117 protein-coding genes and 3 tRNA genes (2 of these 120 only partly in view) are annotated in these 111,599 nt (G+C 70.8%); 64 read left to right on the top strand and 56 right to left on the bottom strand.

Going from position 1 to position 111,599, the window contains the following annotated elements; genetic code table 11:
- Positions 1-708 carry the 5' portion of a cytochrome P450 gene (locus tag F5972_RS13855; RefSeq protein WP_150933844.1) on the bottom strand. The gene continues 504 nt to the left of window position 1, outside the view, so only the first 708 of its 1,212 coding nucleotides appear in the window; it begins with the start codon at positions 706-708; its stop codon lies off the left edge, out of view.
- Positions 709-869: 161 nt separating this feature from the next.
- Between F5972_RS13855 and F5972_RS13850 the strand changes: the two genes are divergently transcribed.
- Positions 870-2,402: an MDR family MFS transporter gene (locus F5972_RS13850; protein ID WP_225311453.1), complete on the top strand. Its 1,533-nt coding sequence runs from the start codon at positions 870-872 to the stop codon at positions 2,400-2,402.
- Between the two features lie 19 nt (positions 2,403-2,421).
- On the opposite strand, the gene F5972_RS13845 is transcribed toward F5972_RS13850, so the two are convergent.
- Complete coding sequence (locus tag F5972_RS13845) at positions 2,422-3,372, bottom strand: NADP-dependent oxidoreductase (protein ID WP_225311452.1); 951 nt, start codon at positions 3,370-3,372, stop codon at positions 2,422-2,424.
- A gap of 92 nt (positions 3,373-3,464) precedes the next feature.
- Here F5972_RS13845 and F5972_RS13840 point away from each other — a divergent pair, with 92 nt between their 5' ends.
- On the top strand, positions 3,465-4,463 hold the full coding sequence (locus tag F5972_RS13840; protein WP_150933843.1) for an AraC family transcriptional regulator: 999 nt from the start codon (positions 3,465-3,467) through the stop codon (positions 4,461-4,463).
- A gap of 37 nt (positions 4,464-4,500) precedes the next feature.
- Here the strand turns inward: F5972_RS13840 and F5972_RS13835 are convergent, their stop codons facing one another.
- The 4 genes from F5972_RS13835 to F5972_RS13820 form a co-directional block, all read right to left on the bottom strand.
- Positions 4,501-5,970: a flotillin family protein gene (locus tag F5972_RS13835; protein WP_204284775.1), complete on the bottom strand. Its 1,470-nt coding sequence runs from the start codon at positions 5,968-5,970 to the stop codon at positions 4,501-4,503.
- A gap of 48 nt (positions 5,971-6,018) precedes the next feature.
- Entirely contained in the window at positions 6,019-6,219 is a 201-nt protein-coding gene (locus F5972_RS13830; RefSeq protein ID WP_150933842.1) for a hypothetical protein, read from the bottom strand.
- 52 nt (positions 6,220-6,271) lie between these two features.
- Positions 6,272-7,402, bottom strand: a complete 1,131-nt coding sequence (locus F5972_RS13825; RefSeq protein ID WP_150933841.1) for an acyltransferase family protein — start codon at positions 7,400-7,402, stop codon at positions 6,272-6,274.
- Between the two features lie 113 nt (positions 7,403-7,515).
- Positions 7,516-8,328 carry an SDR family NAD(P)-dependent oxidoreductase gene (locus F5972_RS13820; protein ID WP_150933840.1) on the bottom strand — a complete coding sequence of 271 codons (813 nt, stop codon included), beginning with the start codon at positions 8,326-8,328 and terminating at the stop codon, positions 7,516-7,518.
- A 187-nt stretch (positions 8,329-8,515) separates the two neighbouring features.
- Between F5972_RS13820 and F5972_RS13815 the strand changes: the two genes are divergently transcribed.
- From F5972_RS13815 to F5972_RS13800, 4 genes are read left to right on the top strand one after another with little or no spacing between them, the layout of a single operon-like run.
- Positions 8,516-10,984 carry a sensor histidine kinase gene (locus F5972_RS13815; protein WP_191910097.1) on the top strand — a complete coding sequence of 823 codons (2,469 nt, stop codon included), beginning with the start codon at positions 8,516-8,518 and terminating at the stop codon, positions 10,982-10,984.
- Positions 10,981-11,388 carry a roadblock/LC7 domain-containing protein gene (locus F5972_RS13810; RefSeq protein ID WP_030507694.1) on the top strand — a complete coding sequence of 136 codons (408 nt, stop codon included), beginning with the start codon at positions 10,981-10,983 and terminating at the stop codon, positions 11,386-11,388. Before F5972_RS13815 ends, F5972_RS13810 begins: the two co-directional genes overlap by 4 nt.
- A 31-nt stretch (positions 11,389-11,419) precedes the next feature.
- Positions 11,420-11,767, top strand: a complete 348-nt coding sequence (locus F5972_RS13805; RefSeq protein ID WP_225311451.1) for a DUF742 domain-containing protein — start codon at positions 11,420-11,422, stop codon at positions 11,765-11,767.
- Entirely contained in the window at positions 11,748-12,323 is a 576-nt protein-coding gene (locus F5972_RS13800) for a GTP-binding protein (RefSeq protein ID WP_150933837.1), read from the top strand. Before F5972_RS13805 ends, F5972_RS13800 begins: the two co-directional genes overlap by 20 nt.
- On the opposite strand, the gene F5972_RS13795 is transcribed toward F5972_RS13800, so the two are convergent.
- The 3 genes from F5972_RS13795 to xylA all read right to left on the bottom strand — a co-directional run bounded on the left by F5972_RS13795 (position 12,295) and on the right by xylA (position 15,663).
- Complete coding sequence (locus tag F5972_RS13795) at positions 12,295-12,951, bottom strand: DUF998 domain-containing protein (RefSeq protein ID WP_225311450.1); 657 nt, start codon at positions 12,949-12,951, stop codon at positions 12,295-12,297. The genes F5972_RS13800 and F5972_RS13795 overlap by 29 nt on opposite strands.
- A gap of 140 nt (positions 12,952-13,091) precedes the next feature.
- Entirely contained in the window at positions 13,092-14,471 is a 1,380-nt protein-coding gene (xylB, locus tag F5972_RS13790) for a xylulokinase (protein WP_150933836.1), read from the bottom strand.
- 46 nt (positions 14,472-14,517) lie between these two features.
- Positions 14,518-15,663, bottom strand: a complete 1,146-nt coding sequence (xylA, locus tag F5972_RS13785; protein ID WP_150933835.1) for a xylose isomerase — start codon at positions 15,661-15,663, stop codon at positions 14,518-14,520.
- A gap of 107 nt (positions 15,664-15,770) precedes the next feature.
- Here xylA and F5972_RS13780 point away from each other — a divergent pair, with 107 nt between their 5' ends.
- The 5 genes from F5972_RS13780 (at position 15,771) to F5972_RS13760 (ending at position 23,591) form a co-directional block, all read left to right on the top strand.
- Entirely contained in the window at positions 15,771-16,943 is a 1,173-nt protein-coding gene (locus tag F5972_RS13780) for an ROK family transcriptional regulator (protein WP_150933834.1), read from the top strand.
- Positions 16,944-16,969: 26 nt separating this feature from the next.
- Positions 16,970-17,500 (top strand): VOC family protein, encoded by a 531-nt coding sequence (locus F5972_RS13775; RefSeq protein ID WP_225311449.1) that lies wholly within the window; start codon positions 16,970-16,972, stop codon positions 17,498-17,500.
- Between the two features lie 163 nt (positions 17,501-17,663).
- A complete protein-coding gene (locus F5972_RS13770) occupies positions 17,664-18,503 on the top strand; it encodes an SAM-dependent methyltransferase (RefSeq protein WP_191910096.1) in 840 nt (279 codons plus the stop codon).
- A gap of 202 nt (positions 18,504-18,705) precedes the next feature.
- Complete coding sequence (locus tag F5972_RS13765) at positions 18,706-19,059, top strand: STAS domain-containing protein (RefSeq protein ID WP_191910095.1); 354 nt, start codon at positions 18,706-18,708, stop codon at positions 19,057-19,059.
- 110 nt (positions 19,060-19,169) lie between these two features.
- On the top strand, positions 19,170-23,591 hold the full coding sequence (locus F5972_RS13760; protein WP_150933832.1) for a cation-translocating P-type ATPase: 4,422 nt from the start codon (positions 19,170-19,172) through the stop codon (positions 23,589-23,591).
- 17 nt (positions 23,592-23,608) lie between these two features.
- Here the strand turns inward: F5972_RS13760 and F5972_RS13755 are convergent, their stop codons facing one another.
- Entirely contained in the window at positions 23,609-25,708 is a 2,100-nt protein-coding gene (locus F5972_RS13755; RefSeq protein WP_150933831.1) for an MMPL family transporter, read from the bottom strand.
- 105 nt (positions 25,709-25,813) lie between these two features.
- Between F5972_RS13755 and F5972_RS13750 the strand changes: the two genes are divergently transcribed.
- The gene (locus tag F5972_RS13750; RefSeq protein WP_225311448.1) at positions 25,814-26,290 is read left to right on the top strand and encodes a MarR family winged helix-turn-helix transcriptional regulator; all 477 of its coding nucleotides are present in this window, start codon (positions 25,814-25,816) and stop codon (positions 26,288-26,290) included.
- A 75-nt stretch (positions 26,291-26,365) separates the two neighbouring features.
- Here the strand turns inward: F5972_RS13750 and F5972_RS13745 are convergent, their stop codons facing one another.
- From F5972_RS13745 to F5972_RS13730, 4 genes are all read right to left on the bottom strand, one after another.
- Positions 26,366-26,950: a hypothetical protein gene (locus F5972_RS13745; RefSeq protein WP_150933830.1), complete on the bottom strand. Its 585-nt coding sequence runs from the start codon at positions 26,948-26,950 to the stop codon at positions 26,366-26,368.
- A 104-nt stretch (positions 26,951-27,054) separates the two neighbouring features.
- Positions 27,055-27,741 carry a siderophore-interacting protein gene (locus F5972_RS13740; protein ID WP_150933829.1) on the bottom strand — a complete coding sequence of 229 codons (687 nt, stop codon included), beginning with the start codon at positions 27,739-27,741 and terminating at the stop codon, positions 27,055-27,057.
- A gap of 150 nt (positions 27,742-27,891) precedes the next feature.
- A complete protein-coding gene (locus F5972_RS13735; RefSeq protein ID WP_225311447.1) occupies positions 27,892-29,322 on the bottom strand; it encodes an aldehyde dehydrogenase family protein in 1,431 nt (476 codons plus the stop codon).
- 108 nt (positions 29,323-29,430) lie between these two features.
- Positions 29,431-30,045 (bottom strand): pentapeptide repeat-containing protein, encoded by a 615-nt coding sequence (locus F5972_RS13730; RefSeq protein WP_150933828.1) that lies wholly within the window; start codon positions 30,043-30,045, stop codon positions 29,431-29,433.
- A gap of 147 nt (positions 30,046-30,192) precedes the next feature.
- On the opposite strand from F5972_RS13730, the gene F5972_RS13725 reads away from it, so the two are divergent.
- From F5972_RS13725 to F5972_RS13710, 5 genes are all read left to right on the top strand, one after another.
- Positions 30,193-31,275 (top strand): L,D-transpeptidase, encoded by a 1,083-nt coding sequence (locus F5972_RS13725; RefSeq protein WP_150933827.1) that lies wholly within the window; start codon positions 30,193-30,195, stop codon positions 31,273-31,275.
- 49 nt (positions 31,276-31,324) lie between these two features.
- On the top strand, positions 31,325-31,957 hold the full coding sequence (locus F5972_RS13720) for a trimeric intracellular cation channel family protein (RefSeq protein WP_225311446.1): 633 nt from the start codon (positions 31,325-31,327) through the stop codon (positions 31,955-31,957).
- Positions 31,958-32,165: 208 nt separating this feature from the next.
- A complete protein-coding gene (locus F5972_RS38820; protein ID WP_263641825.1) occupies positions 32,166-32,297 on the top strand; it encodes a hypothetical protein in 132 nt (43 codons plus the stop codon).
- Positions 32,298-32,360: 63 nt separating this feature from the next.
- On the top strand, positions 32,361-33,239 hold the full coding sequence (locus tag F5972_RS13715; RefSeq protein WP_150933826.1) for a CDP-alcohol phosphatidyltransferase family protein: 879 nt from the start codon (positions 32,361-32,363) through the stop codon (positions 33,237-33,239).
- A 51-nt stretch (positions 33,240-33,290) separates the two neighbouring features.
- Positions 33,291-33,749, top strand: coding sequence for a hypothetical protein (locus tag F5972_RS13710; protein WP_150933825.1), 459 nt, complete (start codon positions 33,291-33,293; stop codon positions 33,747-33,749).
- A gap of 20 nt (positions 33,750-33,769) precedes the next feature.
- Here the strand turns inward: F5972_RS13710 and F5972_RS13705 are convergent, their stop codons facing one another.
- Positions 33,770-34,135, bottom strand: coding sequence for a winged helix-turn-helix transcriptional regulator (locus F5972_RS13705; protein WP_150933824.1), 366 nt, complete (start codon positions 34,133-34,135; stop codon positions 33,770-33,772).
- 96 nt (positions 34,136-34,231) lie between these two features.
- Here F5972_RS13705 and F5972_RS13700 point away from each other — a divergent pair, with 96 nt between their 5' ends.
- The 8 genes from F5972_RS13700 (at position 34,232) to F5972_RS13665 (ending at position 41,255) form a co-directional block, all read left to right on the top strand.
- Complete coding sequence (locus F5972_RS13700) at positions 34,232-35,110, top strand: NAD(P)-dependent oxidoreductase (RefSeq protein WP_150933823.1); 879 nt, start codon at positions 34,232-34,234, stop codon at positions 35,108-35,110.
- Between the two features lie 73 nt (positions 35,111-35,183).
- Entirely contained in the window at positions 35,184-35,669 is a 486-nt protein-coding gene (locus F5972_RS13695) for a DnaJ family domain-containing protein (protein ID WP_150933822.1), read from the top strand.
- A gap of 109 nt (positions 35,670-35,778) precedes the next feature.
- Positions 35,779-37,242 (top strand): serine hydrolase domain-containing protein, encoded by a 1,464-nt coding sequence (locus F5972_RS13690; protein ID WP_225311445.1) that lies wholly within the window; start codon positions 35,779-35,781, stop codon positions 37,240-37,242.
- A gap of 30 nt (positions 37,243-37,272) precedes the next feature.
- The gene (locus F5972_RS13685; RefSeq protein WP_150933962.1) at positions 37,273-37,947 is read left to right on the top strand and encodes a response regulator; all 675 of its coding nucleotides are present in this window, start codon (positions 37,273-37,275) and stop codon (positions 37,945-37,947) included.
- Positions 37,948-37,950: 3 nt separating this feature from the next.
- Complete coding sequence (locus tag F5972_RS13680; RefSeq protein WP_225311444.1) at positions 37,951-39,483, top strand: sensor histidine kinase; 1,533 nt, start codon at positions 37,951-37,953, stop codon at positions 39,481-39,483.
- Positions 39,484-39,582: 99 nt separating this feature from the next.
- On the top strand, positions 39,583-40,044 hold the full coding sequence (locus F5972_RS13675; protein ID WP_150933821.1) for a hypothetical protein: 462 nt from the start codon (positions 39,583-39,585) through the stop codon (positions 40,042-40,044).
- Positions 40,045-40,146: 102 nt separating this feature from the next.
- Complete coding sequence (locus F5972_RS13670) at positions 40,147-40,638, top strand: DUF6461 domain-containing protein (protein WP_150933820.1); 492 nt, start codon at positions 40,147-40,149, stop codon at positions 40,636-40,638.
- A gap of 50 nt (positions 40,639-40,688) precedes the next feature.
- Positions 40,689-41,255: a GNAT family N-acetyltransferase gene (locus F5972_RS13665; RefSeq protein ID WP_150933819.1), complete on the top strand. Its 567-nt coding sequence runs from the start codon at positions 40,689-40,691 to the stop codon at positions 41,253-41,255.
- A 12-nt stretch (positions 41,256-41,267) separates the two neighbouring features.
- Here F5972_RS13665 and F5972_RS13660 read toward each other — a convergent pair whose 3' ends face one another.
- Positions 41,268-42,287, bottom strand: coding sequence for an NADPH:quinone reductase (locus F5972_RS13660; RefSeq protein WP_150933818.1), 1,020 nt, complete (start codon positions 42,285-42,287; stop codon positions 41,268-41,270).
- 17 nt (positions 42,288-42,304) lie between these two features.
- Positions 42,305-43,198, bottom strand: a complete 894-nt coding sequence (locus F5972_RS13655; RefSeq protein ID WP_150933817.1) for an aldo/keto reductase — start codon at positions 43,196-43,198, stop codon at positions 42,305-42,307.
- A 140-nt stretch (positions 43,199-43,338) separates the two neighbouring features.
- Here F5972_RS13655 and F5972_RS13650 point away from each other — a divergent pair, with 140 nt between their 5' ends.
- Complete coding sequence (locus F5972_RS13650; RefSeq protein ID WP_150933816.1) at positions 43,339-43,926, top strand: TetR family transcriptional regulator; 588 nt, start codon at positions 43,339-43,341, stop codon at positions 43,924-43,926.
- A gap of 11 nt (positions 43,927-43,937) precedes the next feature.
- Here the strand turns inward: F5972_RS13650 and F5972_RS13645 are convergent, their stop codons facing one another.
- Positions 43,938-44,282: a winged helix-turn-helix transcriptional regulator gene (locus F5972_RS13645; protein WP_150933815.1), complete on the bottom strand. Its 345-nt coding sequence runs from the start codon at positions 44,280-44,282 to the stop codon at positions 43,938-43,940.
- A 90-nt stretch (positions 44,283-44,372) separates the two neighbouring features.
- Here F5972_RS13645 and F5972_RS13640 point away from each other — a divergent pair, with 90 nt between their 5' ends.
- On the top strand, positions 44,373-45,038 hold the full coding sequence (locus tag F5972_RS13640) for an NADPH-dependent F420 reductase (protein WP_191910118.1): 666 nt from the start codon (positions 44,373-44,375) through the stop codon (positions 45,036-45,038).
- Positions 45,039-45,085: 47 nt separating this feature from the next.
- Complete coding sequence (locus F5972_RS13635) at positions 45,086-46,003, top strand: NBR1-Ig-like domain-containing protein (RefSeq protein WP_225311479.1); 918 nt, start codon at positions 45,086-45,088, stop codon at positions 46,001-46,003.
- Between the two features lie 58 nt (positions 46,004-46,061).
- Here F5972_RS13635 and F5972_RS13630 read toward each other — a convergent pair whose 3' ends face one another.
- Genes F5972_RS13630 through F5972_RS13620 form a run of 3 tightly spaced genes read right to left on the bottom strand, consistent with a single transcriptional unit; the run spans position 46,062 to position 48,795 of the window.
- Positions 46,062-47,009: a SpoIID/LytB domain-containing protein gene (locus F5972_RS13630; protein ID WP_150933813.1), complete on the bottom strand. Its 948-nt coding sequence runs from the start codon at positions 47,007-47,009 to the stop codon at positions 46,062-46,064.
- 17 nt (positions 47,010-47,026) lie between these two features.
- Positions 47,027-47,923 carry a peptidase inhibitor family I36 protein gene (locus F5972_RS13625; RefSeq protein ID WP_150933812.1) on the bottom strand — a complete coding sequence of 299 codons (897 nt, stop codon included), beginning with the start codon at positions 47,921-47,923 and terminating at the stop codon, positions 47,027-47,029.
- A 41-nt stretch (positions 47,924-47,964) separates the two neighbouring features.
- A complete protein-coding gene (locus tag F5972_RS13620) occupies positions 47,965-48,795 on the bottom strand; it encodes a peptidoglycan-binding protein (protein ID WP_150933811.1) in 831 nt (276 codons plus the stop codon).
- 644 nt (positions 48,796-49,439) lie between these two features.
- On the opposite strand from F5972_RS13620, the gene F5972_RS13615 reads away from it, so the two are divergent.
- A complete protein-coding gene (locus F5972_RS13615) occupies positions 49,440-49,898 on the top strand; it encodes a hypothetical protein (protein WP_150933810.1) in 459 nt (152 codons plus the stop codon).
- Positions 49,899-50,158: 260 nt separating this feature from the next.
- Positions 50,159-50,377 (top strand): substrate-binding domain-containing protein, encoded by a 219-nt coding sequence (locus F5972_RS13610; RefSeq protein ID WP_225311443.1) that lies wholly within the window; start codon positions 50,159-50,161, stop codon positions 50,375-50,377.
- A 94-nt stretch (positions 50,378-50,471) separates the two neighbouring features.
- Here F5972_RS13610 and F5972_RS13605 read toward each other — a convergent pair whose 3' ends face one another.
- Positions 50,472-51,182: a class I SAM-dependent methyltransferase gene (locus F5972_RS13605; RefSeq protein WP_150933808.1), complete on the bottom strand. Its 711-nt coding sequence runs from the start codon at positions 51,180-51,182 to the stop codon at positions 50,472-50,474.
- A 691-nt stretch (positions 51,183-51,873) separates the two neighbouring features.
- A tRNA-Arg gene (locus F5972_RS13595) sits at positions 51,874-51,946 on the bottom strand.
- A gap of 334 nt (positions 51,947-52,280) precedes the next feature.
- Here F5972_RS13595 and F5972_RS38815 point away from each other — a divergent pair.
- Complete coding sequence (locus tag F5972_RS38815; protein WP_263641824.1) at positions 52,281-52,403, top strand: hypothetical protein; 123 nt, start codon at positions 52,281-52,283, stop codon at positions 52,401-52,403.
- 63 nt (positions 52,404-52,466) lie between these two features.
- Here F5972_RS38815 and F5972_RS13590 read toward each other — a convergent pair whose 3' ends face one another.
- The gene (locus F5972_RS13590) at positions 52,467-52,982 is read right to left on the bottom strand and encodes a DUF4142 domain-containing protein (protein WP_191910093.1); all 516 of its coding nucleotides are present in this window, start codon (positions 52,980-52,982) and stop codon (positions 52,467-52,469) included.
- Positions 52,983-53,212: 230 nt separating this feature from the next.
- Between F5972_RS13590 and F5972_RS13585 the strand changes: the two genes are divergently transcribed.
- A complete protein-coding gene (locus F5972_RS13585; protein ID WP_225311442.1) occupies positions 53,213-53,626 on the top strand; it encodes a ribonuclease domain-containing protein in 414 nt (137 codons plus the stop codon).
- A 9-nt stretch (positions 53,627-53,635) separates the two neighbouring features.
- Positions 53,636-54,016 carry a barstar family protein gene (locus tag F5972_RS13580; RefSeq protein ID WP_150933805.1) on the top strand — a complete coding sequence of 127 codons (381 nt, stop codon included), beginning with the start codon at positions 53,636-53,638 and terminating at the stop codon, positions 54,014-54,016.
- Positions 54,017-54,047: 31 nt separating this feature from the next.
- On the opposite strand, the gene F5972_RS13575 is transcribed toward F5972_RS13580, so the two are convergent.
- On the bottom strand, positions 54,048-54,401 hold the full coding sequence (locus F5972_RS13575; RefSeq protein WP_150933804.1) for a putative quinol monooxygenase: 354 nt from the start codon (positions 54,399-54,401) through the stop codon (positions 54,048-54,050).
- A gap of 403 nt (positions 54,402-54,804) precedes the next feature.
- Between F5972_RS13575 and F5972_RS13570 the strand changes: the two genes are divergently transcribed.
- The gene (locus F5972_RS13570) at positions 54,805-55,266 is read left to right on the top strand and encodes a MarR family winged helix-turn-helix transcriptional regulator (protein WP_150933803.1); all 462 of its coding nucleotides are present in this window, start codon (positions 54,805-54,807) and stop codon (positions 55,264-55,266) included.
- 43 nt (positions 55,267-55,309) lie between these two features.
- On the opposite strand, the gene F5972_RS13565 is transcribed toward F5972_RS13570, so the two are convergent.
- The 4 genes from F5972_RS13565 to F5972_RS13550 all read right to left on the bottom strand — a co-directional run bounded on the left by F5972_RS13565 (position 55,310) and on the right by F5972_RS13550 (position 56,967).
- Complete coding sequence (locus tag F5972_RS13565; protein WP_225311441.1) at positions 55,310-56,083, bottom strand: SDR family NAD(P)-dependent oxidoreductase; 774 nt, start codon at positions 56,081-56,083, stop codon at positions 55,310-55,312.
- Between the two features lie 61 nt (positions 56,084-56,144).
- Positions 56,145-56,333 carry a hypothetical protein gene (locus F5972_RS13560; RefSeq protein ID WP_150933801.1) on the bottom strand — a complete coding sequence of 63 codons (189 nt, stop codon included), beginning with the start codon at positions 56,331-56,333 and terminating at the stop codon, positions 56,145-56,147.
- On the bottom strand, positions 56,317-56,550 hold the full coding sequence (locus F5972_RS13555; RefSeq protein ID WP_150933800.1) for a hypothetical protein: 234 nt from the start codon (positions 56,548-56,550) through the stop codon (positions 56,317-56,319). Before F5972_RS13555 ends, F5972_RS13560 begins: the two co-directional genes overlap by 17 nt.
- A 54-nt stretch (positions 56,551-56,604) precedes the next feature.
- Entirely contained in the window at positions 56,605-56,967 is a 363-nt protein-coding gene (locus tag F5972_RS13550; protein WP_150933799.1) for a nuclear transport factor 2 family protein, read from the bottom strand.
- 311 nt (positions 56,968-57,278) lie between these two features.
- Between F5972_RS13550 and F5972_RS13545 the strand changes: the two genes are divergently transcribed.
- Entirely contained in the window at positions 57,279-57,647 is a 369-nt protein-coding gene (locus F5972_RS13545; protein ID WP_150933798.1) for a bleomycin resistance protein, read from the top strand.
- A gap of 1,084 nt (positions 57,648-58,731) precedes the next feature.
- On the opposite strand, the gene F5972_RS13540 is transcribed toward F5972_RS13545, so the two are convergent.
- Entirely contained in the window at positions 58,732-59,058 is a 327-nt protein-coding gene (locus tag F5972_RS13540; RefSeq protein WP_150933797.1) for a hypothetical protein, read from the bottom strand.
- Positions 59,059-59,079: 21 nt separating this feature from the next.
- On the opposite strand from F5972_RS13540, the gene F5972_RS13535 reads away from it, so the two are divergent.
- Positions 59,080-60,996 carry a hypothetical protein gene (locus tag F5972_RS13535; protein ID WP_150933796.1) on the top strand — a complete coding sequence of 639 codons (1,917 nt, stop codon included), beginning with the start codon at positions 59,080-59,082 and terminating at the stop codon, positions 60,994-60,996.
- 424 nt (positions 60,997-61,420) lie between these two features.
- Here F5972_RS13535 and F5972_RS13530 read toward each other — a convergent pair whose 3' ends face one another.
- On the bottom strand, positions 61,421-61,807 hold the full coding sequence (locus tag F5972_RS13530; protein WP_150933795.1) for a nuclear transport factor 2 family protein: 387 nt from the start codon (positions 61,805-61,807) through the stop codon (positions 61,421-61,423).
- Between the two features lie 319 nt (positions 61,808-62,126).
- Here F5972_RS13530 and F5972_RS13525 point away from each other — a divergent pair, with 319 nt between their 5' ends.
- Entirely contained in the window at positions 62,127-62,468 is a 342-nt protein-coding gene (locus F5972_RS13525) for a tyrosine-type recombinase/integrase (protein WP_150933794.1), read from the top strand.
- Between the two features lie 88 nt (positions 62,469-62,556).
- Here F5972_RS13525 and F5972_RS13520 read toward each other — a convergent pair.
- Positions 62,557-62,646: transfer RNA gene (locus F5972_RS13520), tRNA-Ser, on the bottom strand.
- A 311-nt stretch (positions 62,647-62,957) separates the two neighbouring features.
- A complete protein-coding gene (locus F5972_RS13515; RefSeq protein WP_150933793.1) occupies positions 62,958-63,521 on the bottom strand; it encodes a YceI family protein in 564 nt (187 codons plus the stop codon).
- Positions 63,522-63,618: 97 nt separating this feature from the next.
- Here F5972_RS13515 and F5972_RS13510 point away from each other — a divergent pair, with 97 nt between their 5' ends.
- Together F5972_RS13510 and F5972_RS38100 are read left to right on the top strand one after the other, a co-directional pair.
- Positions 63,619-64,116 carry a MarR family winged helix-turn-helix transcriptional regulator gene (locus F5972_RS13510; protein ID WP_150933792.1) on the top strand — a complete coding sequence of 166 codons (498 nt, stop codon included), beginning with the start codon at positions 63,619-63,621 and terminating at the stop codon, positions 64,114-64,116.
- Between the two features lie 136 nt (positions 64,117-64,252).
- A complete protein-coding gene (locus F5972_RS38100) occupies positions 64,253-65,254 on the top strand; it encodes a thermonuclease family protein (RefSeq protein ID WP_150933791.1) in 1,002 nt (333 codons plus the stop codon).
- 32 nt (positions 65,255-65,286) lie between these two features.
- Here F5972_RS38100 and F5972_RS13500 read toward each other — a convergent pair whose 3' ends face one another.
- Positions 65,287-65,787 (bottom strand): SigE family RNA polymerase sigma factor, encoded by a 501-nt coding sequence (locus F5972_RS13500; RefSeq protein ID WP_150933790.1) that lies wholly within the window; start codon positions 65,785-65,787, stop codon positions 65,287-65,289.
- A gap of 275 nt (positions 65,788-66,062) precedes the next feature.
- On the opposite strand from F5972_RS13500, the gene F5972_RS13495 reads away from it, so the two are divergent.
- Together F5972_RS13495 and F5972_RS13490 are read left to right on the top strand one after the other, a co-directional pair.
- Complete coding sequence (locus F5972_RS13495; protein WP_225311440.1) at positions 66,063-67,013, top strand: hypothetical protein; 951 nt, start codon at positions 66,063-66,065, stop codon at positions 67,011-67,013.
- A gap of 4 nt (positions 67,014-67,017) precedes the next feature.
- Complete coding sequence (locus F5972_RS13490; RefSeq protein ID WP_150933789.1) at positions 67,018-67,875, top strand: MauE/DoxX family redox-associated membrane protein; 858 nt, start codon at positions 67,018-67,020, stop codon at positions 67,873-67,875.
- A gap of 103 nt (positions 67,876-67,978) precedes the next feature.
- On the opposite strand, the gene F5972_RS13485 is transcribed toward F5972_RS13490, so the two are convergent.
- Together F5972_RS13485 and F5972_RS13480 are read right to left on the bottom strand one after the other, a co-directional pair.
- Entirely contained in the window at positions 67,979-69,160 is a 1,182-nt protein-coding gene (locus F5972_RS13485) for an ATP-binding protein (protein WP_117408895.1), read from the bottom strand.
- 405 nt (positions 69,161-69,565) lie between these two features.
- Positions 69,566-70,441: an aldo/keto reductase gene (locus F5972_RS13480; RefSeq protein ID WP_150933788.1), complete on the bottom strand. Its 876-nt coding sequence runs from the start codon at positions 70,439-70,441 to the stop codon at positions 69,566-69,568.
- A 93-nt stretch (positions 70,442-70,534) separates the two neighbouring features.
- Here F5972_RS13480 and F5972_RS13475 point away from each other — a divergent pair, with 93 nt between their 5' ends.
- Entirely contained in the window at positions 70,535-71,200 is a 666-nt protein-coding gene (locus tag F5972_RS13475) for a helix-turn-helix domain-containing protein (protein WP_150933787.1), read from the top strand.
- Positions 71,201-71,210: 10 nt separating this feature from the next.
- On the opposite strand, the gene F5972_RS38095 is transcribed toward F5972_RS13475, so the two are convergent.
- The 4 genes from F5972_RS38095 to F5972_RS13455 form a co-directional block, all read right to left on the bottom strand.
- A complete protein-coding gene (locus F5972_RS38095) occupies positions 71,211-71,597 on the bottom strand; it encodes a hypothetical protein (RefSeq protein WP_225311439.1) in 387 nt (128 codons plus the stop codon).
- Between the two features lie 22 nt (positions 71,598-71,619).
- Entirely contained in the window at positions 71,620-73,182 is a 1,563-nt protein-coding gene (locus F5972_RS13465) for a radical SAM protein (RefSeq protein WP_225311438.1), read from the bottom strand.
- Between the two features lie 2 nt (positions 73,183-73,184).
- Entirely contained in the window at positions 73,185-73,487 is a 303-nt protein-coding gene (locus F5972_RS13460; protein ID WP_150933785.1) for a hypothetical protein, read from the bottom strand.
- 287 nt (positions 73,488-73,774) lie between these two features.
- Positions 73,775-74,605 carry a prolipoprotein diacylglyceryl transferase gene (locus tag F5972_RS13455; protein WP_225311437.1) on the bottom strand — a complete coding sequence of 277 codons (831 nt, stop codon included), beginning with the start codon at positions 74,603-74,605 and terminating at the stop codon, positions 73,775-73,777.
- Between the two features lie 299 nt (positions 74,606-74,904).
- Between F5972_RS13455 and F5972_RS13450 the strand changes: the two genes are divergently transcribed.
- The 5 genes from F5972_RS13450 (at position 74,905) to F5972_RS13430 (ending at position 79,820) form a co-directional block, all read left to right on the top strand.
- Positions 74,905-75,741: a M15 family metallopeptidase gene (locus tag F5972_RS13450; protein WP_150933783.1), complete on the top strand. Its 837-nt coding sequence runs from the start codon at positions 74,905-74,907 to the stop codon at positions 75,739-75,741.
- A 320-nt stretch (positions 75,742-76,061) separates the two neighbouring features.
- A complete protein-coding gene (locus F5972_RS13445) occupies positions 76,062-76,289 on the top strand; it encodes a hypothetical protein (protein WP_150933782.1) in 228 nt (75 codons plus the stop codon).
- A gap of 83 nt (positions 76,290-76,372) precedes the next feature.
- Entirely contained in the window at positions 76,373-77,248 is an 876-nt protein-coding gene (locus tag F5972_RS13440) for an NUDIX hydrolase (RefSeq protein ID WP_150933781.1), read from the top strand.
- A 203-nt stretch (positions 77,249-77,451) separates the two neighbouring features.
- Positions 77,452-78,585, top strand: a complete 1,134-nt coding sequence (locus tag F5972_RS13435) for a calcium:proton antiporter (RefSeq protein ID WP_225311436.1) — start codon at positions 77,452-77,454, stop codon at positions 78,583-78,585.
- A 110-nt stretch (positions 78,586-78,695) separates the two neighbouring features.
- Positions 78,696-79,820: an MFS transporter gene (locus F5972_RS13430; RefSeq protein WP_404803055.1), complete on the top strand. Its 1,125-nt coding sequence runs from the start codon at positions 78,696-78,698 to the stop codon at positions 79,818-79,820.
- A 15-nt stretch (positions 79,821-79,835) separates the two neighbouring features.
- On the opposite strand, the gene F5972_RS13425 is transcribed toward F5972_RS13430, so the two are convergent.
- Positions 79,836-80,705, bottom strand: coding sequence for an MBL fold metallo-hydrolase (locus F5972_RS13425; protein WP_150933778.1), 870 nt, complete (start codon positions 80,703-80,705; stop codon positions 79,836-79,838).
- A 64-nt stretch (positions 80,706-80,769) separates the two neighbouring features.
- Here F5972_RS13425 and F5972_RS37210 point away from each other — a divergent pair, with 64 nt between their 5' ends.
- From F5972_RS37210 to F5972_RS13405, 4 genes are all read left to right on the top strand, one after another.
- On the top strand, positions 80,770-80,910 hold the full coding sequence (locus F5972_RS37210) for a hypothetical protein (protein WP_191910092.1): 141 nt from the start codon (positions 80,770-80,772) through the stop codon (positions 80,908-80,910).
- A 175-nt stretch (positions 80,911-81,085) separates the two neighbouring features.
- A complete protein-coding gene (locus F5972_RS13415) occupies positions 81,086-82,315 on the top strand; it encodes an MFS transporter (RefSeq protein ID WP_225311435.1) in 1,230 nt (409 codons plus the stop codon).
- A 10-nt stretch (positions 82,316-82,325) separates the two neighbouring features.
- Positions 82,326-83,171, top strand: coding sequence for a PIG-L family deacetylase (locus F5972_RS13410; RefSeq protein ID WP_225311434.1), 846 nt, complete (start codon positions 82,326-82,328; stop codon positions 83,169-83,171).
- Between the two features lie 80 nt (positions 83,172-83,251).
- The gene (locus tag F5972_RS13405; RefSeq protein ID WP_150933776.1) at positions 83,252-83,986 is read left to right on the top strand and encodes an alanyl-tRNA editing protein; all 735 of its coding nucleotides are present in this window, start codon (positions 83,252-83,254) and stop codon (positions 83,984-83,986) included.
- Positions 83,987-84,047: 61 nt separating this feature from the next.
- Here F5972_RS13405 and F5972_RS13400 read toward each other — a convergent pair whose 3' ends face one another.
- Entirely contained in the window at positions 84,048-85,895 is a 1,848-nt protein-coding gene (locus F5972_RS13400; protein WP_150933775.1) for a pectate lyase family protein, read from the bottom strand.
- A gap of 21 nt (positions 85,896-85,916) precedes the next feature.
- Between F5972_RS13400 and F5972_RS37205 the strand changes: the two genes are divergently transcribed.
- Positions 85,917-86,090, top strand: coding sequence for a hypothetical protein (locus tag F5972_RS37205; protein WP_191910091.1), 174 nt, complete (start codon positions 85,917-85,919; stop codon positions 86,088-86,090).
- A gap of 167 nt (positions 86,091-86,257) precedes the next feature.
- Here the strand turns inward: F5972_RS37205 and F5972_RS13395 are convergent, their stop codons facing one another.
- On the bottom strand, positions 86,258-87,163 hold the full coding sequence (locus tag F5972_RS13395) for a helix-turn-helix domain-containing protein (RefSeq protein ID WP_150933774.1): 906 nt from the start codon (positions 87,161-87,163) through the stop codon (positions 86,258-86,260).
- Positions 87,164-87,886: 723 nt separating this feature from the next.
- On the opposite strand from F5972_RS13395, the gene F5972_RS13390 reads away from it, so the two are divergent.
- The gene (locus F5972_RS13390) at positions 87,887-88,066 is read left to right on the top strand and encodes a hypothetical protein (protein ID WP_150933773.1); all 180 of its coding nucleotides are present in this window, start codon (positions 87,887-87,889) and stop codon (positions 88,064-88,066) included.
- A gap of 127 nt (positions 88,067-88,193) precedes the next feature.
- Here F5972_RS13390 and F5972_RS13385 read toward each other — a convergent pair whose 3' ends face one another.
- Complete coding sequence (locus F5972_RS13385; protein WP_150933772.1) at positions 88,194-88,511, bottom strand: hypothetical protein; 318 nt, start codon at positions 88,509-88,511, stop codon at positions 88,194-88,196.
- Between the two features lie 232 nt (positions 88,512-88,743).
- Here F5972_RS13385 and F5972_RS13380 point away from each other — a divergent pair, with 232 nt between their 5' ends.
- The gene (locus F5972_RS13380) at positions 88,744-88,962 is read left to right on the top strand and encodes an ArsR/SmtB family transcription factor (RefSeq protein ID WP_318527581.1); all 219 of its coding nucleotides are present in this window, start codon (positions 88,744-88,746) and stop codon (positions 88,960-88,962) included.
- Positions 88,963-89,019: 57 nt separating this feature from the next.
- Here F5972_RS13380 and F5972_RS13375 read toward each other — a convergent pair whose 3' ends face one another.
- Positions 89,020-90,411: an MDR family MFS transporter gene (locus F5972_RS13375; protein ID WP_225311433.1), complete on the bottom strand. Its 1,392-nt coding sequence runs from the start codon at positions 90,409-90,411 to the stop codon at positions 89,020-89,022.
- A gap of 861 nt (positions 90,412-91,272) precedes the next feature.
- Between F5972_RS13375 and F5972_RS13370 the strand changes: the two genes are divergently transcribed.
- The 3 genes from F5972_RS13370 (at position 91,273) to F5972_RS13360 (ending at position 94,200) form a co-directional block, all read left to right on the top strand.
- Positions 91,273-92,439 (top strand): endo-1,4-beta-xylanase, encoded by a 1,167-nt coding sequence (locus tag F5972_RS13370; RefSeq protein WP_150933770.1) that lies wholly within the window; start codon positions 91,273-91,275, stop codon positions 92,437-92,439.
- 241 nt (positions 92,440-92,680) lie between these two features.
- Entirely contained in the window at positions 92,681-93,793 is a 1,113-nt protein-coding gene (locus tag F5972_RS13365; RefSeq protein WP_150933769.1) for a molybdopterin-dependent oxidoreductase, read from the top strand.
- Positions 93,790-94,200, top strand: a complete 411-nt coding sequence (locus F5972_RS13360; protein WP_225311432.1) for a hypothetical protein — start codon at positions 93,790-93,792, stop codon at positions 94,198-94,200. Before F5972_RS13365 ends, F5972_RS13360 begins: the two co-directional genes overlap by 4 nt.
- Before the next feature lie 59 nt (positions 94,201-94,259).
- Here F5972_RS13360 and F5972_RS13355 read toward each other — a convergent pair whose 3' ends face one another.
- Positions 94,260-94,481 carry a hypothetical protein gene (locus F5972_RS13355; protein ID WP_150933768.1) on the bottom strand — a complete coding sequence of 74 codons (222 nt, stop codon included), beginning with the start codon at positions 94,479-94,481 and terminating at the stop codon, positions 94,260-94,262.
- A complete protein-coding gene (locus tag F5972_RS13350; protein WP_150933767.1) occupies positions 94,478-95,146 on the bottom strand; it encodes an RNA polymerase sigma factor in 669 nt (222 codons plus the stop codon). Before F5972_RS13350 ends, F5972_RS13355 begins: the two co-directional genes overlap by 4 nt.
- A 99-nt stretch (positions 95,147-95,245) precedes the next feature.
- On the opposite strand from F5972_RS13350, the gene F5972_RS13345 reads away from it, so the two are divergent.
- The gene (locus F5972_RS13345; RefSeq protein WP_150933766.1) at positions 95,246-95,731 is read left to right on the top strand and encodes a peroxiredoxin family protein; all 486 of its coding nucleotides are present in this window, start codon (positions 95,246-95,248) and stop codon (positions 95,729-95,731) included.
- Here F5972_RS13345 and F5972_RS37200 read toward each other — a convergent pair.
- Together F5972_RS37200 and F5972_RS13335 are read right to left on the bottom strand one after the other, a co-directional pair.
- The gene (locus F5972_RS37200; protein WP_191910117.1) at positions 95,701-95,958 is read right to left on the bottom strand and encodes a hypothetical protein; all 258 of its coding nucleotides are present in this window, start codon (positions 95,956-95,958) and stop codon (positions 95,701-95,703) included. The genes F5972_RS13345 and F5972_RS37200 overlap by 31 nt on opposite strands.
- Before the next feature lie 137 nt (positions 95,959-96,095).
- Positions 96,096-96,854, bottom strand: a complete 759-nt coding sequence (locus F5972_RS13335) for a TetR/AcrR family transcriptional regulator C-terminal domain-containing protein (RefSeq protein WP_150933765.1) — start codon at positions 96,852-96,854, stop codon at positions 96,096-96,098.
- A gap of 67 nt (positions 96,855-96,921) precedes the next feature.
- On the opposite strand from F5972_RS13335, the gene F5972_RS13330 reads away from it, so the two are divergent.
- Positions 96,922-97,299 carry a VOC family protein gene (locus F5972_RS13330; protein ID WP_150933764.1) on the top strand — a complete coding sequence of 126 codons (378 nt, stop codon included), beginning with the start codon at positions 96,922-96,924 and terminating at the stop codon, positions 97,297-97,299.
- Positions 97,300-97,442: 143 nt separating this feature from the next.
- Here the strand turns inward: F5972_RS13330 and F5972_RS13325 are convergent, their stop codons facing one another.
- The gene (locus F5972_RS13325; RefSeq protein WP_150933763.1) at positions 97,443-98,447 is read right to left on the bottom strand and encodes a hypothetical protein; all 1,005 of its coding nucleotides are present in this window, start codon (positions 98,445-98,447) and stop codon (positions 97,443-97,445) included.
- A gap of 541 nt (positions 98,448-98,988) precedes the next feature.
- On the opposite strand from F5972_RS13325, the gene F5972_RS13320 reads away from it, so the two are divergent.
- Together F5972_RS13320 and F5972_RS13315 are read left to right on the top strand one after the other, a co-directional pair.
- Positions 98,989-102,600, top strand: a complete 3,612-nt coding sequence (locus F5972_RS13320) for a CHAT domain-containing tetratricopeptide repeat protein (RefSeq protein WP_150933762.1) — start codon at positions 98,989-98,991, stop codon at positions 102,598-102,600.
- Positions 102,601-102,617: 17 nt separating this feature from the next.
- On the top strand, positions 102,618-103,328 hold the full coding sequence (locus tag F5972_RS13315; protein WP_225311431.1) for a DDE-type integrase/transposase/recombinase: 711 nt from the start codon (positions 102,618-102,620) through the stop codon (positions 103,326-103,328).
- A 36-nt stretch (positions 103,329-103,364) separates the two neighbouring features.
- On the opposite strand, the gene F5972_RS13310 is transcribed toward F5972_RS13315, so the two are convergent.
- Together F5972_RS13310 and F5972_RS39170 are read right to left on the bottom strand one after the other, a co-directional pair.
- Positions 103,365-103,453: transfer RNA gene (locus F5972_RS13310), tRNA-Ser, on the bottom strand.
- Positions 103,454-103,546: 93 nt separating this feature from the next.
- Positions 103,547-106,057, bottom strand: a complete 2,511-nt coding sequence (locus F5972_RS39170; protein ID WP_318527580.1) for a nucleotide-binding protein — start codon at positions 106,055-106,057, stop codon at positions 103,547-103,549.
- A 115-nt stretch (positions 106,058-106,172) separates the two neighbouring features.
- Here F5972_RS39170 and F5972_RS13300 point away from each other — a divergent pair, with 115 nt between their 5' ends.
- Together F5972_RS13300 and F5972_RS13295 are read left to right on the top strand one after the other, a co-directional pair.
- Positions 106,173-107,135, top strand: coding sequence for an NAD(P)H-quinone oxidoreductase (locus F5972_RS13300; protein WP_150933761.1), 963 nt, complete (start codon positions 106,173-106,175; stop codon positions 107,133-107,135).
- Between the two features lie 65 nt (positions 107,136-107,200).
- The gene (locus F5972_RS13295; RefSeq protein WP_150933760.1) at positions 107,201-107,725 is read left to right on the top strand and encodes a bacterial proteasome activator family protein; all 525 of its coding nucleotides are present in this window, start codon (positions 107,201-107,203) and stop codon (positions 107,723-107,725) included.
- Positions 107,726-107,756: 31 nt separating this feature from the next.
- Here F5972_RS13295 and F5972_RS13290 read toward each other — a convergent pair whose 3' ends face one another.
- Positions 107,757-108,554, bottom strand: coding sequence for a Cof-type HAD-IIB family hydrolase (locus F5972_RS13290; RefSeq protein ID WP_150933759.1), 798 nt, complete (start codon positions 108,552-108,554; stop codon positions 107,757-107,759).
- A 239-nt stretch (positions 108,555-108,793) separates the two neighbouring features.
- On the opposite strand from F5972_RS13290, the gene F5972_RS13285 reads away from it, so the two are divergent.
- Positions 108,794-108,997 (top strand): cold-shock protein, encoded by a 204-nt coding sequence (locus F5972_RS13285; RefSeq protein WP_041952879.1) that lies wholly within the window; start codon positions 108,794-108,796, stop codon positions 108,995-108,997.
- A 259-nt stretch (positions 108,998-109,256) separates the two neighbouring features.
- On the opposite strand, the gene serS is transcribed toward F5972_RS13285, so the two are convergent.
- The 3 genes from serS to F5972_RS38090 all read right to left on the bottom strand — a co-directional run.
- Positions 109,257-110,522, bottom strand: coding sequence for a serine--tRNA ligase (gene serS / locus F5972_RS13280; protein ID WP_150933758.1), 1,266 nt, complete (start codon positions 110,520-110,522; stop codon positions 109,257-109,259).
- A 38-nt stretch (positions 110,523-110,560) separates the two neighbouring features.
- On the bottom strand, positions 110,561-111,481 hold the full coding sequence (gene pheA, locus F5972_RS13275) for a prephenate dehydratase (RefSeq protein WP_150933757.1): 921 nt from the start codon (positions 111,479-111,481) through the stop codon (positions 110,561-110,563).
- A gap of 71 nt (positions 111,482-111,552) precedes the next feature.
- Positions 111,553-111,599: the 3' portion of a glycosyltransferase 87 family protein gene (locus F5972_RS38090; protein ID WP_225311430.1), read on the bottom strand. The gene runs 1,327 nt beyond the window's last position; only the last 47 of its 1,374 coding nucleotides appear in the window; the start codon falls outside the window, past its right edge — the gene reads right to left on this strand; its stop codon occupies positions 111,553-111,555.

Below are 111,599 nucleotides of genomic sequence, written 5' to 3'. Positions count from 1 at the left end.
GGCCGTGATCAGGGAGAAGACGGTGTTGACGAGCTCGCCCTCCGACAGCCGGTCGCCTTCGTCCCTGGCCTGGATGAGCAGGTCGATGAGGTCCTGCCCGGGCGAGAGGCGATGCCGGGCGACCAGTTCGGCGGCGTAGGTCATGAAGCCGGTGTAGGCCTCCCCGCGCACCCGCTCGTCGGCCGTGGAGGTGGTCAGGAACATGTCCGTCCACCGGACGAACTTCTCGTAGTCGTCCATCGGCACGCCGAGCATCTCGCAGATGACATGGGCCGGTAGCCGCAGCGCGTATCCCTGGACCAGGTCGAAGTCGTCGCCCAGGCCGTCGAGGAGGTCCTCGGCGATCTTCGCGATGCGGGGACGCCACGGTTCGATCTGGCGCGGGGTGAAGGTGCCGTGCATGATCCGGCGGTAGCGCGTGTGCTCGGGTGGATCCTGGTTGACCAGCGCGTCCGGATCGTCGTCGATGCCGACGCCGCTCACGAACCGCGGCAGCCCGGGCAGGCGGAGATTGCGGCTGGACGCGGGCGAGGCCAGCAGGGCGCGGACGTCCTCGTACCGGACGGCCATCGGGACGCGGTCGCCGCTGGGCATGGTCGCCGGCTCCAGCGGCCCCGACTCACGCCGGCGGGCGAGCTCCGGCGACGGCGTGGCGAGCGGGCCCGGCACGATGTCCGGCCCCCCATCTGGGCTCAGCTCGGTGGCCATCGCAACCCCTTCCCAGTCGGGGGCGCCCGGGGGGGCGGCCTACGCGGAACGTACGAAATGTCGCCGGGGCCGTCAACAGGCCCCGTCAACAGCTCTGGAATGTTCTGACATACGGTGACGGTTGCGCATAACGAAACCGCTGTGCCGAGGGAGTTCTGTCTGTGACCACGACGACGACATCGAAGGGCATCGGGCTACGGTCGGAACGCGGTCCCGTCCTCGCCGCCATCATGCTGTGTACCGGACTGGTGGCGCTGGACAGCACGATCATCGCGACCGCGGTGCCCTCGGTCGTCAGTGACCTCGGCGGGTTCTCACAGTTCCCGTGGCTGTTCTCGATCTACCTGCTCACCCAGGCCGTCACCGTGCCCATCTACGGCAAGCTGGCCGACGTCTTCGGGCGCAAGCCGGTGATGTTCTTCGGGATCGCCGCGTTCCTGCTCGGGTCGGTGCTGTGCGGGGTGGCCTGGAGCATGCCCGCGCTGATCGCGTTCCGGGCGATCCAGGGCATCGGCGCCGGGGCGGTGCAGCCCATCAGCATCACGATGGCCGGCGACCTCTACTCGGTCGAGGAGCGGGCCCGGGTCCAGGGCTACCTCGCCAGTGTGTGGGGCATCTCGGCGGTCGTCGGCCCGACGCTCGGCGGCGTGTTCTCCGAGTACGTCTCCTGGCGCTGGATCTTCTTCATCAACCTGCCGCTCGGCGCGGTGGCCGCCTGGGTGCTCGCCCGCCGTTTCAAGGAGCAGGTGAGGCGCGGCTCCCACCGCGTCGACTATCTGGGCGCCGTGCTGCTGACCGGCGGCTCCTCGCTGCTCATCCTCGGCCTGCTGGAGGGCGGGGTCGCCTGGGAGTGGAACTCCGCGCCCAGCATCCTGATCTTCGCGGCGGGGGCGCTGCTGATCGCGGCTTTCGTCCTCGCCGAGCGCCGCGCGGCCGAACCGGTGCTGCCCTTGTGGGTGTTCCGCCGCCGCACGCTGAACGGGGGCAACCTGGTCTCCGTCGGCGTCGGCGCCCTCACCATCGGGCTCACGTCGTACGTCCCGACGTACGCGCAGGGGGTGCTGGGCACCGGCGCGCTGGTGGCGGGCTTCGCCCTGGCCGCGCTGACCATCGGCTGGCCGCTCGCGGCGACGTTCTCCGGCCGCCTCTACATGCGCATCGGGTTCCGCGACACAGCGCTGATCGGCGTCGTCGTGGTGGTGGCCGGCACCGTGCTGTGCGCGCTGCTCGGCCGGAACGCGATGATCTGGCAGGTCGCCGCCGCCTGCTTCGTGGTCGGCGTCGGCCTCGGGCTGTCGGCCAGCCCCACGATGGTCGCCGTGCAGTCGGTCGTCGGCTGGGAGCGCCGCGGCGTGGTCACCGCGACGAACATGTTCTCCCGCTCGATCGGCAGCACGGTCGGCGCCGCGATGCTGGGCGCCATCTCCAACGCGACGCTGTCGGACCGCTTCGCCCACCCGCCGGCCTCCCTCGCCGACTCCGCGGCGGGGCGGCTTCCGGACAGCCTCGACGCCACGAGCCTGGTGCTGAACGCCCAGGGCGCGGCGGCCCACTCGGCCGCCGCGTCCTTCGTCCGGGGGGCGTTGTACGACGCCGTCCACCACATCTTCATCGCGCTCGTCGTCGTGGCCGTGCTCAGCGTCGGTGCGCTGCTGCTCATGCCCCGCCGTACGACGGAGCTGTCGTTCGACTGACGGAGACGGCCCCCGCGGATCAGAGCTCGATGACGACCTTGCCCCGGGTCCGGCCGGCTTCCGCCATCCGGTGTACGGCCGCCAGATCCGCCAGGGGGCGCCGCTCGGCGACGTCGACGACGATCTCCTCCGCGTCCACCAGGGCGGCCATCTCGGTCAGCTGATCCACGTCGTTGCGGGTCACGAATCGTGTGGCGGTGACTCGCGAGCCCGGGGGCGGCTGAACGGGCGCGGTGATCGAGACGAGGTGGCCTCCGGGGCGTACCAGCCGGGCCAGAGCCGGCCCGGCGCCGGGCGCGAACGGGACGAGGTTGAGCAGCACGTCCAGGTCCCCGGGCAGGGAATCGGTCAGGTAGTCCACCACCTCGTCGGCTCCGCAGGCCCGGACCGCCGCCGCGCTGCGCGCGTTCCCGGCCGTGGCGATCACCGTCGCTCCGGCCCTTCTGGCGAGCTGCACGGTGAACATCCCCACCCCACCGCCCGCCCCGTTGACCAGCACACGCCGCCCCGGTGCGATCCGGCCGTGCTCGTACACCGCCTGCCATGCCGTCAGCCCCGCCACGGGGATCGCGGCGGCGTCCGCGAGCGGGACGACCATCGGCGCCGGGGCCAGCAGCCGCGCGGGCGCGACAGCGTACTCCGCCGCCGCCCCGCCCTCCAGCAGGCCCATGACCCTGTCCCCCGGGCGCGGCCAGGACACCCCCGCCCCGGTCGCCACCACGGTGCCCGAGACGTCCCACCCGAGCGTGTGCGGTAGCGGGAGGCCCGCCATCTCCGGCACCACCGTCCGCAGCAGCCCCGAGCGCAGCCCGATCTCGGACGGGTTGAACGAGGTGCCCGCCACCTCGATCAGCACCTCGCCCCGGCCGGGCGTGGGGATCGGGATCTCCTCCTGGCGGATCACGGACGCGTCGCCGTACTCGTGGATGCGGGCGGCCCGCATCGTGGCGCGGCTGCTCTTGTGTGTCATGAGTGCGACGGTAGGACGGCCCAGCCAGACGTCCAATGTCGTGAGGTCTGGATTTGATACGCGATCGTCTGGTCTTCCGTAGAGTGATCGGCATGGACGTGCTCAGCGATGTCATCTCCGTCATGCGTACCGGGCGGCCGAACGCGGCACGCGTGCAACGGCGCGGCGTCTGGGGACAGCGGTTCCCGGCGGTGCCGGGGGCAGCGGGTTTCCAGGTGATCCTGCAGGGCTCGTGCTGGCTCATCCCGCAGGAGGACGACACCGGCGCCGCGCCGGTCCCGCTGTCCGCCGGAGACGTGGTCTTCTTCTCGCAGGGTCACCCGTACGGCCTGGCCGACTCGCCCGCCACGCCCCTCGCCTTCACCGCCTGCGACCCGACGGCCGAGGACCTGGCGTTGTTCGTGAACGACTCGGCGGAACCGGACACCCCGGACGGCGGCGCGGCGGCCACGGTGACCTTGTGCGGCGGGTATCGCCTCGACCCGCGGCGAACGCACCCGCTGCTGCACGACCTGCCCGGCCTCATCCATATTCCGACCCGCGCCACCTCGATGACCGGAGACGGACCGGAGGCCGCCGCGGACGCGACGGCCGAGCTGGGCGCGATCGTCGCCATCCTCGGCCGTGAGATCGCCGCTCCCCGCCCAGGGACGGACGCCGTCGTCCCCGCGCTGCTGGACATGCTCCTGCTCTACATCCTGCGGGCCTGGTTCGACGGGCAACTCGCCCGGGGCGCGGCCACCGGATGGGCGGCCGCGCTGTCCGATCCGGCGGTCAGCACCGCCTTGCACGCCGCTCACCAGGACCCGGCCCGGCCGTGGACGGTCGAGTCGCTGGGCCGGGAGGCCGGGATGTCCCGTGCCGCCTTCGCCGCCCGCTTCACCGCCCTGGTCGGCCGGCCGCCGCTGACGTACCTGACCTGGTGGCGCATGACCACGGCGGCGCGGCTGCTGCGGGACTCCGACGCCGGGCTGGCCGAGATAGCCGCCCGTGTCGGTTACAGCTCGGAGTACGCCTTCGGCACCGCCTTCAAACGCGTCTACGGCACCGCCCCCGGCCTCTATCGCCGGCGTTCGTCCCCGTCCGGATGACGGGGACGAACGCTACGGCTGACCAGCCCGCCCTCGATCAGGCGATGGGCTTGACGGGGTGCTCGGCGCCGTTCACGCTCGCGCTTTCCTGCTGGGAGGCCGTCGCGGGCGAGCCGCCGGCCAGGAGGGTGCGCGCCAGGCCCAGCCCGGTGCCGCCCAGCGTGAGCGCCTTGGCCAGCATCTCCTCGATGCCCTGGGCGCCGTTGAGGACCACCATGTGGTCGACGTTGCCGAACGCCTTCGCCCCGGCTTCCACGATCTGCGGCCAGTTCTCGGCGAGCTGCTGGGCGATGACGGCTTCCTGGTTCTCCCGCAGCGCCTCGGAGCGGGCCCTGATCGCCTCGGCCTCGGCCAGACCGCGCGCCTTGGCGGCCTCGGCCTCCGCGAGACCGCGTGCCTTGGCGGCCTCGGCCTCGCTCAGACCGGTCGCCCTGGTCGCGGCTGCGGCGGCCTCACCGCGCAGCCGCACCGACTCGGCATCGGCCGCGGCCGCCTGCTTGACCTGCGACGCCTGCGCGACGGCCCGCAACTCGGTCTCCTTCGCCTCCGCCTCGGCCTGCGCGATGCGCGCGTCACGCTCGGCCTGCGACAGCGTCACGGTCTCGTACGCCTTGGCGTCGGCGGGCTTGCGCACCTGCGACTGGAGCCGCTGCTCGGAGAGCTGGGCCTCCAGCTCGGCCGTACGGGTCTCCTGGACGACGACCTCCTGACGGGCCGTCGCCTCCGACAGCGGGCCGGACTGCCGCGACCGCGCCTGCGCCTCGTCGATCTCCGCCTGGTAGGAGGCCTGCTTGATCTGCGCGTCACGCCACGCGGCGGCCTTGTTCGCCGCCGCGATCTGCTCGGCCTCGGTGGCCTCCTGGTCGCGCTGCGCCTCCGCGATGCGGGCGGACGCGGCGATCTTCGCGGCGTGCGGCTTGCCCAGGTTCGTGATGTAGCCGGTCTCGTCCTCGATCTCCTGGATCTGCAGCGAGTCGACCACCAGGCCGAGCTTGCTCATCTCGTCGGCCGCGGAGCTGCGGGTCTCGCTGGTGAGCCGCTCCCGGTTCAGAATGAGATCCTCGACGGTCAGGTTGCCGATGATCGAGCGCAGGTGACCGGTGAACAGCTCGTGGATGGCGCCGTTCATCGAGTCCTGCTGGTCGAGGAAGCGCCGGGCGGCGTTCGCGATGCTGCTGAAGTCGTCGCCCACCTTGTAGATGATGACACCACGCACCTGGACCGGGATGCCCTGCTGGGTCACACAGTTGACCTGCAGGTTCGTGGCCCGGCTGTCGAGCCGCAGCCGCCGGGAGGTCTGGAAGCCGGGCAGCACGGCGGTGCCCTTACCGGTCACGATCTTGAAGCCCAGGCTGTCGGCGAGCTCGTTCCTCGTGTGGGCGCCGAGGCCCGAGATGATGAGCGCCTCGTTGGGCTCGGCCACCCGCCAGATGGCCTTGAACAGCATGATGAGGACGATCAGGGCGACGATGGCGACGCCGCCCACGACCACGATCTCCGAGGACAATGGGAGCCTCCGTCCAGTGGGGGGGAAGAGAGAGGAGGAGGGTGCGGGTCAGACGATCGCGCGGGCGACGTAGACGCTGCGCGGGGGCGAGTACTCCACGACGACGACGATGGACCCCACCGGGATCTCCTCGTCCGGGACGCTCGGATAGGCGTAGAACGCCTCGACACCCCCGCGGATGGGGACCATCACCTCGCCGACGAGGCCGGGACCGATCCTGCCCGTGACCCTGCCCTGTCTGCCGACCACCCGCGTCACCCCGTCGTTTTCACCACACCTGGCCGCACCGCGAATGCGTACGCTACCCCGGATTGCGCGCTTCGCCGTGTTCTGCACCATCGCCCGGAAAACGTCCATGCGGCCCTGGGAGTTCCGCCCGGCGTCTGCCGGGCCGCCGACCGCGCCGCTGACCGGGCCGGCGCAGCGTCGTGAACGCCCAGGAGACGTCCGGCTCGACCGCCCACCGGAAGGCCCGCCGTACCGGGGAGGTGCACAGCAGGGCCGCCAGCACGGCGCCGAGCGCCACCATCGCCGCCACGCCGAGCGGATTGACGAGCGCGTCGTGGAAGCGCTCGGTGACCTTCACCGCGAAGCCGTGCAGCAGATAGGCGTACATGGTGGCGGCGCCGAGGCCGGAGAACCAGGTGCGGCGGTCCGGGGTCAGTGCGAGGAACGCCAGGACCAGCAGGAAGCCCGCCGCCAGCATGGCGAGCCTGATCAGGGTGCCGGTCAGGTCGTCCACGCCGATCTGGTGGTTGGAGTGGCGCCAGCGGATCCACTCCGTCGGCACGAGCCGGTGCACGGCGAAGGCCCCGGCGAGCGCCGCGGCCAGCACGGCGCCACCCGTGATCGCGGCCACCCGCCCGCGCAGCATCTCCAGGTGACCGGGGGTGAGCATGAGGCCGAGCACGTAGAACGGCAGCAGGCCGAAGGTGCGGTTCATCGACAGCTCGTCCGGCAGCGCGCTCGTCCCCGACAGCAGCGACAGCCCGACCGCGACGACCAGAGGATGCCGCAACTGCTGCCAGACCGGGGTGGACAGCCGCCAGAGGAACAGCGACATCAGGAACCAGGTCAGGTAGTACGGATCGAGCAGGCTGATCTCCAGCTTGCCGTACAGGAACCAGCGGGGCAGCGAGTAGGCCACCTCGAAGATGACGTACGGCACGGCCAGGCCGCTGATGAGCTTGCGCGCCTTGCCCGCGGAGAACGTGAAGTTACGCGACAGGTAGCCGCTGATCACGATGAACAGCGGCATGTGGAAGAGGTAGACGTAGAAGTAGAGCGCGTGCGCCGCGGGGACGTCCCGCAGGTCCTCCACGAGGTGCCCGGAGACGACGAGCACGATGGCCAGGAACTTGGCGTTGTCCAGCAGCGGGTCGCGGGCGGGGGCCGCCGGGCCGGACGTGCGCGCGGGAGCGGTCACGGTCATGCGGCCGGACCCTAGTCATCCGTCACTCACCCGTCCGTGAGCACCGGCGCAACCCCCGGCGAACACTCCCCGAACTCTTCGGAGCCCGTCGGCCCGTCGGCCCGCCGGCCGGGTCAGCCGGACAGTCCGGTGGCGGCGGCGCTGGCGTCCCAGAGGGCGGCGGCGAGGGCGGGGTCGGACATCCGCGCCGGCACCCGCACGGGGGCGTTCTTGACGAAGTAACGGCCCGGGTGGTCCACGCCGTCGGCGTGGGTGACGAGGTGGACGATCCTGGCGGCGCCGGCCTCGACCGGCTCACCCACCCCGGGAACGCGCCACACCATCTTCATGAAGAGCGTGCCGTCCGCGAAGGACGTCTTCAGCACCCCCGGGTGCAGGCACGTGGCGGCGAGCCCGCGCTCGGCGAGCGACACGGTGAACAACGCGTTGGCCTGCTTGGAGTCGCCGTACTGCTGCCAGCCGTTCCAGCGCTGCCGTTCCCTGGACAGGTCGGCGGGGTCGAGGCGGCCGAACTTCGCGGCCCGCGACGAGGTGGTGACGACCCGGGCGGACGACGCCGCGAGCCGGTCGGCGAGCAGGTTCGTGAGCAGGAACGGCGCAAGGTGGTTGACCTGCATCATCAGCTCGTTGCCGTCCACCGTCGTCCGCCGGTCGGGCGTCATGACGCCCGCGTTGTTGACCAGCACGTCGATGCGTTCGTAGCGGGCCAGCAGGTCCGCGGCCAGCCGGCGCACCTGGTCGAGTGAGGAGAAGTCGGCCACGAGGGTGTCCGGACGGGCGCCGCCGGCCTCCGCGGCCCGGTCCGCGACGGCGCTCACCTTCTCGGGAGTGCGCCCGACGAGCACGATTTGATGACCTAGCCGGGCGAGATCAAGGGCGGAAGCTGCACCGATTCCGGCACCAGCCCCAGTGATCACAGTAATCATGGTTTCCTCCTCCTGCGCGCGGAGTGTATCGGTGCTAGCCTTCTGTGCGATCTTCCGGAGGTGCATTCCCCCATAAATGCGGCACAGCCTCCAGCACTGCAGGAGTGGCCATATGGGTTCAAAAAACCGCTCGATTCGGTTCAAGATCTTCTTACTGCTGCTCCTACCATTGCTCATGTTGAGTGCTATGTGGGGGTTTGCCCTAAAACTCACGGTCGGCGACGGTGTCATCCTCCTGCGTTCCAAGACGCTGTACGACACCATCGGCATCGCCTCCACCGACCTCGGGTTGCAGATCCAGGCCGAACGCGCGCTGACCGCGGGGGTGCTGAGCAGCGGCCAGACGGCCTCCGGTGCGCTCAACACACAGCAGGCCAAGACCACCGCCTCGGTGGACAGGTTCAGGAAGACCGCCAACGAGGAGTCCACCCGTGACGCCATGGGCGAGGACCTCGTGGCGCCCCTGGACGCCCTGCTGTCCTCTCTCGAACGCCTGCCCTCGATCCGTGAGTCCGTCTCGCTCGGCCAGGCGGACCGGCTCTACGCCATCAACTCCTACAACGCGATCATGGACGACATGTTCGCGCTGTACGAGAGGCTGGTCTCGGTCCCCGACCTGACGGTCTTCCAGCAGGCCAGCGCGATGCAGGGAATGGGCAACGCGCACGAGATGATCAGCCGCGAGGACGCCCTCATCCGCGGCGCGCTCGCCAGCGGCATGATGACCGGCGAGGAGCAGACCGCGTTCAGCGAGTGGGTCTCCACCCGCCGGTTCCTCTACCGGAAGAACCGCGCGGTCCTGACCGGCGACATGCGCGCGCCGTACGAGCAGGAGCTCACCTCGCCGCTGTTCGACCGCTTCACGGCGCTGGAGAACCTGCTCGTCAACCGGGTGCGCACCGGCGGGCCGGTCCCGCCGGAGGCCCAGAAGTGGTCGGCGACCGTCGACCAGCTGATCCTCAGGCTCGACTCGGCCCGCGTGAAGGCGTCGGACGCGCTCAACACGAACGCCACCTCGGTCGCGACCGGGATCCTGCTCCGCATCCTGGTCGCCGGAGGGCTCGGCCTCGTCGTCATCGTGACCACGATCATCTTCTCCGTACGGTTCGGCCGCCGTCTCGCCCGTGACCTCGCCGGGCTGCGCGACGCCGCGCTCGACCTCGCCGACGTACGGCTGCCGCGCGTCGTCGAGAAGCTGCGGCGCGGCGAGGAGGTGGACGTCGAGGCCGAGGCGCCCCCGATCAACGCGACGGGGTCCAGCGAGGTCGAGGACGTCGCCCACGCGTTCGGCTCCGTGCAGCGCACCGCCGTGGAGGCCGCCGTCGGTCAGGCCGCCCTCCGCCGCGGCGTCGGCCAGGTCTTCCTCAACCTGGCCCGGCGCAAGCAGACCCTGCTGCACCGCCAGCTCACGCTGCTCGACACGATGCAGCGCCGGGCCGAGGACCCGGAGGCGCTGGAGGACCTGTTCCGGCTCGACCACCTCACCACCCGCATGCGGCGGCACGCGGAAGGCCTGATCATCCTGTCCGGGGCCACGCCGGGACGCGCCTGGCGCAAGCCGGTGCCGCTCATCGACGTGGTCCGCGCGGCGATCTCCGAGGTGGAGGACTACACCCGGATCACGATGGCCCCGATGCCGGCCGCCACCCTCACCGGCGCGGCCGTGGCCGACCTCGTCCACCTGATCGCCGAGCTGATGGAGAACGCCACCGTCTTCTCGCCGCCGCACACCAGGGTGGAGGTCCGCGGGGAGCTCGTCGCCAACGGGCTCGCGATCGAGGTCGAGGACCGCGGCCTGGGCCTCGCCCCCGAGGAGTACGACGAGATCAACACGCGGCTGACCGACCCGCCGGAGTTCGACCTGGCCGACAGCGACAGGCTCGGGCTCTTCGTCGTCAGCCAGCTCGCCGTCCGGCACGGGGTGCGGGTGGTGCTGCGCGGGTCGCCGTACGGCGGGACGACCGCGATCGTGCTCATCCCCCGCACCCTCGTCGTGGAGGACGGCGCGCCCGCGGCGATCGAGGGACCACCGCCCTCCCGCGGCGCCCACGCCAAGCCCGCACCGGAGATCACGCCGGAGACGCTCCGGGAGGCCGTCGCGGGACGGGTGTGGGATCCAGCCGGAGCCGCGGAGGGCCCCGAGTCGTCCCCGTTCTTCACCCCGGCCGCCCTGCGGACCGAGGCCGTGCCCACCTCGGTACGCGAGGCCCCGCCCGCTCCCACCCCGTTCCCCACCCCCGTCCCGACGCCCGTTCCCACAGCCGTCCCGACGCCCGTCTCCAGGCCGGAGCCGGTCGCCGCGAACGGCACCTCGAACGGCACATCGAACGGCACAGGAAACGGCGCCGGGAACGGCGCAGGAAACGGCACCGCGTCCCGGGCAAGGGGATCGGCTGCCAACGGGACCCACGCCGGTCTGCCGCGCCGGGTCCGTCAGGCCAACATCGCTCCGCAGCTACGCACCCCGTCCACGCAACCGACGCAGCCGCCGCTGTCCGCCCCTCCCATGGAGGAGCGGTCGCCCGAGGAGGCCAGGGCCGTGTTCGCCGCCTTCCAGAGCGGAGCGCGCCGGGGCCGGGAGGACTCCGACCAGCCGGGTGGGGTAGCACCCGGTGACCACGCACACAACACGCACGGCGAGAAGGGTGACGCATGACCGGCAAAGCGACGTCGACCGGCGAACTGAACTGGCTGCTCGACGATCTCATCAGCAGGGTCGCCGCCGTCCGCCAGGCGGTGATCCTCTCCACCGACGGCCTCGTCGTGGGAGCCTCCCAGGGGCTGAGCCGGGAGGACGCGGAACACCTGTCGGCGGTCGCCGCCGGGTTCCAGAGCCTGGCCAGGGGCGCCGGGCGGCACTTCGGCGGTGGCGAGGTGCGGCAGACCATCGTCGAGATGGAGGCGGCGTTCCTCTTCGTCACCGCCGCCGGGCAGGGCACCTGCCTGGCCGTCCTGGCCGCCTCCGACGCCGACGTCGGCCACATCGCGTACGAGATGGCGATGCTGGTCAAGCGAGTGGGCCAGCACATCTCCACCAACCCGCGCCGGATCTCCCCGTGAGACGGGCGGGCATATGACGGGACCCCAATGGATGGACGAGGAGGCCGGGCCCTTGGTCCGGCCGTACGCGCTGACAGGGGGCCGGGCGCGGCACTCCGGCGTGAAACTCGATCTCATCACGATGGTGACCACCACGGGTTCACGCAGGGACCTGTCCGGGATAGGTCCCGAGCAGCGACGGATCCTCGACCTCGCGCGCGGCGGCGCGTCGGTGGCGGACATCGCGTCCGACATCGACCTGCCGCTGGGCGTGGTACGTGTCCTGATCGGGGATCTCCTCGACCTGGGACTCGTCGAGGCACGGGCTCCGGGCAAAGTGGCGCCGCTGCCAAGCGAGCGCATTCTCAAGGAAGTGATCAATGGCCTTCGCGCCCTCTGAGGAGCCGGTCGCCCTCAAGATATTGGTGGCCGGCGGCTTCGGCGTCGGCAAGACCACGCTGGTCGGCGCGATCAGCGAGATTCGCCCTCTCCGTACGGAGGAGGTGCTGTCCGACCGCGGCGTCGGCGTCGACGACATCGACGGCGTGGAAGCCAAGACGACCACCACGGTCGCGATGGACTTCGGACGCATCACCATCAGGGAAGGCCTGGTGGTCTACCTGTTCGGCACCCCCGGGCAGGAGCGCTTCTGGTTCATGTGGGACGAGCTCAGCTACGGCGCGCTCGGCGCGGTCGTGCTGGCCGACACCCGGAGACTGACCGACTGCTTCCCGTCCATCGACTACTTCGAACAGCGCGGCACGCCGTTCATCGTGGCGGTGAACTGCTTCGACGGTGCGGATCAGCACGAGGCCGACGACGTGCGGATCGCCCTCGACCTCGATCCGGAGGTGCCCGTCCTGCTCTGCGACGTACGACGGCGCGCCTCGGCGAAGGTCGTGCTCGTCACCCTCGTGGAGCACGCGCTCAAGATGCTGACGGCCGCCCAGCGCTGATCGGCATGACGGCCGCCGTTCCGCTCGCGGGGCGGCGGCCCCAGGTGAGCTGGACGAGCCGCAGGGCGAGCAGCCCGAGGACGGACACCTCGGCGGCCAGCAGCAGCCGCTCCACCAGGCCGATCATGACGCCGTGGCCGGGCAGCGCGACGTAGGTGATGGCCGCGAGGCCGAGGCCGGAGGCGAGCGCGAGCCATTCGAGCGGCCGGGCGACGACCTGCCACCGCTCGTCCTGGCCGAGCCGGCCCACGAGCTGGATCGCGGCGGCGGGCACGCTCACGAAGGCGGCCGCCGACAGGAGTCCGTGCAGGTCGCCCTGCCAGCTCGTGTCCGACGGGATGACCGCCGCGCCGATGAGAGAGGCGCTCCACAGGCCGATCAGGCGGGCGGGCCAGCCGTCCACGGGCGCGTGCACCGCGCGCATCCCGGCGAGCAGGGCGAGCGAGGCCAGGCCGAGGACGGCCATGGCCGTCTCGATCACGCCGCCGTCGTCCCGCGCCGCGTACTGGCTGATCGTCATGGAGACGGGATCCAGCGAGGGTTCCCCGCCAACCTGCGCCGCCACGACGGTGGCGACGGCGAGCACCATGCCGCAGCCGGCGAGCAGGGGATAGATCCTCTTGACCATAACTTCAGAATCCCGCGTACGGCCCGTTTCTAACATCCGGGACAACGCGTACATCACCCCGATAGGGGATCAGGGTCGTCTCAGGGTGGGGTCCCCGGGGTCGCGTGGACCCCACCCCGGACGTCTATCCTGCGCGGCGTCTACTCCGCCGCCTCGTGGTAGCGCTCGCGCAGGCCGGGAGTGGGGTCGCCCTCGTACCGCTCGGTGCCACCCGACGTGCCGCCCGGCTCCCAGTGGGGCGGCTCCGGCGCGCCGGACAGCAGCCAGGCGGCCTGCTTGGCGGCGCCGTCCGCGACGTACTCCCCGGGGGTGGGGACGAGCACCGGACGCCCGAACACGGTGGGCGCGATCCGGCGCACCGCCTCCGAGCGCGCGCCGCCGCCGATGAGCAGCACCCTGGCGGGCTCGACGCCGAGCGCGTCCAGCGCGTCGGCGAGCCCGCACAGCATGCCCTCGACCGCGGCCCGGGCCAGGTGCTCCGGGGTGGAGTTGGACAGGCGCAGCCCGTGCAGGGACCCGGTCGCGTCGGGCCGGTTGGGGGTGCGCTCTCCCTCCAGGTACGGCACGAGCACCAGCCCGTCCGCACCGGCGGGGGCCCGCAGAGCCAGGTCACTCAGCTCCTGGGGCGTGACCCGCAGCATCCGGGCCGTGGCGTCCAGCACCCGCGCCGCGTTCAGCGTGCAGACCAGCGGGAGGTACCGCCCGGTGGCGTCGGCGAACCCCGCGACCAGCCCGGCCGCGTCGGCGGACGGCGTCTCGGAGACGGCGAAGGCCGTGCCCGACGTGCCGATGGACACCACCACGTCACCGGGCCGCATGCCGGCGCCGAGCGACGCCGCCATGTTGTCGCCGGTGCCGGGCGCGAGCAGCGCGCCGCCCTGCTCGGCCGTACCCGCCTGCTCGGCCGGACCGAGCACGCGGGGCAGTTCCGGCACCCGGCCCATGGCGAGTTCCAGCAGGTCGGTGCGGTACTCACCGGTGGCGGGCGACCAGTAGCCGGTGCCGGAGGCGTCGCCCCGGTCGGTCGCGATCGTGTCCGGCCGCCCGGCGAGCCGCCAGGTGAGCCAGTCGTGCGGGAGACAGACCGACCGCGTACGGCGGGCGTTGTCCGGCTCCTCGCGGGCGAGCCAGCGGAGCTTGGTCACCGTGAACGACGCCACCGGCACGCTGCCGACGGCCTCGGCCCACGCCTTCGGTCCGCCCAGCTCGGCGACCAGGTCGGCCGCGGCCCCGGCCGACCGGGTGTCGTTCCACAGCAGCGCGGGCCGGACCACCTCGCCGTCCTCGTCGAGGCAGACCATGCCGTGCTGCTGGGCCCCCACGCTGACGGCGGCGACGTCCGCCAGGCCGCCCGCCTGCTCGATCGCGCTCTGCAGGGCGGTCCACCAGTGCTCGGGATGGACCTCCGTGCCCTCCGGGTGGGGGGCGCGGCCCTCGCGCACGAGGGCCCCGCTCTCCGCGTCCCGGATCACGACTTTGCAGCTCTGGGTCGATGAGTCGACCCCTGCCACGAGCGTCACAGTCGTCCCCTCACTCTGTCTCTCGCTCCGTCTGTCGGCCGGCCGGTCAGCCGCGGACGCCGAGGAGGTGCTCGATCGCGAGCTGGTTCAGCCGGGTGAAGTGGAAGCCGCGCTCCGCCGCCGCGTCCACGTCGATCGACTCGGCGAGGACGTCCTCGTACGTCTCACCGGCGGCGAGGGTCGGCTGGGCCAGCTCGTTGTACCTGCTGGCCTCCAGCGCCGCCTGCACCTCGGGGTCGGCGCGGTAGGCCTTCGACTTCTCCTTGAAGATGAGGTAGGTCCGCATGTTGGCCGCGGCCGACTCCCAGACGTCTTCCTTGTCCTCGGTGCGCAGCGGCTTGTAGTCGAAGTGGCGCGGGCCGTCGTAGCCGCCGTTCTCCAGCAGGTCGACGAGGAAGAACGCGTTCTTCACGTCGCCGTGGCCGAAGATGAGGTCCTGGTCGAACCGCGGGCCGTGCTGGCCGTTGAGGTCGATGTGGAACAGCTTGCCGTGCCACAGCGCCTGGGCGATGCCGTGCACGAAGTTCATGCCGGCCATCTGCTCGTGGCCGGTCTCGGGGTTGAGGCCCACCATCTCGGGGTGCTCCAGCGAGTTGATGAACGCCAGGGCGTGCCCGATCGTCGGGAGCAGGATGTCGCCGCGCGGCTCGTTCGGCTTGGGCTCGACCGCGAAGCGGATGTCGTAGCCCTTGTCGATCACGTACTGGCAGAGGAGGTCGAAGCCCTCCTTGTAGCGGTCGAGCGCGACCCGCACGTCCTTGGCGGCCTCGGACTCCGCGCCCTCACGGCCGCCCCAGCACACGTACGTCTTCGCGCCCAGCTCGGCGGCGAGGTCGATGTTGCGGATCACCTTGCGCAGCGCGTAACGCCGGACCTCGCGGTCGTTGCTGGTGAACCCGCCGTCCTTGAAGATCGGGTGGGTGAACAGGTTGGTGGTGGCCATCGGCACCTTCATGCCGGTGTCGGCCAGCGCCTTCTTGAAGTTCTCGATCGCCCTGGCCCGGTCCGGCTCCACCGCGAGGAGGTCGTCGTCGTGGAAGGTCACACCGTACGCGCCGAGCTCGGCCAGGCGGTGGACGCTCTCGACCGGGTCCAGCGGGGCCCGGGACGCGTCGCCGAACTGGTCGCGCGCCTGCCAGCCGACGGTCCACAGCCCGAACGTGAAACGGTCCTCGGGAGTGGGGGTGTACATGAGTCGCCTCCGAATTAGTCTATGTTGTGGACTAAATATTCCGACGTAGCGGGCTCCGGGTCAAGAGGGCGTGTCCAGGTCTTCAACGCCCGATAGTGGAGGGTGTGATGTCGCAGGCCGTACGACACGACGCGATGCGCGCCCGGAACCTGGCGCTCGTGCTGGGCGAGGTGGGCGCGCGCGGCGCGGTGACGCGGGCCGCCCTCGCCGAGATAACGGGCCTGACCAAGACGACCGTCTCCAAGCTGGTCGGCGACCTCATCGAGGGCGGCCTGGTGGTGGAGACCGGCGCCGTCCGGGACGGCGAGCGCGGCAGGCCCGGGGTCGAGATCCGGATCAGCGGGCGCAGCGTGGCCGCCCTCGGCCTGGAGGTGAACGTCGACTACCTGTCCGTGTGCGTGGTCGACCTCGCCCGGACCGTGCGGCTGCGCCGTACACAGGCTGTGGACAACCGCGCCGCACCCCCTGTGGACAGCATCGCGCGACTTGGGAATCTGGCCGCGAACGTTGTGGACGAAGCTGTGGAGAAGGGCCTCCGGGTGGTCGGCGGGGTGCTGGCCGTGCCCGGCCCCGTGGACCGGACCACCGGCGACGTCCGGAACGCTCCCAACCTGGGCTGGCGCGACGTCCCGCTGGCGTCGCTGCTCCGGCACTTCCCCTTCCCCGTACGCGTCGAGAACGAGGCGAACCTGGCCGCGCTCGGGGAGCTGTGGTTCGGGTCGGGGCTGCCCGATTTCCTGCATGTTTCAGGAGAGATCGGCATCGGGGCCGGGCTCGTCGTCCGCGGCCGGCTCTTCCGGGGGGCGCACGGCTTCGCCGGCGAGCTCGGGCACGTCGTGGTCGCGCCCGACGGGCCGCAGTGCCGCTGCGGCGGCCGGGGATGCCTCGAACAGTACGCCGGGCAGGACGCCCTGCTGGCCACCGCCGGGGGCGTGCGCGGCCAGCTCGGCGTCGCTCAGGTGGCCCAGCGCCTGCGGGAGGGCGACGAGAAGGCGCGGGAGGCCTGCGAGCGGGCGGCGTGGGCGCTCGGGGTGGCCCTGTCGTCGGCGATCAACCTGGTGGACCCCGGCGCCATCGTCCTCGGGGGGATCTACGCGCCGCTCTTCCGCTGGATCGGCGACGTGGTCGGGGACACGCTGCGGGCCCGCCTCGGCCAGATGCGCGGCACCGTGCCGCCGGTGATCGTGTCGCGGCTCGGCGCGGAGGCGGCCGCCCTCGGCGCGGCCGGTCAGGTGATCGAGCAGGTCATGGCCGATCCCGCCGCCCTTTTGCACGCCTGAGCTAGACTTACTTGAAAGCTCAAGTAATGAGCTCAAGCAAACGGGAGGGCGTCATGCCGGTCCAGCGGCTCAACCACGCGGTGCTCTATGTGCGGGACGTCGACCGCAGCGTGGCCTTCTACCGGGAGGCGCTCGGCTTCCGCGTCGTCAACGCACTCCCCGGGGCGGCGTTCCTGCAGGCCGAAGGGTCGTCGAACGACCACGACCTCGGGCTCTTCCAGATCGGCGCGCAGGCGGGGCCGTCGTCGGCGGGCCGGGCGACGGTGGGGCTCTACCACCTCGCGTGGGAGGTCGACACGCTCGCCGAGCTCGACCGTGTCGCGACCCGGCTGGCCGCGATGAACGCCCTGGTCGGCGCGTCCGACCACGCAACCACCAAGGCCCTCTACGCGAAGGACCCCGACGGGCTGGAGTTCGAGGTCTCGTGGCTCGTGCCCGCCGACCTGATCACCGACGAGCTGCTGGCCGGGCGCACCACGATCAGGCCGCTCGACCTGGCCCGGGAGCTGGAGCGGTACGGCGCGCACACGCGCGGCGGGGTCGGCGTCAGCGTCTGACCGAAACTCCTACATAAGACAGGTCAGAAAGGCTGCATGTAACAGCCTTGTATTCATTGACCGTCCTATCCATACCACTTGTCGCAAATCCCCTCCCTCGTCCCTCGTCCGGCTCTAGCATGATCGCGATCTGAACCGGTACGGCGAGGGGACAGGACGGATCGTGGACGACGACGCCCAGCGCGAGGCCGCCGCGAGAGCGGCCCGAATCGACACGAGCAAGCCGAGCATCGCCCGTGTCTACGACTTCTTCCTCGGCGGCAAGGACAACTTCGCCATCGACCGCGAGATCGGCGAGGCGACCCTGAAGATCGCGCCGGACGCCCCCGCGGCCGGCCGGTCGAACCGCGCCTTCCTCCGGCGCGTCGTCCGCCACCTGGCGGCCGAGGCGGGCATCCGGCAGTTCCTCGACATCGGCTCCGGCCTGCCGACCCAGGGCAACGTGCACCAGGTCGCCCAGGCGGCCGCTCCCGACTCGCGGGTCGTCTACGTCGACAACGACCCCATCGTGCTCGTCCACGGCCGGGCGCTGCTCGCCACGAACGGGAGCACCACGGTCATCGAGGCCGACGTCCGCGACCCGGAGTCGATCCTGAACCACCCCGCGGTGAACGACCTCATCGACTTCACGCAGCCGGTGGCCCTGCTGCTCTTCGCGATCCTGCACCACGTCAACGACCACGAGGACCCCCACGCGATCGCCGCCCGCTTCCGGGAGGCCCTGCCGTCCGGCAGCTACATGGCGCTGTCCCACTTCCACAACCCGGGCCCGTCCATGCCCGAGGTCTCGGCGCAGGCGACCACCGCCGAGAAGCTGTTCAACGAGAACCTCGGCACCGGCCGGTGGCGCAACCGGGACGAGATCCTCGCGTACTTCGGCGACATGGAACTCCTGGAGCCCGGCGTGGTCCCGCTCGCGGAGTGGCGGCCGGACCCCGGCGAGCCGGTGGACCGCGGAATCACCTATCACACGTTCGTCGGTGGCCTGGCCCGCAAGCCCTGAGATCATCGTCGCGGAATAAACGTGAGTTAGGTCACTGTCCCCGCGCGGGACCGTACGGGTATCAGTGCAGGCGGCGTCACGTCCGGCGACGGAGTGGCGGCCGCCCTGCTCCCCGTACGGCTGTCGGCTCGGTTGACACCGGTCGGTGAGGACGGTGATGCTCGGAGGTGGCTGCCCCTCTACAGGAAGGCGGCACCGCATCATGACCGTCAATGGGTCGTTTAAATCCACTCGCACTATTCGCACCAAGAATCTGCTCTACACGGACCCGCAACTCAGCATCCGCACCTCCGCGGACGGGTCGGTCCGCCTGATCGGCCAGATCGATCTCACCAACGGCGACGCCATCGCCGGCGCCCTGAACAAGGCCTGGACGAAGGCCGGCGCACAGGCCGTGGACGTGGCCGAACTGAAGTTCATCGACCTCTACGGCCTGCGCGCCCTGGCCGTGCTGTCCGACTCACCGGTCGGCCACCCCATCCAGCTCGACAACGTGCGGCCCGCGCTGCGCAAGCTGCTGGTCATGCTCGACTGGCCCGCCTTCACGATGGCCTGAGCATCCGGCGCGTTTCCGCCGCCGCCGATGGAGGAAAAGTATCGGAGGACGGTCGTCCGGCCGTTTTACCGTAATTCGTGAGTTCCCCCCGACTCTCGCGAGGAGGGGTGATGATCCTCACTCAGGGGCTCACGACGTCGGTGGCCCTGCTGCGGAGCGTGCTGCCCGAACCGCTCCGCGACCTGCTGCCGTGCACCCGTGAGATGCGCCTCTGCCCGGGAGGGCTGCGCATCGGCCTGCACGGCATCGGCCGGCCCGGCTCCGAGGAGGCCGTCACACGGCTGGAGACGCGGCTGGGCGAGGTCGCCGGCGTGGAACGGGCGGAGGTCAACGGCCGCCTCTCCTGCGTCTTCGTCGCCTGCGACCCCGAGCTGACCGACCAGGACGAGCTCCTGAGGATCACCGCCGAGCTCGACTCGCTGGAGGAGCGCGCCCGCGAGACGCCCGTCCACCTGGCGCACGAGCACCTGAGGGCGACCGTACGGCTGGGCGCGGGCCTGGCCGGGATCGGGTGGGTCTTCCTCGCGAAGGCGGTGCGCGTGCCCCGGCTCCCCGCCGCCGTGCCCTCGCTGGTGCAGCTCGTCAACGCGACGCCCGCGCTCCGCGAGGAGCTCGACCGGCGCCTCGGCCGGCGGCCCGCCGAGGTCCTCTTCACCACGGCCAACCTGGTCACCCAGACGCTCACCCTCCGCCCGGCGGGACTGCTGGTGCAGGCGGCGGCCTCGTTCGGCCGCTACGTGGAGACCAGGGCGGGCCGGTACGCCTGGGAGAACCTGGAGGAACGCCTGGCCGAGCGGCCGGGCGCCTACCACCATGTCAGGGCCGGTTCGCGGCCCCGGCCCTGCCCTCTCCCCCACGGCCCGATCGAGCGGTACGCCGACGTGGTCGGCCCGATCAGCGCCGCGGGCTACGCGGCGGCCCGGTTCCTCACCCGCGGCGAGCGGGCGGTCTCCGTGCTCGTCTCGGCCACCCCGCGGGCCGCCGACCTCGGCCGGGAGGCGTTCTCCGGCGCCGTCCTCCGCGCGCTCGGCGAACACGAGACCGTGGTCTTCGACGCCGACTCCCTGCGCAAGATGGACCGTGTCGACACCGTTATCCTCGACGCCGCCGCCCTCACAACCGGCTCGTGGACGATCGACCGGGTCGAGCCGCTGGTGGAGGGTCTCGACCTCGACGAGCTGTACTCCCGGCTCTACTCCCTCATCGACTTCGCCGATCCCGGGCGCGCCCGGAACGGGGACGGGTGGTCGGCCCGGCCGCTGCCGGACCCGGCGCGGCTCGTTCCCGGCGGCGACGACTGGCGGAGCCGGGGCCTGCGGGCCGTGGAGGTGACCAGGGACGGCGCCCGGGTCGCCGTCGCCGGTCTCGCCCCGGAGATCGACGCCCTGGCCGTGCCCGTCGTCAGCGCGGCCAAGGGGGCGGCCAGGGATTCGGGCACCGTCTTCCTCGCGGGCGGCGACGAGGGCCTCGCGCGACGCCTCGCGATCCCCCGCCTGCTGCCCGGCGGCGCCGAGCTCGCCGGGCGCGTCTACGAGCTGCAGGCGGAGGGCCACTGCGTGGTCGTCGTGTCCGCGTGCGCCCGGCACGCGCTGGCGCAGGCCGACATCGGCGTCGGGGTGGTCGATCCCAAAGGGGGCGTGCCGTGGGACGCCGACGTCGCCGGAGAGCTGCACGGCGTCCACCTGTTCCTGCGCTGCCTGCCCCGCGCGCGCGGCACCAGCACGAACGCCGTGCGGCTCGGGGCCGCGGGCGCGGTCGTCGGCACCCTGCTGGCCGTCGCGGGCCCGGCCGGCACGGCCCTGCGGCGGGCGCAGATCGCGAGCGCAGCGGTCTCCGGGGCCGCCATCGCGCTCGGCGAGTGGGCCGGGCGCGGCGCCGGGCGCATCCCCGTCCCGCCCCGCGCCGACACCACCCCGTGGCACGCCATGTCGGCCCGTGAGGTGCTCTCCCGGCTCGACTCCTCGCCGAACGGCATCGCCGGGCAGGAGGCGGGCAGGCGCCGCGCGCAGGCCGTGCCCGAGGAGGAGGAAGCGCCGCACTCCCTGGCCCGGGCCACCGTGGAGGAGCTCGCCAACCCGCTCACGCCCGCCCTCGCGACCGGCGCGGGCATCTCCGCCATGGTCGGCTCGATGCTCGACGCCGTGCTGATCGGCGGCGTCATGGTCGTCAACGCGTTCCTCGGCGGGGTGCAGCGGTTCAAGGCCGACCAGGCGCTGCACCAGCTGACCGAGACGACCGAGGTCCTCGTACGGCTCCGCCGCCCCGAGGGGGTGGTCGAGGCCACCAAGGACGACCTCGCCCCCGGTGACGTCGTCGAACTGCGCGCGGGCGACGCCGTGCCCGCGGACGCCCGCGTCATCAAGGCGGTCGGGCTGGAGCTCGACGAGTCCAGCCTCACCGGGGAGTCCCAGCTGGTCGCCAAGACGGCCGCGCCGACCATGGCGGCGGCCGTCGCCGACCGCGTCTCGATGGTCTACCAGGGGACGACGGTCGCGGCCGGCAGCGGCCGGGCGGTGATCGTCGCGACCGGCGACCTGACGGAGGCGGGGCGCAGCGCCCGGCTCGCCGGGGAACCCGCGCCGCCCACCGGTGTCGAGCTGCGCCTGCGGGAGCTGAGCCGGCGGATCCTCCCGCTCTCGATCGCCTCGGGGGTGGCGCTGCTCGTGACCGACCTCCTGCGCGGGCGGTCCCTCGCCCAGGCGCTCACCCCCGCCGTCAGCCTGACGGTCGCCGCCGTGCCCGAGGGGCTGCCGTTCGTGGCGACCGCGGCGGAGCTCGCCGCCGCCCGGCGGCTGTCCAGGCGGGCCGCGCTGGTGCGCAACCCGTCCACGATCGAGGCCCTCGGCCGGGTCGGCGTGCTGTGCTTCGACAAGACGGGCACGCTGACCGAGGGCCGGATCAGCCTGCGTCACCTCTCCGACGGACGCGCGGGCCGCCCGATCGAGACGGCGGACACGGACGCCGCGCTGCGGCGCGTCCTCGCCGCCGCCGTACGGGCGAGCCCCCGGTCCGGCGCCGGGCGGGTGATCGCCCACCCGACCGACCGCGCCGTGCTGGAGGGCGCCCACCGGCTGGAGATCACCCCCGAGGAGGGGTTCGCGAGCTGGGAACGCGTCGACGAGATGCCGTTCGAACCCGGCCGGGGATACCACGCCGTGCTCGGCCGCACCGAGCACGGCCACCTGCTCAGCGTGAAGGGCGCCCCCGAGGTCGTGCTCACCCACTGCGTCACGGTCCACCGCGAGACCGGCGAGGTGCCCTGCGACGAGTCCGTACGGCTGGAGCTGGAGCAGGAGGTGGACCGGCTGGCCCGGCAGGGATACCGGGTGCTCGCCGTCGCGCAGCGGTCCGCGTCCGACCGGAGCGACCTGGACGAGTCGCGCATCGAGGAGCTGTGCTTCCTCGGCTTCCTGGGCCTGGCCGACCCGGTCAGGCCCACGGCCGCGCAGAGCGTCGGCCGCCTCATGCGGGCCGGGGTCCGGGTCGTCATGGTCACCGGCGACCACCCCAGCACCGCCGAGGCGATCGCGGTCGAGCTGAACGCGCTGAACGGCGGGCGGGTGATGACCGGCCCCGCGCTGGACGAGCTCGACGACGAGACGCTGACCAAGGTGCTGCCCGAGGTGTCGGTCTTCGCCCGGGCCACCCCCGCCCACAAGGCGAGGATCGTCACCTGCCTGCGCCGGGCCGGAGAGGTCGTGGCCGTCACCGGCGACGGCGCGAACGACGCGCCCGCCATCCGCACGGCCGACGTCGGCATCGCCCTGGGCTCGCGGGCCACCCCCGCCGCCCGGGCCGCCGCCGACCTCGTCGTGACCGACGACCGCATCGAGACGATCGTGGACGCCATCGTCGAGGGCCGGGCGATGTGGAGCTCGGTGCGCGACTCGCTGAGCATCCTTCTCGGCGGCAACATCGGCGAGATCGCCTTCACCGTGGGGTCCAGCCTGCTCGGCGGCGGCAGCGCGCTCAACGCCCGGCAGCTCCTGCTGGTCAACCTTCTCACTGACATGGTGCCGGCCATGGTGGTCGCCGTACGGCCGCCGGCCTCGACCGACCCCGAGAGGCTGCTCGCGGAGGGTCCCGAGGCGTCGCTGGGCGCGTCGCTGACCCGCGACATCCACCTGCGGGCCGTGGTGACGGCGGGCGCCGCGACGGCCGCGTGGCTCGCCGGCCGCCTCAGCGGCACCCGCACGCGGGCCAACACGATCGGTCTCGTCGCGCTCGTGTCGGCCCAGCTCATGCAGACGCTGGTGGAGGGCGGGCGGGACCGGGTGATCGCGCTGGCCGCCCTGTCGTCGCTCGCCGTCCTGGGGTTCATCGTCACGGTGCCGGGGGTCAGCACCGTCTTCGGGTGCCGCCCGCTCGGACCGGTGGGCTGGGTCATCGGCCTCACCAGCGCCGCGGCCGCCACGCTCGTGGGCATGCTCGTACGGCGCCCGGCCGGGCAGGCGAGCACACCGGCGAGCACACAGCCGAGCGTGCGGGCCGAGCCCGGCGGAGCCCCTGCCCCCGTGCCCGTCCCGGCCTGACCGCCCGTACGGGCCGATCAGGGGCGGGCCGCCTCCGCTTCCCGTACGGACGCGCGCGCGGACGTCGCTCCGGCCGCGGGGTCGCCGGGCCACCAGAAACGGTCGCCCAGCAGCGTGACCAGCGCGGGGACGAGCACGCTGCGCACGAGGATCGTGTCGAGCAGCACGCCGAACCCGACGATCACCCCGATCTGGGTGAGCGTGATCAGTGGCAGCACGCCGAGCACGGAGAACACCGCGGCGAGCAGGACCCCGGCGCTCGTGATGACCCCGCCCGTCACCGCGAGGGCGGTGACCACGCCCTCGCGGGTGCCCTGTTCCGCCGCCTCCTCCCTGGCCCGGGTGGCGAGGAAGATGTTGTAGTCGATCCCCAGCGCCACGAGGAACAGGAAGCTCAGCAGCGGGACGTCGAGGTCGAGCGCGGGGAAGCCGAGCAGGTGCCTGAAGGCGAACCAGCCCGCGCCGAAGCTGGCCCCGAAGCTCGCGATCACGGTCAGCACCAGCGTCACCGCCGCGACCACCGAGCGGAGCAGGGCGAGCAGGACGAGCAGCACCACTCCCAGCACGAGCGGCATGATCAGCTTCTGGTCACGCGTGGCCGCGTCGCGTTCGTCCAGGTCGGCGGCAGCCTGCCCGCCGACGACGGCCTGCGCCTCGGGCACGGCGTGCACGGCCGCGCGCAGCGCGCGGACCGCCGAGAACGCCGCCTCCGTCCCCGGCTCCGCGCCCAGCACCACGTCGGCCCGGGCGTACTCGGCGGTCCGGTCGCCCGGCGTGACGCGCACGACCCCGGGCACCCGGGAGGCGGCGGCCGCGACCTGCTCGGCCGCGGAGGCGCGGGAGATCAGGACGAGCGGCTGTGCGCTCCCGGCCGGGAAGGCGCGGCCGAGCGTCTCCTGCCCCGCGATCGCCTCCACCTTCTCCCGGAACTGCTCCGTCTGCGACAGGCCGACCTTCAGCCCCACGGCGCCCAGGGCCAGCACGGCCAGCACCGCCACGCTCACCGCGGTCATCAGCGCGGGCCGCCGCGACACCGCGCCGCCCACGCGGGCCCACACGCCGCCGCGGGCCGGGTCGGGCTGCCCCGTCTTCGGGGCGAAAGGCCAGAACAGCCCCCGGCCGAACAGCACGAGCGTGGCGGGCAGGACCAGCAGGGCGTAGCCGACGGCGGTCACGATGCCGATCGCCCCGGCCAGGCCGATGCCGCGCACCGCCGGCGAGTCCGCGAGGACCAGCGTCACCAGGGCGAGCGTGACCGTCGCCGAGCTGGCCAGGATGGCCGGGGCCGCCGAGCGGACGGCCCGCGCCATGGCCCGGTGCCGGTCGTCGTGCACGCGAAGCTGCTCCCGATAGCGGGCGATGAGCAGCAACGCGTAGTTGGTGCCCGCGCCGAACACCAGCACGGAGGTGATGCCGAGGGTCGAGTCGTCCACGGTCAGCCCGGCCGTGCGGGTGAGAATGGCGACGATCTTGGCCGCGACCTGGTCGGCGACGCCGATGACGCCGAGGGGGACCAGCCAGAGCCACGGGCTGCGATAGGTGATCAGCAGCAGGAGCGCGACGACCGACGCGGTGACCGCCAGCAGGGTGAAGTTCGCGCCGTCGAACACCGCCGCGAGGTCGACCTTGAACCCGGCCGGGCCGGTGACCTGCGCCCGCGCCCCCGCGGGCAGGCCGTCCGCGGCCTCCGCGCGGATCTGCCGTACGGTGCCGGTGAGATCGGCGAGTGGCAGCGCGCCGCGCAGCGGCACGCTCAGCAGCGCCACGTCGCCTTTCTCCGAGTAGACGGGCGGCGGCACCCGCCCGCCTGCCGCCACGGAGGTGAACCGCCGCGCGTCCGCGTCGATCGACGCCCGGTCCTCCGGAGACAGCCCGCCGTCACGGCTGTAGACGACCAGGGCCGGCGCGAGCTGGCCGCTCGGGAGCCGCTGTTGCAGCCGCGCCACCGTGGCCGACTCCGCGCCCCTGGGCAGCGCGGCGGCCGGGTCGGTGTTCACCTTGGACGCGCCCCCGAGCGCCAGGGCCAGACTGGAGACGATGATCGCCAGGACGACCGCGAGCCACTTGCCCCGGGGACCCGAGAGCGCCGCCCATCCACTAGTATCTGCTGGCCTCATCCGCCATCTCTTTCCATGGTGAAATATTTCTGCGGTGGAATATTTCTGCCATGGAAAGATTAGGTGGAGCCGGGTGTGGTTGGCAACGCGGGAGGTGTGGTGCGTGTGGCCGAGGAGACCATCGATCCCTTCGAGCTGATGAACCTGATGCGGCGTCTCAACGTCGAGGTGGACCGGTTCGCCGAACAGTTCGCCGTCGGCCACGGGCTGCACCGCACGGATCTCAACGCGCTCACCGTGATCATGGACGCCTCACGCGAGGGGCGGCCGCTGACCCCCGGCGCGCTGGGGGCGGCGCTCAACCTGAGCGCGCCCGCCACCAGCGCCCTGATCAACCGCCTTGAGCAGGCCGGGCATCTCACGCGGCACCGGAGCACCGGCGACCGGCGCAAGGTGGAACTCGCCATGCACGAGCAGGCGGCGGCCCTCGCGGGCCGGTTCTTCGCACCGCTCGGACGGCGGATGTCGGCGGCGCTCGACGAGTTCACCCCGGAGGAGCGCCGGGTCATCGGGCGCTTCCTCGACCGGAGCATCGAGGCCACCGTCGCGGCCAGGCAGGAGACGGCCGGCGAGGGCTCGTGAGAAGGCGCGCCTCTCGCGACGGAGCGTGCGTCAGTGGTGCCGGAGTCAGCGGTGCCGGAGTCAGCGGTGCCGGAGTCAGCGGTGCGGGTGCGCCTTGCCACGGTGGTGGTGCTTGTGGGCCCGTGGCCGGTGGGTGCGCGGCTTGTCCGTCACCTTGAACTTCTGGAAGCCGAAGTCGGGCAGCGTGATCGGCTTGGAGGGGTCGTCCGAGATCGGGACGACCACCACGTCGTGCCGCACGCCGTCCTTGCCCTTCAGGTGGTAGACGGCCTGCTTCGGCTGGGCGGCCTGAGGGGCGGCCTGTCCGGTGAGAGAGGCGGGCGCGACGGCCGGCATGACGGCGGGCATGACGGCCGGCTTCGCGACCGGCGCGTACGCCGGGCTGTAGCCGGTGGTGGTGAAACCAGGACTGTCCTCGGTGCTGTCGTCCGGGCCGGAGGGGCCATAGCCGGGGTCGCTCACCACCGTGTCGAGCCCACTGTCGGGCCCCTTGTCGAGCCCCTTGTCGAGCCGCGGCGCCGGCGCCTCTGCGCCCGGGTTGTCGGCGGTGGCGCCGGCGATGTCGCCGGAGAGGGCCGCGGGTGGTCTGGGGTCGGCGGACGCGGCCGGTCCGGCGATCAGCGTCGCGGCGAGAGCGGCGGTGGCCGAGAACATGATCATGATTCTCCCCCGAGGTCACGGATCCTACGAGGAAGACGGTAGGCAGCGCGTCTCCGCCGATCACGCCGCCGACGCCCAATGTCGGGTCAAGCCTGACGAGCCCGTCAGTCCATGCCGCGCCGTCCGGGAGCCCAGAAGGGCTTCATCACGATGTCCGCGCGCGACCAGCCGCGTTCGCGGACGAGGTGGTCGCGCACCGCCTGGCAGTCACGGACCTGTCCGGCCAGGTAGGCGACGCCCGGCGTGGCGGGGAGGTCCAGGGAGCGGACCGCGCCGACGAGATCGGCCGGCCGGTAGGACCAGCTGAGGCGGTCGGCTCGCGCCAGGGGAAGACGGTCGCCGGGGCCCTCCGCCGAGATCGCGCCATACACGGTCGCGTCCGGAGGCAGGGCGCGCAGCATCGCCCCGAACGCGCCGGCCGCGGTCTCGTCCCCGGCGAAGAGGTGGTACGGCGCGTCCGCGCGTACGACGAACCTGCCCTGGGGGGCGATGAAGGCGACCGGATCGGCGACACGCGCCTCCCTCGACCACAGCGCTCCCGGTCCGGGCGTGGGGTGGTCGAGGACGCACAGGTCGAGATGTCCGTCGGGCGAGTACTGCCAGATCGAGTAGGTGCGCAGCAGCCCGCGCAGCCACGAGCGCGGCGAGCGCGGGTCGCCCACCCGTACGCGGATGTGGTTGCCCGGATTCCAGGCGAGGCCGCGCAGATCGGGCCCGGCGATGCGAACGCGGCGCATGCGCTCGGCGACCTGCTCGATCTCGGCGACGGTGCCGTGCAGGAAAAGGCTCATCGCGCGGCCTCCCTGCGACTGCTCACGTTCACGGGGTCAGTCGGGTTCATGGGGTCAACAGTGGCGGTCGACGTGCACCCGAAGTCAAGCGGGGAGCCTGTAGTGAACTCAGGCCGGTGAGCTCAGGGCAGCGGGGCCAAGGCAGGGGGCTCAGGGCAGCGGGCTCAGGTGGACGACCTTGGTGTGGGTCATCTCGTCCAGAAGCTCGGGGCCGTAGCCGAAGCCGTGCCCGCTGCCGCGCAGCGGCTGCGCGGCGCCGCCCGGCGCGCCGCCGAAGACGGCGTTGATCTTCACAGTGCCTACCGGAAGCTCCCGCCAGGCCCGCTGGGCGTTGCCCATCGACGGCGTGAGGACCGTGGCGGCGAGGCCGTACCGCGACTCACGGGCCAGCTCCAGCGCCTCGTCGAACGACCCGGCCACCCGCACCGCCGCGACCGGGCCGAACGTCTCCTCCCACATGATCTCCATGTTCTCGGTGCAGTCGGCCAGGACGGTCGGCGGATAGAAGGCTCCGGGGCCCTCGGGGACGTATCCGCCGGTCAGCAGCCGCGCGCCCGCCTCGATCGCGCCGCGCACGTGCCGGTCCACGACGTCGCGCTGCGCCCGGTCGACCAGCGGCCCGAGGGTGGTCTCCTCGTTCAGGCCCGGGCCCATGCGCAGCTCCTCGGCGCGCTGCACCAGCGCCGCGAGGAACTCCTCGGCGACGTCCCGGTGGACGTAGACGCGCTCGGCGGAGGTGCAGATCTGCCCGGCGCCCGCGAAGCAGCCGGTCGCGGCCTGCCCCGCCGCCCACTTCACGTCCACCCCGGCGTCCACGATCAGCGGGTCCTTGCCGCCGTTCTCCAGCAGGGTCTTCGCGCCCGTCCGCGCGGCGACGGCGGCGATGGCGCGGCCCGCGGCGGTCGAGCCGACGTGCGCGACGAGGTCGATCCCCGGATGCGCGGCCAGCGCCTCCCCCGCGTGCCGGTCGCCCGGCACCATGGTCAGCACGCCCGGCGGCAGCTCCTCCGCCATCAGCCCGGCGAGCAGCGCCCCCGTGTGCGGCGTGCGCTCGGACGGCTTGTGGACGACCGCGTTGCCGGTCACGAGGGCCGCCCCGACGAGCCCGCAGGCGATGGCCACCGGGTCGTTCCACGGGGTGATCACCGCGACGACGCCGCGCGGTTCGTAGACCATGAGGTCGGTGGCGTCCCAGCCGCCCTGCAGGCTGCGCCCCCGGTGCAGGGGCCCCAGCTCGGCGTACTGCCTGAGCGTGCCGGCGCCGGCCGCCACGCCGCCTCGGCTGTCGCCGATCGGCTTGCCCATCTCCCTGGTCACCAGTTCGGCGAGCTCGTTCGCGCGGGCCTCGATCCGGCCGGCGATCCGGTGCAGGCACGCCGCCCGCTCGGCGGGCGCCGTACGGGCCCAGCCCGCCTGGGCCCGGCGGGCCGAGTCCACGGCGCGCTCCACGTCCTCGGCGCAGCCGGCGGGGAAGTCGCCGAGCGGCTCGCCGGTCGCGGGGTCGGCGACCGTGCGGTCTCGTTCGCTCGCGCTCGCCGTCCACTCGCCGTCGGTCAGCACCCAGCGATCCCTGTCGCGCACCCCGGTCTCCTCCCGTTTCACCCGCCGTGTCTCATCCCGCCGTGGTCGCTCTACCCTGCTCGCTACCCCCCGGTGCGTACGGTTATCACCACGGTTTCGGACGTCCCGTCAGCGCACCTCCAGGCCGAGCGACTCGGCGATGACGATCGCCTGATGCGGGTCGACGACGGCGCCCGCGATCTCGGCCGTACGCGGGTCGAGCGCGGACAGGTCGCTGCCGCGCAGGTCGCACCGGGAGAAGTCGGCCCGGTGCAGCCACGCGCCGGACAGGTCCACCCCGCGGATCGTCGCCCCCGCGCACCGGGCTCCGGTCAGGTCGGCCTCGCGCATCCGCACGCCGGTCAGGGACGCGCGGCGCAGGTCGGCGCCCGGCAGGGCGGTCAGCGACCAGTCGCCGCCCTCCACCTTCATCAGGTCGTGGGTGCAGCGCTCGAAGACGCTGCCGACGAGCTTGCACCCCGTGAAGGTGGCGTCGAAGAACGAGCACCGGACGAACGTGCAGCTCACGAAGGCCGAGTCGGTGTGCGCGGACACGTTGAACCGCACGTCGCGGAAGACGCACTCGAAGAACTCCGCGCCCCGGCTCGACGCCTCGGTCATGTCGACGTCGGTGAACTCCACCCTGCGGTGGCTCTCCCCCGACAGGTCCCGGCTGTCCCAGTCCTCGGACTCGACCGTGCTCTCCGTGGGCGGAGCCTGCCTGCCGTACGCGCGCTCAGCCACGGCCACCCCTTTGACAACACATGCGCCGACCGTATCGCCCGCCCCCGACAGTTACTTGATCGTTACCCCCTCGGACGCACAAAACCGGCTTTTCATACGTTCCAAGGGAGTGCAATTCGCAGTGAAACCCCCTATGAGGAGTAGACCGTGAACATCCTCCGGCGGGCGGCCCACGTCACACTGACCGTCGCCGCCATCGCCGTCTCCGCGGCCTGCTCGGCGGAGGGCACAGCCCCACAGACCGAAGCAGCACAGGCCGCGGCGGCACAGTCCCCGGCCGCACAGACTCCGGCCGCCCAAACTCCGGCGGCGCAGGCCACCGGGCTCGCGCCGCACGCGGCGTCCAGGACGGCACGCAGGGCGGGCAAGCCGAAGCTGGCCATCGCCGACATCACCCCGATGGGCGAGAAGACCGAGCGGGTCGGCGTCGGCTTCCCGATCATCGTCACGTTCGACCGGGCCGTACGCGACCGGGTGGCCGCGGAGTCGGTCCTGCAGGTCCAGGCCGAGAAGCCGGTCGAGGGCGCGTGGCGCTGGGTCTCCGACCGCAAGGTCATCTATCGGACCAAGACGTACTGGAAGCCGCACCAGAAGGTGCTCTTCAAGGCCCTGCTGAGCCAGATCCCCGGCAACGAGGCCGCCAAGGACGTCTCGCGCCGCTTCGCGGTCGGCACCGCCAACATCGCGGTCGTCGACACGAAGAAGCACGTGATGAAGGTCCGCCGCGACGGCAAGCTCGCCAAGACCATCCCGATCAGCGCGGGCCGCGGCGGCCTGGTCAAGAACGGCGTGGACGTCTACCTGACGACCAGCGGCGTCCACCTCGCCATGGGCAAGAAGCGGGTCGAGACGATGACCTCGTCCTGGCTCGGCGTCACCGACCCGAAGGACCCGCTCTACTACAAGCTGGAGATCCCCTGGGCGGTCCGGATCTCCGACAGCGGCGAGTACGTCCACCAGAGCGCGGGCGACTACCAGTTCCTCGGCAAGTCGAACCAGAGCCACGGCTGCGTGCGGGCCACCCCCGCCGGGGCCAAGTGGTTCTACGGCATCAGCCAGCGCGGCGACGTCGTCCAGGTCACCGGCACCAAGCGCAAGCTCGACTGGCGCAACGGCTGGAGCTACTGGCAGCTGAGCTGGACCCAGTGGAAGCGCGGCAGCGCCCTGCCGGCCGGTTCCCCCGCTCCCTCCGCGTCCCCCTCCCCGACCTCCGGAGGCCTGGAGGGGTGACGCGCCCCAGGTAGGCCGGCCGACCGCGTCGGAGCCGTGGGGGAGCCGTGTGGAAGACTCCACAGCTGTGACTCCCGCGCTCGACCTCGCCGGAATCTTCGTCTTCGCCCTTTCCGGCGCGTTGCAGGGCGTACGCAAACGGCTCGACGTGGTCGGCATGGCGGTGCTCGCGTTCTTCACCGCCGTCGGCGGCGGGATCACGCGCGACCTGTTCATCGGCGTGCAGCCCGCCGCCTTCCGGGACACCTGGTATCTCCTCGTCCCGATCGCGGCCACCGCCATCGCCTTCTTCTGGCATCCGCAGGTCGAGCGGGCGATGCCGGGTGTGCTCGTCTTCGACGCGGCCGGTCTCGGCCTGTTCTGCGCGGTCGGCACCGCCAAGGCACTGGCCTACGGTCTCTCGCCGCTGCACGCCGTGCTGCTCGGCGTCTGCACGGCCGTCGGCGGCGGCGTCCTCCGCGACGTCCTGTCCGGCGAGATGCCGACCCTTCTCTACGACCGCCAGCTCTACGCGGTGCCGGCGATGCTCGGCTCGACGGCGATGGCCGTCCTGTACGCGATGGACATCCGGGGGTTCGCCGCCACCCTGTCCTCTGCCGTGCTCGCATTCGCGCTCCGCATCCTCGCCATGCGGTACGGCTGGCGCGCTCCACTCGCCCGGGGCGTCGGCGGACCGGCCTGACAAGTCCCCGCGCCGGTCCGATGCGCGCCTGATATGCGCGCCCGCCCAAATCCACATTTATCGCTGTTTGGCGATTTCGCATGCCCGGGCACCCCGGGAAAAAGCCGCGAGAGGCGGCCGGCGGGTGCTTTGATGAGTCGCAGGAAAAGAAACACCGGAAAGAAACACCGAAGAAACGCCGAAGGAACGCCGACCCGAAGGCGCGGGTATGCCCAAGACTCTTCTCCTGCTGATGATCGCTCTGCTCGACGCCGACGACCCGCATCTGGGTGACGACTCGCACGCGCTCGACCAGGACGACGAAGCGGACGAAACGGAAGATCTGGACGACGATTTGTGACGTTTCCCCTGTGATTCACCGAACACGTGACTCGCCGAACAACCAGAAAGCCCCCCTAAAAAGATGAAGTTCACATTTCACGACGTACGCTCACAGACGTACAAGGCGCGCGACGCCTGGTGGACCGTGTTCCTGGTCGATCCCCTGGCCGGCCGGCTGGTCGTCGGAACCGCCAACCGCACGTCCGTCACCCCCAACCAGATCACCTGGGGCGCCTTCGCGCTCGGCCTGGGGTCGGCCTGGTGCTTCCTGCGGGCGGAGTGGTCGTGGCTGGTCGCGGGGGCCGTGCTCTACCACCTGAGCTTCGTCCTCGACTGCATGGACGGGAAGATCGCCCGGCTGAAGGGGACGGGCACCGTCCTCGGCGGCTGGCTCGACTACGTCTTCGACCGGATCAGGGTGCTGACCTGCACCATCGCGCTGGTGTGGGGGCAGTACCGCGTGACCGGCGACGACGTCTACCCGCTGCTGGGCATCACGGTGGTGTTCCTCGACATGCTCCGCTACGTCGACGCCCTGCAGATCGCGAAGGTCCGCCGGGAGATGCGGCGCAGGGTGCGGAGGGCCTACTGCGAGTCGTCCGGCGACCCCGCGCCCCTTCCGCGAGTGCTGCTGCGCGAGGACCCCGACGACGACCCGGACGAGATCAGGGTGCGCCTGGCCGCGGCCGTCGACCTGCAGGAGGAGTTCCGCAGCCGCTTCTCCTGGTATCCGCGGCTGCGGGAGTGGCTGCGCGCGCACCGGATCCGTACGCATCTGATGAGCGGCATCGAGTTCCAGATGGCGGTGTTCATCGTCGGGCCGCTGACCGGCGCGATCGTGCCGGTGACGATCGGCGCGGCGGCCCTGCTGCTGCTGTTCGAGGCCGCGATCATGTACAAGCTCCTGCTGTCGTCACGCGACCTGTCCCGCGTGCTCGCCGTGATCCGCGCCTCCGGATGACTCCGCGTCTTCGCTGGTAGAGGTGTCAGATCGCTGGGTAGCGGTGGGGGCATGACCGAACGCGACGATTCCCGCGAGGACCTCCCGGCCCGGCCCGATCCCGAGCACCGCCGCCCGCCCGGCCTCGACGACGTCACCGTCGACGCGCTGGGCAGGCTCAGCAAGGCGCTGGAGACGATCCACCGCGTCAGAGGTCACCTCTACGCCTTCCACCAGCTCACCGGCACGGCGGACTTCGAGCTGGACAACGCCGTACGGCTGCTGCGCCAGGCCGGGCACGACAAGTGGGCCGACCGGATCGAACGCGAGCTCATCGGCCGGAACGTCCTCCAGGGGCGCTGGACCTTCCAGATCGTCGAGGAGTACGACGACGGCTACTACGCGGTCTTCCAGGAGCTGGAGCGACAGGCCCGAGACGAACTGGCCGGCGGCCGCCGCCACCTCTTCGAGGCGGAGCTCAAGCAGCAGCGCCGCACTCCCGGGGAGCCCGGGCACGAGACGACGCCGTAACCGGATCCGGGCGAACGCCGCTATCCACGATCATCGGTCGTGGAGTGGTGGTCGTCCCGTCCGCCGAGCAGGTGCTCGCGTCCCCACACGCCGAGCGGGGCGAGCGCCTCGTTGAGCGCGACGCCGAGCGGGGTCAGGGAGTACTCCACCCGCGGCGGCACCTCGTCGTACACCTCGCGGTGCACGATGCCGTCCGCCTCCATCTCCCGCAGGTGCGAGGCGAGCACCTTCTCGGTCACGCCGGGCAGCAGCCTGCGCAGCTCGCCGAAACGGCAGGCGTGTTCGTTCAGCGCCCAGAGGATCGAGCTCTTCCACTTCCCGCCGATCACGTCCATCGCCGCGTCGAGCCCGCAGACGGACGCTCCCGGCCGCCGCGAGGCCCGCATGGCCCACCCCTTCCGCCTGCTCGCTCACCCCGGGGTAACCACCCACCCGAAAGTGCGTACTTGATCGACCCGGGGCTCGCGACCAGCCTAACCGGCATGACCTCCACCGTTGAGAAGCCCGCGCTGTCCCTCCTCGGCCTGGGCGCGATGGGCGGCGCGCTCGCCCGCGCCTGGCTCGCGGCCGGCCACCCGGTGACCGTCTGGAACCGCACCGCCGCACGTGCCGAAGCGCTCGCCGACCAGGGCGCCCGCGTCGCCGCGACCCCCGCCGAGGCCGTGGCCGCGAGCGACCTCGTGATCGTCTGCCTGCTCGACCACGCCTCGGCCGGTGAGGTTCTCGACGGCGCCGACCCGTCCGGCAAGGACCTGGTCGACCTCACCACCGGCACCCCGGAGGAGGCCCGGGCCCGCGCCCGGTGGGCCGGTGAACGCGGGGCCCGCTTCCTGGACGGCGGCGTCATGGCGGTCCCGCCCATGATCGGCACGGCGGGCTCCGGGGCGTACGTCTTCTACAGCGGCTCCCGGGCGCTGTTCGAGGACCACGCGGGCACGCTGGCCGTACCCGCCGGAACCGTCTACGCGGGGGAGGACCCGGGGCTCGCCGCCCTCCTCGACGTCGCGCTGCTCAGCGCGATGACCGGGATGTTCGCCGGAGTCGCGCACGCCTTCGCCCTCACCAGGGACGACGTCGCCCCGAAGGAGTTCGCCGATCTCGTCGTGGGCTGGCTGAGGGCGATGGCCTCGTACGCGTACGGCGTCGCCGACCATCTGGACACCGGCGACTACACGAGGAACGTCACGTCCGGCCTGGCGATGATGGTCCGGGGCAACGCGACCCTGCTGCGTACGGCCGAAGAGCAGAGGGTCAGCCCCGAACTGCTCACCCCGTTCATGACCCTCATGGAGCGCAGGCTGGCCGGCGGCCATGACGGCGAGGGCACCACGGGGGTGATCGACCTGCTGCGCGTGCCGTGAGCGGCCCGCGGGCGGCCGGCTGGGCGTTGGTTATCCTGCGAGGAGATGCCGACCGTACGTGCGAGGTGAGGCCGTGACGGACCGCAGACCCCTCGGGATGAGCTTCGAGTCGTGGATCGACCGGCAGATCCGCGAGGCCGCCGAGCGCGGGGAGTTCGACAACCTGCCCGGAGCCGGAAAGCCCATCCCCGGCGCGGGCGAGCCGTACGACGAGATGTGGTGGATCAAGCAGAAGATGCGGGCGGAGAACCTGTCGTTCCCGCTGCCGGGGACGCTGGCGCTGCGCAAGGAGGCCGAGGAGGCCAGGGCGGCGGCGCTGGGCGCGCGGACCGAGGCCGAGGCGCGCGGGATCGCCGAGGAGATGAACGACAGGATCCGCGAGAGCTACCGCAGGCCCCTGTCGGGCCCACCGGTCGTGCAGCCGCTCATCGACGTGGACGAGGTCGCCGCCGGATGGCGGGCCGCCCACCCGGTCGCCGATCGGGCCGCCGAGACGGAACCCGCTCCCCCGCGCGCCCCGGCCAGGCGCTCCTTCCTCCGCCGCCTGTGGCGCCGCTGAACACCTGACGAAAGTCGGGTGAGAGACCTTCCGATCGTCCGCTGTGCCGCCCCCTGAGGGCTCATACCGTACGTGACCTGCGTACACGTGAGAGATCGGGGAGAAGACGGTGCGGACACGGAGAATCGCCGCGGTCGCCGGCCTGCTGGTGACACTGGCGGGGACGGCGGTAGCGGCGACGGCGGCGGCGAGCACCGCGGCGGGGGTCGCCGCCGAGCGGCCGGGCGAGGTGACACCGGCGGCGATCGACCGCTACGTGCGGTCGTATATGCGGCGGACCGGGCTGCCCGGCGCGATGGTGACGGTCGTCCGCGGCGAGCGGGTGGTGTACGCCGCCGGGCACGGGCACACGGCGGGCGGCGAGGCGATCACCGCGGACACGCCGATGCCGCTCGCCTCGATCTCCAAGTCGTTCACCGCGCTGGCGGTGCTCCGCCTCGCCGACGAGGGCAGGATCGACCTGGACGCCCCGGTGCGGCGGTATCTGCCGGAGTTCACGATGGCCGATCCCCGGGCCGGTGGGATCACCGTACGGCAGCTGCTCCAGCAGACCTCGGGCATGAGCGACCGGACCTTCCCCGAACTGACTCTCCCGGCGCCGGACACCCTCGAAAGCGCCGTCACGATGCTCCGGAACGCCCGGCTCGCGGCGACGCCGGGCACCCGGATGATCTACCACAATCCCAACTACGCGGTCGCGGCCCGGCTGGCCGAGGTGGTGTCGGGGACGCCGTTCGCCGGCTACCTGGCCGCCTCGGTGCTCAGCCCGCTCGGCATGACGTCCACCCGCACGGTGAACACGACGGAGGAGTTCCCCGGCGCGGGCGCCGGGTACGTCCGGGCCTACGGCCGGGTGATCGGGCGCGCGCATCCGAAGTGGTTCGTCAACGGCTCCTTCGGCGTCGTCAGCACCGCGAACGACATGGCCAGATGGCTGATCGCGCAGGACGGCGCGGGTCACGTCCTCCCGCCGGGCATCGTCAGGACGGCCCAGGCCCCCTCGGGCGTGGGCGGCAGCACGTACGGCATGGGCTGGTCGGCCGGCCGGACCGGCGGGGGAGCCCCCGTGCTGCGGCACACCGGCTGGCTGCTGACGCACAACTCGGCGCAGACGATCCTTCCCGCGAGCGGGTACGGCATCGCCGTCGTCACCAACACCGGCATGATCTCCGGCGACGACGCGGAGATCATCAGTGACGGCATCGCCGGGATGACCGAGGGCAGGCCGGCCCCGGACGCGGCGCCCTTCACGATGACGGCGGACTACTGGCTGGGCGGCCTGTCGCTGCTCAACCTCGCGCTCGGCGCGACGGGCGTGGTGCGCTCCGGTGGCTGGGCGCGCCGCCGTACGGGCGGGCCCTCGTGGCGGCTGGTCGCGCGGCTGGTCCCGTACGCGCTGCCTCCCGTGCTCTATCTCGGGCTCGCGGACCTGGCCGGGCTGCTGCTGAACCGGGCGGGCACGCTGGACCAGCTGACGTACGTCTGGCCCGCGTTGTACGTCTGGGCCGCCACCGGGGCGCTGGCCGCCGTCGCCGTCGTGGCCGCCCGCCTCGCCCGCACCGTGCTTCGGTAGCGTCCCACCATGAGGTCGGAGAGGTCAGAGATGATCCGGGTCCTGCTGGCCGACGACGAGGCGCTGATCCGGGCCGGGATCAGGAGCATCCTCGGCACGGCCGGCGACGTCGACGTGGTCGCCGAGGCGGCCGACGGGCGCGAGGCCGTGGACCTCGCCCTGCGCCACCGCCCGGACATCTGCCTGCTCGACGTGCGGATGCCGCGGCTCGACGGGCTCGGAGCCGCCGCCGAACTGCGGCGCGTCCTCCCCGAGATCGCGGTCGTGATGCTCACGACGTTCAACGAGGACGAGTACGTGACGAGCGCGCTCGGCTCCGGAGCCTCCGGTTTCCTGCTCAAGTCGGGTGATCCCCGGGAACTGATCGCCGGGGTCCGTGCGGTGGCCGCCGGCGGCGCGTACCTCTCCCCCGTCGTCACCCGCCAGGTGATCGCCCGCCTCCGTACGCGCGCGCACGGCGCGCCGGCGACCGCCCGCGACCGCCTGGACGAGCTGACCGAGCGGGAGCGCGAGGTGCTCGCGCTGGTCGGGGCCGCGCTGTCCAACGCCGAGATCGCCCGGCGGCTGCACCTCGTCGAGGGGACGGTCAAGGGGTACGTCAGCCAGATCCTCACCCGTCTCGGCCTGCGGAACCGGGTCCAGGCCGCGATCCTGGCGTACGAGGCGGGTCTCGTGCCCGCCATACCCGTGGATCGGAGGCCCTGAGCCGTGCGGGCGCGCCGGCTCCAGGACCTCGCGCTGTGGGCGGCGGTGTGCGTGCCGCCGGCCGCGGCGGCGCTGGACCCCGACGGGCGGACCCTCATGCCGCTGATCGCGGGTGTCCCGTTGTTCGGCGTCGCGACGGCGCTGGGCCGTGCCCGGCCGCTGACCGCGCTCGCCGTGCCGGTGGCGCTCACGCTGGCGCTGGACGCGCGGATGCTGGCTCCTCTGTACTGGACGTGGGCGGCGCTGGCGCTGTTCGGTTACCTGGCCGGACGCCGGAGCGTGAGCGGGCGCGCGGCCCTGTGGTTCTTCGCCGCCGTCGCCCTCTCCGGGCTGCCGCTGTCCGCCTTCGTCCTGCGGGACCTGTGGGGCTGGCCCACCCAGCTCCTCACCCTGCTGCTCGCGGTGGTGCTGCCGTGGCTGGCCGGCCGCTGGCATCGCCAGTACGCCGAACTGGTGGACACGGGCTGGCGTCTCGCCGACCGGATGGAGCGGGAACAGCGGGCCGTCGCGGGCCGGGCCAGGACCCGGGAGAGAGCCCGCATCGCCGGAGACATGCACGACTCGCTGGGCCACGACCTGACACTCCTCGCGGTGCGCGCCGGAGCCCTCGAACTGGATCCCGGGCTCGACGCGCGGCAGCGCGACGCCGTACGCGAGCTGCGTGAGGCCGCGGCGGAGGCCACGCACCGGCTCCGGGAGATCATCGGCGTGCTGCGGGAGGACGACTCCCTCGCACCACCCCGGGAGGAGAGCGTGGAGAGCCTCGTCGAGCGCGCCCGCGACTCGGGCGTCCCGGTCGTCGTCGAGCGGTCGAGCGGCACCGGCGGCCTGCCCCCGATGGCGGCGCTCGCCGTCCGCCGCGTGCTCCAGGAAGCCCTGACGAACGCCGCCAGGCACGCCCCCGGCGCGATCGTACGCGTCCGGCTCGTGCGGGACGAGAACGCGTTCAGGGTGCGGGTGGTGAACGACGCCGCCCCCGCCGCGCCTTCCGAGGCCACTGCGGGAGGGTCCGGGCTGGTGGGGCTCGACGAGCGGGTACGGCTCGCGGGCGGGACCCTGCGCAGCGGCCCGACCCCGGCGGGCGGTTTCGAGGTCTCCGCCGAGGTGCCGGTCGCCGGACGTGACGGGAACCCCCGGGGCCCCGGCTCCGAGGAGGGGCATGAGGGCGTCCGCGACGCCGCCGCCGCGGAGCTGGCCCTCGCCAGGCGCCGGATGCGGCGGCGGCTGGTGGAGGCGGCCGTGGTGCCCGTGGCGGTGCTCGCCGTGATCGCCCTGATCATGATCCCCCTCGGTTTCGTCAGCTCGTCCCTCTCGGTGCTCGACCGGGAGACGTACGAGGGACTGCACGTGGGTGTTCCGCGTGACGACGTGCGGGCCGGCCTTCCCCTGTTCACCAGGGACGGCCCGCCGGACGGAGCGCCGGCTCCGCCCGAGGGACAGGACTGCCTGTACTACACGGTGAAGAACGCCGACCGGCTCGCCTACCGGCTGTGCTTCCGCGACGACCGGCTGGCCTCGAAAGCCGTGGTGCCCTGAGCCGGGACAAAGCCTGAAACGCGTCCGGAGCGGGACCGCGAGCTGCTGGCCCTGGTCCCCGCGTCGCCGAGTCTGGTCGGCCGGATCTGGGAGGGCGCCGTGCGCGGCGGCGAGCAGACGGCGGAGGGGGGACGTCGCAAGGACGCGATCGGGACCATCGACGGCTGCGTCACAGCGGACTTTCCCTGTGCGATCGGCCTGAGGATCCCCGTCGGCTATTCGAAGAAGATCGACATCACACTCGGACGCCAGGGACGGGAGGGCGAGCGGTACACCATGCTCGCCTCCATCGACGCCCCCGGGGAACCGCTGCACTGCACCGGTTTCCGCGGCGCGCGCGTGGACCGGGTCGTCGCGCTCCTGCGCTCCAGAGGAGTGCCAGGCGCGGTCTTCGTCACCGCCGACGGCGAGCGCGCCACCGTACCCGGATCCTGGTACGTCCACGAGGGCGTGCTCAGGTCGGCGGGCACCGCCCGCCTGCTCGTGGGCCCCACGCACCGGCGACCCAGCGTCCCCGGTCCCCGCATGTGGGCCGACGACTGCCGGAAGGGCTCCTCCTGACCGTCGGGAAGACCGCGGGCCCGGCGTCTTCCGCGACGCCGGGCCCGCTCTGTCGTAGGCGGGTGCGATGATCGCCGCATCGTTTCCGGGAAGGGGCTTCAGATGAACGACTGGTTCGACGACGAGGCCGTGTGCGTCACCTACGTCCGTGACCTGCCGGCCGAGGAGGCGCTGCTCCGCATGGGCGCGACGATCGTCGCCGAGGCCGAGGGAGAGGAGGGCGAGATCGCCGCCTTCGAGGTCGGCGGCGGCGTCGTGTTGGTCGAGCCGAACGGCTTCGCCGGCACCCTGGACGAGGTCATGGCCCGCCTGTCGAAGGACACCGTGGCGGCCACCGTGTTCTTCAACGTGAACCTGGACCAGCAATTCGTGTACGCGGAGAACGGCGTGATCGTCACCGCCTTCGAGCCCGACCAGCCCGACAGCCGCGCCGGCAGCGACCCCGACCGGCTGCTGCGGCACATGCGCGACCTCGACATGGAGACGGACGGCGACCTGGTCAAGGCCGCCGAACTCGCGCAGGGAGTCACCGGGCTGGAACTGCCCGGCGACGACGCCGACCCCACCCTGATCGGCGTCCTCGCCGAGTACTGAGTCGTCTCCGTCCGCCGGCCGGCCTGCCGATCCTGATTCGAGGGGCACGCGTGACTGTCGTGATCCACAGTCCTCCGCACGACGAGGGCCCTTCTCTTCTGCTCCGGCTCTGGACGGAAGAGGACATCCCCGAGTTGATCGACGCCTACCGTGACCCCGTCATGCGCCGCTGGACCAGATTCCACGTCGACGACGAGCAGGATGCCCGGCGGTGGATCGAGCTTCAGTGGAAGGGCTGGCAGGACGGTGACCGGCTGAGCTTCGCCGTCGTGGAGCCCGAGGGGGGTCGCTCGCGCCTGGTGGCCAACGTGGTGGTGAAGGGTCTCGTCGCCGGTGGAGGCTCCGCCGACGTCGGTTACTGGACCACCCGTGAGGCACGCGGCCGGGGGATCGCCGGCCGGGCTCTGGAGTCGCTCACCACCTGGGCTTTCGACAGGTTCGCCAGGCAGGGCCTGGATACCCTCAGGCTGCTCCACCAGGTGGACAACCACGCGTCGTGCCGAGTGGCGCAGAAGTGCGGTTACGTCCTGGAAGAGGTCGTCCCGGCTCACCCGCCGTTCCCCAACGACGGACACGTTCACGTCCGGCGCGCTCCTCGCGGGATGCCTGGGCGCTGACCTGGGAGTGGGTCATCGGGTGACGTCCACCAGGACCTTGCCGACCACGCCGCGTTCCACCGCACGGTGCGCGTCGGCGGTGCGGCCGAGCGGGAAACGGACCAGCGGCAGGCCGTGTTCCTCGCCGACCGGCAGTGCGCCGTCGCGGACCGCGGCGGCGACGTCCTCGGCGGCCGCGGCGCGCGCCGCAGGACCAGCCGTGTAGAGCACCAGGAACTGCATGCGGGCGTTCAGCACCATGGTCCGTGGCACGTTGAGTTCGACCGGTCTGCCACCTTCGTTGGCGTACGTCGAGATCGTGCCTCGCGTGCGCAGCACGGCGAGGTCCAGCGCGAGGTTCGCACCGAGCGCCACCTCGGCGACGATGTCGACGCCGTCCGGGGTGATCGTACGGATCTCGGCGGCAGGGTCGCCCGCACGGTAGTCGACCACGTGGTGGGCGCCGGCTGCGGTGGCCAGCCGGGCCTTCTCCGGGCCGCTGACCGTGCTGATCACGGTGGCGCCGGCCCATCGGGCGAGCTGGATCACCGCGTGCCCGACCGCTCCGGCCCCGCCCGCGGCGAGCACCACCCTGCCGTCGAGCGCACCGGGCCGCAGGCGGCGCGGCCCGTCCTCGGCGACGGTGAGCGCGCGGTGCGCGGTGAGCGCGGGGACGCCGAGTGCGGCGCCGACGTCGAAACCGGCCTCACCGGGCAGCGGCACGGCCTGATCGGCGGGTACGACGGTGAACTCGGCGGCGGTGCCGGTGGGCCGCCCGGCGGCGGCCATGAACAGCCAGACCCGCTGACCGATCCGGCTTCGATCGACTCCCTCACCGACCGCGTCGATGACGCCGGCGCCGTCCAGGTGCGGGGTGACCTCCGGGAACCGCTTGGGTCCGGTGGCGCCGGAGCGGGCCTGCGAGTCGGCCGGGTTGACCCCGGACACCGCGACCCGGACGCGCACCTCGCCGGGCCCGGGTGCGGGCAGGTCGCGGTCGACGAGCCGGAGTACGTCGGGGCCGCCGTTGTCGCGGTAGACGATCGCCTTCATGATCCGTCCTTCTCCGCCTAGCCGATCGGGACTTCGCTGGAGCGGGACTCGACCGCGTCGAGGGCGGCACGGGTGGCGTCGTCGAAGGTGATCTCGCCGACCGCCATGTTGGCCTCCAGGTGGCCGGGGTCGGCGGTGCCGGGGATGAGCAGCACGTTCGGGGCGTGGTGCAGCAGCCAGGCCAGGCCGACCTGGGCGGGCGTGACGCCCAGCGACTCGGCCACGGCGTGGACGATCGGCTCGTCGGTGAGCTTGGGCAGGCCCGGAAAGGCCCCGCCGAGCGGGAAGAACGGCACCCACGCGATGCCCTCGGCCGCGCACAACCGCAGCATGTCCTCGTCGTCGCGGGAGACAAGGCTGTACGCGTTCTGCACGCAGACGATGCCCGCCGGCAGGGCGCGGCGCAGGCCGTCGAGGGTCACGCTGCCCAGGCCGATCGCGCCGATCTTGCCCTCGTCGCGCAGGGCGGTCATGACGGCGAGCTGGTCGTCGAGGTCGACCACCTGGTCGCCCTGGGGACGCAGCCCCGGGCCGGAGTCCGCGCGCCGGAGATTGACCACGGCGAGCCGGTCGACGCCGAGGCTGCGCAGGTTGTCCTCGACACCGGCCCGCAGTTGTTCGGGCCGCTGCGCCATCCGCAGCGGCAGACGCCCGCCCGGGTTCGGCTCGGCCCCGACCTTCGTGACGACCACCACGTCGTCTTCGGGGCGTACGGCTTCGCGGATCACGGCGTTGGCGAAGCCGAAGCCGTAGAACTCGGCGGTGTCGACGTGGTTCACGCCCAGCTCGACCGCGCGTCGCACCAGCGCGACGGCCTCGTCGCGACGGTCGTGCAGGCGGTCGAGCTGGGCCGCGCCGTAGCCGACCCGGGACACGGTACGGCCGGCGAAGGAAGCAGTAGGAGTGCTCATGGCCACACCGTACAAACGATTGATGACAGATTTCAATATTTGTCATCTGTCGAACATGGTTTGACGGCCGTCAGCCCATTGACGTACGTTCCGCTGCGGGGGCCGGAGACCGCCTCGTACCAGCTCGACAGGGAGATCCGATGCGCGGAGAGCCACTCGACGCGGAGACGATCGTGTCGGCGACCGAGGAGGTGCTGCGCCGTCACGGGCCGGAGAAGACCACGGTGCTCGACGTCGCACGGGTGCTGGGCGTGAGCCACGGCAGCGTGTACCGGCACTTCCCGTCCAAGGCGGCGCTGCGCGAGGCCGTGATCCGGCGCTGGCTCGACCGGGTGCGGGAGGATCTCGTGGCGGCGGTTCAGGACGCCGAACTGACCCCGCCCGAGCGGCTACGCGGCCTGCTCACCTCCATGTTCGCCGTCAAGTGGGCGAAGGCGAGGGAAGACCCGGAGCTGTTCGCCACCTTCCGGGTGCTTGCGGCCGAGCACAGCACCGAGTCGCGGTCTCATCTCACGTTCCTGCTCGACCAGATCCGCGCCGTCGTCGCCGACGGCGTGGCCGGCGGCGACTTCGCGCCCTGCGATCCGGAGGTGACCGCGCGAGCCGTCTACAACGCGAGCACCCGATTTCTCGATCCGAGGCACGCCCCGGAATGGCAGTCCCCGGAGATCGAGGCGGAGGCCGCGAGTGTCATCTCGCTCATCCTCGACGGCATGAGGGCGCGGTGACGGCCGTCAGGTCATGACGCCGCCCGGGCGGCAAGCTCGTCCTGGTTGTCGGCGGCCCACTGCGCGAGTTGCGCGAGGGGCCCGTTCGCGAACGACTCGCCCAGCGGGGAGAGCCGATAGACCGCGCCCGCCTGGCCGCCGCCTTTCAGGACGAGTCCGCGCGCCCGCAGACGTCGCAGGGCCTCGGTCAGAACCTTGTCGCTGACTCCCGCGATGCGCGTGAGCAGTTCCCTGCGCCGCGTCGGCCCGAGGCGCAGGGCCGAGAGCACGACGGGATCCCAGGCGTGGCTGATGAGCTCGGCCGCGGCGCGTACCTGGCAGTCGGAGACGAACGTCTGACAGGACCCATCGATCACGGATCCAGTCTCACATCGGTCGCCTACCGGATGGTAGGAGCGTCGTTCGTAGCGTTCCCCGGGAAGCCTTTCGAGACAGAGGAGATCGCTGTGAACCTGGGGATCTTGGGCAACGGGAACCTCGCCGTAACGCTTGGCCGAGCCTGGGCCGCGGCAGGGCATTCGCTGCTGGTGGCAGGGCGCGACCCGATGCGCGCCCGCCGGGCCGCCGGCCGGATCGGCCCCGCGGCGGAGGCCGCCGACCCCGCCGGCCTCGCGGCCCGGGTCGACGCGCTCGTGATCGCGGTCGCCTGGGAAGGGCTGGAGGGGGCGCTCTCCCTCGTCGGCGGCCCCCAGGGGGCGCTGGCCGGCATGACCGTGATCGACTGCACCAACCCGGTCGACCACGCGACCGGTGACCTGAAGCCGGCGTCCGGCTCGGCCGCGGCACTCGTGGCTGATGCGGCTCCCGGTGCGCGCGTGGTGAAGGCGCTCCACCTGTTCGCCGGAGCTTCGTGGCCGTACGCGGGTCCGCGGGAGTCGGCGCCGGTCGTGGCCATCTGCGGTGACGAGCCAGAAGCCCTCGACCACGCCGCGGCACTGATCGGAGATCTCGGCGGACGGGCCGCGGTGGTCGGCGGGCTCGGCGGCGCCCGGCAGTTGGAGGAGGCCGCCGGATTCGTCATGCGAGTCGTCGCAGCGGGTCACAACCCGAGGCTCGCCGTCCCGGACGTGGACCCGGCACTCCTCCGAGCAGCCGGGACGACGACAGACTGAGCTTGAGTGAATACTGTGGGCACTGTTAGCTTCACCCGGTGGACGACATGCCTGCACGGGCGGAGGCGATCGAGGACTTCGCGGCGGCACTGCGACAACTCCGCAAATCGGTCGGCAACCCACCTTTCCGGGAAATGTCTGGCCGGTCGGGGGCGATCTCCCACACGACGTTGCACGAAGCCACGAAGGGCAACCGGCTCCCCAGTTGGGAGACCACCACCGAGTTCGTCAAGGCGTGCGGCGCGGACCCGGCCGCGTACCGCGAACGCTGGGAGAGAGCGAACCTGGCGGTCAGATCGGCGGGCGCCGGGCTCGAAGCCTTCGCCACGGACGTCGCGTCGCAACCCCCACGGCCGGCCGGCGAGATCGCGGGCGACGTCCGGCCGGTCCCCTCCGCGCCAGGGGGCCGAGGGCGATTCCGGCCCCGCCCGGCCGCGCTCGCGGTGGCGGCCGTCGGTGCGGCGACAGCGGTCCTCGTCGTGGTCGCCGTCAATCGTGGCTCCGGCACCGACGGGCACGGCCTGGACCCGTCCGAGAGCCCGTCGAATTCCGGGCTGTCGGCGGCCGACTGCCCGGTGCACGCCACCAACCCGCCGTCGAGCCCGCCCGCGCACGAAGGCGATTCGGCGAAGTTCATCGGGGACATCACGCTGCCCGACTGCACGCGCGTCGGCCCCCGCCAGACCCTGACCAAGGTATGGCGGCTCAAGAACGCCGGGACGGTGCCGTGGAAGGGATATTCGTTGCATCGCCTCGACCTCCCGCAGCGACCTGATCAATGCCAGACCGTGTCCGACGTACCGATCAAGGACACGCGCCCCGGAGAGATGGTCGACATCCGGACCGAGATCACCACCCCGAGCAAGCCGGGCCTGTGCTACGTGCGGTTCAAGATGATGGAGGGTTCGGGACGGGTCGCGTTCCCCGGAGGCCGGCCGCTCAACTTCCAGGTCATCGTCGGCTGACGCCTGATCCCCGCCGTACGTGACACGGCGGGGACCAGGGGCGGAGGTGTCCGGGGATTCAGTCGAGGACGATCCCCTTGTAGTAGTACCTGAGGATCCTGGCGTAGCTCCAGCCCGCCTCGGCCTTGTCGCGAGAGCCGTTCTGCGACATCCAGTCGCCGGTGGCCCAATTGCCGCATGCCGTCGTCGTGGAGCAGTACTGCGCCTTGAAGATCTTCCCACCACGCGTCATCCGGACGCCCCACGTGGCGTCCACCGCGGCGTTCGTCGCCGCCGTCGCGGAGCCGGGCTTGTACATCTGGCTGGACGTATGGTCGGTGACGTCGTAGCACTGGCCGCTCGGCGTCCTGCTCGCCGACCTCAGCGCCCAGTACCAGCCGAAGTTCTTGACGGCGATCGCCCCGGCCTTGAGGGACTCCCTTGGCCAGTGCGACCGCCACTCGTTGGGCAGGACGTTCTTGACGTAGGTCTTGAACTCCACCCGGTCCACGCGGTTGAGGGATTTCCGGTAGACGAGGATCGTCGTGGGCAGCCTGCTGTGCGTCCCGTCGGTCTTGCACCCGGTCGGCGGTGCGGAGCTCAGGAATCGGTGGGAGGCGTTCTGGTTCTTGAGGCCGGGCTTGAGGTTGCCCCTGGCACCGGGTGCGAAGTCCTGGTAGACGCTGCCGCCGTAGTTGCTGTTGAAGTAGACCCGGACGGTCTTACCGCTGCGGTTCCAGACCGAGGCGGCGGCGTTCTTGACACACTTGCCCTTACCGGCCCCGGGTCCCTTGAAGTCGAAGCAGGAGGGCTGCCGGGTGCCGTAGTCGGCCACCGATCCGGTGAAGTCGGACAGCGATCCCTTGGTGCCGCTGTTGAAGTAGTAACAGAACTCACCCGCCTCGCACACGCCGTTGCGAGTGGCCGCCGAAGCGGGCGAAGCGGTGGCGAGCACCGCCCCACCGAGCACGGTCGCGGCGGCCGCCGCGGCCAGGGGCGAGATCAGTCGTGCGGTTCGTGGAGACACTGTCGCCTTCCTCTGCGTCAGCGGACGTTGTAGCCCTGGGAGACCCAGAACGAGTTCGGGTTCGGGTTGCTCAGATTCGGGTCGCCGACGCTCTTGGCTGCGAGCTTCTGCCGTCCGGGGCGCATCTCGACGTGGGTGTGCGCGGCCTTCCTGGACGACACCCCGTGCCACGCCTCGTTCGCGATGATCTGGCCGCGCGAGATCTGCTGGCCCACACGCAGCGAGGACAGCGGAGCGGAGTGCAGGTAGATGATCGTCTTGTTCGACGAGGCGTTGTAGACAGCGATGGTGGAGAGCCCCTTGCCGCCGTTGCGCCCGTACACGACGTTGATGATCTGACCGCTGACCAGGGCGTGGACAGCCGAACCAACGCTGCGCTTGATGTCGATGCCCTCATGCCGGCCGGAGGTGTGGACGTAACCGTCGAAGCCGCAGCTGATGTAGCCGCCGCCCGTGGTGTACAGCGCGTACGACATGTTGACGCGCGTCGACGACGACGGGCCGAACTGGTGGGAGGCGTTCTGGTTCTTGAGGCCGGGCTTGAGGTTGCCCCTGGCACCGGGTGCGAAGTCCTGGTAGACGCTGCCGCCGTAGTTGCTGTTGAAGTAGACGCGGACGGTCTTACCGCTGCGGTTCCAGACCGAGGCGGCGGCGTTCTTGACACACTTGCCCTTACCGGCGCCCGGTCCCTTGAAGTCGAAGCAGGAGGGCTGCCGGGTGCCGTAGTCGGCCACCGATCCGGTGAAGTCGGACAGCGATCCCTTGGTGCCGCTGTTGAAGTAGTAACAGAACTCACCCGCCTCGCACACGCCGTTGCGAGTGGCCGCCGAAGCGGGCGAGGCGGTGGCGAGCACCGCCCCGCCAAGCACGGTCGCGGCGGCCGCCGTGGTGAGGATCTTCTTGAGCGTTCCCATGATGTTCTCCTTCGTGTTCGTGCAGCCTGGGTTTCGGGTGGTCAGCGGCGCTGGTACTCCTCCCAGGTGCGGATGGTCACCTTCGGGCCGTCGTCCGGGCCCCGGCCGGCGAGCCCGTTCAGGCCGAGGTAGTAGTCACCGATCTGGTGCTGGGCCTGGCTGGAGAGGTCGGTGTCGTTGATGGCGGCGGCGTGGATGTGCCACGGCCAGTCGGCCTGATCGGGGTTACGCACCCAGGCCGCGAAGCCGACACGTCGCAACGCACGGACGACGGCGACGCGGGTGGCGGAACTCATCCGCTCGACCGAGATGTCGACGACGCCGCCGCCGTCGTGGGTGCCCGCGGACGTGGGGTCACCGCCGCGGTTGTACGACCCCTGCAACAGCACGAGATCGCGGCCGAGCAGCCGCTCCGCCTCGACCAGCATGTTCCGCGTGCGGGTGTCGACCACGACGCCACCGACGGACACCCGAGCACCTGGCCCGATGGTGTGGGTGACCGTGAAACGGCCGGCTCCGAGCCTGGTGAGCGACGCCTTGCCCGGAAGGCCGTCGGCGGCGAGACCGGTGAGGCCGAGCGACCTCTGGAACCTCGCGAAGGCGACGACCGTCGTGGTGCCGAAGTAACCGTCCACCCACTTCGCGTCGAGCAGGTGCCGGTCGCGCAGGGCCCGCTCGACGAGTAGCACGCCGGCCCTGGCGCCCGGGGTCGGCTTGCCGTCAGACCGCCGCGGGTCGATCTGGGCCGCCTTGACAGTGGCCTCCATGTTCACGCGTGGAAGGGCCCTGACGTCGGCTGCCCGCGCCGCCGGCATCCCGGACACTCCGGTCAGGCAGGCGAGCAGGGCGGCGGCGAATGACGGCGACTTCATCGTTTCTCCTGTTGGCGAGCGCTGACAGGTGATTCCTGCCGGCGGATCCACGGTTTCGGATCGCTCGCGCTGTCCACAACGAGATCGTGTTGTCAGCCTGTTCGACGTGCTCCCCGTACAGGCGTACGCGCCGTCTGACAGGCGATTCCGTGGCGAGCGAGTCGCGCGGGCGCCGCGAAGCGAGCACCGATGGTGGCCGTTTCGAGCGCTCTACTGCACCGACCGGAACGGAACGTCAGTCGGGAAGGCACACTCAGATGCTCTGGCAATCCCCGAAAGCGTGGAGACATTTCGATGCGGCGATGGCCTCCTGAGCCCTCCCCTTGGCCGCTTTTCGAGCAGCTGTAATCCGTTGTCACGCGGCGATCAGGCACTGGATCGCCCGCGCACCCCAAGAGGTCCTCCAACATCTCGGGGCCCGGCGAGATCCACGGACCGGTGAATTCCGCCCCGGCCAGCCGCATGCCGAGGAGGCGCGCCCCGGGCCCGGCGAGCTGGTGCGAGGCCGCCTGGGCTCTCTCCGCGATATGGGGCACCGGCCTTTCGGCCAGGCCTTGCCATTGCCGGGAAGTAGGGGGATAAGCCAAGATCGATGGGTGATCCGCTGTGGCATGCGCCCCGGTCCACCATCGGAGGGTAGACAAGTGATCAGGTCTGTTACGAAGGTCGTCGCCGTGACGGCCTTGGCCGTCGGCGTTCTCGCGGCCAATCCGGCATACACGGCGTACGCGGCCTCCGCCCCCTACACTCCGGAGGGCGTCTGCGGGCCGGGGTTCGCCCGGGTGAAGGACGGCTCCCGTCCCCTCAAGTCCGGACGTGACACCTTCGGCTATGTCTACCTCATGTACAACCGCAGGACCGGTTACAACTGCGTGGTCAGCATCAAGACCGCCTTCTACCGGACCGCCACCTACACCACTGCCACCCTGACGGTGAAGGGCAGCAAGCCGAAGACCGACGCGGGCAAATTCAAGTACTACGCCGGGCCGGTCAAGGTGAAGGCGCGCGGCAAGTGCGTCTCGTATTGGGGCAGCACCCGAGACACCCGGCTGGACTTCGCCGAGGCGACCGGTGGCCGCAAGACCTTTGGCAACTGCGGGTAGCGAAGCCCCAAGCGCCAGGCCACCCGGTCACTGAACCCGTCCGGCATTGAACCGCGCCGGGATTGCTGGAGGCTTTGGTATTCCCAGGTCAAGTGGACGTACATTGCTGGATTCTTGTGCCACTCGCTGAGAGAAAAGTGGCATAGGACGGCGTGGCCACCCGCCGGAGTTCCGCCGAAAGGTACTGAACCTGATCAAGGTTGGACGTAAGGTCATCGACTCGGCCGCGATCTGGACATCAGCACGTAGACGATCTACACGTGGCGGCGGCAGGATCGCATCGACCGCGGGCTGGATCCGGGGTTGACCAGCACGGAGAAGGCCGAGCTGCTCGCGGCCAAGCGGATGCCGGCATGGGCATCCTCGCCGCCGCTCGCGCCCTCGGGCTCGACTTCATTCCGGTGGCTCAGGAGCCCTACGACCTGGTACTCCGCGCCAACGAGATCTCCGAGGAACTACTGGCAGCGGATATTGGATGAAGGCTCCGTTCACCCAGATCGGGCCTTGACCGCACCGTGATCCGGGGCGACAGGTGCTGCACCTGCTCTATCGAGTTCGCCAGTTCCTGGACACCTAAGTTCTGCGCGCGAGAACAAGCCGGCAGCGCGGGCTGCCGTCTTCGCGTCGGCCAAGGGCCGTCAAAGGGACTGTCGTCACGGTGAATCCGGCTGCTGTCAAGTCGTTGCGGACCGCGTGCAGCGGGCAGGTGCCGTAGTACATGACGAAGGGGGGACGCCACACGGCATTGCGCACCTGCATGACCAGGTCGAATCCGAGGAGCGCCCAGTACCAGCCCGACGTGATGGGGGGCGGCGCGACGATCGGGAAGGCGAAGAGCCCGTCAGGCCGTAACGCGCGGTACACCCCGGCGAACAGCGAGGGCCGTTCGGCGGGCAGGAAGTGTCCGAGCGCTCCGAAGCTGACCGCGAGGTCGAACGCCCCGGCGAAGGGCAGGGCTCGAACGTCGGCCTGTACCCACTCAGCGTCCGGGTGCGCCCGGCGCGCCTGGGCGAGCATGCCGGTGCTGAAGTCGACGCCCGTGATCCGTCCCTGGCACAGGGGGTTGAGGATCCGCATGCCCGCACCGGTGCCGCAACACACGTCCAGTCCCTTCCCGAACGGCCCGAGCGGACGCAGAGCGTCGGCGGTTGCGTCAAGAACGCTATCGGGGGTGCGAAAAGGCGTGTGTTCGAACTTCGGGGCGAGCAGGTCGTAGCCGCGCTCGACCGAGGACAGCGCCTGGACCACCAGTTCACGCAGCGACGGGCCTTGAGGCGAGAACACCAGCTAAGGGTACTTCCTCGGATGCCGGGCGGGCCGGCCGCGGGAAGTCCCGGCCGCGGTAGTTGCCGACCGGTGGGGGTGATCGCCAAGGCGCCGGTGCGTACGGACTGCTGGACACGCACTCCGCTCCACCTCCACCGACTGTTGTCACCTAGTTCGCCTCTCGGAGCACCGCGCCGCCGTCCTTCTTTAGCCGGCGGCAGATGGACACGGACATGGCCCCTAGGCAAGAAGGTTTGTACGCGCCGGAGGCGTGGGCACGGCGTGTGATCGCTTAATGCTGCCAGGTGGCACGGTCGGAGGATCTTCGGACCTTCACTGTGCGGGCGACCCTTGCGGCAGCGTCTTGAGGGTCTTCGTGTTCCCAGACGCGCATCGCGAGCCAACCCGCCGCGGCGAGCAACCTGTCGGTTTCCACGTCACGCTCGCGGATTCGCCTGACCTTCTCGGCCCAGTACGCCGCATTCGTTGTTCGTGACCAACGACGCAGGGCGGCGCCAGCGGGCAGCATAGATGCTGACAGCACACCGCACACCGCACACCGCACACCGCACACCGCACACCGCACACCGCACACCGCACACCGACGGTAGACGTTTGAGACGAGCTGTTAGCAAGATCGCGAAGTGTTCCAACATACACAAAGACCCGCGACCAGGTTTTCCCTGGTCGCGGGTCTTCTGTGACTGTGCGCGGCCGAGAGGACTCGAACCCCTAACCTTCTGATCCGTAGTCAGATGCTCTATCCATTGAGCTACGGCCGCCTGGCTGCCTGTTCACTTGCTGTGCTCGGCAACGCGTGTAACTCTACCAGACCCCTCACCCCTGCTTGTGCCAATAATCCGCCCCGCACACGGTCAAGTCGTCCGTACGCGGGACCGGTCGTGCCCGTCTGGAACCGGCCGACGGACGGCTGACCGGAACCGGTCGCATGGCTACCTTGGCGCGCCGCCGGTGCGCACACTGGTCCTCGGGGGACCCTTGTCATGCCGTCGCTCTCCGTCACCGTCACACCTTGGTACGCGGCGGAAAGCGCGTGTGACCGGGGTATACGACAGGGCACGCAGGCGGACACCGGGCCGCCCCGCGGGAGGGAACGTGAACGAGCCACCAGGCCCGCCCGGCAGGCGGTACCGCCTTCGCGGACTCGTCGCGGCCGTGATCGCGGGTCTGGTCTTCTGGGCACTGGTCATCTGGCTGGTCGTGACGCTGCTCCGGTGAGCGCTATCCCCGCGACGGACCGACCGGCGGTGCCGGCCAGTCCGTCGCGGCCGGCACCGGCCCTCACCCGCCGCTCTGGATGCTCTCCATGAGGTCGAGGTGCTCCTTCACCACCGGCTTCGCGTCCCGGGCGAGCTGCCGCACCTTCTCGGAGGAACCGCTCGACGCCTCCTTGTCCAGCGCCACCAGGGTCGCGCGGTGATCCTCGGCCTGTGCCGGGACCCATGCCCGGTCGAACGCGGCGCCGCTCTTGGCGGCGAACTTCCGCAGTTCGGCCTGCTGCCTCTCCGACGGCTGACCCGGCAGGTCCACCCCGTATTCGGCGGCGACCTTCGTGACCTGCTCGTCGAGGGCGGTGTGGTCCTTGACCAAACGGCTTCCGGCGTCCTTGACCGCCTGGCTCTCGGCCTGCCTCTCGGCGGTCTGCCCGCCCTCGATCTCCGTGAGGTTGTCCTGATGCGCGCTGACCAGGAACGCCTTGTCCTGGTCGCTGGCATCCGGCGGAGCGGCGTGTGCGGCGGTGACCCCTGACAGCGCCGCGACCACGGTCGTGACCGTGGCGATGAGCGATCTCAGCATCGGATCCCCCGATCCTCGCCCGGCGGCGAGCACCGGCTGATCGGTACTCGACCATCCGGGCATACTCGTTATCAGGTGTCATACCCACCGGCCCGTTCACGAGGAACCGAGCGTGTACGGCAGCGCGGCCGGGAGTTCACCATACCTTTGGCGATCTTTATCTTGGTCGGACCCGATTTCGGGGTGATGCTGGCGATTGTCCATCCCCCTCGCCTCTGCAAGGAGGTCTCGTGCGGACTTCGCGACGCTTCCGGTCATCCTGGCCGGCCCGGTTCATCGCCCTGCTCGCCGCCGTCGTGTCCCTGACCACGGTGACCGGCACCGTTCCCGCCCAGGCGGCGGTCTACGGTTCCTGCACCATCTCGCGCTGCGCCGACGCGCGCTCGGCCAACTCGATCTGGGCCGGGAAGGGTTACCCGACCAGCGCCGGCTGGTACTCCTGGCCGGACGGCAGGTACAACTACACCGGCGGCCGTTTCTACAACAGAGAGGGCCAGCTGCCCAGCGGCGCCACCTACTACGAGTACGACGTCTACTCCCGGGCGTACGGCGCCGCTCGGGACGCCTACCGGATCGTCGTCAACCGGAGCACCGGCGTGACCTGGTTCTCGCCGAACCACTACACCGACTTCTACCGGCTCTAGGGATCTCTCATGGCCTCCGCCCCGCGTCCGCTGCCCCAATGGCTCACGATCACCACCGGCCGGGCCCCGGCGGTCGTCGACGGGCGGGCCTGCCGTACCCGTGCCGCCTTCTTCGCGGAGGTGGCGCGGGTGCTGCGCCTCCCCGGCTACTTCGGCCACAACTGGGACGCGCTGACCGACTCGCTGCGCGACATCGGGAACGTCCATCTGGTCGTCGAGCACGCCGAGGACCTGCTCGCCGCCGAGCCCGCCGAGCAGTTCGCCACCCTGCTGGCCGTACTGGCCGGAGCGGCCGGAGAGGCGGACACAGCGGAGCTGACCCTGACGCTGTGCACCGATCCGGCCAACGAGGCGCCGCTCCGTCGCCGACTGATCGACGCCATGCCCTGACCGGCCGTACGGAGGTCACGAGCAGGTGCGGCTAACCGGCCTGCGAGGGCTCCGGGCCGGGGGAGATCGTCCTGACCACACGCGCTCCGTCCGCCGCGTCGTCATAGCGAACTCCCCGCCGTACGCTCACCAGCTCGTCGATCGCGGCGAAAAACTCGGCGATCTCCGGCCGGTTCGCCGCCTTCGCCTTCGACTCGTCCCACGCGGCGTCGTCGGTCCACTCCACGAAGTCGAGCCACGTGTCGTCGGCGACGCGTACGAGGCAGGCGTCGAGGAAGCCCCGGCGGTCCTCGCGGAAGGCCCGCAGCATGCCGGGCCGCGCGGCCAGCAGAGCGGCGGTCTTCTCCGGCTTCACAGTGAACGTGGTCAGTTCGATGACGGACATCGTCGCTCCTGACGAGGCCGGTACGGCGGGGGCACCGAGCCGGGACCTCCAGATAGTCAGTGATTATTACCATTGGTAGCGTAGGTCACACCTCACAGATGTACAAGCTCCTTCCATCCGGCCATTGGTCATATGGGAGAAAGACCAGTTGGATCGGTCTTTCTCAGCGGCAGCGACCGTCTGGAGCCGACCAGACCGCGGCGGTCGACGACATCCCCGCATAGGATCGTTAGTCACAGGAAATTACTACCCTCGGCGAGCCTGGCCGACCCCTGAGGACATCGCCCGGAACGGCAGGCGTACGCACGGCCCAGGACCTCGCGGCCAGGCCGGTCACCCTACGATTGGCATTCGGTCAACGGCGGCGGCAGGCCGCTCCCGACAGCAGCCAGAGGAGGTGGCGGTGGTCACTCGCGCCGAACGGAACGCGACCAGCCCCGACCTCGGGGTGCTGGCCGGGCGGCTGCTGTTCGCCATACAGAGGGAACTGTTCTCGACGCTCGCCGCACAGGGCTTCGACGACCTGCACCCACGCCACGGCGCCGTGCTCGCCTACATCGACGCGGCAGGGCTGCGGGCGACCGAGCTGGCGCGGTTGTCCGGACAGCACAAGCAGGTGATCGGAACGCTGGTGGACGAACTTGTGGCCCTTGGGTACGTCGAGCGGCGCCCCGATCCGGCCGACCGCCGAGCGAAGCTGGTGTGCCCGACCGAGCGCGGCCTGGCCCAGATGCGTGCCGCCGACGGCATCATGGCCGCCCTGCAGGAGCGGCACGCCCATCGCCTCGGCCGTGACGTCTATTCCGCCTTCAAGGCCACACTCATCGACATCGTCGAGCACCAGCGCCGCCGCACCTTCTCCTGACCGAGGCGGAAAACGCGGCTTTGTCGTGGCGACTGGGCCGATCTCACGCCTCTTCGGGGTCGCGTCCGAGCACCGACCGTCCGCCGTCGACGGGAATGGTCGCGCCGTTGACGAAGCTCGCGTCGCCGGACAGCAGGTAGGCGACGGCGGCGGCCACCTCCTCCGGGCGGCCGACCCTGCCGAGCGGGTGCAGCAGCCCCATCTCGTTCTCGATCCGCGCGGCCACCGCGGGCTCCTGGCGGCGCAGGAACGCCTCGTACCGTTCGGTGCTGATCGAGCCGAGAGCGACGGCGTTGACCCGGATGCCGCGCGGGCCGTAGTCGACGGCGAGCGCCCGGGTGAGCCCCTCGGTCGCGGCCTTCGCCGTCGCGTACGTCAGAGAGCCACGCACCGGCCGCCGCGCCTGGTGGGACGAGACGTTGACGATCGCCCCGCCTGTACCGGCGTCGAGAAACCGGCGGATCGCCGTCACGCAGCTGGCGACCACGGGGTCGAAGTTGGCCCCGATGAGAGCCAGGAGCTCGCTCGCCGACGGGGAGTCGAGCGAGGCCGCGCGGAACACGGCGGCGTTGTTGACCCAGCCGGCGAGCGGGCCCGCCGCCTGCGCCAGGTCGGCGGCCCGTTCGGTGACGGTCTCGTCGGCCGCGTCGCCCGCCACCGCGATCAGCCGGGAACCGGCGGGGTGAGTACGGATCCACTCGAGCGCCGCCGGGTCGAGCTCGATCACGGCCACGGTGTTCTCATCGCCGAGCAGTCGCTCGACGATCGCCCGGCCGATGCCCCGCCCACCCCCGGTGACAACGTACGAAGAACCCACAGCCGCCCCCTCCATCAGCCTGTGATCATTCGACCATGGCACAAGAGGATCTCGTCGCGCACTACCGGCGTCTGCTTGACGTCGCCCAGTTCCTTGACGTCGGGTTGTCCTGGACGGTGGTCCAGTCGCTCGTCGAGCCGATCGGCATCGACGACGTGGCCGCACTGGTCGCCGGGCCCGGCTCCGGCATCGAGGAGTCCGAGGTGGAGGGCGACGGGGTGTTCATCGACGAGTCAGGCCCGTCGATCATGCTCCTTGACCTTGAGGGTGGGCTCTTCTCCCCAGGTCGAGGCGGTCAGGCCGCCGACCAACGCGCCGTCCTTGTCGGTGACTTTGACGGTGAAGGAGTCACCGTAGGCCGTACCGGTGGCGGCTTCGTTGAATGCGGTCAGTGCGTCCTCGAGTTGCTTGCTCAGCCCGGGATCGTCGTTACCGACCACCAGGTTCGGGCCAGTGTCCGCTGTCACGCTGCCGGAGTCTGTCAGCGGCGTCCGGTCCAGGGCGAACGGATTTACGCAGCCTCAGACCGCGTAGATGGGGGCGAGATCGACGAATATGCGGTAGTCCGAGATCAGGCCGTCGTCGCGGGTGCGCCAGATCGACACGGCTACGGCGCTCGCGTCCTTGCCGTCCAGCCTCCGGTAGGTCACCTCGGTCTCGGCGATGATGTCGGCATCCACCTGCCAGTTCCGGACGACCCGGTGCCGCAGGCCGCCAATGGTGGAGTAGAACTCCCGGAGCCCGGCGACGATGGCCTCACGCCCCTCCAGTGGCTCGGCGTTGCCGAACACCAGCGTGGCGTCCTCGGCCAGCAGTCGCCCGAACTCATCAGGATCGAACGAATCGACTGATCGGAAAACGCGTCGCACCACATCGTCGGACATGCCGGTTCCTTCTCACACGGACGGGATCACTGATGCGGACGATACGGGGCGAAGGATGGCGTACAACTAGCGCAAGGGTGGGGATCTTGTTGCCGCGTCCGGATCGGAGATCTGTCTGAGGCCGCCAGGCCGCGGCGGTAGGCAACTGCACCTGGAGCGGGCTCGTGACCTGCGCGGATGCGCACGCCTCACCTCGCCAGTACGGCACATCCCGGAGCCGGAGGCGCTGAGCTACCTGGGCCCTGTGAAACTGTCAGGGCCACCGCGTAGCCTCGCATCGACGTTCGGTGCCGACAGCCGTAGGAGAGGCCATGGACAGCAAGGTCGTCTTCGAGGCCGTGGCGCCCGTGATCCCCGTCCGTGATCTGGCCGCCGCGCTTGAGCGTTACCGCCGCCTGGGGTTTTCGGCGCGACAGTCCGAAGAGGACCCTCGATATGGGTTCGTCGCTCGGGGGTCGGTTTCGCTCCATCTCACCGAGTGGAACGAGCACGATCCCGCCCGCACTGCTGCGGCCGTGTACATCTATGTTTCAGACGCCGATGCCCTGTACGCCGAATGGGTCGCAGCGGACGTCACCGGCCGCCTCGGCGAGCCCCACGACACTCCATACGGCCTCCGGGAGTTCGGCTACGTCGACCCTGACGGAACACTGCATCGCGTCGGCTCGCCCATGCCGTGATCGGAGCACGTAATCGGCTCTCCCGATTTGCCGGACGACCACCCCGACGGTGCCGCGCGCACGAACGCCGCCGGCGACCAACGACTCCATCGCCAGTCCAGGTGAAGGACGCCAGCGAGCGCATCGGAGCCGCCCTGTGGGGCGAGGACTGAGGGCGACTGCAACTAGAACTGAGGTGTTGGTCTGCTGGGCTCTGCCTAGGTCGATGGCAGGAGGAAAGCGCGGCTCCTACCTCAACCACCTGCGGCTCGCGCTCTTAGCTCGACGCCATGCCGGAGCCGGAGCGCCCCCGCGTGCGCCACGAGGCGCTGTTTGTCCGAACGGAGGTGAGAGACCGTCCGTCTCCTCGTCGTCGTAGCGGCGGGGTGAAGCTGGAGGCAGCCTGAACCGGGGGTCGCCGGGGAGGGTGGGAGCAGCCTCGACAAAGCCGTGTCGGCTGAGCACTGCCGGATGGGTCGGGCGCGGCAAGCGAGACGGGAGGGTAAACGCGAGGAACCGGTGTCGTTACGCCTCTTGACGCTCCACCAGCTCTAACCCGGTGGATGTGGGCTGGTTTGCGGTGCGCACCCCGCCGGGCGAGTTGAGGTGGGGAAACTCTTGGTCGGGTCTGCGGGGGTCCGGCCGGAGGCCACGGGTGAAGAGCTACGGGAGTAGCCGGTGGCGATGCCGCAGGGGCAGAGCCGGGTGCCTAACCCCAGAACAGACGCTGGAGCGGGCGATGACGGCGATCCACGCCCGCCGGGCCGGCCTGCCACGGCGGTTCCGGCGTCCCGGGATGGAACCGGGCTGACCACGACCGCGCCGGCTGCCGGGGATTCGGGGATGCCGGCCTCGTCACGTGGCGAGTGGCGAGCATCTTCACATGGGGGAGGTGCTGGTGGATCTTGACAGCACCTGTCAGGCGGCTCACGATGCGCTGGAACCGCTCTTCCCCCCCGTCGCCCCGCATCGCGGGTGTGCCTCCCGAAGGGAGATCCATGCGCTCTTCCTGCACGTCGCCGGGTGAGACCTCGGTGACGTACAGCTCGGCCGCATGAGCGGGCCGAAACAGCAGCCGCCGCCGTACGATCCGGTGGACGCCGGCTCAGAGGTTGACGATCATGAGGTCTCCGATCTCGGAGATGTGCGCGTCGCACTGCGCGGCCGACACGCCGCTGCCGTAGATGATCGATCCTCTGACGTAGTAGGGCGGCCTGCCGCTGAAGCGGTCGCAGGTGAGCTGGAGATACCATCCCGATTCGGTGCTGTTCCAGCAGTCGGCGGCCACGCGTCCGATGGACAGGTTGTAGCTGAACCGGCAGTTGGCCGGGTTGACGGCGGCCTGGGCGGGCTGGGCGGTCACAGCGAGGACGCTCATCGCACCGATGGCGACGGCGGCGGCTCCGGCGCGTGCGCGGATGACACTGAACATGATCACCTCTCCGTTCTCGACGTGATCCGAACGTATCCGCGCTCGTCGCAGGCGAAGGCTCAACAGGGTCTCAACCTCCGCCCCTCCGCCCAGGGCGGCTCGCACGCGGTGCCGGTCGCCTTCGAGGAGGCCGCCCGTGGTGTCGTCACGGCTTTGGGCGAGGTGGGCGCCGAGCACGCGTCGGCGATCGTCAACGTCGTCGGCCCGCTCGGGGTCGGCAAGAGCCGTCTGCTCGCGACGCTGTCATCCGGATTCGTGGACCTTTCCCGTACGCCGGACGAGGTCCACCTGAGCGGCGGCGCACCGCTCGCCGTCGACGGAGTCGACACCGACCGCCGTGCGGACGCGGTGTCGCGTTTCCTGGACCGAGCCGGTCACGGCCGGTTTCTTATCGCCAGCCGGCTGCCCCTGGCCGCGCGGCCCAGATGGGCGCACAGGCCGATCGTCACGGTCGAGCTCCGGCCGTGGTCGCCCGCGGGCATCCGCGGGCTGGCCCGCGCGCTCGGGGTGCCGGACCCGGCGCACGCCGACCTGGTCGTACGGCTCAGCGGTGGGATCCCGCTCATCGCGGATTCGCTGTGCCGGGCGATCCTGAGAGGCGGCGAACCGGGCCCGGAGGGTGCGCTGGCCGATGCGGCGGCCACCGAGGTGCTGCGTCGCCTGAGCGCGGAGTCCCGGGGGCTTCCTCCCGGGGCGCTGCCGATCGTGGCCGCCGTCGACGGTGCGGACGAGGATCTCCTCACCGCCCTGGTGCGGCTGCCATCCCGGGCCTTCTCGCGGCTGAGACGGCTGAGCGTGATCCGCCCGGACCGTCACGGGCTGACCGTCGCCGAGCCGTACCGGACGCTCTTCGACCTCGCCTACCGCTGGCGTCACCCGGTCCTCCGCGACGAGATGGCCGCGCGCGCCGCCGAGCATCGTCACCGTCAGCTGGCTCACGCAGCCGACCCGCCGCTGCGGGCCCGGATCGCGGACCAGGTCCTCTATCTGTCCGGAAGGCGGCGTGCGCGCCGCGACCTGTACGCCGACGAGCGCGGCGAGTTCTCGGTGCGGCGCGCCGCAGACGGCGACGACGAGGCGATCGGCCGACTGCTCCGGTTGTGGGGCGAGGCCGAGGGCCTGGCGGAACGCCAGGTGGACCGGATGCGCGATCTGTGGCTGTCTGGCGCCGACCATGGTTTCCACCTCGCGGTGGACAGCGACGACCACGCGGTGGGAATGACCAACCTCACGCCGCTGGATCCCGACGCCGCACCGGCACTGGAGCCGTTGCTCCAGCAGTACGCGGACACGGTGCTGAACCTCGGGCGGTGCGGATCGGTCGTCGGCATGCTGGCGGTCGAGCCGCGGTTCGCCCGGGCTCAGCCCGCACTCGTCCGTCACATTCTCACCACGGGGATGGCCGGCGGCGGGCTCGTGGTGTCCACACCGTGGATCCCCTACCAGGAGATGGCGGCGCGCTTCGGCCTGCGCCGCATCGGCGACACGCGGCACGACGTCTACCGGTGCGGCCGGCCGAGCGCCCTCTACGCCCGCACGTTCACCGAACAGAACATGTCCGCGTGGCTGCGGCGGATGCGGGACCCTCGTTCTGAAGGCCCCGGCCAGACGGCCGAGCTCGTCCGCACCGCGTTGCGGGGGATCCGCACGCAGGCCCGGACCTCCGCCGCGGGCCCGCGGCCGGAGCCCGCGCTCGCCGACCTCATGCGGCAGGCCGTGGAGGCCCTGGCGTCGTCGGCGTCCGCCGTGGACGCCGAAGCCGGGGAGATCCTGCGCCTGTACTACCTCACCCGTGCCGGAGGCCACGACCTCCTCGCGCATCGCCTCCACCTGTCCAGGGCCACGTACTTCCGCCGTCTGGAATACGGCATCGGCAAGGTCGCGGAAGCGGTGAGCCGGGCTCTCACCGCGCCAGAGCCCCTGCCAGAGCATCGGTGACCTGGCCGTGTGGGCGGTAAGGCCGGCTGTACCAGTTCAGGCCGCACCCGGCCCGGTCGATCGGCTGAAATCGCGGCGTGCCGCCGGGGACAGCAGGAAGGCCGTGACGGCCATGGGGATCGCCAGGAGAAGCCGTCCTGGCAGCCGCAGGCCGCCCCGCCCGCACATCCGGCGGAGCGCTTCGGCGCTCCACCGACCAGGCGAGCACCGCCAGGCCGCCCAACCCACGCCAGGGCCGGCATGACGTCGACCAGGGCCAGGGCCCCGGCGCCTCCGATCACCCCGGCCGCCGGCAGGGCGAGCAGCGCACAGCACGCCGCACACGCCACGGCGGCGAGCCCGCCCAGACCGGCGGGAAGCAGACGCCTACGCTGGCCGAGACCTACGGCTGGGGCGGGACGCCCGCTGCTGGCGGCGCCGCCGGTCACGCGTCCGGCACCGTCCGGGTAAGCGAGTCGAGCCGGCGGATCCGCCCGTCGGGAGCGAACCGTCCGAACATGAAGATCTCGGTCACGATGGTGGCGCCTTTCCGCATATCGGCCGCCAGGGTGAAACGGGCGGCGGCCCGGTCGCCGGCCACGAGGATCTCACGCACCTCGACCCGGACGGCGAGCACGTTCTTGCGCGCTGGGCGCGCGTGCGCGATGAGCCGCTCGCGGTCGAGCGGGATGCCGTCGTTGTGATGCTCGATGTCCGGCGTGTAGTAGCGGTCCAGGATCCGCCCCGGGTCCTCCTCGCCGAAGGCCAGCTCCCCGGGAAGCCGGGTCAGCATGGCGTGGAACAGTTCCTGGCGGTCGGTCGTAGTCGTCATGTCGCTCCCGTGCGGATCGAGGGCCCGGGCACGGGTCAGCGCTCGCACCCGTGTCCCGGAGAAAGGCAGATGCCCGATGATCGCCGTTCCGGCGCCTGCCGGGCATCGTCCTCCCGGCGTCTCTTCCCGCTGCCGTCCCCGGCGGCGTAGGCGCCGGCGCGGATACACCCCGGGAAGTAGCCGGTGGGCCTGACGCGTTCCGCGCTCACGGCACGGCGGCCGCCCGGATCGCCCGTGCGGCGACCTCCGGGGCGGCGCCGAGCACGTCGCGGTCACACCAGGCGAGGGAGCAGCGCTCGCACGGGCCTTCTTCCATACCTTGACGCCCACCGTCTGCCCCCGCTGCGACACAGCTGGCGAGCTCTGGGAGGATCACGACCTGCTCTTCCCGACGAGGCGGGGCCGGCCGATGGAGCGCAGCGAGGGCTACAAGATGTGGAAAGCGTTCCTGCGCCAGGCCGGGGTCAGGGAAGCCCGCCTCCACGACGCCCGCCACACCGCGGGGACTCTCCTCGTCGAGCAGGGCGTCCACATCCGGGTCGTACAGGAGATCCTCGGCCACGCGCGGGTGACGACCACGGAGCGTTACACCCACATCGCCAGTCCTCAGGTGAAGGACGCCAGCGAGCGCATGGGGGTGGCCCTGTGGGGTGAGGACTGAGGGCAACTGCAACCGGAACTGCAACTTGAGGCACTGTGGAGATCAAAAAGCCCCTCTCGTCGGTGAGGACGAGAGGGGCTTTGAACTGCGGAGGCTCGGGGATTTGAACCCCGGATGGGCTTAAGACCCAAACCGCATTAGCAGTGCGGCGCCATAGACCTGACTAGGCGAAGCCTCCTGGTAGCGCGTGCTCAGCACAGCGTACCGGCGATCGCGCAACGCGGCAAAGCGGATTGCCGGGTGAGGTGTGGTGTTGTCTCGACCACCCGCTCCAGGGCCGCAACACGGCATCGAATCGGCCCGCTTCAAGCGGGCAACCGCGCCGATGTGCGCGTCGGCGGGCGGTACGCCGGCTCTCGCCGGGACGTACGCCAGGATGTTCGTGGCCGCCGGGTGAGCTGGCCTTATACAAGGGCACAGCCGTCGTCCACAGGCTGTGGATGACGGCTGTGCACAAGGTGTGGATTTCGGTCGGTGCGGTCCACAGGCTCAGGCCTGACGGACAGCCTCGCCCTCGATCTCGATCTTGACCTTCTTGCCCACGAGGACGCCGCCGGTCTCCAGCGCCTGGTTCCAGGTCAGGCCGTAGTCCTCGCGGTCGATCTCGGTCTCGGCGGAGTAGCCGAAGATCTCCTGGCCCCACGGGTTGTTGGCGGCGCCGTTGAACTCGACCTTGAGCTCGACTTCCTTGGTGACGTCACGCACGGTCAGGTCGCCGACGAGCGTGAACTCGTTGCCGGACAGGCCGGTCACGCGCTTGCTGCGGAAGGTGATCTCGGGGAACTTGTCGGCGCCCAGGAAGTCGTCGCTGCGCAGGTGCCCGTCACGGTCGGCCGCGCCGGTCTCGATCGTGCCGGTCTTGATGGCGACCTCGACGGTGGACTCAAGCGGGTTCTCGGCGATGACGATCTTGCCGTCGAAGTCGGCGAAGTGCCCGCGGACCTTGCTGACCATCATGTGCTTGACGACGAAGCCGACGCGCGTGTGCGCCTTGTCGAGCGTGAACTCGCCCGCCGTCGGGACCTTCAGGCCCTCCCACTCACGGATGCTCATGGCTGCTCCCCAGATCGTTGCGGTGCGGATGTCTTACTGAGCAATTTTCTACCGGAGGATATTCCTCGCGTCAACTATCCTGACGTAGACTCGGACCATGGATCCATTCGACGACCCGCGGCTCACGGCGATGGGCCTGTTCGCGGAGGTCTTCACCGGGGTGGCCGCCAAGACCACCCCCACCCTGGTCGCCGCCGGGTTGTCCGAGGTCGACTTCGAGACCCTGATCCGGCTGGCCCGCTCGCCCGAGCGGCGGCTGCGGATGAGCGACCTCGCGGCCCAGACCTCGCTGTCCACCAGCGGGATCACCCGCGTCGTCGACCGCCTGGAGCGTGAGGGACTCGTCGAGAGGCACGCGTGCGCGAGCGACCGCCGCGCGTCGTACGCGGTGCTGAGCGAGGCGGGGGCGGACCGGTTGCGGACCGTGCTCCCCGAGCACATCAAGGACATCGAGACCTGGTTCACCGGTCTGCTGACCGACGAGCAACTCGCCGACTTCGTGGGGACCCTGCGGGTGATCCGCGACGTCGTACGGCCCTGCGCGACCGCGGGAGCGGACGGAGCCGGGAGGCCGTCGCGGACCAGGACGGGCTGACTCGAACAGGGATCGTGATTCGAGGGAACTGACCGGACGGACTGGCGCATACGATCGTTTTCTGGTGGACTCCGTAATCCAGGAAACGGCTCCACGAAGCCGACGTGTCCCCCGTACCCCAGCCAATGGAGCACTCGTGCGTTTCCCCTCACACGCACTCGCCGTCCTCGCCACCGCGGTCCTCGCGGTTCCCGCGGCCGCGTCCACCAGCGCCTTCGCCGCCGCGAGCCCGAGTCCCACCCCGAGTCCGAGCCCCAGTCCGAGCGCGACGCCGAGTCCGAGCCCCACTCCGAGCGCGACCCCCAGCCCGAGCGCGAGCGCGACGCCGAGCCCCAGCGCCACCCCGAGCACGACCGCGAAGGCCACGAAGACCCCCCGGCCGAAGACCGTGCCGAAGGACGCCGTCGAGGTGACGGTGAAGAAGATCGTGGACGGCGACGCCCTCGACGTGGTGACCTCCAGCGGCCGTACCGTACGGATCGGTCTCCTGGAGGCGGACGCGCCGGAGAAGGGCGACTGCTGGTACGAAGGCGCGGTCGCGCGGCTCAAGGCGCTGCTTCCCGCCGGCAAGCCGGCCTACGTGCGGGCCGCCGAGCAGGTGACCGAGAACGACCGCATCCTCGTCTACACGTGGTCGCCCAAGGGCCTGTACGTCAACGGTGACATGGTCCGGAGCGGGTTCGCCCAGGCCGTGCCCTACCTGCCCGACCACAGCTACACCGACTGGCAGTTCGCCGAGCAGATGCGCGCCCAGGCCGAGGGCCGGGGCATGTGGTCGGGCCCCTGCTGGGCGGCCGACACCTACGACAAGCGCGGCTCGATCCAGGTCCCGCCCGGATCGTCGGGAGACATCGCGGTGGAGCCCGCCGACGGCGCCTCCCCCGCGCCCGGCGCGTCCGCCAGCCCCGACCCCGACGGGCTGACCGGCGGCACGACCACCCCCACGCCCACCCCGACGCCGAGTGCCACGCCGACCCCCACTCCCACGGCGACGGGTGACGACGGATCGACGGATCCCCGATTCGACACCTGCGAGCAGGCCAACGAGGCCGGCTACGGGCCGTACGTCCGGGGCATCGACGTCGAGTACGACTGGTACGACGACCGTGACGGCGACGGCGTGGTCTGCGAAACCTGAGAAGCGAGACGTGACGGTGAGCCGCGCGGCGGTCAGTTCACCCGTTCCCGGGGATCGGGGACGACCAGATCGCCGCGCAGCTTCGCCATTCCCCGCGAGACCGTGCTCTTGACCGTGCCCACGCTGATCCCCAGTGTCCTGGCGATCTCGGGCTCGGTCATGTCCTCGTAGTAACGCAGCACGATCGCCGTACGCTGCCGGGTGGGGAGCCGGTCGAGCGCCTGCTCCAGCTCGTCGTACCGGTGCCGCGCATCCTGCTGCGCCGGTACGTCGGGAAGGGCCTCGGAGGGGTACTCCTCCAACTTGCGCCGCCGCCACCAGGAGATGTTGATGTTGACCATCGCCCGCCGCACGTAGCCGTCGAGCGACGACCGGTCGCGGATGCGGTCCCAGGCGAGGTACGTGCGGGCGAGGGCGGTCTGCAGCAGATCCTCGGCGTCGCTGGGGTTGCCGGTCAGCTGGTTGGCCACCCGGAGCAGCGCCGCCCCGCGGGACTGGACGTACGTGTGGAACTCCTCGTGGTTCACGATCAGTGATCACCAACCTGGGCCAGAGAGGCATCTCGTGCCAGAATCGCAGCCACGCCATCGGATCCGACTGAACCGGAATTCAGGTTTCGCCCTGGCCTGCGTAAACACCGGACAAGCCGGTAGCGACCGGCCGGACGGACCGTAATCCCGCCCGGGCGATGGTTTGCCCACGGCGGGTGGCAGCCCCTTGCACCGGGAGGAGGAATATTGATCCCGGACGCCACCATCGCCCGGAAAACCGCCCCTCGATCCCACCCCGGCATGTGAGGCTGGAGGACGTGGAAGGGTCATTACCGCACCGGGCCGGAGCGCGACGGCGCATGCTGGCCGCGGCGGCGCTCGGGCGCGATCCCGGTCCCGCGCCGCGGTCGCCGGAGGAGGAGGCGCCGTACGACGTGGTCGACGGCGAGGTGATCGACGTCAGCCCACATCTGATCATCGTGGAGGCCGGCGACGGCCGGCAGCGGCGCCTGGTGATCGCGCCGTGGGCGACCGCCTGGCGCGGCGGCGCGGTCGCGCCCGCCGACGTGCCCATCGGGTCGCGGGTGGTCATCAGGGCGCTGCGCTCGGGCACGGTGGCCGAACGCGTCTGGGCCGACGTCACGCGGATCACCGGCGTCATCCGCGACGTCCGCGGAACCCGGGACCTCACCGTGGATCTCGACTGCGGCCCCCATCGCCGGGAACGCTCCATCGTCGTCCCCTACCGCTCCTCCGGGCGCATCCGCGTGCGGCACCCGAAGCTGGAGCCCGGGTATCTGTTCGACGCCATCGGCCTGCTCGACCAGGGCACACCGCTGGCGCATCTCCCCGCCACCTCGCAGCCGCCGTACCACGCCTCGGCGTCGCCCCCGGCTCCCCCGGCGTACGGAGGGGTCCAGGCGAGCGTCGCGGGCACGGCCGTGTGGGCGGACCTTCCGGAGGACGGCGCGGCCTATCCCATGCTGGAATCTGGGGACACCGGTTGCGACGACGCGGGCGTCTCCTGCGCGGGCCTGCCGTACCTCGCGCTGGGCTCGCTGCTGCGCGTGCGGAACGTGTGCGACGGGCGGGCCGACACGCTGCCGATCGTGGCGTGCGGATGCCTCGCCGGGCGGTTCTGCGACCGCTGCCTGGAATGCGGCACCTCCCCACGCGGGAGGATCGTCGAACTGTCGGCGTCGTCCTACGTCGCGCTCGGGGGAGACTTGACCAAGGGCTGCTTCAACGCCCGCGTCGGATTGGGGTGACCCGGTGCTTACGATCATCGCGACGGCCGCGTTGCCGGTCCTCGCCCTGACGCTGACGCTGGGCGGCGTCGCCAAGCTGGCCACGGCCGGTCGTGAGGCGTCGCCGGGCGCGCTGGCCCGGCTGGGCCCGGTCGCGCTCGCGCCGGAGCGCTTCGCCAGGCCCGCGATGATCGCCTGCGCGCTGACCGAGTTCGCCCTGGCGGGCGGATCGCTGGTCGTGGACCACCCCGTCACGCGCTGGTCGCCGGTGGTGTTCTTCGCGATCGCGACATATGTCCTCTGGGACCTGCGCAGGCGGCGGCCCGACGTCGGATGCGGCTGTTTCGGGGAGGTCAGCGCGGTGCCGGTCGGGCTGCGGTCGATCGGACGGGCTGCCGCGCTGACGGCGATGGCGGTCCTCGTCGCGGTGGGGAACACCGGGAACACCTCGGCCGGGCTCACGGAGCCAGCCGTCCTGCCACGGGGGACGGCGGCCTGGGTCGCCGGCGGCCTCGTCCTGCTGCTGCTCGCTCTCTCACCGGAGGTCGACGAGGTCGTCGCCCGCGTACGGCACCGGGCGCCGTGCGAGCAGCGGGCGCTGCCGCCGGGGCGGGCGCTGTCCCGGCTGCGCGCCAGTGCGGCGTGGCGGGCGCACGCGGGGGCGCTGCTGACGGGCGAGCCGTCCGACATGTGGCGCGAGCTGTGCTGGCGCTTCTTCGTGTTTCCCGCCCAGGAGGGCGCCGAGGTGGTCTTCGCCGTGTATCTGAGCGGACTCCGTCCCGCCGTACGCGTCGCCGTGGTCGGGGCGGACGGCCGCGTCGCGGCCACCACCGGCGACCGTACGGACGCCTCTCTGCGGGAATCTACCCCTGTATCGGCCTGACGCTATACAGGCGTAGATTCCCGCATCGAGGACTTCACTTCAGCTCTCTACGGCTCTCTAGCTTCCCCTCTAGAAAGCCGTAGAGAGGTCGATGGCGTGCCGCTCAGACCGGCTGGGCACGCAGGAACCTCCCGAAATGGGGGACGGTGAACCCGATCACGCCGCGCTCGGCGCTGTAGATCAGGCCCTTCTTGATCAGGCTGTCGCGGGCCGGGGACAGGCTCGACGGCTTGCGGCCGAGCGCCTCGGCCACCTCGGCCGTCGGCACCGGGTCGTCGCCGAGCTGGGCCATCGCGTGCATGTAGTCGCGCTCCGCCGGGGTGGCCCGTTCGTAGCGGCTGCCGAAGAAGCCGACGGCGAGCTCCTCCTCCGCCTCAGGCGCGGACACCTTGATGTCCTCGGCGGTGATCGGGCTGCGGGGCGCGAGGTCCCAGGCGACCTTCCCGTAGGCCTGGACGAAGTAGGGGTAGCCGTCGGCCGCCTCGTACAACGCGTCGAGCGCGTCGGGCGTGAACTCCACGTCCTCGCGGCCGGCCGGGACGATCAGCGCCAGGTCGGCGGCGTCGCGGTCGAGCCGGTCGATGCGGGCGTACCGGAACAGCCGCTCGGAGTAGCTCTTGCTCGCCGACAGCACGCTCGGCAGGTGCGGCAGGCCGGCGCCGACGACGATCAGCGGGCCGCCGCTCTGCGACAGCTCGTGGCAGGCCGCGCAGAGGGCCGAGACGTCCGGCGCCTGCACGTCCTGCATCTCGTCGATGAACAGCGCGATGCCGACGCCGAGGTCGGTCGCCACGCCCGCCGCGTCGACGAACAGCTCGGTCAGGTCGATCTCCAGGTCACCGGAGTCGGCCCGGCCGCGGGCGGCCGGAACGTCGATGCCGGGCGACCAGTGGGACGTGCCCTTCGCGGCGGCGGGATCGCGCATGGCGAACGCCTTGAGCACGCCGAGGAACTCCTCGATGCGCTCGGGGGCACGATGCCGGGGTGCGAGCTCCCTGATGGCCATGTGCATCGCGGCGGCCACCGGGCGGCGGATCGACTGGTCGGGCCTGGCCTCGATCTTCCCGGTGCCCCACAGCCGCTGCATGGCCATGGACTTGAAGGTGTTGAGCAGGACCGTCTTGCCCACGCCGCGCAGACCGGTGAGGACCATGCTCCGCTCCGGGCGGCCCCGGGCCACCCGTTCCAGCACGACCTCGAACTGCTGGAGCTCGCGATCGCGTCCGGCGAGCTCCGGGGGGCGCTGTCCGGCACCGGGGGCGTAGGGGTTGCGCACGGGGTCCACGCTCTCGGACTTTATGACGGGATATAGCGGCCGTCGTAGATTTCCGTAGAAAGCGCTACGGCGTGTCGCCCGGCGCGGCCCCGGCACGCACCGCACGGCGGCGGGCGGAGCCTGGGCCGGCACGACCGGGACGACGACGGGCGGAGCCGGGGACGGTACGCCGCGATCGAACACCGCCGGGCCGGCGAGGCCGGAAGCGGGAGTGGGAGCGGGGACGGCGGACACCGTCGGCACAGCCATCGCACACTCCTCACCTGCCGGGACTCGACCGAACCCGTGTTCGATCCGATGCCCAAGACTGTAGCGCCTCATCGAACATGTGCGCGAGCGTTCGGCGAAAAAGCTCCGCCAAACACCGTCGTCCGGCAGCTCCAGTCAGCTCGGCGGCTCCAGCCGTGCGGGCTCTCAGTCTTCGAGGGCGGCGAGGTCCTCCGGCGTCAGGCGGATCCGTCCCGCCCCCATGTTCTCCTCCAGGTGATCGAGGACCCCCGTACCGGGGATCGCGAGCAGCGCGGGCGAGGTCGCCAGCAGCCACGCGAGCGCGATCTGCGCGGCGGTGGCGCCGTGGCGCTCCATGACCGCCGCCAGACGCGTCTGGTCGATGGGCCGCCACCCGCCGCCGAGCGGGAAGAAGGGCACGAAGGCGATGCCGTCCTTCTCGCAGCGGGCCAGCAGCTCGGCGTCGCCCCGGTCCTGCACGTGGAAGCTGTTCTGCACGGCGGCCACCGGCGCGATGGCCAGGGCCTCGTCGAGCTGGGCGGCGTCGACGTTGCTGACGCCGAGGTGCCGGATCAGCCCCTCCTCGCGCAGCTCGGCCAGGGCCGCGAACCGGTCGGAGATCGAGGCGCCGCCCGGGGCGCCCATGCCGCCGACCCGCAGGTACACGAGGTCGAGCCGTTCCACGCCGAGGGTGCGCAGGTTGTCCTCCACCAGCCCGCGCAGCCCGCCCGGACCGGCCTCGCCGGTCGGCATCCCGGTGTCGTCGAGCAGCGGGCCTACCTTGGTCGCGATCACCAGGCCGTCCGCGTACGGCGCGAGCGCCCGGCGGATCAGGTCGTTGGCGGCGACGCCCCCGCGCCGGTAGAACCATGCCGTGTCGATGTGGTCCACGCCGAGTTCGACGGCGCGGCGGAGCACGGCGACGCCCGTCTCGGGGTCGCGGACGGCGCCGTCGAAGGTGCCGACGGGCAGCCGCATGGCCCCGAAGCCGAGCCGGTGAACGGGCAGGTCGCCGCCGAGGAGGAACTCGCCGCCGAGCGCGGCGTTCGTGTCAGTCGTCATGCCGTCAGCCTCGCGCGGCCGGGGGCGGCGGCCAACGCGGTGGCAGCAAGCTGCCAGCCTCCGGCCAAGCTCATAGAGGGTCATAATGGGCGAATGACAGCCGAACAGGTCATCACCGTCCGCGGCGACGCGGAGCTCGTGGCCCGGGCCGGTCATCTGTTCACCGGCGTACGGCACGAGTTCGTGTGCGCGGCCCGCGACCTCGCCACCTGGTCGCAGCCCGGGGCGCGGCACTCCATGATCGGGCAGATGCCCGGCCCCGGCGCCTCCGGCCTGGCCGTCAGGAAGCTCTACACCCCTGTCGCCCTCGTCGACGAGGCCTCGCGGACGCACCTGCGCGAGGCCGTGGCCAGGGGAATCGAGGTGCGGATCAGCTCCACCCCGCTGCCGCACGAGACGATCGTCATCGACCGGCGCGTGATGATCCTCGCGGGACGGGACCAACCCGGCCCCCGCGAGTACACCGTCACCACCTCGCCCACCCTGGTGAGCGGCGTGTACGCCCTCTTCACGGCCGCCTGGGACGCGGCCACCGAGCTGACCGCCTACCTGCGCGGCGACGTGCCGCACCTCGACGAGGACAGCCGGGCCGTCCTGCGCGCGCTCGGCGCGGGGCACACCGACGAGACCGCGGCGCGGCACCTCGGCCTGTCGGTGCGTACGTACCGCAGGCGGGTCGCCGAGCTCATGGAGGCGCTGGACGCCGGCTCGCGCTTCCAGGCCGGGCTCCGCGCGGGCGAGCTCGGGCTCACCGGATAGACGTGCGCGCTCAGCGGGGCAGGTGCGGGAGCACGAGCGCCGCGGCGGCGGCCAGGGCGATCAGCCCCAGGTAGGCGAGGACGAGCCGGGTGTCGCGGAGATAGCACTTGCTCTTCGTGAGCCCCGCGCGGCGGGCCCGCCAGTATCCGGCGACGCCCAGGACGGCGAAGGCCAGCACCGCCCACGCTCCGAACAGCCAGGCGAGCAGCGCCACCGTGGCGTAGACGCACAGCTTCAGCGGATCGTACGGCTGCCCCGGCCCGTCCGCCGGAGCCTGGCCGTCCCCCGGAGCCTGGCCGGGCGTACGGCCGTGGGCGGCGAGGGCCTGCTCGTAGGCGACGCCGGTGGGGTGGTCGTCCGGCCGGTCGCCCGCCTGCGGCCCGGCGCCGGGGTTCACGCCGGCCCCGCGGCGCGGCGGCTCACGTGATCTCCACGAGCGGCAGCCGTACGCCGGGGTCGGCGGAGGCGACCGCCGACAGGCGCTGGCGTGCGAGCGCCGGCCAGGCCTGGACCGCGCAGAACGGCGCGCACTGGTCCTGGTCGGAGCGGGTGCCGACGTGTACGCAGCACTGGGTCAGGCGTTCCTCCAGCATGGTGGACATGTCCATGAAGGGCTTGATCGTGATCCGGACGACCCGTTCGCCGAGCAGCTTGCGCAGGCGCCGTTGCCTGCCGGGCAGCACCGACGACGCGAGCGTCAGCAGGGTCGTCAGCCCGAGGTCGCAGTTCTCGCAGATGTCGCGCCAGAGCTTCCCGATCTCGGGGTGGGACAGCGACGACTGCTCCGACAACAGGCCGAGCAGCGACTCCTGCACGGCCATGCGAAGCTGGCGGGGGATCTCCGAATCGACGATCCGGTTCGAGACCAGGCCGAGGTTCTCCTTGAGGTGCTCGTGGCCGATCAGGGCCGTGAGCGAGCGCCACCGGTCGGCGTCGTCCCTGACCATGTAGCCGACCGAGCAGCAGTGCGGATGCGAGCAGGGCAGCGCCGTGAGGTCGCGCCAGGTGACCAGGCCGTCGGTCTGGGGGCCGAGGCGCTTCAGCACGCCGGTGTGGGTGAGCCGGTCCATGGGATCGATCACGCCGGACCGTCCCGAGCCGAACTGCGGCTGGATCGACACGCCGCCGACGTAGGGCGTGTCGAGGGCCAGGCGCACCACGTCGCCGATCTCGCCGTCGTTGACGCCGAGCGCGACCGTCATCACCAGGGTCGTGAAGATCTCCCGCTCCGACAGCCGGCGCAGCGCCTCCGCCTTCTGCCGCCGCAGGTCACCGCCCCGGTGGTGCCGGGACGCCTCGGCGGACACGCCGTCGTACTGCAGGTAGACCTCGACGCGCTCGCGGTGCTCGGTGAGCAGGTCGAGCAGGGCGTCGTCCCTGGCCACCAGGAGGCCGTTCGTGTTGACGAGGATGCGGGTGACGGGCCGCGCCACCAGTTCGGCGAGCAACTCGGGCAGATCGGGGTGCAGCGTCGGCTCGCCGCCGCTGAGCATGAGCACGTCGATCCGGCCGTTCTCCCGGGACAGCCGCTGGTCGACGTTGGCGAGTATCTCCCGGACCGGGACGACTCCCCGCAGGTCGGGCGAGGACTCGGTGAAGCAGGTCGGGCAGCGCAGGTTGCACGCCTCCGCAACGTCCTCCAGGAGGATGCACGTGTGCTGCGTCTGCATCTCCGGCAGACCCCGCAGGTACGCCTCCGGGATCGGGTCGAAGTTGCCCGCGACGTCGGGCAGGTGGGCCTTGGTGGGAGCGGTCCACTCCTCAAGGTAGGCGAGGATCTCCGGGTCCTCGTCGTACAGGGTCCTGACCATGCCGTGTGCCCGGCAGCCGCGCTCCAGGTAGACACGGCCGTCACGGGCGGCGAGCCAGCCGGACAGCCGCGGCACCTCCGCCAGCGGGCGGTCCGGCCGCTCCTCGTGACAGAGGGGGCAGAACGCGTTGACGTAGCGGAGGATCCGGTCTCCGCGCAGCGGCATCCCCATGGTCACAGTCCGCCGTTCGTGTAGAGCGAGGTGTTGACGCCGGTGCAGAAACCGGCGCTGAGGATCGTCACGAGCGCCCACCCGATCATCAGGCCGAGACCGAGCCCCCGTGACCACGGCTGCCGGTGGCGGATCAACAGCGTCCCGCCGCCGAAGACGATCGCGGCCAGGATCACGGCCCCGCCCACGACCGCCAGCTCCTTGTGAGAGCCGAGGCCGTCGGCGGCGGCCAGGGTGGCGACGGCGAGGACCGCGTTGACGATCACTTCGAGCACGACCCCCGCGAACGTCAGCGCGACGACCACACCGGTGGTGTTCTCCTGCCGCGCCGGCGGTGGCGGCCACGCGTAGGGCGCCCCGCCGCCCGGACCGTACGGCCCACCGGGACCGGAACCACCGCCCAGGCCATATGGCCCTCCAGGACCAGGCGCGCCACCCTGCGCCTGGCCGGGCGGTGGAGGCTGGTTGGGGGGTGGGGGCTGATTCGGCGGTGGTGGCTGGTTGGGGGGCGGGGGTTGGTTCGGGGGTGGGGGTGGGGGTGGGTCGCCAGGACTGGGGTCCTGGGGCCGCTCGGGCGGCTCGGGGGGTGTGCTCATCTGTCCTCCTCGCCGGCGGGCGAAAGCCGTACTCCTGTTAAGAGCGGCCGCTCACCCCGCCCTGGGAGCAGCCTGTCGTAGAACCCCTTGCGATAGCCATACGTCAGCCGGACGGCGAGCAGCGCCAGGCCCGGCATCAGGAACCACTGCGGGCGGGTCAGGTCGAGCCAGACCGTCTCGTTCGCCCTGGTGAACTCGACCAGGAACCGGAACACGGCGTACGCGCCCAGATAGAGGGTGAACAGCTCGCCCGGCCGGTCGACACGGCCGCGTGCCCACATCAGCGCGCCGAAGGCGGCGAGCTGGAAGACGACCTCGTAGAGGAACGAGGGGTGCATGGCCTGCCCGGCCAGGCATCCGGGGCATTCGGGGACGGTCGCGGGCGCGTGGACGCCCCAGGGCAGAGTGGTGGGGCGGCCGGGGGCCTCGGTGAGGAAGCAGCCGAGGCGGCCGACGGCCATGCCGATCGCGACGGCGGGGGCGAAGAGATCGCCGGTCCGCTCCCGGTAGCCGATCAGCCGTTTCGCCACCAGCACGCCGACGTACGCGCCGGTCAGCCCGCCGAGGATGCTCCGGGCGCCGAACATCCACGCCTCGACGATCCCGGGGTTCAGCGCGGGGTCGAGGTGCTCGGCCCAGCCGGAGAGCCGCATGCCCACCGCTCCGCCGACGAGCGCGCCGGTGACCGCCACCAGCGACTCCTCCCGGAGCGCTCCCCTGCGTCGTGCCTCCAGGACGAACACCACACTGGCGAGGACCACGCCGAGACCCACGAAGAAAGCGTGGGCCGGCACGCTCACCCCGCCGAAGCGCAGTTCCTCGATCACGGACGCCACCCTAGTGCGCTGTCCGCCAACGTTCATCGGGGTGGAGGGAGCGGAGCGGAAGGGAGCGAGGACCGCAGCGAAGGCCCAGCGAAGCGGGCTTCGCGAGGACCGGAGCTTCCTTCCGGCGCAGTGACCGACCCTGCCAAGTTCGTGGACACCTCACTAGCGGCGGGCTTCCGACGTTTCTGATCCACGGTTTCCGAGCCGGGCCGGGAAGGCGGGTGCGTGTTCTGGGGCTGGTTATCCACAGGTTGTGTACAGCCGTCGGCGCATCCTGCGGACGCGGGTACTCTGCGCCTATGGGCTTCTTAAAGAACCGCAGGTCAGCGGTGATGATAGCGACGCTGGTGGGCGTGACCGGCTGTGGCGGCGCGGCAGGCCCCGAGGCCGGAGGCGCCGCCTCCGCACCCGCCCGGACGTCGATGCCCGCCGCCGTCACGTCACCGGCGGCGTCCCTCTCCCCGGTGGCCGCCACGCCCGTGTCCACCGACCCCGTGTCCGCGACGCCCTCGGCCACTCCGACCCCGTCCGCTCCGGAGGACGGCGGCACACCGAGCCCGAGCGGCCCGCCCGCCTTCTCCTCGAAAATCGAGAAGGTCTCCCGGGACGAGTTGCGGCACTCATGGCGGCCCGGCTGCCCGGTGGCGCCGAGCGGCCTGCGGAAGATCACGATGACCTACTGGGGCTTCGACGACAAGGCGCACACCGGCACGCTCGTCGTCAACAAATCGGTGGCCGAGGACGTCGCGTCGGTCTTCGGGAAGCTGTACGACATGCGTTATCCCATCCGGCGGATGGAGCCCGTCGACGTCTACAAGGGCAGCGACTTCGACTCCATCGAGGTGGACAACACCTCGGCCTTCAACTGCCGCAACGCCACGGGATCGGGCAGTTGGTCCAACCACGCGTACGGGCTGGCGGTGGACCTGAACCCGCGCGAGAACCCGTACGTGGAGGCGGACGGGAGCAACGCGCACCGCAACGCGGACGCGTTCGTGGACAGACCGCTGAAGAAGCCCGGTGTGATCAACAGGGGTGACCGCGTGGTGCGCGCCTTCGCGAGCATCGGCTGGGGCTGGGGCGGCACCTGGTCGGGCGCCCGGGACTACCAGCACTTCTCCGTCAACGGCCGCTGACGGCACCGACGATCGACGGGGATGAGCTGGGGTGGGTGGCGGAGCGAGGGGTGGAGGACAACGCCCGCTTCTCCGGCCGCAGAAGCGGGCGTCTCTCCAGATATGACATCTCCTGATTCTCCGGATAAAGGGGAATCACGAGTGAGGGCTCAAACGCTAACGGGCCACGGACTCCGGCTTGGGAAGGATCGCTTACCACTTAATAACGATCGGCCTACGACGCCGTCACGCTGTGGCGATCATACGCGCCCGACCGGTCGACTGCTTGTTCTCAACGGCGAGACAGGAGAGACATGTCCACCTGGCAGCAATCTGCGCCTTTGCCCCCTCTGTGGCCTCCTGACCGGTTCGAGGTCCGTTCCGCCCGGCCGGTTCCCGGCGGTGGCCGCGCGGCCGACCGCTACCACTTCCCGCGCAGGGCCCACGAGGCCGCCATACGCCTTCGCGGTCTCCGCTTCGCCACGCAGATCCAGGTGATCCGCCTCGCCGACGGCGTGACCCTCTTCGACCTGTCCGCCGGGGTGGAGGTGCCCGTCGACCACTGGTGACGCCGGATCGACAGGCACGGGCACACGACTCCGCACCAGGGCGACCGGGGGCTCTCCCAGGCCGCGTGCGACAAAATAAGAACATGGCGGCGATGGACGGCGACGGCTGGGCCCTGTGCTCGCTGGGACACCAGCACTGGGGGCTGCACGGCGCCGCCGGCCTGCTCGCCGTCCACCACACGCTTGACGGCATGCCGTACGTGCTGCTGCAGAAGCGGGCCTGGTGGAGCCATCACGGCGGCACCTGGGGCCTGCCCGGCGGGGCCCGCGACAGTCACGAGGACGCCGTCACCGGCGCGCTGCGCGAGGCGCGGGAAGAGGCGGCCCTCCGCGCCGATCTCGTCCGGGTACGCGGACTCTACGTCGACGACCACGGCGGCTGGTCGTTCCAGACAGTGATCGCGGAGGCGGACGGGCTGCTCGACGCCGCGCCCGCGAACGGCGAAAGCCTCGACATGCGGTGGGTGGCCGCGGACGAGGTCACCGCCAGGCAGTTGCATCCGGGCTTCGCCGGCTCTTGGCCGCTGATCCGGGCCGCGCTTAGCCCGGTCGTGGTCGTCCTCGACATGGCCAACATCATCGGGGCGCGGGCCGAGCACGGCTGGTGGAAGGACCGCGCGGGCGCCGCGAACCGCCTGCTCAACGAGCTGATCGCACTGACCGTGCGGGGCGTGGGCGACATGCCGCAGGGCGTGCCGGCGCTCACGCGGTGGTTCCCCCGGATGTTCGCGGTGCTGGAGGGCGCCGCGGCCAAGGCCGCCGACCCCGGGCCGGTGAACGGGGACATGACGGTCGTACTGGCCGGGGGCAGCGGGGACGACGCGATCGTGGAGACGGTGCGCGGCGTGCGGCCGTGGGAGACGGCACTCGTCGTCACCGCCGACCGCGGGCTGCGCGAGCGGGTCACGGCACTCGACGCCCACGTCACCGGACCACGCTGGCTGCTCGGCCAGCTCTGACACTGCACAGTTCTGAGAGCGCACAGAGCTGAGACCGCACCGCCGTACGGCGCGGGCCGGCACGGCTGTGAGTCCGGGCCGGTACGGCGCCCGCCCGCACCGGCGACTGCGAGGGCGACGGCGGGCCAGTCGTCAGCCCTGCGCCAGAGAGAGAGAAATGAGCAAATCATCGTAAATCGTCCCATTTGGGCAGGATGAAGGGCGTGAATCCGTTCTTCCGCCGACTGGCCACCTCCTGGACGACGACTGCTCCGATCCTCGCCGTGATCGTGCTCGCCCTGGCGTGGGGCCGGACGATTCCTCCCCTCGTCGTCGGGATCGCGGCGGTCTTCCTGGCGGCCGCGGTGCTCGCGGCCGTGCATCACGCGGAGGTCATCGCGCACCGGGTCGGCGAACCGTTCGGGTCGCTGGTCCTCGCGGTGGCGGTGACGGTGATCGAGGTGGCGCTGATCATCAGTCTCACCGTGTCCGGCGGCCCGGCCGCGTCGTCGCTCGCCCGCGACACGGTGTTCGCCGCCGTGATGATCACCTGCAACGGCATCGTCGGCCTGTCGCTGCTGATGGCCGCGCTGCGGCGGCGGGTGGCGGTCTTCAACGCCGAGGGAACCGGTGCGGCCCTGGCCACCGTCGCCACTCTCGCGACGCTCAGCCTCGTGTTGCCCGCCTTCACCACGACCGTGTCGGGCCCCGCCTTCGCCCCCGCCCAGCTCGCGTTCGCCGCGTTCGCCTCGATCGCGTTGTACGGGCTGTTCGTCCTCACCCAGACGATCAGGCACCGCGAATACTTCCTGCCGGTCGAGACCACCGGTGAGCGCGGTGGCAGGCAGGGGACCAAGGGAGGCAAGCCCAGAAGCGAGGCGGAGCACGCGGCGTTCCCCACCAACCGCGCGGCCATGGTCAGCCTGGCGCTGCTGCTGGCGGCGCTCATCGCCGTGGTCGGGCTGGCGAAGATCGAGGCACCCGCCATCGAGACGGTCGTGCGTACGGCACGGCTCCCGCAGGCCGCGGTAGGCGTGGCGATCGCGCTGCTGGTGCTGCTCCCGGAGACCCTCGCCGCCGTACGCGCGGCGCGGCGGGCCCGGGTCCAGGTCAGCCTGAACCTGGCGTTCGGTTCGGCCATGGCGAGCATCGGCCTGACCATCCCGACGATCGCGGCGGCGTCGCTGTGGCTGGAGGGGCCGCTGCTGCTCGGGCTCGGCCCGACGCACATCGTGCTGCTCGGCCTCACCGTCGTCGTGGCCACCCTGACCGTGGTGCCCGGCCGGGCCACCCTGCTGCAGGCCGGAGTGCACCTCACGTTGTTCGCCGCGTTCCTGCTCCTCGCCGTCAGCCCGTGAGCGAGCCCCGCGCCGCATAAACCCGATGCGTGGCAGATCGGCGGAGGCATAAGGTGCGGGGCATGACCTGGCGACATTGACGCTCACCCGAACGGGCCCTCGCGGCCCGGCTGTACGTCTACGCGTTCCTTGAGGACTTCATCGTCCTCTATCCGGTGTACGCCCTGCTGTTCGCCGAGAACGGGCTGTCGCCCGCCCAGATCTCCTCGCTGTTCGTGATCTGGTCCGTCACCGGCTTCGTGCTGGAGATCCCGTCCGGTGTCTGGGCCGACCTCGTCTCGCGCCGGGCGCTGCTCACCGCCGCGCCTCTCCTCACGGGCGCGGGGTACGCCCTGTGGACGTTCGTCCCCTCCTACTGGTCGTTCGCGCTGGGCTTCGTGCTGTGGGGCGCGGGGGGCTCGCTGCGCTCGGGCACCGTCCAGGCCCTGGTGTACGAGGAACTCGGGCGATGTGGCAGGCCGGACCGCTACCCGGTGCTGGTCGGCCGGTCGGCCGCCATCGGCACCACGGCCGTCGCGGCCGCCAGTGCGCTCGCGGCACCCGTGCTCGCCGCGGGCGGTCTCCGCGCGGTGGGTCTGGCCAGTGTTCTGGTGACACCGCTCTGCGCCGCCGTGGCGCTGACGTTCCCCGAGTCGCGCCGTCACCGCGAGATCCCCCACCTGACGAACCCTCTCGCCGTCCTGCGGGAGGGCCTCGCCCAGGTGCGCGAGGGGCCGGCGATCCGCCGCGCGATCACGGTCCTGTCGGTGATGTCGGTCATCGGGGCGATGGAGGAGTACGTGCCCCTGCTCGCCCAGGCCACCGGGGTGTCCGCCGGGACGGTGCCGCTGCTTGTACTGCTGGTGAGCGTCGGCGGCATGGCCGGCGGGTGGTTCGCCGGCCGCGGGCAGGGCGCGCTCGCACCGGCCCTGGTGCTCGCCGCCGTCTGCCTGGCCGCCGGGGCCGCGGGAGTCGCGGCGCGCCACCCCGCGGCGGTCACGCTGGTGGCCGTCGCCTTCGGCCTGGTCCAGTGGGCCTCGGCGACGCTGGACGCGCGACTCCAGGACGAGATCTCGGGCGGCGCGCGGGCCACCGTCACCTCGATGGCCGGAGTCGGCGTCGAGATCGTCTCCCTGACGGTCTACGGCGGTTACGCCGCCGGATCGGTGTGGGCCGGCCCCGGGCCGCTCTTCGCGGTCGCCGCCGTGCCCTATCTGGTGATCGCCTTCGCTGTACGCCGTCCCGAGCGCGAGTGAGGGCGCGCCGCGCGCTCAGCCGTACGGCGGGCCGGTGCCCCGGCCGGGACCGGTCACCGGGCGGTGCGGGCGCAGGCCGGCCTGCCGTACGGGCAGGCGGTAGGTCTCGCCGCGCATGAGGTAGTGCACGAGGTGGGACAGCCCCGCCCGGCGGACATGCTGCTGGAAGTCCTTGAGCGGCGAGGCGAACGCCTCGTAGTCGTCGTAGTGCACGGGCAGGGCCGACTCCGGCTGCATCAGCCTCAGCCACTCCGCGCCCTGGTGACCGTCCATCGTCACGGTGACGCCGAGGATCCGGGTGCCGCCGAGGTGCACGACGCCCACGTCGATGTCGGGGAAGCGGCGCGGTATCTCGGCCAGGCACGGGTCCATGATCGTGTCACCGCTGATGTGCATACGCAGGTCCACCTCCCCGGCGTGGGCGAAGTCGAGCACGCTGCCCATGACCGGCGGCATCAGCCTCTCGGCCGGGCCCGGGGCATGCCGCGCGGGTGTGGCGGTGACCGTCAGCGTGGCGTCGTGGCGGCGCACGAAGTGGTACTCCCAGGGGTCCAGGGCGACGGCCCGGTGGAACCCCTGGCGCCTCAGCCGGTGCGCCGCGTGGCGGGTGGTGACGATCGGCAGGTCCTTGTCGAGGCCGTGGCGGGCGATGTCGTCCCAGTGGTCGCCGTGCATGTGCGACAGGACGACCAGGTCCACGGGTGGCAGCTCCGTGACCCCCATCGCGGGCTCGGTACGGCGGCGGGTGCGCAGGCCGTAGCCGAGACGGGCCCACTGCCCCCGGTGCAGGAAGTTCGGATCCGTCAGCAGGGTGAACCCGTGAGATCTGATGATCATGGTGGCGTTGCCCACGAAGAACACGGTCGCGTCCGCTGGATCGGGCATGGTGTCTCCCCTCTCCCAGGACTTCAGGCTACGTAAACCACCACAAATCACCCGAAAGTGGGGGGTGGTTGCCGGGCCGTGTGACGTACGGACGAGCCTGCGGATCTACGACATCGAGACCGGGCGGACGGCGACCGAGAAGACCCTGATCGAGCCGGGAAACGAGTCGCGGGTGCTCAACCTCGCGGCGATCTCACGGGAGTGACCCTCTGGCCGGGAAGACCCGCCGAGGGGCGGACGCCGTAACTCCCCAAAAGGCCCTTCAGTGCTGACGGGTGTGGCAAGTAACATGTTCGCCCAACGGGATCACCGGTGATCACGGACCGATGCTCCCGCGCCGCGGGTGGTCGGCAGGCTGCTCGTCAATCGCGGGAGGTCGGGTGTCCGCTCTGCGGCGTGAATCGTGGGTGCCGGTCGCCCTCGCCTACGCCACCTTCGTCCTGGTCGGCCTGAGCGCGGGCGTCGGGGGGGTGCTGCTGCCCGCGCAGATCGACGACTACGGCTTGGACAAGGCCACCGTCGGCACCCAGTTCTTCACCTTCTCGGCCGGGTTCATGCTGGCGGGGTCGACCGCCGGCTGGCTCATCCACCGCTTCGGGGTGCGCACCTCGCTCGTCATCGGCGGCGGCGTGTTCGCCCTGGCCGGCCTCTACACGGCCGTACGCCCGCCGTTCGCGGCCTTCGTGGCGGTGCAGATCCTGGCGGGGTACGGCACGGGCATCCTCGAATCGGTGCTCAACGCCTATCTCACCGAACGGCCCGGCGCGACGACGCTGCTCAACCGCCTGCACGCGTTCTTCGGCGTCGGCGCGCTGCTCGGGCCGCTGCTGGCCACCTGGATCCTGACCTTTCTGCCATGGACGGCCGTGTGGCTGGTCCTGGCCCTGGTGAGCCTGCCGCTGCTGGCCGGGTTCCGGCTGACCCTGCCCGCCCGCGAGATCCCGCCGCCCGCCGCGGACGGGGAGCATGCGGAGCGCCCCGGCCTGCTGACCGCCGTCATACGGCAGCCCGCCGTCCTGCTGGGCGCCGTGTTCCTGGCCGTGTACGTCGGCCTGGAGATCGGCGTGGGCAACTGGGGGTTCAGCTTCCTGGTGGAGGAGCACGGGCAGAGCGATCTGATCGCCGGATACACCGTCTCGGGCTACTGGCTCGGGCTCGCCCTCGGCCGCTTCCTCATCAGCCCGGCCGCCACCAGGCTCGGCATGACCGCGACCGGGATGACCTTCGTGTGCCTGGCCGGCATCACCGCGAGCGCGGTGCTGGCCTGGATCGCGCCGGGCCCCGCCGTGGCCGGCGTGAGCTTCGTGCTGCTCGGTTTCTGGCTCGGGCCCGTGTTCCCCACGACGATGGCCGTGGCGCCCCGGCTCACCGTGCCCCGGCTGGTGCCCACGGCGATCGGGCTGCTGAACGGCGTGTCGGTGGTCGGCGGGGCCGTGTTCCCCTGGCTGGCCGGAGCGATCGCGCAGGGCGTGGGGGTCTGGACGCTGCCGCCCTTCGCCGTGGTGCTGGCCCTGGCGCTGCTCCTCGTCTGGTGGCTCGTGGCGAGCCGCATGACCCCGGTCTCCCGCCCCGCCGGTTCGCCACGCGCCGAGGATCAAGCCGGGATATAGGGTCGTCCAGGTGACGGTAAACGACACCACGGGGGATGGAATGGACTCGGAGCTCACCCTGATGGCCGTGCACGCCCACCCCGACGACGAGGTGATGGGCACCGGCGGCGTCCTGGCGAAGTACACCCAGGAGGGCATCCGTACGGTCCTGGTGACCTGCACCAACGGCGAGCAGGGCGACGGGCCCGGCGGCGTGAAGCCGGGCGAGCCCGGGCACGACGACGCGGCGGTGGCCGAGCAGCGGCTGGCCGAACTGCGCGAGTCGGTCGCCCACCTCGGCATCGACCATCTCGAACTGCTCGGCTACCGCGACTCCGGCATGGTCGGCTGGGAGGGCAACGGCCATGCCGACGCGTTCGCCAACGTCCCGGTCGAGACGGCCGCCGCGCGGCTCGCCGCGCTCATGGAGCGCTACCGTCCCCAGGTGATCGTCACCTACGACGAGAACGGCAACTACGGGCACCCGGACCACATCCAGGCCCACCGCATCGCGGTCGCCGCGGCAGAAATGACCGGCATCCCGGACAAGCTGTACTACATCGCCGTGCCGCGTGAGCGGATCCAGCGGATGTTCGAGTTCCTGCAGGAGAGCGGCATGGCCCCGGAGGACTTCGAGATCCCCGACGACTTCGGCACCCCCGAGGAGCTGATCACGTCCGTCGTCGAGGTCTCGCCGTACGTGGAGAGCAAGATGAAGGCCCTGCGGGCCCACGCGAGCCAGGGCGAGAACATCCCCGTGCTGCAGATGTCCCCCGAGGCCCAGCACCAGGCCTTCGCGCACGAGTTCTTCATCAGGAAGACGTCCCGGGTGGCCACCCCCGACCAGGAGGACGACCTCTTCGCCGGCCTCCGCTGAGTTCGCGCCCACGCCGGGCGGCGGCGCCGACCTGGGTGAGCTGCCGCCCTTCCCCGGACGGGAGAAGTAGACTCACTGGGATGACGTTCGATCTGCATGGGCGTACGCGCCGGCTCGAACTCGCCGACCAGGAGTTGCGGTCCTTCGAGGCGATCGTGCTGGAGGCCACGCCCGAGGGTGTCGTCCTGGACCGGTCGGCCTTCTATCCGGGCGGCGGCGGTCAGCCCCCGGACCAGGGCGTGCTGCTGTGGCAGGGCGTCGAGACGAGGATCGAGGGCGTCCGCAAGGGCGACGACCTCTACCTGATACCGGCGCAGGACGATCCGATCCCGCCCGCGGGGACCGTCGTACGGGCGGCCGTCGCCGACGAACGGCGCTCTGCCCTCATGCGCACCCACTCCGGCCTGCACGTGCTCTGCGGCGTCGTGTTCCGCGACTACGGCGCCCTCGTGACCGGCGGGAACATGGAGCACTTCACCGCGCGGATGGACTTCAACCTCCCCGAGGTGCCGCCGGGCTTCAAGGAGGCCGTCGAGGACGCCTGCAACACCGAGATCGCGGCCGACCGCCGCATCGACGTACGGGTGCTGCCGCGCGATGAGGCCTTCGCGATCCCCGACATCATCCGCACCGCGACGAACCTCGTGCCCGAGGGCATCCCGGAGGTACGGATCGTCGACATCACCGGGCTGGACACCCAGGCCGACGGAGGCACGCACGTCGCCTCGACCAAGCAGATCGGCAGGATCAGGGTCGCCAAGATCGAGAGCAAGGGTCGCGGCTTCCGTCGCCTGCGCATCGCGGTCTCCGACTGAGCCGTCCCCCCGCGAGGTGCGGACCGCGTACGGCCCGCACCCCTCCGCTGTTCTTCGTTCCTTACGGGGCCGGGTAGTCCGTGACGTACACCGGCGCGCCGACCTTGGTCGTGTCGGCCGCGTCGCCCACGCCGTTGACGACGTGGTCGATCGTGCCCGCGCTGAGGTTGACCGTCATGATGTGGTGCAGCCGCACGCCCGGGGTCCGGGGCACCTCGAAGCCGTTCTCGGTGTGGATCGACGGGTTGTTCTGGTTGAAGACGTAGACACCGGCGCCGTACAGGCGATGCGTCCGCACCCGGTCGCCGACCTTGTAACCGGCGTACCCCTCGACCTTGCCGTTCATCCAGTCGGCCTGGGTCGGCGGGTCGTACGGCAGCTCGTTCTGGTAGAGGATCGTCGTGCCGTCGTCGCCGTTCCAGACCGTGTTGTAGCGCTGGAAGTGCTCGACGAACAGGCCGGTCGCCGTCACGTGGTCGCCGTTGACGACGGCGCCGTAGCGGCCGATGTTGGTCTGCCAGCGCTGCGTGTCGGTGAAGCCCTCGACGCCGTGGTCGGCGCGCCACACCCACGTGTGGTCGATGAGCACGTCGTCGCTGTCGACCTGCAGCGCGACGTCGGTCTTGCCGACGTGCGGCCCGCCGACGCGGAAGTACACGTCGGAGAGGGTCGTCGGGTCGTTCGCCGAGGTCCGGTGCCCGCCGTGCTCCCTGCCCACGCGCAGCAGGACCGGCGACCTCTCCGTTCCGGCGTCGATGGTCACACCCGCGACGACGACGCCGGGGACGTCCGCGACGTCGATCGGGGTCGAGCCGTGGACGGCGGTGAGCGTGGCGTGCCCGAGGCCGAGGACCACCGTGCCGGGACGCCTGACCTCGATGCTCCGCGCGATGTCGTACACGCCCGGCGTGAGCAGCAGGTGCCTGCCCCGGGCGAGCTGGCTGTTGATGGTCTGCACGGAATCCGACGGCCTGGCGACGAAGAAGTCGCCGATCGGCAGCGTACGGCCCGGGGTCGGGCCGTTCGCCCAGGAGACGCCCCGGGTGTTCTTCCGCGCCGCGGGCACCCGCACGTTGTACCTGCCCTGCGCGTCCACGAACAGGTACGGCTTCTCACGGCTGACCGGCGTGGTGTCGAGCGTCGTGTACGGCGGGTTGGGGAACCCGCTCTCGTCGGGCGCTCCGACGACCCCGGAGAAGACCTGGTTCCACACGCCGTTGGACCAGCCGGCGATCTCGGTGTTGCGGGTCAGCCACTGCTGCTGCGAGCCGTTGATGACGGAGGGCAGCTTGGAGTCGGCGATGAAGCCGCCGCTGGCGTACTGCGGGCCCGCGGTGCAGTAGTCCATCAGCGACAACGTGCCGCCGGTGACGTTGAGACGGCGCATCGAGACGGCCTGGGAGACGGCCCAGAAGTTCGCCCCCTTCCGGCAGTCGTCCTGCCCGGCCCCGTTGATGTTGATCGAGAGGTTGGACAGCGTGCGCCAGAAGTTGACGAGCGCGAGGCAGTTGCCGGTGCCGTTGTTCTCCAGGCAGCGGTTGTAGACCTCGACCTTGCCGTTGATGACGACGTCCCCGGGGGAGGCGCCGAGACCGGCGATCTCGGTGTAGTAGCCGACCTTGATCTGCAGGGGGTGCTCCGCCGTGCCGTACGTGCCGGGCCTGAAGAGATAGGCGTGCCGGGACGTGCCCATCTCGTTGTCGACCTGGGCGGCGTTGGCCGCGTCGAGAGTCGCCTGGATGTCGGCGACCGGCATGCTCGGGTCGAAGACGGTGACGTTCGGGCCCAGGTTCGCGGCGCCCGGGTTGTGCGGGGTGGCCACGGCTGCCGGGGGTGCCACGGACAGCGCGGCGGCCGTCATCAGCAGGCCGGCGGAGAACACGAGGCCGATCCGGCGACGGCCGGTCATGCGGTCCGTCCTTCCCGCTTCATGGTGCATCCAGAAGACGTGGGGGTGGACGGCGGGGAGGAGGACACCGCGTGGGGGGTCCCTCGACGGGCGCGCTGGCCCGTTCCGGTGCCGGGGTGGCTCACGATCGTCATCGACCTGCCTACTCAGGGGGTGGACGGCCTGACACCGGCCGACCCCCGTGAAGGCACGTGAGAGCGCTCTCTCGGGTGGGCGGGCTTGTATCAAGCCGCGAAAAATGTGATGAGTCGTTTGTACCCCGCGAACCCCTTCTGGCGCTATGTCCTCGACCGCCCCTCTTACCCGCGTGAGGCGCGGCCCGGCGTCGCGATCCGTCCGGAACGCGCTCTCGCGACGCGGCGTCAGAGAAGGTCGTGCAGCTCTCGCAACAGATCAACGCTTTCGCGGCCAGGCCGGGCCTCCACGCACAGGGTTTCCATCACTCTCGTGTAGAGGTCGACGTCCTCGCGCTTGTCGAGGTAGAGCGCGCTGTTGAGCTGTTCGAGGTAGACCAGATCGGGAAGGTCCGGCTCGGCGAACCGCAGCATCGTGAACGGTGGGCCGACCAGGGCATGGGCGGCGGCGTCGTACGGAAGAACCTGGACAGACACGTTGGTGCGTTGCCCCATCTCGATGAGGTGCCGCAACTGGCCCCGCAGCACCTCGGGTCCCCCGATGGGGCGCCGGACAGCGGCCTCGTCGATGACCGTCCACAACGTCGGTTTCTCAGCCGCCGTCAGAATCCGTTGACGCTCTCGCCGCACCTCGACCCGGCGGTTGATCTCCCACGCGGACGCGTCCGGATGGGCAAGCCTCATGTACGCCCTGGCGTAGTCCTCCGTCTGCAGGAGAGCGGGGACAGCCTGCGACTCGTAGCTCCGGATCACCGAGGCTCCCGCCTCCAGCCCCAGATAGGCGTTGAGCCAGGGCGACAGGACGTCGCTGTACTTGTGCCACCAGCCCGGATTGTTGGCCTGCTTCACCAGGTCGAGGAATGCCGCGCGCTCCTCGGCGTCCGTCACGCCGTAGAGCGTCAGGAGATCGGCGACGTCCCGCTCCTTGAAAGGGCTGCGGCCCAGCTCAAGACGGCTGATCTTCGACTCGCTGCCTCGAATGAGGTGTCCCGCTTCGGAGCGTGATATGCCTTTCGCCTCACGCAGCCGACGTAGCTGGGTGCCCAGTGTGATGCGTAGGACAGCCGGTCCGCTTCCCGATTGACCGGGATTCCCGTCGGCCGGCCATCCGCTTCCTGCGAGTACCGCCGCCATGAACTCTCTCCCGCGCAGATTCCTGACCGGGGAAACACACCTCGATGAGGGTCTGCGCACGTTGAACCGTCCCAGACCGGACAGTACGCCATCGAATTGTCCGGCGCCCATGGTAGCCCAGTCCGTCGCGGGATCCACAATGCATGTGCAAATAGCCGCTCATGCGCATGTGCAACTCTGCAGGGCTCCCCGCGGGCGGGCGCAACGGCAGGAGAGTAGCCAGACAGAAGGCAGCAAGAGAATATCTCCCGCGCAAAACTCTCCAACCATGCCGACCGAAACTCCGATCGACCATGAGGAACGCCCCACTACCCAATAAAAAGCATCTGCACGTGCATCTGGTCGGTCATAATCACGTGCGGATGGCCCTTGCACGGAGATGATCGCTGGGCGAGGATAAGCGCCATCGAGCGTGGCGCCTCATAGAGGCCATACGAAAACGAACGGCCCTCCGTGTACGAGACAGAGGGCCGTTCCTTGATCAGGTCCCGCGCTTCCACCGCACGAAAGGACATGAACGATGACGAAGATACCCCCTGCGACCCGCGGCCGGTGGGTCCCACCGGCCATTCCGCTGAGATCACGGGCCGCGAGGTCGGCCACGGCCTCGGGCGCGGCCTCGTGAGTCGCCGGGACAGGACACCGTCGGAAACGACGGACCATCCCGGCGCGACGACCGATCAGCCTGTGGGCCCACGGAGATGCCGGCTGGCGCGCGGGCGCGTGGAGGCCAGCGGGCCCGGTGACGGACACCCTCCGGCGCTGCTGTCCTCCCGCGCCCTCCTCCTCGTGTTCGTCTCCGTGCAGACCGGGGTGACCGTGACCGTCAGCCCGGCGCTCGCGCTCCCCATCGGCGTCGCCCTCACCACGCTGGCGCTCCTGCACAAGCTGACGGGTTCCTGACGGCGCCCGGCTCTCGGGGCATCGGCCAAAGCGAGGCGAGGCCGGTGCCGATCCGCCGCCGGGAGCGGTCGACGGCGTCCGGCTGACCGGCTGGACGCCGTTCGACCAGGCCACCCGGAGCGAGCCGTCAATCCCGAGCGCGAATCACCGAAAGGGCTTTCTCCGTCACCGCCATCCACATCGCGAAGACGGCGCAGCCGCTCTCGAATGCGACGAGCCGCGAATACCATTTCTGGTCCGTCCCTTCGGCCTGCGCCACCGTACGGAGCAGTAACAGGCCACCGGTGAGATTTACCAGACCCCAAACAAGGTTGACCACCGGACCGGAATCCCGGCCGAACGGGGTCAGGTGCCGGCGTCCCGTCACCGCCGTCCCCAGGTGGGGGGCGCTGTTACTCACCAGCAGTCCGGCGGTGAACGCCCGGGCCTCGGGAGACATTCCCATCAGTCCTCCGTCTCGGCCGCATTCACCTGGCCGGTCCATCCGTTGTGGAAAAGCATTGTCCGTGCGTAATCATCCGTACGGACAGAATGCCGGACCGAGCCTTTTCCGGCGAGCCTTTCGGAACCGCGGCGCGCTTCCGGGTCAAAGCCCCGTTCAGCACTCCACGTACGGCGGCTGAAGCGGAAGACCTGGACCAGGCTGTCTCGCGGACCGTGTAGCCGGCCGCCAGCTCGTGGGCGTCTGCGTCAGCCACATCCAGGCCAAGACGGGGCTCGCCCAGTCCACCGTCTCCACCTACATGGCCACGCTCGAACGGGCGGGCCTCGTCCGCTCCACCCGCGTCGGGAAGTGGACCCACTACCGGCGTGACGAGGAGGGCATCGCCCGGCTCATCGAGACGATCAGGCGCAGCGTCGGGAGCGCCGACGTGGCGGACATCGTCCGCCTGTGAGCTGCCGCTTGCCGGGCGGGCACGACCCACCCGGCAGGGGATTCCGTCAGGCCGGCCTCAGTGGCCGTGTCCGTGGAACTCGGCTCCGGCGTCCGCCCGGGCCGGCAGGAGCACGGCGGTGACCACCACGGCGAGGGACAGCACCGCGCCGATGACGAAGGCCAGCCGCATGCCGCCGAGGTTGGCGAGCACCTCCGTCGTTCCCGCGGACCTCAGGGCATCGGCCCGCGCGCCCATCACCGTGATCACGAGCGCGGTGCCAAAGGCCGCGGCGACCTGCTGCAGCGTGCTCAGGATCGAGCTGCCGTGGGAGTACAGGTGCGGGGGAACCGCGCCGAGCCCGAGGGTGAACACGGGGGTGAAGGTCGCGGCCAGGCTCACCATCAGCAGCGCGTGCAGGCCCAGCAGCTGCCAGAACGGCATGGTCATCGTGACCTGGGTGAAGCCGGCGAGCGCGAGCATGATCCCGACCGCGCCCGGAATGACCAGCACCCGGCCGCCGAACCGGTCGAACAGGCGGCCGACGGTCGGGCCGAGGAGCCCCATCGCGAGGCCGCCCGGCATCACGAGGAGCCCGGTCTGCAGGGGGCTGAGCTGCCGGACGTTCTGCAGGTACAGCGGCAGCAGGATCATCGCGCCGAGCATCGCCATGAAGGAGACCGACATCAGGATCAGCGCGATCGTGTAGGTGCGGTGGCGCAGGGTGCGCAGGTCCATCAGCGGCACGCCGCGCTTCTGCAACGACAGCTGGCGGACGACGAACACCACGATGGCGGCCAGGCCCGCCGCCACGATCGAGGCGGCCACGCGCACGTCGCCGCCCTCGAACCGGCTGAGCCCGTAGACCAGGCCGCCAAAGCCGGCGGCGGCGGTCACCACGCTCAGCCAGTCGATGGCGCCGGCCTCGGGCTCCCCGACGTTCTTGAGCTGCCGCAGGCCGCTCCAGGTGATCAACGCGGCGATGGGGAGCACCACGGCGAACAGCAGCCGCCAGGACCCGAGCTGGAGGATCACCCCCGAGACCGCCGGGCCCATGGCGGGCGCGACCGAGATGGCCAGCGTGACGTTGCCCATCACACGGCCGCGGTCCGACTCAGGCACAACCTGCATCAACGTCGTCATCAGCAGCGGCATCATCACGGCCGTCCCGGACGCCTGGATGATGCGGGCGCCCAGCAGCAGCTCGAACGACGGCGCGACGGCGGCCAGCGTCGTGCCGAGCAGGAACAATGCCATCGCGGTGGCGTACGCACCACGGGTGGACACCCGTTGCAGGAACCACCCGGTGATCGGGATGACGGCTGCCATGGTCAGCATGAATGCGGTCGACAACCACTGCGCCGTCTGTTCCGTGATCTGCAGTGCGCCCATCAGCCGCGGAATCGCGTTGATCAGGAGCGTCTCGTTGAGGATCACCACGAACGTGGCGAGCACCAACAGCCGGATCACGGCCGGGGTGCGCCCCGAAGCGGCCGGGGCCACAGGCTTGGCGGGGGAATCAGTTGGTGCGATTGACACGGTACCTCGATCAGGATCGTCGGAACATGACGCGGGCATAGCTGGGGCTCAGCCCTGGGCCCCGCAAGGAGTTGCGTTCATGGAAAGCCTGACGGACGCCACCGACAAAACTCATCGCCCATGCCCAGAGTTACGGCACGTGCCATGAAATGTCACATGGTTTTCACCTGAGACAGGCGCCGACGGCCCGCTGCCGGTCCCGACACAGCCGCCCGGTGCGCGCCTCCAAGGCGCGCGGGCAGGCACGCCGTGGTCCCGCACGATCGTGCCGATCCCTGTCACCGTCGCAGAGACCGCCTCCGGTATGGGTCGCGGCTTCCAGGCCCGGCTCCTGGGCGGCTTTGAAATTTACACCGGCAGCGCTGGATCGCCCCCGGACCCCACGTCAGCCTGAGGCCATGATCCCGCCTGCGGCCCGCCCGAGCGGCCTCTTTCGTGTGCCCCCACACCACCGCGGTGGCCCTGGCGGCATGCCCTGCCGCATCTCTCCAGCCAAGGCAGCGGAACCGAAAAGTTTCGAAAAACCCGTCATCAGCTTGGACGCGGGCGAAGAGCCCACTCTCGCACTTCTCCGTCCTGCAGCGCCTATAGGACGCGAAGTCACTGGTGATCGGATCTCTTGACGTACAACTGGCAACTTCCTATGGTCTGCATTACTTTCGTAACAACCTCGAAACTTTCGGTCGCCCCGTCGCCCATATAGATCAAGTCACGACTTGCCGCCACCCGCCCGGCGGGGCTGACCTGATCCACAGAGCCGTCACATCCCTGTTCTCAACCCGAGGAGTTCCTGTGGTTCGTTCCGCACTGTCCATCGGCGTCCTGAGCGCCACGGTCCTGCTGGGCGGGGTGGCTCTCACCAGCTCGGCCTCGGCCGAGCCGGGCACCGCCGCCGCACCGGCCAAGGCCGTCCGCTACCCGGCGGACTCGCTGCGCGCCCTCGGCGACAAGGTCGGCCTGCGCATCGGCACCGCCGTGAACATGGACGAACTCGGCAGCAACACCGACTACACGCGGATCACGGCCGAGCAGTTCTCCAGCGTCACCCCGGAGAACGTGATGAAGTGGCAGCTCGTGGAGCCCACCCGCGGCACCTACGACTGGGCGCCGGCCGACCGGCTGGTCGCCTTCGCGAAGGCCAACAAGCAGCTGGTCCGCGGCCACACGCTGGTGTGGCACAGCCAGCTGCCCACCTGGCTCTCCTCGGACGGCTACACCACCACCCTGTCCAACGACGAGCTGAAGGCCCTGCTCAAGAAGCACGTCCAGGACCAGGCGAAGCACTTCAAGGGCGACATCTGGCAGTGGGACGTGGTCAACGAGGCGTTCGACGACGACGGGAAGCCCCGCCAGACAATCTGGTACAAGGCGTGGGGCGGCCTCGGCTACATCGCCGACGCCTTCCGCTGGGCGCACGAGGCCGACCCCAAGGCGCTGCTGTTCTACAACGACTACAACCTCGAGTTCACCGGGCCGAAGAGCAACGCGGTGTACGACTTCGTCAAGACCCTGAAGGCCCAGCGCGTGCCCATCGACGGCGTCGGCTTCCAGGGCCACCTCGACACGCAGTACGGCTTCCCGGACCTGCAGAACAACCTGCAGCGCTTCGCCGACCTCGGCCTGAAGGTGGCCGAGACCGAGGTGGACGTCCGCACGTTCACGCAGGCCGCGCCGAACGTGAACACCCCGACCGACCCGCTGGCTCCGTACGCCCAGGAGAGCTACTGGTCGCGCGCCCTGAAGGCCTGCCTGGCGGTGCGCGAGTGCATCTCGTTCACCCCGTGGGGCTTCGGCGACACGTACTCCTGGATCCCCGGCTGGTTCGACAACCCGCAGGAGGGCGCCGCGCTGCTGTACGACGCGGACCTCAAGCCCAAGTCGCAGTACTACGTGATCCAGCAGGACCTGGCACTCGCCGCCGGCGCGCCGCGCCGGACCGGCCCGGGCGCCGGTCACTGACCGAACCGACAGGAACGGGGCCGCACTCCACGAGTGCGGCCCCATTCGCGTACGTCAGTCTCCCGGCAGCCCGTCATGAATCCGTAAGCCCTCGCGAGGCCGGGCGGCGGTACGGTCGCGACTGTGCTTCCGAATGTCCTTTCCGGCGCGGATCTCGATTCGCCGCCGTGCCGGGAAAAGAGGCCGGACGATGGCCCGTGATTCCGCGATGAGGCAACGGGTCGAAACGCTTCTGCGGGGCATGCCCGGCCGTTTCGGCAGCGTACTGCACTCCGAGCGCGTGGCCGCCCTGCTCGGCCTGTCGCTCGGGATCAGCTTCACCGTGGCCTTCGCCACCGGTCTGTTCAGCCACTTCCTGCAGCATCCACCCGGCCGCCTGGCATGGCCGTCCCGGCCGGTCGGGCTTTACCGGGTCACGCAGGGACTCCACGTCATCGGCGGGCTGGCGACTATTCCGCTGCTTCTCGCGAAACTCTGGGCCGTTTATCCGAAGCTGTGGCAGTGGCCGCCCTTCCGGTCACTCTCCCACGCCGTGGAACGCGCGCTCGTACTCGTTCTTGTCGGCGCCTCACTGTTCCAGTCGATCACGGGCCTGCTCAATGTCTCGTACGTTTACCTGTGGCCGTTCTCTTTCCCGGCCGCGCATTACTGGACGGCGTACCTCCTGTACGGAGCCTTGATAATTCACGTCGTCAACGAATGGGCGAAGGTGCGCAGGCAGCTGTGGACACGGGAGCGGGTCGAACCCCGGGAGGTGGTGACGGCGCGGCGTCGTTTCCTCGGCACCGTGGCCGCCGCGTCGGGCGTCACCGTCCTGTTCACGGCGGGCGAGACGTACGCACCGCTTTCCAGGCTCGCCCTGCTGGCGCCACGCGACCCGCATACCGGCCCGCAGGGCCTCCCGGTCAACAAGTCCGCCGCGGCGGCGGGAGTGACCGCTGTGATCCACGATCCGGGATATCGGCTCACCGTGACCGGCGCGGTGCGCACGCCGCTGTCCCTGGCGTACGCCGACCTCCTGCGGCTTCCCCAGCACACCGTCCGGTTGCCGATCGCCTGCGTGGAGGGCTGGAGCGCCGAGGCCGAGTGGTCGGGAGTCCGGCTGCGTGATCTCGCCGCCCTGGCCGGTGTCGCGCCGGACGCCGTCCTCGTGGTCGAGTCGCTGGAGAAGGGCGGCGGCTACCGGTCCAGCGAGGTGCGGGGACCGCACTGGAACGACCCGCTCACCCTGCTGGCGTTGCGGATCGGCGGTGCGCCGCTCGCACCCGACCACGGTTTTCCCGTACGGCTGATCGCGCCGAACAGGCCGGGTGTGCTGCAGACCAAGTGGGTGTCGAAGGTGGTGGTGGCGTGAACGCACCGCGCCTGCTGGCGTACGGGCTCGGCGGCGGCCTCATCGTCGCCGGACTCGCCGGCCTGGTCGTGGACGCCGGCCTCACCGACCCGCTCGGCTGGGCCCTGTGGTTCGGCGGCCTGATCGTGGCGCACGACGGGGTGCTCGTACCGCTCGTCCTGCTCACCGGCGTGGCCGTGGGGAGGATGCGCGAGCCGTCACCGGTGCGGGCCGGGCTGATCGTCGCGGCCGTGCTGTCCCTCATCGCCCTGCCGATGGTCACGGGTTTCGGCCGCCGGGCCGACAATCCCTCACTCCTGCCGCTCGACTACGGGCGCAACCTGCTCGTCGTCCTGGGCCTGGTCGCGCTCGTGACGGCGCTCACCGCGACCGCCGTGCGGCTTCGGGCCAAGCGCCGGCGTCGATAGACGCCCGCTCACCCGGTGGTCGGTCTCGGTCACGGGCTTCCGGTCACAGCGATCCCTCTTCAGGGGTGATCGGACACCGCGGCCAGCAGGCCCTCGAAATCCTCGCAGCAGGGGCCGCAGGCGCGCAGGTGAGCGGCGATCCCCGGGTATCGCCGCCGTACGGCCTCCGGGTGCCGCGTCACGAGTTCGACGTACACGTGGAGCAGCTCCATCGCCTTCTCACAGCCGACGTCGCGTGGGTCGGTGCCCAGGAACCGGTCGAGCTCGTCCCAGCCGTTCATGATCGCCTCGAAGTGCCGATGTCCAGATAGCCTCGGGCGACGAGCGCGGCGCGCAGCTTCCGCCTGGCGTCGAACATCATCTTGTAGACGGCGTTGCGGTTCGTGCCCAGCTCGACGGCCAGAGCGTCAGCCGGGACGCCCTTCAGCACGATCGCGACGAAGACCCGGCGCTGCCGTTCGGTGAGTTCCTCGTCCACGGCCCGGCGCAGCGCGGCGAGCAGATCGTGCCACTCGAGGCGTTCCGCCGGGTCGAACCCGAACCGGTCGGGCAGGCGCTCCCAGTCCTCGCCCTCCAGAGGCACTCCCGGCTCACGCCAGAAGTGGCGGCCGAGCTTGGCCGACACCTCCAGGACGGCGAACTTGTAGACCCAGGTGGTGAACCGGCTCTCACCGCGGAACTGACCGAGCTTCGCGGTGACGGCCAGCAGGGCGTCGGTGGCGGCATGGTGAGCCACGTCGTCCAACTCGGGTCCGGACAGGCGCAGTCGCGGGGCGCGCCTGCGTACCTCGTTGCCGGCCACGCGCAGCAGGATCGCGTGCAGCCGTTCCAGGGCCGCCTCCCGCTCCGCTCCGGCGCCGCCGAGCGTACGCAGCCACTCGGCCGACTCCGCGTCGACCGAGGCGAGGGTGGCCTGGTTCTCCCCGTGGCCGGGATCCGCCGCCATGCGTCCGATGGTATTGACCGCCGCCGGAAGGTAAGACCTCGGCCGTCGGTGACGCGAAGACGGTGACAGACCGATTTTCGAGACGACAGGGACATCGACATGACACTGCTTCACCCCGGCGACCGGTTCCCGGATCTGGCCGTGGCCCTCCCCGGCGGGGAGACCCTGCACCTGCCCAGCGCGCTGGCCGGGCACTTCGGCGTCGTGCTCTTCTACCGAGGTTCGTGGTGCCCCTACTGCAAGGCGCAGTTGCGCGCCTTCCAGCGGTCGTCGGACGCCCTCGCCGCTGTGGACGCCAAGGTGGTGGCCCTGTCGGTGGACGACGAGGCTACGACCCGCGAACTGGTGGACACGCTTCGGCTGGACTTCCCGGTCGGCCACAGCGCCGACCCGGACCTGCTGGCCCGCGCCACCGGCGCCTTCGTCAACGACGACCCCAGGTATGTCCAGTCGACCGGCTTCGTACTCGACCCCGAGGGCCGGGTCGTCGTCGGCGTCTACTCCAGCGGCGCGATCGGCCGCCTCGTCCCCGAAGACGTCGTCGGCCTGATCCGCTACATCAGGGAGCACTCGCCCGCCGCCTGAACCCGCCGTACAGGGCGGCACGGGCAGGCCGGACCGTCACCGGCCTGCCCGACCGATCCCCCGCAGCCGTGGTTTCGGTGCCAGGCCTTGCGCAGCGCCTGGGTCATGTCGGTGACCACCCGCTGCCTGGATGCGGACTTGCCGCGGGTGGCCGCGGACACATGGTCGGTCCACACGTGCCAGGCATCCTTGCCGAGGATCCGGTAGAGCACGCCAATCGCAGCCATGGTGGTGACCTCCCAGTGATTAGGCACGCTGAACTCTCGTGCCACTGCGTCTTGATCGAACGCGCGGAACTGGTGGACCGACATTCCCAGACGATCGGCGCACGAAGAAGGGCCACACGGTGCGATCCCAGGCGCGATCACGACCCGATCAGCGTCTCGAGACCGTCGAGGACACGGCCCAGGCCGAAGTCATAGGCGTGCTGCGGGTCGTAGGCGGTCCCGTGGGCGGCGCCGACGGCGGAGCCGACGCGGGAGGCCAGCGGGTAGGTGCGCTCGTCCAAGACCCGCGCGAGCAGGGGACCGTTGGTAGCCCACCACTGCTCGTCGGTCATTCTGCTCTCGCAGCGCGCCGTCTCTGCCTCAGCCCTTGAGCGCGCCCAGCCGCGGACGAACTCCAGGACGAAGGTCAGTGCGGAGTCTAGGTCGACGTCGTCGAGTCGCAGGCCGTCGAACGCGCTCAGTTCGTGCTCGTACTTCGCGAGCGCGCCAGGCCCGAGTAGCGGACGGCTGGTCGCCACGCCCACCACCCACGGATGCCGCTCGAACAGCGCCCGGTTCTCCGCCGCCACAGCTGTGACTCGCTCGCGCCACGGCCGACCCGCGGTGTCCGTGTGCGGCATCGCCGCGTAGGCGGCGTCGAGCATCAGGTCCAGCAGTTCGGCCTTTCCTGGGACGTAGGTGTAAAGCGTCATCGCGACTACACCGAGGTCCTGCGCGACGCGGCGCATCGTCATCGCACGGAGCCCTTCGGCATCGGCGATCGCGGTCGCTGCGGCTACGACGGCGTCGACGCTCAGCCCGGGGCGTGGACCACGTTGCGTGCCGGCGTCCTGCTCGCGCCACAGGAGCTTGAGTGTGCGTTCGGGGTCGCCGGCGTTGGTTCGTTCAGCCGCCATGTGACAGGACTCTACCAACTCTGTACTATGTACATTGTACGGAGTACAGAGATGAGGAGTCGCTGCCTTGCAGATCACTTCTTCCGCCGTGTCGCTCAACGTCGACGACGTCGCCGCGTCCAGCGCGTTCCTTGCCGAGCACTTCGGGTTCCGGGCCGAGATGTCCGCCGACGGCTTCGCGTCACTGACGCGTGACGACGTCGGCATGAACGTCATCTTCCTGCGGCGCGGCCTGGCCACCTTGCCCGCCGATCAGCGGGACGACCACGCGTCCGGCCTGATCCTGGCGTTCGTGGTCGACGACCTCGAGGGCGAGCTGGAGCGACTGAAGTCCGAGGGCGTACCGATCACCATGCCGCTGACCGCGGAGGAGTGGGGTGAGCGCGCCTTCCAGGTGCGTGACCCCAACGGCGTGATCGTCCAGCTCGTCGACTGGAACGCTTGATACAGCTGAGGTCAACCCGGGCCCTTTCTATTCCTCCCTGCGACATGCGACAACACCCTCAAGATCATTCCGCGCGCTCAGGGCCGTCCACGTCAGCTGGCCGATCGCTTGTGGGACATCCCGTTCTTGCCGGGTTTGATGAGTCATCGGGCAGGGTGATCACCTTTTGGGAATGGCGCGGAAGGATCATGTCCTGGTGACAGGTCTGTGGTCGGTGGGAGGGGTTGGGTGTGCAGTTGGTGGGTGAGGGTCTGGCCGACGGCTGCGGAGGTTTTGCCGCTGGTATCGATGCCTAGGTGGTTGGCGAGGCCAGCGAGATGCAGGCGAGTGACGGCCTCCAGCAGCAGGGCGTAAGTGCTGGCGGTGGTACGGATGCGATGCCGAGCGACGGTGGCCAGGATGAGGGTGATGAGGGTTGCAGGCCACCACCACCCGGCGAGGAGCAGATACAGCAGGGCCCAGCCGATCAAGTTTGCGGCGCGGGTCACGGCGGTGCGGGTAGTGGCGATCTCGGCGCGGGTGGTGTCGGCTAAGTGCAGCCACAAGTACGGCCAGACGGTGGGCAGGTCCACGTGCAGGTCACGGTCAAGGCGGACGGCGGCGACGTTGATGCGGTCGCCGCTCCAGGTGGGCCGGTCGGGTGCTTCCAGGCAGATGCGCGTGTACTTCCGATATTCGGCGTGCCGCCGGGCGCGTTGCTCCAGATCGGGCGGTGCTCCGGCTCGGCGGTCCTGCTCGGCCTGCTGATAGAGCCGGTGATACTCGGTGTGCGCGGTCGTCCACCGGGTGTGACGGCGGCCGACCCGCTGTTCGGCCAGCTGGCGCAGCGGAGTCGGCCAGGTGCGCCAGTCCGCGGCCAGTATGAGCCGTTCGGCTGCCGATCCCACGCCTTGCGTGGCCAGCCCGGCCCCGGCCGCAGCTGCCAAGGTCGCGACCACTGCTACCACCTGCCCGCCGGTGCCGCTGGCGGCCGGGGTTGTGGTCCAGGCGGTGATGCGGGCTGCGAGATAGGAAACGTCCAGGGCATGGCGGTGACCCAGGATCATGGCCGCAGCAGTGACGGCTAGGTACAGCAGGCCAGGTAGCACCAGGAGCGACAGCCACCGTTCGGCGAGTTTCTTGCCCAGTTCGTCTAGGAATCCGCCCATGGCTATAGCTTGTCCCGGCGCAGTGGTTGGCCGGTGATGGTGCATGTGAGCGGGAAGGTAGTGGTATCACCCACGCGGCGTCCCGAGCACCGGCTGTGTGGGCACAGGTATATCGGTTCGAATGGCCGCTGTTCATCGACCCCGCTCAAAGGCACCGATCGCGCATGCCCCCACACCCCGAGAGGGTCTCCGGCTTTGAGTAACGCAGTATGCAGTGCCTCCAGCGGGCCGACCGGGTCCTGGCCAGCGCGCACTGCTTCCAACAGCTGCCGCAGTGGGGATCTCTTACTGTCGGGCAGGAATTTGCGCAGGTCGTTCAGCTGAGCGCACACGTACGCCAGGCTGTCGGCGATCCGGCTGGTCTGGTGGGTTTCCTCGTTCACCGAGTTCTCGCTTTCTCCTATGCTTGCACTTTCCAAACGCCCCGCGGGCGGTGGATGGCGGATGATGCTCGGGCATGGTGACCATATCGAGTGAATTCCTGTTTGCGTATCGAAGGTGGCATTAGCCTTACTTTAGGTATGTGATCAGGGGAGAGCGCGTGGCAGAACGAGAAGATCTCCTACAAGCCTTACAGGAGCGGTTGCAACGGGTCAGCGCAACACAAGATCCCTCACTGGTGCTGGAACAGGCCGCCCTTACCCAAGCCGCGCGACTCGCCGAGACCCTTCGCGGCGACAAGACCGATCTACAGGCGTTGCATCTGCTCGGCTGGCTGAGCTGGTACCGCTACCTGGCCCTGCCTGAAGGACAGGACCGTGCGGATCTGGACACCGCGGTCGACGCGTTCACCCCCTGCTTCATCAACGGCAGCGAGTCCCTGCCCGAACCGCTGCTGCCCGTTTTGGCCGGTCGAGCGGTTTCCATCGCGGCAGAAGTCCTCAGTCGGGCCCTCGGCCCGGCAAGTCAAGCCCTGTTGCCGGCCGCGGTCCAACTGTGGCAGCGCATCGTGAATGCCACTCCCGCCGACCACCCCGAGCGTGCCGGGATGCTGTCCAACCTTGGGATCGCGCTGCGGACACGGTTCGAGCGAACCGGGGCGATGACGGACCTGAACGAGGCGATCCAACGGCAACACCAGGCGGTACAAGTCACCCCCACCGACCACCCCGACCGCGCCGCGATGCTGTCCAACCTTGGGTCCGCGCTGCACGAACGGTTCCGACGGACCGGGGCAGTGACGGACCTGAACGACGCGATCCAACAGCTACACCAGGCAGTGCAGATCACCCCCACCGACCACCCCAACAGCGCTGGACGCCTGTCCATCCTGGGAATCGCGCTGCGGACACGGTTCGAGCGAACCGGGGCGATGACAGACCTGAACGACGCGATCCAACGGCAACACCAGGCGGTACAAGTCACCCCCACCGACCACCCCAGCCGCGCCATGTACCTGTCCAACCTGGGGTCCGCGCTGCACGAACGGTTCCGACGGACCGGGGCGATGACAGACCTGAACGACGCGATCCAACGGCAACACCAGGCAGTGCAGATCACCCCCACCGACCACCCCAACAGCGCCCAGATGCTGTCCAACCTGGGAATCGCGCTGCAGGCACGGTTCGAGCGAACCGGGGCGACGACAGACCTGAACGACGCGATCCAACAGCTACACCAGGCAGTGCAGATCACCCCCACCGACCACCCCAACAGCGCCCAGATGCTGTCCAACCTGGGAATCGCGCTGCAGACACGGTTCGAGCGAACCGGGGCGACGACAGACCTGAACGAGGCGATCCAACAGCAACAGCAGGCGGTGCAGGTCATCCCCGCCGACCACCCCGACCGTGCCGGGATGCTGTCCAACCTGGGAATCGCGCTGCAGACACGGTTCGAGCGAACCGGGGCGACGACAGACCTGAACGAGGCGATCCAACAGCTACACCAGGCGGTGCAGGTCATCCCCGCCGACCACCCCAACAGCGCCATGTACCTGTCCAACCTGGGAATCGCGCTGCGCGAACGGTTCCGACGGACCGGGGCGATGACGGACCTGAACGAGGCGATCCAACAGCTACACCAGGCAGTGCAGGTCATTCCCACCGACCACCCCAACAGCGCCGCGATGTTGTCCAACCTGGGAATCGCGCTGCACGAACGGTTCCGACGGACCGGGGCGATGACGGACCTGAACGAGGCGATCCAACAGCTACACCAGGCAGTGCAGGTCACCCCCACCGACCACCCCAACAGCGCTGGACGTCTGTCCAACCTGGGAATCGCGCTGCAGGCACGGTTCGAGCGAACCGGGGCGACGACGGACCTGAACGAGGCGATCCAACGGCAACAGCAGGCGGTGCAGGTCATCCCCGCCGACCACCCCGACCGTGCCGGGATGCTGTCCAACCTGGGAATCGCGCTGCAGGCACGGTTCGAGCGCACTGAGCTCCAGGGTGATCTTGATGCGGCGTTGTCGGCTTATATGGACGCGGCCGATATCAAGGCTGCTGCGCCATCGATCCGTATCGGTGCGGCCCGGGCCGGCGCGTCGTTGGCGGCTTCGTTGCAACCGGGCCGGGCTGCCGACCTGCTGGAGGAGGCAGTGCGACTGCTGCCACAGGTCGCTCCGCCACGGCTGGAGCGATCTGACCAGCAGCATGCCATCGGTCGGTCTGCTGGGCTGGCCTCTGATGCGGCCGCTTTGGCTCTGGCCGACCTGGACACGCCCACAGGGGAGCGGGCTACTCGTGCGTTGCGGCTGTTGGAAACCGCCCGCGCGGTGCTGTTGAGCCAGGCGCTGCATACCCGCAGCGACCTGACCGATCTGCGCGAGCGTCATCCGAAGCTGGCCACGCGGTTTGTCGAACTGCGGGAACTGCTGGACCAGACCATCGATCCGATGCCCCCGGCGTCCGCGACCACCTCCGTGCAGGAGGCTGCGACGCCGCGATTCGAGCAGGCCGCGTGGGATCGGCGCCAACTAGCCGAGGAGTTCACCGCTCTCCTGGACCACATTCGCACCCTGGACGGTTTCGGCTCATTCGCTCTTCCCCCCACCACCGAGCAGTTGTTGGCCCAGGCGATATCCGGCCCGGTGGCGGTGTTCACTGTCAGCCGTCACCGCAGCGATGCCCTGCTGCTGACCACCGGCGGCATCACCGCCCTGGAACTGCCCGCTCTCACCCCCGACACGGTGATCGACCAGATCATTGCCTTCCACCAGGCCCTGCACACCACCACCGACCTCAGCACCTCCCTGGCCGACCGGATCGGCGCCCAAAAGGCGATCCGAGACATCCTGGGCTGGCTGTGGAATGTGGCCGCCGAACCGGTGCTATCCGCGCTGGGCTACCACCGGCCACCCGCACCGGGCCGGCCGTGGCCGCGGGTGTGGTGGGCGACGGGCGGACTGCTGGGGCTGCTGCCCCTTCATGCCGCCGGCCACTACACCGACCCGCCCGACCCGCAGCATCGCACGGTTATGGACCGGGTTGTCTCTTCTTACACCCCTACGGTCGGCGCTCTGCACCACGCCCGCCAGCACATCGCCGCCCACCCCACTCCATCCCACCGGGGGCTGATCGTCGCGATGCCCACCACCCCCGGGTTGCCCGGCCAGGGTCGCCTGCCCAACGTGCCCGCGGAAGCCGCCATCGTGCGCGCCCACCTGCCTGACCCGGTGCTGCTGGCCGAACCCGGCGACGACGCCCCCGCCGACCCCAGCCAGGTACCCACCAGGGCCAACGTGCTGGCCCGCCTGCCCGGTTGCGCGATCGCGCACTTCGCCTGCCACGGCCTCAGCAATCTGGCCGACCCCTCTTCCAGTCACCTGCTGCTGCACGACCACCAGACCACTCCGCTCACCATCGCCGCCTTGGCCCGCGTAGCTCTCGATGAGGCGAACCTGGCGTACCTATCGGCCTGCAGCACTGCCTTCACCGCGACTACCGAACTGCTCGATGAGGCCATCCATCTGGCCTCAGCGTTCCAACTCGCCGGCTTCCCCCACGTCATCGGCACCCTATGGCCCATCGACGACGCCATCGCCGTCACCATCGCCGATGCTTTCTACACCGCCCTGACAACCAACGGCGGCACCCTGGACCCCAGCCGGGCCGCCTACGCCCTACACCAAGCCATCCGGGCTGCCCGCGATAACTACCCCACTACCCCGTCCCTGTGGGCCGCCCACATCCACGCTGGCGCCTGAACCCCACCGGCCGGGATGTGCAGTCCCGGGCGACGATCAGCCGCTACCCGACGCGGGCCGGCCTTGTCACCGAGCCGAGTAAACGGCCACGATCTTCCTACATCCGCTGCCAAGCCGAGCAGCCGAACGAGACCTGGCAGGCCGACTTCACCCACTACCGGCTCGCCGACGGCAGCGACGCCGAGATCCTCACCTGGCTGGACGACCACTCCCGCTACGCCCTGTCGGTGACCGCCCACCCCCGCCTCACCGGCCCGATCGTGCGCGACACTTTCCGCCACGCGACGGCCGCCCACGGCGTGCCCGCCTCCACACTGACCGACAACGACATGGTGTTCACCACCCGCCTGGCCGGCGGCCGCGGCGGCCGCAACGCTTTCGAAAGCGAGCTGCGCCGCCTGCACGTGACGCAGAAGAACTTCACCCCCCAACCACCCCACCACCTGCGGAAAAGTCGAACGCTTACAGCAGACCATGAAGAAATGGCTACGCACCCAGCCCAATCAGCCCCTCACCACCGCCCGCACCGCTCCCCGCCCCACCAAGCCACCCCCGCTGCGATCTACACCAACCAACCAAAGGCACAGCCGGCCGGCAGCCGCGACGGCGACACCCACATCCGCGTCCGGGTGGTCACCGCCGCCACCGGAGAACTCCTCCGCGAGCTGACCATCGACGCCACCCGCGACTACCAACCCCAGTACACAAAGAAACCCCCGAACCCGTAAGTTCGAGGGTTTCCGATGTCTTGCGACATCACAGAGCGGAGAGCGTGGGATTCGAACCCACGAGACCGGTCACCCGGCCTAGCGGTTTTCAAGACCGCCGCCATCGTCCACTAGGCGAGCTCTCCCTGGTGGCGCCTCATGCGAGGCGCCATGCCGCAGACTAGTCTCTCACCGGCCCGGCCGTGACCGCGACCGGTGAAAAAGATCAGCCGGCGCTTCTACAGGTGGTCAGGGATCTCGGAGAACTTGCGCTCCGCGAGTGCCTGGGGGCCGGCGAAGCCGTCGCCGACGGAGGCGGCCAGGCGGAGGTAGGCGTCCCGGGTGGCCTGCTGCAGCCGGTCCAGGTCGATCTCCGCTCCCTCCTCCAGGTGCGGGTCGTACGGCACGCGAACGACCGTACGGCAGCGGGCGGCGAAGTGGGCCTCCAGCTTGTCGAGGTCGACCGTCGACTTCGACCGCGGCCGTACGCTGCAGAGCACCACGGTGGCGGACCGGACGAGGTCGCCGTAGTGGTGCGCCTCCAGCCAGTCAAGGGTGGCCGAGGCCGCACGGGCGCCGTCAACCGAGGGCGAGCTGACCAGCACGATCTGGTCGGCCATGCCCAGCACACCCGACATGGCCGAATGCAGGAGCCCGGTGCCGCAGTCGGTGATGCAGATGGAGTAGAAGTTCTCCAGCACCTGGGCCACCGAGTGGTAGTCCTTGGCGCTGAACGCCTCCGACACCGACGGGTCGCGGTCGGACGCCAGGATCTCCAGCCGCGAGGTGGTCTGCGACGTGAAGGCCCGGATGTCCACGTACCGCTTGATCTGGGCCCGCTCGTTCAGCAGGTCGCGTACGGTCGCCGACGTCTCCAGCTCCACCTTGTCGGAGAGCGTTCCACGGTCCGGGTTGGCGTCGACGGCGATGACGCGGTCGCCGCGCACCTGCGCGAGCGTGGCGCCCAGGCCGACGGTCGTCGTGGTCTTGCCCACCCCGCCCTTGAGGCTGAGCACCGCGACCCGGTGGTGCCCTGTGGCGACCGGTGTGCGGGCGCGCTGGACGAGCTCGCGGCGGCGCCGCACCTCCGGGGCCTCGCCCGGCTTGATCAGCCCGGCGGAGGCCTTGTAGACCAGGCGCCGCCAGCCCGTCGCGGGAGCGTTCCTGCGGCCGCGCAGGAGGACGACCGGGTCGAGACTGTCGGCGTTCGGCTTCGATCCCGCCGTCTTGGGCCCTGTGGCGCGTGCCGGCGAGCTGAACGCGGAGACGGGCGGAGCGGGCCGCCGCGGCGACTGGTACGCCTCCCGCTCCGCGAAGGCGTCCCTCTCCGGAACAGCCGGAGCGACCGGGCCATCCGGGATGACCGGAGCGGCCTCGGCGGTGGAGCGAGGCGGGGCGGCGGGGCGAGCGGGGACGGGGGGATAGACGGAGGCGGCAGGACGTTCCCGTTCCGGTGCCGGGTCGGGAGCCACAACGGGCTCCGGTGCCACGGCCTGCTCGGGCGCGGGGGTCGCCGCCGGGCCCGGCTCGTACGGCTTGCGCTCCTCGGCCGCCAGGTCGTCCCGCAGCGATCCGGTGAAACGATCGTCCACACGCTCGTCCCGCAGGGAACCAGTGAAGCGGTCGTCCGCGCGCTCGGACCGTAACGAGCCGGCAAAACGATCACCCGTACGCTCGTCCCGCAGGGATTCGGTGAAGCGATCGTCCGTGGGCTCGGGCCGCGGGGGCGCGAACGACGACGAGGCCTCCGAGGGAGCCGGAGGCTCCTCCGGCTCGGCGTCGGGGGCGTCCTCCTGCCTGACCGCCTCCACCGGCACCGCCGGCTCCAGCCAGCCCCGCAGCGGCTCCTTCGACGCGGACGGCGGGTCCGGGGTGTGACGTTGGCGGGTCTCGGTGTCCGAGAACGCCCCGATGTTGTAGGAATCGGTGTCCACGGGCGACGAGAACGCACCACGCCCGAAGGCCCCTCCGGACGCCGGGGCGGAGTGGTCGTCGTCCTCCTCCTCGTCCCGGCTCGCGGCCGGAGACTCCGGCGCGTCGGCCGCGGGGTCCGCCGCACTGCCGAACGACGGGGCGCTGACGGGCCCGGTCGACGTCCCCAAAGGCGTGCCGAAGGCCGCGGTCGGCGTCCCGAAGGATTTGTACGATTCCCCGCTCTCCGTCTCCGACGGCGCACTTCCGAACGGGGAGAACCGCACGGGCCCGGTGGAGGACTCCACCGATGGGCCCTCTTCCCGCTCCTCGCTCACGGCCGAGGCTTCATCGGAGCGTTCCTGCCGCACAGGTTCCGGCGGTGCGACGAAGGCCGTTTCGCCATATCCCGAGTCGGTTCCATATCCCGAATCGGTGCCGTATCCGTAGTCGTACGCGGAGGTCGCGGCGTTGTCGCCCTGGTCACCCGTGCCGTACGCGGCGGAGCCGCCACCGTAACCGGACTCGCGGATCGGGCCGGTGGACGACGCCTCCCGGGACTCGGTGTCCTCCTGGACCGGGGCGCCGTACGCGGACTCGGTCGTGGCGCGGAACAGCCCGCCGGACGCGGGCTCGGCCGGGACGAGGCTCCAGGGGTCGGCGGGGTACGGCGAGGCGGGCTCGGGCTCGGCGGCGGGCGAGGCCGGTGGAGAGGCGAGGGTCGCGGACGTGACCGCGCTCACCGCTATCTCGACCTCGTCGGGCATCTCCTTGATCGCGTCCAGCCACGCGAGCTGGTCCTCCAGAGAATGGGGATCCTCACGATCATGTCTCGCCACCGAGTACCCCCTCGGGATGGGCTTATGGGGTAGCAATCACATTGAAGATTAGCGCCACGTAATCCGCTGAATGCGGGCAACCGCCCTAGTTCTCCGTCACGCTACTTTAGGTCACATGCGCGCGATGGTGATTTCCGAACCCGGCGGACCCGAGGTTCTGGACTGGCGGGAAGTGCCCGATCCGCGTCCCGCCCCAGGTGAGGTGGTTGTCGACGTCGTCGCCTCGGCCGTCAACCGGGCCGACCTCCTCCAGCGCCGCGGCCTCTACCCGCCGCCCCCCGGCACATCGGAGATCCCCGGTCTCGAGTGCTCCGGGGTGGTCGCCGAGGTCGGCGGGAACGTCCCCGGCGTCGCGCCCGGCGACCGGGTCTGCGCCCTGCTCGCGGGCGGCGGGTACGCGGAGCGGGTGGCCGTCCCGTGGCAGCAGGTCATGCCGGTGCCCGAGGGGCTCCCGCTCGACGAGGCGGCCGCGCTGCCCGAGGTCGCCTGCACGGTCTGGTCGAACGTCTTCATGACCGCCCGCCTGCGGAAGGGCGAGACGCTGCTCGTCCACGGCGGCGCGAGCGGCATCGGCACGATGGCGATCCAGCTCGCCAAGGCGTACGGCTCCCGGGTGCTGGTGACGGCGGGATCGGCCGAGAAGATCGAACGCTGCCGGGCCCTCGGCGCGGACGAGGCGGTGAACTACCACGAGGAGGACTTCGCCGAGCGCTTCGAGGGCCGGGCCGACGTCATCCTCGACATCATCGGCGCGAAGTATCTGGCCGGGAACATCCGGGCCCTCGCCACCGGCGGCAGGCTGGTGGTCATCGGCATGCAGGGCGGCGCCAGGGGCGAGCTCGACCTCGGGGCGCTGCTCGCCAAGCGGGCGGCGATCCACGCGACCGGGCTGCGCCACCGCCCGGTGGACGACAAGGGCGTGATCTGCCGGGGCGTCGTGGAGAGCGTCTGGCCGCTGGTCACCGCCGGGGCCGTACGCCCCGTGGTGCACGAGCGGATCCCGCTCGACCAGGCCGCGCGGGCGCACCGGGCGCTCGAAGAGGGGGCCCACGTCGGAAAGCTGCTGCTGGTCAGGTGAGCTAGGTTGGATCGGGTGAGCACCGGTGTGCCCCAGCGGAGTGAGTCAGGAGTTGTAAGCGATCGATGAACGCAGACGAGAGCACGCCGCAGATCGTGGTCGTGGGCCCGCAGGGCCTGTCGGTCTCCGGCGACGGTAGCGGCGAGCACGAGGAGCGATCCGTCGCCGACCTGGTGGAGCAGCCCGCCAAGGTGATGCGGATCGGCAGCATGATCCGTCAGCTTCTTGAGGAGGTGCGCGCCGCTCCCCTCGACGACGCCAGCCGCAAGCGGCTCAAGGACATCCACCAGAGCTCGATCAAGGAGCTGGAGGAGGGTCTGGCCCCCGAGCTCGTGGAGGAGCTGGAACGGCTGTCGCTGCCGTTCAGCGACGACAGCCCCACCCCGCCCAGCGACGCCGAGCTGAGGGTCGCGCACGCCCAGCTCGTCGGCTGGCTGGAGGGCCTGTTCCACGGCATCCAGACCACGTTGTTCGCCCAGCAGATGGCCGCGCGGGCCCAGCTCGAACAGATGCGCCGCGCCCTCCCCGGCGGCCTGACCCAGGCGGCCGCGGACGAGCAGGGCCACCGCGCCGGCGGGCCCTACCTGTAAGGCCTGTACGACCTGTAAAGGGCCGCGGAGGTCAGAAGAGGTCTTCCAGCACCACCGCGACGCCGTCGTCGTTGTTGGCCGCCGTCACGTGATCGACGGCGGCCAGCACGTCCGGATGGGCGTTCGCCACCGCGTACGACGTGCCGGCCCAGCTCAGCATCGGCAGGTCGTTCGGCATGTCGCCGAAGGCGACCACCTCCGCCGGCTTGATCCCCCGTTCCTCCGCCAGTGTGGCCAGCGCCGTCGCCTTGGTCACGCCGTACGCGCTCATCTCCAGCAGCGCCCGGCCGCTGGAGTGCGTCGGGGTCACGATGTCGCCCACGACCTCCAGGGCCACGCGGACCAGTTCGTCGGGGTCCATCGCGGGATGAGCGGCGAGCAGCTTGGCGCATGGCAGGGAGGTCAGCGCGGCGGTCCCCACCTCCCGTCCGCACGACACCTCACGGGAGTCCCAGCCGCCGAGCGCGTACGCCGCCTCGTGCGCGAAGTCGCCCTCGTACTCGACCGAGAACGTCAGGCCCGGCACGTCCCGCCGGAGGCGGGCCACGCACTCCTCCAGGACGTCCGGGGCGATCAGGTGCGACTCGACGATCCGCTCGGTGTGCAGGTCGTACACGAGTGCGCCGTTCGCGCAGATCGCGAGCCCGCAGTGCCCGACGGTTCCCGCGACGCTGTGCATCCACCGGGGCGGCCGCCCGGTGACGAAGACGAGGGTGCCGCCGGACTTCTCCACCCGGGCGAAGGCGGCGGCCGTACGCGATGAGATCGTTCCGTCGGTACGCAGCGCGGTGCCGTCGAGATCCGTGGCGATGAGGCGGGGGCAGGTCATAGCAGGTTCCAGTGTGCACTGTGACGCGCCATGACCTGCCCCCGGCCACCCCTGGGGCGAGAAATCTGCCCCAGACGTGGAACACCAACGGGCTCCATAGTGTTAGATGTGAAGGCGTTGTATTAGCTGTTCCCGTAGCGAAAACCAGTTTGACTGTATGAGCCACCCGGGGAGCTGTGCGACACACCGGGGGCCACGAGGTGTGGTCCCCAAGATTCACTTCCTTAGGGAGAGCAGTAATGGCTCAGGGAACCGTCAAGTGGTTCAACGCTGAGAAGGGCTTCGGCTTCATCGCACCGGACGGCGGCGAGCCCGACGTGTTCGTGCACTTCTCCGCGATCACTGGCAGCGGCTACCGCAACCTCGAGGACGGCCAGCGGGTCGAGTTCGAGGTCATCGCCGGTCCGAAGGGTCCGCAGGCGTCGAACGTCCGTGGTCTCTGACCTGACGCGACGAAGGCGGGGCTCGCGCAAGCGAGCCCCGCCTTTCGTATATCCGGCCGATGACTGGGGCCAATCGCCGGCTCGGTCGCCGGGTGTGATACCGCTCACATGAGGAGACCTCCGTGCGTGAAAGTTTCACGTACGGAGGCCTCTTTCGGGTCTGATCGCCGATCCGGCGAAGAGATTTACATCACTCCTGACGCCCGCCCTCACTGACCCAATCACCCGGCGCGGAGAGGGGCCGCCCGGCGGCGCGTCCCTAACGCGACACCGGCTCCAGGACATCGAGTCCGACGTACGGCCGCAGCGCCTTCGGCACCACGACAGATCCGTCCGCCTGCTGGTGGTTCTCCAGGATCGCCACGATCCACCGGGTGGTGGCGAGCGTGCCGTTGAGCGTGGCCACGTGCTGCGGCCGGCCGTCCTCGTCGCGGTAACGCACCTTCAGGCGGCGGGCCTGGAAGTCGGTGCAGTTCGAGGTCGAGGTCAGCTCGCGGTAGCGGCCCTGGGTGGGCACCCAGCCCTCGCAGTCGTACTTGCGGGCCGCCGACGAGCCGAGGTCGCCGCCCGCCACGTCGATCACGCGGTAGGGGATCTCGACCTTCTCCAGCATCTCCTTCTCCCACGCGAGGAGCCGCAGGTGCTCCTCGTGCGCGTCCTCCGGACGGCAGTAGGAGAACATCTCCACCTTGTCGAACTGGTGGACACGGATGATCCCCCGGGTGTCCTTGCCGTACGACCCCGCCTCACGGCGGAAGCAGGACGACCACCCCGCGTAGCGCATCGGCAGCGCCGCCCGGTCGAGGATCTCGTCGGAGTGGTAGGCCGCCAGCGGCACCTCGCTGGTGCCGACCAGGTAGAGGTCGTCGGCCTCCAGCCGGTAGACCTCGCTCGCGTGGGCGCCGAGGAAGCCGGTGCCCTGCATCGACTCCGGCTTCACGAGCACAGGGGTGATCATCGGCGTGAAGCCGGCCTCGACCGCCTGCTGGATCGCCATGTTCAGCAGCCCGAGCTGGAGCCGCGCGCCGGCGCCCTTCAGGAAGAAGAACCGGGCGCCGGACACCTTGGCCCCGCGCTCGGTGTCGATCGCGCCGAGCAGCTCGCCCAGCTCGACGTGGTCGCGCGGCTCGAAGTCGAAGGCCGGCTTCTCGCCGATCTCCTCGATGACGACGTAGTCGTCCTCGCCGCCGGGGGGCGCGCCCTCCTCGACGATGTTCGGCACGGTCATGAGCAGCTCGTCGAGCTCGCCCGCCAGCGCGGCGGCCTCGGCCTCGGCCGTCTTCACCTGCGCGGCCAGCTCCTTCGCGCGGTCGAGCAGCGCCTGGCGCTCGTCTCCGGACGCGCGGGACACCGACTTGCCGATGCTCTTCTGCTCGGCGCGCAGCGACTCGAAGTTGTTGAGCGCGGCACGGCGGCGCTCGTCGAGCGACAGCAGGGTCTCCACGACCGAGTCGTCCTCGCCGCGGACGCGCTGCGACGCCCGGAGCCGGTCCGGGTCCTCACGAAGGGTTCGCAGGTCAATCACGGCTCACAGGCTACCGGAGCCGGTGCGGCTCCCGCCCGTCAAGCGAGACCGGCGCGGATCTTTCCGAGCCACTGCGCGGCCTCGTCGAAGTCGCCGTCCGCCGTACCCGGCTTGACCTGCGTGGCGACCCGGTCGGCGCGGGGATAGCTACCGAGGAAGCGCAGGTCGCCGCAGAGCCGGTGGAGCCCGGAGACGGCCTCGCCGACCCTGGCGTCCGCGACGTGACCCTCAAGGTCGAAATGGAAGAAGTAGCGCCCGATGCCGTCGCCGGTGGGGCGCGACTCGATCCGGGTCAGGTTCACCCCCCGCACCGCGAACTCGCTCAGCATCTCCAGCAGGGCGCCCGGGTGGTCGTCACGCAGGAAGGCGACGAGCGAGGTGCGGTCGGCACCGGTCGGCTCGGGCAGCGGCCCCGGCCGGCTCACCTGGATGAAGCGCGTCACGGTGTCGGAGCGGTCGCCGATGTCCGAGGCGATGGCGTCGAGCCCGTAGTACTCCCCGGCGATGGCCGGGCTGATGGCCGCGTCGTACGGCGAGCCGGGAACGGAGACCTCCTGCGCGGCGGCGGCCGTGGAGGACCCGGCGATCACCACGGCGCCGGGCAGCTCACGCTCGATGTACCCACGGCACTGTGTGTGCGCGGCGGGGTGGGTGATGATGCGCTTGATCTGTCCCAGCTCGGTGCCGGGCCGGACCAGCAGGGAGAACTCGACCGGCAGCAGCACCTCGCCGGTGATGTGCAGCGACCTGCCCTTGGCCAGCTCGTCGAGGGTCTGGGTGATCGCCCCCTCCACCGAGTTCTCCAACGGGACGACCGCGCCGTCGGCGTCGCCGTCGCGGGCGGCGTCGAGCGCGGCTCCGACGTTGGCGCAGGGCAGGCGCTCGACGTCGGGCGCCAGGAGTCGCAGTGCCGCTTCACAGAAGGTGCCCTGCGGTCCCAGGTACGCGAGCTTCGACATGTCGTCCAGAGTATCCGCAGGTGTCGGCGGTGAGGATGCCGAATCACGTTCTGTGGAAAACCATGAGCCGATCACGCCGCTCCCCCGGCGGCAGCGGCCCGCCTTCGTGGCAGCCAGG

The sequence above is a fragment of the Microbispora cellulosiformans genome (assembly GCF_008728085.1).
GTDB classification, from domain to species: domain Bacteria; phylum Actinomycetota; class Actinomycetes; order Streptosporangiales; family Streptosporangiaceae; genus Microbispora; species Microbispora amethystogenes.
This window is presented reverse-complemented; position numbering and strand designations above follow the sequence as displayed.

Excerpts from the sequence above, each read along its gene's own strand:
- F5972_RS13740 (WP_150933829.1), bottom strand. The coding sequence starts at position 27,741 with ATGAGCCTTTTCCTGCACGGCACCGTCGCCGAGATCGAGCAGGTCGCC.
- F5972_RS13295 (WP_150933760.1), top strand. The coding sequence starts at position 107,201 with ATGAACGCAGACGAGAGCACGCCGCAGATCGTGGTCGTGGGCCCGCAG.
- F5972_RS13825 (WP_150933841.1), bottom strand. The coding sequence starts at position 7,402 with ATGACCGTGACCGCTCCCGCGCGCACGTCCGGCCCGGCGGCCCCCGCC.
- F5972_RS13300 (WP_150933761.1), top strand. The coding sequence starts at position 106,173 with ATGCGCGCGATGGTGATTTCCGAACCCGGCGGACCCGAGGTTCTGGAC.
- F5972_RS13620 (WP_150933811.1), bottom strand. The coding sequence starts at position 48,795 with ATGAAGTCGCCGTCATTCGCCGCCGCCCTGCTCGCCTGCCTGACCGGA.
- F5972_RS13530 (WP_150933795.1), bottom strand. The coding sequence starts at position 61,807 with ATGACGACTACGACCGACCGCCAGGAACTGTTCCACGCCATGCTGACC.
- F5972_RS13845 (WP_225311452.1), bottom strand. The coding sequence starts at position 3,372 with ATGACACACAAGAGCAGCCGCGCCACGATGCGGGCCGCCCGCATCCAC.
- F5972_RS13350 (WP_150933767.1), bottom strand. The coding sequence starts at position 95,146 with ATGGCGGCGGATCCCGGCCACGGGGAGAACCAGGCCACCCTCGCCTCG.
- F5972_RS13575 (WP_150933804.1), bottom strand. The coding sequence starts at position 54,401 with ATGTCCGTCATCGAACTGACCACGTTCACTGTGAAGCCGGAGAAGACC.
- F5972_RS13560 (WP_150933801.1), bottom strand. The coding sequence starts at position 56,333 with ATGATCGACGGGCCTGACTCGTCGATGAACACCCCGTCGCCCTCCACC.
- F5972_RS13395 (WP_150933774.1), bottom strand. The coding sequence starts at position 87,163 with ATGGCGGCGGTACTCGCAGGAAGCGGATGGCCGGCCGACGGGAATCCC.
- F5972_RS38820 (WP_263641825.1), top strand. The coding sequence starts at position 32,166 with ATGCCCAAGACTCTTCTCCTGCTGATGATCGCTCTGCTCGACGCCGAC.
- F5972_RS13705 (WP_150933824.1), bottom strand. The coding sequence starts at position 34,135 with ATGCGGGCCTCGCGGCGGCCGGGAGCGTCCGTCTGCGGGCTCGACGCG.
- F5972_RS13545 (WP_150933798.1), top strand. The coding sequence starts at position 57,279 with ATGGACAGCAAGGTCGTCTTCGAGGCCGTGGCGCCCGTGATCCCCGTC.
- F5972_RS13400 (WP_150933775.1), bottom strand. The coding sequence starts at position 85,895 with ATGACCGGCCGTCGCCGGATCGGCCTCGTGTTCTCCGCCGGCCTGCTG.
- F5972_RS13385 (WP_150933772.1), bottom strand. The coding sequence starts at position 88,511 with ATGGGAATGTCTCCCGAGGCCCGGGCGTTCACCGCCGGACTGCTGGTG.
- F5972_RS13550 (WP_150933799.1), bottom strand. The coding sequence starts at position 56,967 with ATGTCCGACGATGTGGTGCGACGCGTTTTCCGATCAGTCGATTCGTTC.
- F5972_RS13285 (WP_041952879.1), top strand. The coding sequence starts at position 108,794 with ATGGCTCAGGGAACCGTCAAGTGGTTCAACGCTGAGAAGGGCTTCGGC.
- F5972_RS13590 (WP_191910093.1), bottom strand. The coding sequence starts at position 52,982 with ATGCTGAGATCGCTCATCGCCACGGTCACGACCGTGGTCGCGGCGCTG.
- F5972_RS13335 (WP_150933765.1), bottom strand. The coding sequence starts at position 96,854 with ATGGCGGCTGAACGAACCAACGCCGGCGACCCCGAACGCACACTCAAG.
- F5972_RS13290 (WP_150933759.1), bottom strand. The coding sequence starts at position 108,554 with ATGACCTGCCCCCGCCTCATCGCCACGGATCTCGACGGCACCGCGCTG.
- F5972_RS13800 (WP_150933837.1), top strand. The coding sequence starts at position 11,748 with ATGGCCTTCGCGCCCTCTGAGGAGCCGGTCGCCCTCAAGATATTGGTG.
- F5972_RS13700 (WP_150933823.1), top strand. The coding sequence starts at position 34,232 with ATGACCTCCACCGTTGAGAAGCCCGCGCTGTCCCTCCTCGGCCTGGGC.
- F5972_RS13650 (WP_150933816.1), top strand. The coding sequence starts at position 43,339 with ATGCGCGGAGAGCCACTCGACGCGGAGACGATCGTGTCGGCGACCGAG.
- F5972_RS13765 (WP_191910095.1), top strand. The coding sequence starts at position 18,706 with ATGACCGTCAATGGGTCGTTTAAATCCACTCGCACTATTCGCACCAAG.
- F5972_RS13325 (WP_150933763.1), bottom strand. The coding sequence starts at position 98,447 with ATGGGCGGATTCCTAGACGAACTGGGCAAGAAACTCGCCGAACGGTGG.
- F5972_RS13625 (WP_150933812.1), bottom strand. The coding sequence starts at position 47,923 with ATGGGAACGCTCAAGAAGATCCTCACCACGGCGGCCGCCGCGACCGTG.
- F5972_RS13815 (WP_191910097.1), top strand. The coding sequence starts at position 8,516 with ATGTGGGGGTTTGCCCTAAAACTCACGGTCGGCGACGGTGTCATCCTC.
- F5972_RS13655 (WP_150933817.1), bottom strand. The coding sequence starts at position 43,198 with ATGAGCACTCCTACTGCTTCCTTCGCCGGCCGTACCGTGTCCCGGGTC.
- F5972_RS13345 (WP_150933766.1), top strand. The coding sequence starts at position 95,246 with ATGACACTGCTTCACCCCGGCGACCGGTTCCCGGATCTGGCCGTGGCC.
- xylA (WP_150933835.1), bottom strand. The coding sequence starts at position 15,663 with ATGTACACCCCCACTCCCGAGGACCGTTTCACGTTCGGGCTGTGGACC.
- F5972_RS13820 (WP_150933840.1), bottom strand. The coding sequence starts at position 8,328 with ATGATTACTGTGATCACTGGGGCTGGTGCCGGAATCGGTGCAGCTTCC.
- F5972_RS13580 (WP_150933805.1), top strand. The coding sequence starts at position 53,636 with ATGGCCTCCGCCCCGCGTCCGCTGCCCCAATGGCTCACGATCACCACC.
- F5972_RS13685 (WP_150933962.1), top strand. The coding sequence starts at position 37,273 with ATGATCCGGGTCCTGCTGGCCGACGACGAGGCGCTGATCCGGGCCGGG.
- F5972_RS13480 (WP_150933788.1), bottom strand. The coding sequence starts at position 70,441 with ATGACGACTGACACGAACGCCGCGCTCGGCGGCGAGTTCCTCCTCGGC.
- F5972_RS13810 (WP_030507694.1), top strand. The coding sequence starts at position 10,981 with ATGACCGGCAAAGCGACGTCGACCGGCGAACTGAACTGGCTGCTCGAC.
- F5972_RS13365 (WP_150933769.1), top strand. The coding sequence starts at position 92,681 with ATGCCCGGCCGTTTCGGCAGCGTACTGCACTCCGAGCGCGTGGCCGCC.
- F5972_RS13635 (WP_225311479.1), top strand. The coding sequence starts at position 45,086 with ATGCCTGCACGGGCGGAGGCGATCGAGGACTTCGCGGCGGCACTGCGA.
- F5972_RS13465 (WP_225311438.1), bottom strand. The coding sequence starts at position 73,182 with ATGGGGATGCCGCTGCGCGGAGACCGGATCCTCCGCTACGTCAACGCG.
- F5972_RS13760 (WP_150933832.1), top strand. The coding sequence starts at position 19,170 with ATGATCCTCACTCAGGGGCTCACGACGTCGGTGGCCCTGCTGCGGAGC.
- F5972_RS13670 (WP_150933820.1), top strand. The coding sequence starts at position 40,147 with ATGAACGACTGGTTCGACGACGAGGCCGTGTGCGTCACCTACGTCCGT.
- F5972_RS37205 (WP_191910091.1), top strand. The coding sequence starts at position 85,917 with ATGGTGCATCCAGAAGACGTGGGGGTGGACGGCGGGGAGGAGGACACC.
- F5972_RS13660 (WP_150933818.1), bottom strand. The coding sequence starts at position 42,287 with ATGAAGGCGATCGTCTACCGCGACAACGGCGGCCCCGACGTACTCCGG.
- F5972_RS13540 (WP_150933797.1), bottom strand. The coding sequence starts at position 59,058 with ATGTTCAGTGTCATCCGCGCACGCGCCGGAGCCGCCGCCGTCGCCATC.
- F5972_RS13805 (WP_225311451.1), top strand. The coding sequence starts at position 11,420 with ATGGACGAGGAGGCCGGGCCCTTGGTCCGGCCGTACGCGCTGACAGGG.
- F5972_RS13425 (WP_150933778.1), bottom strand. The coding sequence starts at position 80,705 with ATGCCCGATCCAGCGGACGCGACCGTGTTCTTCGTGGGCAACGCCACC.
- F5972_RS13715 (WP_150933826.1), top strand. The coding sequence starts at position 32,361 with ATGAAGTTCACATTTCACGACGTACGCTCACAGACGTACAAGGCGCGC.
- pheA (WP_150933757.1), bottom strand. The coding sequence starts at position 111,481 with ATGTCGAAGCTCGCGTACCTGGGACCGCAGGGCACCTTCTGTGAAGCG.
- F5972_RS13440 (WP_150933781.1), top strand. The coding sequence starts at position 76,373 with ATGGCGGCGATGGACGGCGACGGCTGGGCCCTGTGCTCGCTGGGACAC.
- F5972_RS13475 (WP_150933787.1), top strand. The coding sequence starts at position 70,535 with ATGACAGCCGAACAGGTCATCACCGTCCGCGGCGACGCGGAGCTCGTG.
- F5972_RS13840 (WP_150933843.1), top strand. The coding sequence starts at position 3,465 with ATGGACGTGCTCAGCGATGTCATCTCCGTCATGCGTACCGGGCGGCCG.
- F5972_RS13355 (WP_150933768.1), bottom strand. The coding sequence starts at position 94,481 with ATGAACGGCTGGGACGAGCTCGACCGGTTCCTGGGCACCGACCCACGC.
- F5972_RS13405 (WP_150933776.1), top strand. The coding sequence starts at position 83,252 with ATGACGTTCGATCTGCATGGGCGTACGCGCCGGCTCGAACTCGCCGAC.
- F5972_RS13510 (WP_150933792.1), top strand. The coding sequence starts at position 63,619 with ATGGATCCATTCGACGACCCGCGGCTCACGGCGATGGGCCTGTTCGCG.
- F5972_RS13710 (WP_150933825.1), top strand. The coding sequence starts at position 33,291 with ATGACCGAACGCGACGATTCCCGCGAGGACCTCCCGGCCCGGCCCGAT.
- F5972_RS13775 (WP_225311449.1), top strand. The coding sequence starts at position 16,970 with ATGAGCTCAAGCAAACGGGAGGGCGTCATGCCGGTCCAGCGGCTCAAC.
- F5972_RS37200 (WP_191910117.1), bottom strand. The coding sequence starts at position 95,958 with ATGGCTGCGATTGGCGTGCTCTACCGGATCCTCGGCAAGGATGCCTGG.
- F5972_RS13515 (WP_150933793.1), bottom strand. The coding sequence starts at position 63,521 with ATGAGCATCCGTGAGTGGGAGGGCCTGAAGGTCCCGACGGCGGGCGAG.
- F5972_RS13780 (WP_150933834.1), top strand. The coding sequence starts at position 15,771 with ATGTCGCAGGCCGTACGACACGACGCGATGCGCGCCCGGAACCTGGCG.
- F5972_RS13795 (WP_225311450.1), bottom strand. The coding sequence starts at position 12,951 with ATGGTCAAGAGGATCTATCCCCTGCTCGCCGGCTGCGGCATGGTGCTC.
- F5972_RS13755 (WP_150933831.1), bottom strand. The coding sequence starts at position 25,708 with ATGAGGCCAGCAGATACTAGTGGATGGGCGGCGCTCTCGGGTCCCCGG.
- F5972_RS13450 (WP_150933783.1), top strand. The coding sequence starts at position 74,905 with ATGGGCTTCTTAAAGAACCGCAGGTCAGCGGTGATGATAGCGACGCTG.
- F5972_RS13745 (WP_150933830.1), bottom strand. The coding sequence starts at position 26,950 with ATGATCATGTTCTCGGCCACCGCCGCTCTCGCCGCGACGCTGATCGCC.